This is a genomic window from Rubellimicrobium aerolatum (assembly GCF_017872975.1).
GTDB classification, from domain to species: Bacteria; Pseudomonadota; Alphaproteobacteria; order Rhodobacterales; family Rhodobacteraceae; genus Rubellimicrobium; species Rubellimicrobium aerolatum.
The window spans coordinates 1-109,236 of sequence record NZ_JAGGJP010000004.1 but is presented as its reverse complement, the minus strand read 5'-3'; the positions used below and the strand labels follow the sequence as shown (position 1 = coordinate 109,236).

The 109,236-nt window shown below is 71.7% G+C and carries 108 protein-coding genes, 2 tRNA genes and 1 pseudogene (1 of these 111 only partly in view); 37 read left to right on the top strand and 74 right to left on the bottom strand.

The genetic code is table 11. The features are described from left to right. The 5 genes from J2Z33_RS06280 to J2Z33_RS06260 form a co-directional block, all read right to left on the bottom strand. Positions 1–1,210 carry the 5' portion of a GAF domain-containing sensor histidine kinase gene (locus J2Z33_RS06280; protein ID WP_209839019.1) on the bottom strand. It extends 23 nt beyond the left edge of the window, so only the first 1,210 of its 1,233 coding nucleotides appear in the window; its start codon is at positions 1,208–1,210; its stop codon lies off the left edge, out of view. A 271-nt stretch (positions 1,211–1,481) separates the two neighbouring features. Further along, positions 1,482–2,504 (bottom strand): ketol-acid reductoisomerase, encoded by a 1,023-nt coding sequence (gene ilvC, locus J2Z33_RS06275; RefSeq protein WP_209839017.1) that lies wholly within the window; start codon positions 2,502–2,504, stop codon positions 1,482–1,484. Positions 2,505–2,606: 102 nt separating this feature from the next. Further along, positions 2,607–3,662 (bottom strand): calcium-binding protein, encoded by a 1,056-nt coding sequence (locus tag J2Z33_RS06270; protein ID WP_209839015.1) that lies wholly within the window; start codon positions 3,660–3,662, stop codon positions 2,607–2,609. A 141-nt stretch (positions 3,663–3,803) separates the two neighbouring features. Next, on the bottom strand, positions 3,804–4,973 hold the full coding sequence (locus J2Z33_RS06265; protein WP_209839013.1) for an FAD-dependent monooxygenase: 1,170 nt from the start codon (positions 4,971–4,973) through the stop codon (positions 3,804–3,806). Positions 4,974–5,012: 39 nt separating this feature from the next. Next, positions 5,013–5,657: a pyrimidine 5'-nucleotidase gene (locus tag J2Z33_RS06260; RefSeq protein WP_209839011.1), complete on the bottom strand. Its 645-nt coding sequence runs from the start codon at positions 5,655–5,657 to the stop codon at positions 5,013–5,015. Positions 5,658–5,738: 81 nt separating this feature from the next. On the opposite strand from J2Z33_RS06260, the gene J2Z33_RS06255 reads away from it, so the two are divergent. Next, positions 5,739–6,389, top strand: coding sequence for a GntR family transcriptional regulator (locus J2Z33_RS06255; RefSeq protein WP_209839009.1), 651 nt, complete (start codon positions 5,739–5,741; stop codon positions 6,387–6,389). Here the strand turns inward: J2Z33_RS06255 and J2Z33_RS06250 are convergent. Together J2Z33_RS06250 and carA are read right to left on the bottom strand one after the other, a co-directional pair. Further along, on the bottom strand, positions 6,340–8,133 hold the full coding sequence (locus tag J2Z33_RS06250; RefSeq protein ID WP_209839007.1) for a glycosyltransferase family 2 protein: 1,794 nt from the start codon (positions 8,131–8,133) through the stop codon (positions 6,340–6,342). The genes J2Z33_RS06255 and J2Z33_RS06250 overlap by 50 nt on opposite strands. Before the next feature lie 85 nt (positions 8,134–8,218). Further along, positions 8,219–9,376, bottom strand: a complete 1,158-nt coding sequence (gene carA, locus J2Z33_RS06245; RefSeq protein WP_209839005.1) for a glutamine-hydrolyzing carbamoyl-phosphate synthase small subunit — start codon at positions 9,374–9,376, stop codon at positions 8,219–8,221. A 135-nt stretch (positions 9,377–9,511) separates the two neighbouring features. Between carA and J2Z33_RS06240 the strand changes: the two genes are divergently transcribed. Continuing rightward, positions 9,512–9,970 (top strand): GatB/YqeY domain-containing protein, encoded by a 459-nt coding sequence (locus tag J2Z33_RS06240; RefSeq protein WP_209839003.1) that lies wholly within the window; start codon positions 9,512–9,514, stop codon positions 9,968–9,970. A 7-nt stretch (positions 9,971–9,977) separates the two neighbouring features. On the opposite strand, the gene J2Z33_RS06235 is transcribed toward J2Z33_RS06240, so the two are convergent. The 3 genes from J2Z33_RS06235 to lipB form a co-directional block, all read right to left on the bottom strand. Then, positions 9,978–10,481 carry a DUF2244 domain-containing protein gene (locus J2Z33_RS06235; protein WP_209839001.1) on the bottom strand — a complete coding sequence of 168 codons (504 nt, stop codon included), beginning with the start codon at positions 10,479–10,481 and terminating at the stop codon, positions 9,978–9,980. 158 nt (positions 10,482–10,639) lie between these two features. After that, positions 10,640–12,313 (bottom strand): cytochrome c oxidase subunit I, encoded by a 1,674-nt coding sequence (gene ctaD, locus J2Z33_RS06230; protein WP_209838999.1) that lies wholly within the window; start codon positions 12,311–12,313, stop codon positions 10,640–10,642. Positions 12,314–12,479: 166 nt separating this feature from the next. Continuing rightward, positions 12,480–13,157 carry a lipoyl(octanoyl) transferase LipB gene (lipB, locus tag J2Z33_RS06225; protein WP_209838997.1) on the bottom strand — a complete coding sequence of 226 codons (678 nt, stop codon included), beginning with the start codon at positions 13,155–13,157 and terminating at the stop codon, positions 12,480–12,482. Between the two features lie 112 nt (positions 13,158–13,269). Between lipB and J2Z33_RS06220 the strand changes: the two genes are divergently transcribed. The 5 genes from J2Z33_RS06220 to J2Z33_RS18255 all read left to right on the top strand — a co-directional run bounded on the left by J2Z33_RS06220 (position 13,270) and on the right by J2Z33_RS18255 (position 18,487). Further along, positions 13,270–13,356, top strand: a tRNA-Leu gene (locus J2Z33_RS06220). Between the two features lie 341 nt (positions 13,357–13,697). Continuing rightward, complete coding sequence (locus tag J2Z33_RS06215; RefSeq protein ID WP_377109786.1) at positions 13,698–14,798, top strand: ABC transporter ATP-binding protein; 1,101 nt, start codon at positions 13,698–13,700, stop codon at positions 14,796–14,798. A 59-nt stretch (positions 14,799–14,857) separates the two neighbouring features. Continuing rightward, positions 14,858–16,000: an extracellular solute-binding protein gene (locus J2Z33_RS06210; RefSeq protein ID WP_209838993.1), complete on the top strand. Its 1,143-nt coding sequence runs from the start codon at positions 14,858–14,860 to the stop codon at positions 15,998–16,000. A gap of 81 nt (positions 16,001–16,081) precedes the next feature. After that, a complete protein-coding gene (locus J2Z33_RS18260; RefSeq protein ID WP_245218644.1) occupies positions 16,082–17,632 on the top strand; it encodes an ABC transporter permease in 1,551 nt (516 codons plus the stop codon). A gap of 3 nt (positions 17,633–17,635) precedes the next feature. Beyond that, positions 17,636–18,487, top strand: a complete 852-nt coding sequence (locus J2Z33_RS18255; protein ID WP_245218609.1) for an ABC transporter permease — start codon at positions 17,636–17,638, stop codon at positions 18,485–18,487. Positions 18,488–18,813: 326 nt separating this feature from the next. On the opposite strand, the gene J2Z33_RS06200 is transcribed toward J2Z33_RS18255, so the two are convergent. The 3 genes from J2Z33_RS06200 to J2Z33_RS06190 form a co-directional block, all read right to left on the bottom strand. Then, positions 18,814–19,761: a 1-phosphofructokinase family hexose kinase gene (locus tag J2Z33_RS06200; protein ID WP_209838992.1), complete on the bottom strand. Its 948-nt coding sequence runs from the start codon at positions 19,759–19,761 to the stop codon at positions 18,814–18,816. A gap of 153 nt (positions 19,762–19,914) precedes the next feature. After that, a complete protein-coding gene (locus tag J2Z33_RS06195; protein WP_209838990.1) occupies positions 19,915–20,838 on the bottom strand; it encodes an MBL fold metallo-hydrolase in 924 nt (307 codons plus the stop codon). 119 nt (positions 20,839–20,957) lie between these two features. Further along, positions 20,958–21,350, bottom strand: a complete 393-nt coding sequence (locus J2Z33_RS06190; RefSeq protein WP_209838988.1) for a metallopeptidase family protein — start codon at positions 21,348–21,350, stop codon at positions 20,958–20,960. 66 nt (positions 21,351–21,416) lie between these two features. Between J2Z33_RS06190 and gltX the strand changes: the two genes are divergently transcribed. After that, on the top strand, positions 21,417–22,742 hold the full coding sequence (gltX, locus tag J2Z33_RS06185; protein WP_209838986.1) for a glutamate--tRNA ligase: 1,326 nt from the start codon (positions 21,417–21,419) through the stop codon (positions 22,740–22,742). 225 nt (positions 22,743–22,967) lie between these two features. Here the strand turns inward: gltX and J2Z33_RS06180 are convergent, their stop codons facing one another. Then, positions 22,968–25,499 (bottom strand): ABC transporter permease, encoded by a 2,532-nt coding sequence (locus J2Z33_RS06180; protein WP_209838984.1) that lies wholly within the window; start codon positions 25,497–25,499, stop codon positions 22,968–22,970. Continuing rightward, positions 25,496–26,191: an ABC transporter ATP-binding protein gene (locus J2Z33_RS06175; protein ID WP_209838982.1), complete on the bottom strand. Its 696-nt coding sequence runs from the start codon at positions 26,189–26,191 to the stop codon at positions 25,496–25,498. Before J2Z33_RS06175 ends, J2Z33_RS06180 begins: the two co-directional genes overlap by 4 nt. Positions 26,192–26,258: 67 nt before the next feature. Between J2Z33_RS06175 and J2Z33_RS06170 the strand changes: the two genes are divergently transcribed. Further along, positions 26,259–26,870: an arylesterase gene (locus J2Z33_RS06170; protein ID WP_245218608.1), complete on the top strand. Its 612-nt coding sequence runs from the start codon at positions 26,259–26,261 to the stop codon at positions 26,868–26,870. Here the strand turns inward: J2Z33_RS06170 and J2Z33_RS06165 are convergent. From J2Z33_RS06165 to ettA, 7 genes are all read right to left on the bottom strand, one after another. Beyond that, a complete protein-coding gene (locus J2Z33_RS06165; protein ID WP_209838978.1) occupies positions 26,867–27,550 on the bottom strand; it encodes a DUF4329 domain-containing protein in 684 nt (227 codons plus the stop codon). The two genes, J2Z33_RS06170 and J2Z33_RS06165, sit on opposite strands and share 4 nt — an antisense overlap. Next, a complete protein-coding gene (locus J2Z33_RS06160) occupies positions 27,510–27,716 on the bottom strand; it encodes a cold-shock protein (protein ID WP_209838976.1) in 207 nt (68 codons plus the stop codon). The genes J2Z33_RS06165 and J2Z33_RS06160 overlap by 41 nt, the downstream gene beginning before the upstream one ends. 177 nt (positions 27,717–27,893) lie before the next feature. Beyond that, a complete protein-coding gene (locus tag J2Z33_RS06155; RefSeq protein WP_209838974.1) occupies positions 27,894–28,397 on the bottom strand; it encodes a uracil-DNA glycosylase family protein in 504 nt (167 codons plus the stop codon). Positions 28,398–28,539: 142 nt separating this feature from the next. Continuing rightward, a complete protein-coding gene (locus tag J2Z33_RS06150; RefSeq protein WP_209838972.1) occupies positions 28,540–28,746 on the bottom strand; it encodes a cold-shock protein in 207 nt (68 codons plus the stop codon). Positions 28,747–29,068: 322 nt separating this feature from the next. Further along, positions 29,069–29,197 (bottom strand): hypothetical protein, encoded by a 129-nt coding sequence (locus tag J2Z33_RS18665; protein ID WP_280922884.1) that lies wholly within the window; start codon positions 29,195–29,197, stop codon positions 29,069–29,071. A gap of 164 nt (positions 29,198–29,361) precedes the next feature. Next, entirely contained in the window at positions 29,362–29,946 is a 585-nt protein-coding gene (locus tag J2Z33_RS06145; protein ID WP_209838970.1) for a DUF4145 domain-containing protein, read from the bottom strand. A 160-nt stretch (positions 29,947–30,106) separates the two neighbouring features. Continuing rightward, positions 30,107–31,762 carry an energy-dependent translational throttle protein EttA gene (ettA, locus tag J2Z33_RS06140; RefSeq protein WP_209838968.1) on the bottom strand — a complete coding sequence of 552 codons (1,656 nt, stop codon included), beginning with the start codon at positions 31,760–31,762 and terminating at the stop codon, positions 30,107–30,109. A 151-nt stretch (positions 31,763–31,913) separates the two neighbouring features. On the opposite strand from ettA, the gene J2Z33_RS06135 reads away from it, so the two are divergent. The 12 genes from J2Z33_RS06135 (at position 31,914) to J2Z33_RS06080 (ending at position 45,011) form a co-directional block, all read left to right on the top strand. Beyond that, positions 31,914–33,227 (top strand): AI-2E family transporter, encoded by a 1,314-nt coding sequence (locus J2Z33_RS06135; protein WP_245218607.1) that lies wholly within the window; start codon positions 31,914–31,916, stop codon positions 33,225–33,227. A 69-nt stretch (positions 33,228–33,296) separates the two neighbouring features. Further along, entirely contained in the window at positions 33,297–34,331 is a 1,035-nt protein-coding gene (gene mgrA, locus J2Z33_RS06130; RefSeq protein WP_209838967.1) for an L-glyceraldehyde 3-phosphate reductase, read from the top strand. Between the two features lies 1 nt (position 34,332). Then, a complete protein-coding gene (locus J2Z33_RS06125) occupies positions 34,333–35,925 on the top strand; it encodes a glycoside hydrolase family 43 protein (protein ID WP_209838965.1) in 1,593 nt (530 codons plus the stop codon). Positions 35,926–35,927: 2 nt separating this feature from the next. After that, the gene (locus J2Z33_RS06120; protein WP_209838963.1) at positions 35,928–36,752 is read left to right on the top strand and encodes a TolB family protein; all 825 of its coding nucleotides are present in this window, start codon (positions 35,928–35,930) and stop codon (positions 36,750–36,752) included. After that, positions 36,752–37,354, top strand: coding sequence for a nicotinate-nucleotide adenylyltransferase (locus tag J2Z33_RS06115; RefSeq protein ID WP_209838961.1), 603 nt, complete (start codon positions 36,752–36,754; stop codon positions 37,352–37,354). Before J2Z33_RS06120 ends, J2Z33_RS06115 begins: the two co-directional genes overlap by 1 nt. 101 nt (positions 37,355–37,455) lie before the next feature. Next, positions 37,456–38,961, top strand: coding sequence for a D-alanyl-D-alanine carboxypeptidase/D-alanyl-D-alanine-endopeptidase (locus J2Z33_RS06110; protein ID WP_209838959.1), 1,506 nt, complete (start codon positions 37,456–37,458; stop codon positions 38,959–38,961). A gap of 700 nt (positions 38,962–39,661) precedes the next feature. Further along, entirely contained in the window at positions 39,662–40,051 is a 390-nt protein-coding gene (locus J2Z33_RS06105) for a cytidine deaminase (protein ID WP_209838957.1), read from the top strand. Continuing rightward, complete coding sequence (locus J2Z33_RS06100) at positions 40,051–41,376, top strand: thymidine phosphorylase (RefSeq protein ID WP_209838955.1); 1,326 nt, start codon at positions 40,051–40,053, stop codon at positions 41,374–41,376. The genes J2Z33_RS06105 and J2Z33_RS06100 overlap by 1 nt, the downstream gene beginning before the upstream one ends. A 46-nt stretch (positions 41,377–41,422) precedes the next feature. After that, entirely contained in the window at positions 41,423–42,595 is a 1,173-nt protein-coding gene (locus J2Z33_RS06095; RefSeq protein WP_209838953.1) for a phosphopentomutase, read from the top strand. Further along, entirely contained in the window at positions 42,592–43,578 is a 987-nt protein-coding gene (locus J2Z33_RS06090; RefSeq protein WP_209838950.1) for an adenosine deaminase, read from the top strand. The genes J2Z33_RS06095 and J2Z33_RS06090 overlap by 4 nt, the downstream gene beginning before the upstream one ends. Then, a complete protein-coding gene (upp, locus tag J2Z33_RS06085; RefSeq protein WP_209838948.1) occupies positions 43,575–44,255 on the top strand; it encodes a uracil phosphoribosyltransferase in 681 nt (226 codons plus the stop codon). Before J2Z33_RS06090 ends, upp begins: the two co-directional genes overlap by 4 nt. 90 nt (positions 44,256–44,345) lie before the next feature. Beyond that, on the top strand, positions 44,346–45,011 hold the full coding sequence (locus J2Z33_RS06080) for an SPOR domain-containing protein (protein ID WP_209838946.1): 666 nt from the start codon (positions 44,346–44,348) through the stop codon (positions 45,009–45,011). Between the two features lie 165 nt (positions 45,012–45,176). Here J2Z33_RS06080 and J2Z33_RS06075 read toward each other — a convergent pair whose 3' ends face one another. Continuing rightward, a complete protein-coding gene (locus J2Z33_RS06075; protein ID WP_209838944.1) occupies positions 45,177–46,190 on the bottom strand; it encodes a hypothetical protein in 1,014 nt (337 codons plus the stop codon). Positions 46,191–46,339: 149 nt separating this feature from the next. On the opposite strand from J2Z33_RS06075, the gene J2Z33_RS18660 reads away from it, so the two are divergent. Then, positions 46,340–47,260, top strand: coding sequence for a DMT family transporter (locus J2Z33_RS18660; protein ID WP_209838943.1), 921 nt, complete (start codon positions 46,340–46,342; stop codon positions 47,258–47,260). Positions 47,261–47,272: 12 nt separating this feature from the next. Here J2Z33_RS18660 and J2Z33_RS06065 read toward each other — a convergent pair whose 3' ends face one another. The 8 genes from J2Z33_RS06065 to J2Z33_RS06030 form a co-directional block, all read right to left on the bottom strand. Beyond that, entirely contained in the window at positions 47,273–48,013 is a 741-nt protein-coding gene (locus tag J2Z33_RS06065) for a hypothetical protein (protein WP_209838941.1), read from the bottom strand. A gap of 116 nt (positions 48,014–48,129) precedes the next feature. Continuing rightward, complete coding sequence (locus tag J2Z33_RS06060) at positions 48,130–50,334, bottom strand: FAD-dependent oxidoreductase (RefSeq protein ID WP_209838939.1); 2,205 nt, start codon at positions 50,332–50,334, stop codon at positions 48,130–48,132. A gap of 37 nt (positions 50,335–50,371) precedes the next feature. After that, positions 50,372–50,791, bottom strand: a complete 420-nt coding sequence (locus J2Z33_RS06055) for a hypothetical protein (RefSeq protein WP_209838937.1) — start codon at positions 50,789–50,791, stop codon at positions 50,372–50,374. A 99-nt stretch (positions 50,792–50,890) separates the two neighbouring features. Next, positions 50,891–52,102, bottom strand: coding sequence for an acetyl-CoA C-acetyltransferase (locus tag J2Z33_RS06050; protein ID WP_209838935.1), 1,212 nt, complete (start codon positions 52,100–52,102; stop codon positions 50,891–50,893). 12 nt (positions 52,103–52,114) lie between these two features. Beyond that, complete coding sequence (locus J2Z33_RS06045; RefSeq protein WP_209838933.1) at positions 52,115–52,750, bottom strand: glutathione S-transferase family protein; 636 nt, start codon at positions 52,748–52,750, stop codon at positions 52,115–52,117. Positions 52,751–53,040: 290 nt separating this feature from the next. After that, positions 53,041–54,813, bottom strand: coding sequence for an acyl-CoA dehydrogenase C-terminal domain-containing protein (locus tag J2Z33_RS06040; protein ID WP_209838931.1), 1,773 nt, complete (start codon positions 54,811–54,813; stop codon positions 53,041–53,043). A 31-nt stretch (positions 54,814–54,844) separates the two neighbouring features. Then, positions 54,845–55,243, bottom strand: coding sequence for a MerR family transcriptional regulator (locus tag J2Z33_RS06035; protein ID WP_209838929.1), 399 nt, complete (start codon positions 55,241–55,243; stop codon positions 54,845–54,847). Between the two features lie 142 nt (positions 55,244–55,385). Continuing rightward, positions 55,386–55,787, bottom strand: a complete 402-nt coding sequence (locus J2Z33_RS06030) for a MerR family transcriptional regulator (protein WP_209838927.1) — start codon at positions 55,785–55,787, stop codon at positions 55,386–55,388. A 106-nt stretch (positions 55,788–55,893) separates the two neighbouring features. On the opposite strand from J2Z33_RS06030, the gene J2Z33_RS06025 reads away from it, so the two are divergent. Together J2Z33_RS06025 and J2Z33_RS06020 are read left to right on the top strand one after the other, a co-directional pair. Beyond that, complete coding sequence (locus J2Z33_RS06025; RefSeq protein WP_209838925.1) at positions 55,894–56,343, top strand: PaaI family thioesterase; 450 nt, start codon at positions 55,894–55,896, stop codon at positions 56,341–56,343. Further along, positions 56,340–56,834: a PaaI family thioesterase gene (locus J2Z33_RS06020; protein ID WP_209838923.1), complete on the top strand. Its 495-nt coding sequence runs from the start codon at positions 56,340–56,342 to the stop codon at positions 56,832–56,834. The genes J2Z33_RS06025 and J2Z33_RS06020 overlap by 4 nt, the downstream gene beginning before the upstream one ends. Positions 56,835–56,858: 24 nt before the next feature. On the opposite strand, the gene J2Z33_RS06015 is transcribed toward J2Z33_RS06020, so the two are convergent. Further along, positions 56,859–57,911, bottom strand: a complete 1,053-nt coding sequence (locus tag J2Z33_RS06015) for a quinone-dependent dihydroorotate dehydrogenase (protein ID WP_209839336.1) — start codon at positions 57,909–57,911, stop codon at positions 56,859–56,861. Further along, entirely contained in the window at positions 57,911–58,243 is a 333-nt protein-coding gene (locus J2Z33_RS06010; protein WP_209838921.1) for a DUF952 domain-containing protein, read from the bottom strand. The genes J2Z33_RS06015 and J2Z33_RS06010 overlap by 1 nt, the downstream gene beginning before the upstream one ends. Before the next feature lie 147 nt (positions 58,244–58,390). Between J2Z33_RS06010 and J2Z33_RS06005 the strand changes: the two are divergent. From J2Z33_RS06005 to J2Z33_RS05995, 4 genes and pseudogenes are all read left to right on the top strand, one after another. Next, positions 58,391–59,962, top strand: a pseudogene (locus J2Z33_RS06005) (bifunctional metallophosphatase/5'-nucleotidase); the annotation flags it as partial. Between the two features lie 93 nt (positions 59,963–60,055). Further along, positions 60,056–60,328, top strand: coding sequence for an MliC family protein (locus J2Z33_RS18245; RefSeq protein ID WP_342454144.1), 273 nt, complete (start codon positions 60,056–60,058; stop codon positions 60,326–60,328). A 41-nt stretch (positions 60,329–60,369) separates the two neighbouring features. Further along, positions 60,370–61,044 (top strand): SOS response-associated peptidase, encoded by a 675-nt coding sequence (locus J2Z33_RS06000; RefSeq protein WP_209838917.1) that lies wholly within the window; start codon positions 60,370–60,372, stop codon positions 61,042–61,044. 44 nt (positions 61,045–61,088) lie between these two features. After that, a tRNA-Gly gene (locus J2Z33_RS05995) sits at positions 61,089–61,162 on the top strand. Between the two features lie 119 nt (positions 61,163–61,281). Here the strand turns inward: J2Z33_RS05995 and tspO are convergent. Further along, entirely contained in the window at positions 61,282–61,743 is a 462-nt protein-coding gene (tspO, locus tag J2Z33_RS05990; RefSeq protein WP_209838915.1) for a tryptophan-rich sensory protein TspO, read from the bottom strand. A gap of 65 nt (positions 61,744–61,808) precedes the next feature. Further along, positions 61,809–62,225, bottom strand: coding sequence for a DUF983 domain-containing protein (locus J2Z33_RS05985; RefSeq protein ID WP_209838913.1), 417 nt, complete (start codon positions 62,223–62,225; stop codon positions 61,809–61,811). 207 nt (positions 62,226–62,432) lie between these two features. Here J2Z33_RS05985 and J2Z33_RS05980 point away from each other — a divergent pair, with 207 nt between their 5' ends. From J2Z33_RS05980 to J2Z33_RS05965, 4 genes are all read left to right on the top strand, one after another. Further along, entirely contained in the window at positions 62,433–63,032 is a 600-nt protein-coding gene (locus J2Z33_RS05980) for an EF-hand domain-containing protein (protein ID WP_209838910.1), read from the top strand. Positions 63,033–63,127: 95 nt separating this feature from the next. Then, positions 63,128–63,733 carry an RNA polymerase sigma factor gene (locus tag J2Z33_RS05975; protein WP_209838908.1) on the top strand — a complete coding sequence of 202 codons (606 nt, stop codon included), beginning with the start codon at positions 63,128–63,130 and terminating at the stop codon, positions 63,731–63,733. Further along, on the top strand, positions 63,720–64,091 hold the full coding sequence (locus J2Z33_RS05970) for a hypothetical protein (protein WP_209838906.1): 372 nt from the start codon (positions 63,720–63,722) through the stop codon (positions 64,089–64,091). The genes J2Z33_RS05975 and J2Z33_RS05970 overlap by 14 nt, the downstream gene beginning before the upstream one ends. Before the next feature lie 3 nt (positions 64,092–64,094). Next, positions 64,095–64,595 carry a periplasmic heavy metal sensor gene (locus tag J2Z33_RS05965; protein ID WP_209838904.1) on the top strand — a complete coding sequence of 167 codons (501 nt, stop codon included), beginning with the start codon at positions 64,095–64,097 and terminating at the stop codon, positions 64,593–64,595. A gap of 1 nt (position 64,596) precedes the next feature. Here J2Z33_RS05965 and argF read toward each other — a convergent pair whose 3' ends face one another. The 11 genes from argF to J2Z33_RS05910 all read right to left on the bottom strand — a co-directional run bounded on the left by argF (position 64,597) and on the right by J2Z33_RS05910 (position 76,167). Continuing rightward, the gene (argF, locus tag J2Z33_RS05960) at positions 64,597–65,523 is read right to left on the bottom strand and encodes an ornithine carbamoyltransferase (protein ID WP_209838902.1); all 927 of its coding nucleotides are present in this window, start codon (positions 65,521–65,523) and stop codon (positions 64,597–64,599) included. Positions 65,524–65,598: 75 nt separating this feature from the next. Then, entirely contained in the window at positions 65,599–66,777 is a 1,179-nt protein-coding gene (locus J2Z33_RS05955) for an aspartate aminotransferase family protein (protein ID WP_209838900.1), read from the bottom strand. Positions 66,778–66,950: 173 nt separating this feature from the next. Beyond that, complete coding sequence (gene dtd / locus J2Z33_RS05950; RefSeq protein WP_209838898.1) at positions 66,951–67,388, bottom strand: D-aminoacyl-tRNA deacylase; 438 nt, start codon at positions 67,386–67,388, stop codon at positions 66,951–66,953. Next, complete coding sequence (locus J2Z33_RS05945) at positions 67,385–68,305, bottom strand: carbohydrate kinase family protein (protein ID WP_209838896.1); 921 nt, start codon at positions 68,303–68,305, stop codon at positions 67,385–67,387. Before J2Z33_RS05945 ends, dtd begins: the two co-directional genes overlap by 4 nt. Before the next feature lie 47 nt (positions 68,306–68,352). Beyond that, the gene (locus J2Z33_RS05940) at positions 68,353–69,465 is read right to left on the bottom strand and encodes a TFIIB-type zinc ribbon-containing protein (protein ID WP_209838894.1); all 1,113 of its coding nucleotides are present in this window, start codon (positions 69,463–69,465) and stop codon (positions 68,353–68,355) included. Positions 69,466–69,551: 86 nt separating this feature from the next. Beyond that, positions 69,552–70,661 carry an SPFH domain-containing protein gene (locus J2Z33_RS05935; RefSeq protein WP_209838892.1) on the bottom strand — a complete coding sequence of 370 codons (1,110 nt, stop codon included), beginning with the start codon at positions 70,659–70,661 and terminating at the stop codon, positions 69,552–69,554. Between the two features lie 95 nt (positions 70,662–70,756). Next, the gene (locus J2Z33_RS05930) at positions 70,757–71,743 is read right to left on the bottom strand and encodes a DUF2927 domain-containing protein (RefSeq protein WP_342454136.1); all 987 of its coding nucleotides are present in this window, start codon (positions 71,741–71,743) and stop codon (positions 70,757–70,759) included. 29 nt (positions 71,744–71,772) lie between these two features. After that, positions 71,773–72,969 (bottom strand): toxic anion resistance protein, encoded by a 1,197-nt coding sequence (locus J2Z33_RS05925; RefSeq protein ID WP_209838890.1) that lies wholly within the window; start codon positions 72,967–72,969, stop codon positions 71,773–71,775. Positions 72,970–72,982: 13 nt separating this feature from the next. After that, positions 72,983–73,879, bottom strand: coding sequence for a 5-bromo-4-chloroindolyl phosphate hydrolysis family protein (locus J2Z33_RS05920; protein ID WP_209838888.1), 897 nt, complete (start codon positions 73,877–73,879; stop codon positions 72,983–72,985). Further along, a complete protein-coding gene (locus tag J2Z33_RS05915; protein WP_209838886.1) occupies positions 73,879–74,094 on the bottom strand; it encodes a hypothetical protein in 216 nt (71 codons plus the stop codon). The genes J2Z33_RS05920 and J2Z33_RS05915 overlap by 1 nt, the downstream gene beginning before the upstream one ends. Before the next feature lie 126 nt (positions 74,095–74,220). Further along, a complete protein-coding gene (locus J2Z33_RS05910) occupies positions 74,221–76,167 on the bottom strand; it encodes a pseudouridine synthase (RefSeq protein WP_209838884.1) in 1,947 nt (648 codons plus the stop codon). Between the two features lie 75 nt (positions 76,168–76,242). Between J2Z33_RS05910 and J2Z33_RS05905 the strand changes: the two genes are divergently transcribed. The 3 genes from J2Z33_RS05905 (at position 76,243) to rpoD (ending at position 80,892) form a co-directional block, all read left to right on the top strand. Then, positions 76,243–76,698, top strand: a complete 456-nt coding sequence (locus J2Z33_RS05905) for a nucleoside deaminase (protein WP_209838882.1) — start codon at positions 76,243–76,245, stop codon at positions 76,696–76,698. A gap of 63 nt (positions 76,699–76,761) precedes the next feature. Then, positions 76,762–78,774: a DNA primase gene (gene dnaG / locus J2Z33_RS05900; RefSeq protein WP_209838880.1), complete on the top strand. Its 2,013-nt coding sequence runs from the start codon at positions 76,762–76,764 to the stop codon at positions 78,772–78,774. A gap of 132 nt (positions 78,775–78,906) precedes the next feature. Beyond that, positions 78,907–80,892: an RNA polymerase sigma factor RpoD gene (rpoD, locus tag J2Z33_RS05895; protein ID WP_209838878.1), complete on the top strand. Its 1,986-nt coding sequence runs from the start codon at positions 78,907–78,909 to the stop codon at positions 80,890–80,892. 732 nt (positions 80,893–81,624) lie between these two features. On the opposite strand, the gene lpdA is transcribed toward rpoD, so the two are convergent. The 13 genes from lpdA to J2Z33_RS05830 all read right to left on the bottom strand — a co-directional run bounded on the left by lpdA (position 81,625) and on the right by J2Z33_RS05830 (position 94,767). After that, entirely contained in the window at positions 81,625–83,013 is a 1,389-nt protein-coding gene (lpdA, locus tag J2Z33_RS05890; protein WP_209838876.1) for a dihydrolipoyl dehydrogenase, read from the bottom strand. 15 nt (positions 83,014–83,028) lie between these two features. Beyond that, a complete protein-coding gene (locus tag J2Z33_RS05885) occupies positions 83,029–83,421 on the bottom strand; it encodes an MAPEG family protein (protein WP_209838874.1) in 393 nt (130 codons plus the stop codon). A 16-nt stretch (positions 83,422–83,437) separates the two neighbouring features. Continuing rightward, a complete protein-coding gene (locus tag J2Z33_RS05880) occupies positions 83,438–83,683 on the bottom strand; it encodes a hypothetical protein (RefSeq protein WP_209838872.1) in 246 nt (81 codons plus the stop codon). Between the two features lie 3 nt (positions 83,684–83,686). Continuing rightward, on the bottom strand, positions 83,687–84,265 hold the full coding sequence (locus tag J2Z33_RS05875) for a hypothetical protein (protein WP_209838870.1): 579 nt from the start codon (positions 84,263–84,265) through the stop codon (positions 83,687–83,689). A 4-nt stretch (positions 84,266–84,269) separates the two neighbouring features. Then, on the bottom strand, positions 84,270–85,556 hold the full coding sequence (odhB, locus tag J2Z33_RS05870; RefSeq protein ID WP_209838868.1) for a 2-oxoglutarate dehydrogenase complex dihydrolipoyllysine-residue succinyltransferase: 1,287 nt from the start codon (positions 85,554–85,556) through the stop codon (positions 84,270–84,272). A gap of 6 nt (positions 85,557–85,562) precedes the next feature. Continuing rightward, positions 85,563–88,502: a 2-oxoglutarate dehydrogenase E1 component gene (locus J2Z33_RS05865; RefSeq protein ID WP_209838866.1), complete on the bottom strand. Its 2,940-nt coding sequence runs from the start codon at positions 88,500–88,502 to the stop codon at positions 85,563–85,565. Between the two features lie 157 nt (positions 88,503–88,659). After that, a complete protein-coding gene (sucD, locus tag J2Z33_RS05860; protein ID WP_209838864.1) occupies positions 88,660–89,541 on the bottom strand; it encodes a succinate--CoA ligase subunit alpha in 882 nt (293 codons plus the stop codon). 18 nt (positions 89,542–89,559) lie between these two features. After that, on the bottom strand, positions 89,560–89,988 hold the full coding sequence (locus J2Z33_RS05855; protein ID WP_209838862.1) for a hypothetical protein: 429 nt from the start codon (positions 89,986–89,988) through the stop codon (positions 89,560–89,562). A gap of 1 nt (position 89,989) precedes the next feature. Continuing rightward, the gene (gene sucC / locus J2Z33_RS05850; RefSeq protein WP_209838860.1) at positions 89,990–91,183 is read right to left on the bottom strand and encodes an ADP-forming succinate--CoA ligase subunit beta; all 1,194 of its coding nucleotides are present in this window, start codon (positions 91,181–91,183) and stop codon (positions 89,990–89,992) included. Positions 91,184–91,312: 129 nt separating this feature from the next. Beyond that, complete coding sequence (locus J2Z33_RS05845) at positions 91,313–92,500, bottom strand: hypothetical protein (protein ID WP_209838858.1); 1,188 nt, start codon at positions 92,498–92,500, stop codon at positions 91,313–91,315. 389 nt (positions 92,501–92,889) lie between these two features. Next, positions 92,890–93,855: a malate dehydrogenase gene (gene mdh / locus J2Z33_RS05840; RefSeq protein ID WP_209838856.1), complete on the bottom strand. Its 966-nt coding sequence runs from the start codon at positions 93,853–93,855 to the stop codon at positions 92,890–92,892. An 87-nt stretch (positions 93,856–93,942) separates the two neighbouring features. Then, positions 93,943–94,338, bottom strand: a complete 396-nt coding sequence (locus tag J2Z33_RS05835; RefSeq protein WP_209838854.1) for a hypothetical protein — start codon at positions 94,336–94,338, stop codon at positions 93,943–93,945. A 123-nt stretch (positions 94,339–94,461) separates the two neighbouring features. Further along, complete coding sequence (locus tag J2Z33_RS05830; protein ID WP_209838853.1) at positions 94,462–94,767, bottom strand: hypothetical protein; 306 nt, start codon at positions 94,765–94,767, stop codon at positions 94,462–94,464. A 186-nt stretch (positions 94,768–94,953) separates the two neighbouring features. Here J2Z33_RS05830 and J2Z33_RS05825 point away from each other — a divergent pair, with 186 nt between their 5' ends. Together J2Z33_RS05825 and J2Z33_RS05820 are read left to right on the top strand one after the other, a co-directional pair. Then, entirely contained in the window at positions 94,954–95,502 is a 549-nt protein-coding gene (locus J2Z33_RS05825; RefSeq protein ID WP_209838851.1) for an NnrU family protein, read from the top strand. A 4-nt stretch (positions 95,503–95,506) separates the two neighbouring features. Continuing rightward, on the top strand, positions 95,507–95,710 hold the full coding sequence (locus J2Z33_RS05820; RefSeq protein ID WP_209838849.1) for a DUF1737 domain-containing protein: 204 nt from the start codon (positions 95,507–95,509) through the stop codon (positions 95,708–95,710). Here the strand turns inward: J2Z33_RS05820 and J2Z33_RS05815 are convergent. The 15 genes from J2Z33_RS05815 to J2Z33_RS05745 form a co-directional block, all read right to left on the bottom strand. Continuing rightward, positions 95,707–96,546, bottom strand: a complete 840-nt coding sequence (locus J2Z33_RS05815) for a dienelactone hydrolase family protein (protein ID WP_209838847.1) — start codon at positions 96,544–96,546, stop codon at positions 95,707–95,709. The genes J2Z33_RS05820 and J2Z33_RS05815 overlap by 4 nt on opposite strands. Next, on the bottom strand, positions 96,533–98,083 hold the full coding sequence (locus J2Z33_RS05810) for an AAA family ATPase (protein ID WP_209839332.1): 1,551 nt from the start codon (positions 98,081–98,083) through the stop codon (positions 96,533–96,535). Before J2Z33_RS05810 ends, J2Z33_RS05815 begins: the two co-directional genes overlap by 14 nt. A 64-nt stretch (positions 98,084–98,147) precedes the next feature. Beyond that, positions 98,148–98,894, bottom strand: coding sequence for a TIGR02186 family protein (locus tag J2Z33_RS05805; RefSeq protein WP_209838845.1), 747 nt, complete (start codon positions 98,892–98,894; stop codon positions 98,148–98,150). Then, on the bottom strand, positions 98,891–99,799 hold the full coding sequence (locus J2Z33_RS05800; RefSeq protein ID WP_209838843.1) for a sulfite exporter TauE/SafE family protein: 909 nt from the start codon (positions 99,797–99,799) through the stop codon (positions 98,891–98,893). The genes J2Z33_RS05805 and J2Z33_RS05800 overlap by 4 nt, the downstream gene beginning before the upstream one ends. Positions 99,800–99,919: 120 nt before the next feature. Further along, a complete protein-coding gene (locus J2Z33_RS05795) occupies positions 99,920–100,723 on the bottom strand; it encodes a purine-nucleoside phosphorylase (RefSeq protein ID WP_209838841.1) in 804 nt (267 codons plus the stop codon). A gap of 1 nt (position 100,724) precedes the next feature. Continuing rightward, positions 100,725–101,696 carry an ABC transporter permease gene (locus tag J2Z33_RS05790; protein WP_209838840.1) on the bottom strand — a complete coding sequence of 324 codons (972 nt, stop codon included), beginning with the start codon at positions 101,694–101,696 and terminating at the stop codon, positions 100,725–100,727. Between the two features lie 4 nt (positions 101,697–101,700). Continuing rightward, positions 101,701–102,876, bottom strand: coding sequence for an ABC transporter permease (locus tag J2Z33_RS05785; protein ID WP_209838838.1), 1,176 nt, complete (start codon positions 102,874–102,876; stop codon positions 101,701–101,703). Between the two features lies 1 nt (position 102,877). Beyond that, positions 102,878–104,461: an ABC transporter ATP-binding protein gene (locus J2Z33_RS05780; RefSeq protein ID WP_209838836.1), complete on the bottom strand. Its 1,584-nt coding sequence runs from the start codon at positions 104,459–104,461 to the stop codon at positions 102,878–102,880. Between the two features lie 78 nt (positions 104,462–104,539). After that, positions 104,540–105,535: a BMP family lipoprotein gene (locus tag J2Z33_RS05775; protein ID WP_209838834.1), complete on the bottom strand. Its 996-nt coding sequence runs from the start codon at positions 105,533–105,535 to the stop codon at positions 104,540–104,542. 148 nt (positions 105,536–105,683) lie between these two features. After that, positions 105,684–106,097 carry a GNAT family N-acetyltransferase gene (locus tag J2Z33_RS05770; RefSeq protein ID WP_209838832.1) on the bottom strand — a complete coding sequence of 138 codons (414 nt, stop codon included), beginning with the start codon at positions 106,095–106,097 and terminating at the stop codon, positions 105,684–105,686. After that, positions 106,094–106,741, bottom strand: a complete 648-nt coding sequence (tsaB, locus tag J2Z33_RS05765) for a tRNA (adenosine(37)-N6)-threonylcarbamoyltransferase complex dimerization subunit type 1 TsaB (RefSeq protein WP_209838830.1) — start codon at positions 106,739–106,741, stop codon at positions 106,094–106,096. The genes J2Z33_RS05770 and tsaB overlap by 4 nt, the downstream gene beginning before the upstream one ends. A 7-nt stretch (positions 106,742–106,748) precedes the next feature. Continuing rightward, the gene (locus tag J2Z33_RS05760; RefSeq protein ID WP_209838828.1) at positions 106,749–107,315 is read right to left on the bottom strand and encodes a NifU family protein; all 567 of its coding nucleotides are present in this window, start codon (positions 107,313–107,315) and stop codon (positions 106,749–106,751) included. A gap of 133 nt (positions 107,316–107,448) precedes the next feature. Continuing rightward, positions 107,449–107,814, bottom strand: coding sequence for a hypothetical protein (locus tag J2Z33_RS05755; protein ID WP_209838826.1), 366 nt, complete (start codon positions 107,812–107,814; stop codon positions 107,449–107,451). A 124-nt stretch (positions 107,815–107,938) separates the two neighbouring features. Next, complete coding sequence (locus J2Z33_RS05750) at positions 107,939–108,541, bottom strand: CPBP family glutamic-type intramembrane protease (protein ID WP_209838811.1); 603 nt, start codon at positions 108,539–108,541, stop codon at positions 107,939–107,941. A 3-nt stretch (positions 108,542–108,544) separates the two neighbouring features. Continuing rightward, the gene (locus J2Z33_RS05745; RefSeq protein WP_209838809.1) at positions 108,545–109,000 is read right to left on the bottom strand and encodes a universal stress protein; all 456 of its coding nucleotides are present in this window, start codon (positions 108,998–109,000) and stop codon (positions 108,545–108,547) included. Positions 109,001–109,236 lie beyond the last annotated feature (236 nt).

Here is a 109,236-nt window from a genome sequence, read left to right as displayed (position 1 = left end):
TCGGCGCCGCGACCGGCATCGTGAACGTCAGCCGCGTCTCGGTCTCGTCGGACTGGGCGACCAGCTCCCCGCCATGGGCGCGGGCGATCTGCGCGGCGATATACAACCCCAGCCCCAGCCCCTTGTCGCGGAACCGGTCGGGCTGGCGCTTGAAGGGCTCGAACAGGTCGGCCAGCACCGGCGCGGGGATCGGCCGCCCGCCGTTCTCCACGCAAAGGCTCACGGCCCCGTCCTCGGTCTTGGCGACGACGCGCACCGGCCGCTCGGCCGATCCGTGCGCCAAGGCGTTCCCCAGGAGGTTTGACAGCATCTGCCCGATGCGCCGGGGGTCGGCGCGCAGCGGCGCCAGCTCGCGCAGGTCGGCCTCGATGGCGCGGTCGGGCCAGACGCTCCGCATCTCGGCGACGATCTGCCCCAGGATCGGCCGCAGGTCCACCTCTTCCATCATCGCCAGCGGGATGCCCCCCGCCAGCCGCCCGCGCGCAAAGTCCAGCGCCTCGTCCACCAGCCCCCCCATGCGGTCCAGGCTTCCGTCCATCAGGTCGAGGATGCCCCGCCCCCGCTCGCCCAGGGGCTCCCGCCGCAGGAACCGCACCCCCGCGCCGAGGGCGGCCAGCGGGTTCCGCAGGTCGTGGCCCAGCACGGCGATGTATTGCTCCCGCAGGGTCGAATCCTGCCGCACCTCGGCCAGCAGCCCCTCGCTCGCCTCCAGCCGGCGCTGCGCGTCGATGTGGAAGCCCAGGAGGTCCGCGAACAGGTGGAACGTCCGCACGGTGTCGGCCCCGCTCACCGGCTTGGGCTCGGAATCGAAGCCGCAGAGCGTGCCCCAGAACGTCCCGTCGGGCAGCCGGATGGGGACGGCGATGTAGCAGGCGATGTTGTAAAGGGCCGGGATCGGGCTGTGCCGCCACACCTCGTCCGTCGGCGCGTCGTCGAAGACCACCGGCTCGCCCGAATCCCGCACCGTCTGGCAGAAGGTCGTCTCGATGGGCAGCTCCTGCCCCGGATGCAGCCCGAATCCCGCCCGATCCAGCGTCGCCGCCGCCGTCCAGCGGTCCTGGGTGACGCGGGCCACGGCGGCGATGCCCACCCCGGTCATCGAGGCGCAGACCGACAGGATCGACGGCACCACCGGGATCCTCTGGACCAGAGCCACGTCGGAGGCCACGTCGGGCGCCCCAGCGGCGTCGGAGCCGATGCCGTCGATCATGCGTGCATCTCCGTCCATGCTGGAAACAGCCTACTCTCCGGGCGGGGGATTGTCACCGGCCACGGCCCGCTTGCCGTCGCGGCCCCCGGCGACCCGGCTGCGGAGACGCCCGAGCCTGCCCCCGAATCACCCAGAACAGGCGTTGCGCGAACCGCCCCCTGACCGTTCGTTGCTGTCGGACGCCGTTAACCCTTCCCTGGCATATTGAACGCGAAAGGGCGCCGAATCCCTCGGCGCCCCCCGGTCCTGGAAAGGAGGAACGATGACGAACTCAGTTGCGCGCGCGATCGACCATCTTGCCCTTCGAGATCCAGGGCATCATCGCGCGGAGCTTCTCGCCGACCTGCTCGATCTGGTGCTCGTCGTTGATGCGGCGCGTCGCCTTGAAGAAGGGCTGGCCGACGGCGTTCTCCTGCATGAAGTCGCGGACGAACTTGCCGGTCTGGATGTCCCGCAGGACCTCCTTCATGCGGGCCTTCGTCTCCTCGTAGGGGAGGATGCGCGGGCCGCTGACGTATTCGCCATACTCGGCCGTGTTGCTGATCGAGTAGTTCATGTTCGCGATGCCGCCCTCGTAGATCAGGTCCACGATCAGCTTCACCTCGTGCAGGCACTCGAAATAGGCCATCTCGGGCTCGTAGCCGGCCTCGACCAGCGTCTCGAATCCCATGCGGATCAGCTCCACGAGGCCGCCGCACAGCACCGCCTGCTCGCCGAACAGGTCGGTCTCGCATTCCTGGCGGAAGTTGGTCTCGATGATCCCCGACCGGCCGCCGCCGATGGCCGAGCAGTAGGACAGGCCGATCTCCATGGCCTTTCCGCTCGCGTCGTTGTGCACCGCCACCAGGCAGGGCACGCCGCCGCCCTTGACGTATTCGCCGCGCACGGTGTGGCCGGGGCCCTTGGGCGCCATCATGATGACATCGACGCCCTTCTTGGGCTCGATCAGGCCGAAGTGGATGTTCAAGCCATGCGCGAACGCGATCGCCGCGCCCTCGCGCAGATGGTCGTGGACGTAACGCTTGTAGGTCTCGGCCTGCAGCTCGTCGGGCATGGTGAACATCACGAGGTCGGCCCAGGCCGCGGCCTCGCTGATCCCCATGACGGTCAGGCCCTCGCCCTCGGCCTTGGCGCGCGAGGGGGAGCCTTCGCGCAGCGCCACCACGAGGTTCCGGGCGCCCGAGTCGCGCAGGTTCAGCGCATGGGCATGGCCTTGGCTGCCATAGCCCAGGATCGCGACCTTCTTGTCCTTGATCAGGTTCACGTCGCAGTCGCGATCGTAGTAAACGCGCATCGGGGTCCCTCCGTCCAACCGTTTCGCGGCGTCCTATCGCAGCGGCAGGCAGAGGGCAATCGCCCGGCCCCCAGCCGGGGGCCGGACCCCTCGCGCGCGGGCTCAGAGCAGCAGCACGCTCGCCTCGGTCAGGTCCACGGGGGCCGCGAAGCTCGCGAGGAGCCGGTCGGCCGTCGCCCCGTCGCCGTCCGCGTCGAGGTAGAGCCGCAGCCCGTCCCGGCTTTCGACAAGGCGCGCGTGCCCCGAGGCGGCCGTGCCCTGGGTCACGAGGTAATCGTCGGCGAGAGGCGTCCCCGCCCGCAGCCCCAGCGCGCGGCCCGAGACGCCCACCCGGTCGCCCGTGCCCCAGTCGGCGATGATGTCCTCGTTCGCGACGCCGGTCGTCACCATGACGAAGGTGTCGGCGCCCGCCCCCCCGGTCAGGCGGTCGAGCGCGACGCCGCCGTCCAGCACGTCGTTGCCGGCGCCGCCGATCAGGCTGTCCGTGCCGCTGCCGCCCAGGAGCCGGTCGGCGTCCAGCCCGCCGTCGAGCCGGTCGTTCCCGGACTCGCCCATCAGCAGGTCCGTGCCGGCGTCGCCCAGCACGGCGTCGTTGCCGGTGCCTCCATAGACGGTGTCGCGCCCGCCGGCGCCCCGCACCACGTCGTTGCCGTCCAGCGCCCGGATCACGTCGTTGCCCGCCGTGCCGGTCAGCCGGTCGGCCAGGGTCGTGCCCTGCGGCGCGGCGGCGACGGCGCCGACGGCGATGGTCGCGACGGCGGTGGCCGACTTCATCTCGCCGTCCACGAGGGTGTAGGTGAAGCGGTCGGTGCCGGCGAAGCCCGCGCGCGGCGTGTAGCTGAACGTGCCGTCGGTCTGGACGGCGACCTGACCGCCCGCCGGGGTGGTCAGGGTCGTGGTCGTGGTCCAGACCGGGCGCGTGACGTAGCCCGACTGGATCACGGTGACGAAGTTCAGCATCCCGTCCACGAATCCCAGGCCGGGGTTGGTCCCCTGGCCAGCGCTCGCCGGGTCGTAGAGGCCCGCGACCCAGCCCAGAAGGGTCCCGTCCGGGTCCCGGTCCAGGCCCGCGCCGTTGTTGATCCCCAGGTTGCCGGTCAGCGTGACGCCCGGCGCGACCCGGAAGCTGTCGTTCGCCGCGATGGGTGCGATGGCCATGAAGTTCTCCCCTGCCCGTCCGCCCGTCGGCCGGGCGGGTCCGTCTGCCATGGGGGTATCTATCATTCCCGCCGCGCGTGTGATCACGGGCTTAGGTCCTATGACCGACGGTCCGAAGTCCCGGACGTGGCCGCCGGCCGCTCAGCGCAGCCCCAGGCCGAGCTGCATGAGCCCGCGCCGCACCGGCCCGATCCCATGCATCGCCCGCAGCCCCAGCGCGCGGAGCGGCCCGAGCCCGCCGATCGAGGCGCGGTTCAGGGCGTCGATGCCGAAGGCCCGCAGCCGGATCTCCGGCTCCCGCGCGCGGGCGTAGGCCGCCAGCCAGGACTCCTCGCCGATGTCGTCGGGCCGCGCGCGGGCGAGGTCGATCATCGTCCGCAGGTCGCCAAGGCTCATGTTGAGCCCCTGCGCCCCGATGGGCGGCACCACATGGGCCGCCTCGGCCATCAGCGCCGTGCGCCGCGCCGTGACGCGATCCGCGACCTGCGTGACGATGGGCCAGAGCTGCCGCCCCCCCACGGGCGCGAGCGGCCCCATGACCTGCGCCGAGCGGGCGTTGACGGCCCGCGCGAACTCCTCGTCGGGCAACCCCTTCAGCCGCAGCGCCTCCACCCCGTCCGTCATCCAGACCACGGCCGAGCAGGGCCGTCCGTCGTGGTCGGGCAGCGGGACCAGCGTGAAAGGGCCGCCCGAGGCATGGACCTCGGTCGAGACGCCCCCGTGCGGGCGATCGTGGGTGACGGCGAAGACCAAGGCCTTCTGCCCGTAGCGCGTGGTCCTGACCCCGATCCCGCAGGCCCGGCGCACCGCCGAGTCGCGCCCGTCCGCGCCCACGAGCAGCCGCGCCGCGACCCGGCTCCCGTCCGAGAGGGTGGCCGTCACCTCGTCCACCTGCGCCACCCGGCCGGCAAAGCCGGTGCCGCGCCGCAGGGCGACGTTGGGCATCCCGGCCAGCCGCTCGGCGAAGGCGCGCTTGAGGACCGCGTTCGTCACGTTCCAGCCGAAGGGCTGGTCGCCCAGGTCGCCCGCGTCGAAGTCGCGCCGCACCGGGGTTCCCCGGGCATCCACGATCCGCATGACGCGGAGCGGCGTCGCCTCGGGCGCGAGCCGGTCCCAGAGGCCCGCCGCTTCCAGCAGCGCCCGGCCGGGGGTGAGGATCGCGGTGGTGCGGAGGTCGGCGTCGGGACCGTCCGGCGTCTCGGCCGGAGCGGGGTCCACGCAGGTGACGCGGAGCCCCAGGCTCCCGAAGGCGGCCGCCGCCGCGAGGCCCGCCGTGCCACCGCCGGCGACGAGGATGTCGGTGCTGTCCATGCCACCTCAGATAGGCCGGTTCGCCAGCCTCGGGAAGGGTCAGCCGAGCCGCGCGAGGAAGCCCGCGAGGTCGTCGGTGTGGTGGTGGATGTGGTCCTGCGCCAGCGCCTCGGGGCCGACCAGCACCGTCCGCATTCCCATCAGGTGCGGCACCATCAGGTTGCGCGGGTCGTCCTCGAACATCGCGCCCTCGGTGGGGGACAGCCCGTCGAGCGCGAAGACCGCCTCGAAGGCGGCCTGCTCGGGCTTTGGCAGGAAGCCCGCGTGCTCCACGCCATACACGGCGTCGAAGGCGCCGGTCAGCCCGCGCGCCGCCAGCACCTTGGCCGCGTAGGCGCCATCGCCGTTGGTGTAGACGATCTTGCGGCCGGGCAGCGCCATGATCCGCGCGGCGAGATGCGGGTCGGGCGAGAGGGCCGAGAAGTCGATGTCGTGGACCTCGGCGAGGTAGGGGCCGGGCTCTACCCCGTGCTCGGCCATGAGGCCGGACAGCGTGGTGCCATACTGCGCCCAGTAGTGGCCCCGGAGCCGGTCGGCCTCGGCCTCGGTGACGCCGAGCGCGCGCGCGACATAGGCCGTCATCCGCACCTCGATCTGCGCGAAGAGCCGGGCCGAGGGGGGATAGAGGGTGTTGTCCAGGTCGAAGACCCAGGCGCGGACATGAGCGAAGGAGGCGGCGACCATGGGCGGGACCCTACGGAGGTCGGGGGTCCGCCGCAACCGCGCCCGCTTGCGCCGCCGCCGGGCCAGCGTAACATCCCGTGCATGACAGACCCGAAAACCCAGCGCGACGCCTATGCCCTGATCCTGGAGGCGATCGACTCCGGCATCTACAAGCCCGGCGACCGGCTGGTGGAAAGCGAGCTCGCCGACCGCTTCGGGGTGTCGCGCACCCCCATCCGCGAGGCGCTCCAGCGGATGGAGACGCAGTCGCTCCTGTCCCGCGACGGGCGGAGCCTGATCGTCGCCTCGCTCGACCACAACCAGCTCGCGGAGCTGTATGTCGTGCGGGGGGAGCTGGAGGGGCTGGCCGCGCGGCTCGCCGCCAAGCACGCCACGCGCGAGGAGGTGCGGGTGCTGCGCGACATGCTGGAGGCGGACCGGGCGCTGGTGAGCGATCCCCAGGCGCTCAGCCGCGCCAACCGGCGATTCCATCGGCAGATCCATCTGGCCTCTCACAACCGCTTCCTCGTGCAGCAGCTCGACCTCGTGCACCGCTCCATGGCGCTGCTGGCGTCCACGTCCCTGTCGGCCGAGGGGCGGTCCAAGGGGACGCTGGAGGAGCACGAGGCCATCGTGCGCGCCATCGAGGCGGGGAACGGCGAGGCGGCGGACGCCGCGCTGCGGGAGCACATCTCGCGGGCCTTCATGACGCGGCTCCGTCTCGACGCGGCGAAGGTGCAGGCGGCGGAGTGACGGCGGCGTCGATGCCGTGCTCGGTCTTGTCCCAGTGGAAGGGGCGGGCCGCCAGCTCCCACAGGGCCTTGTAGACGGCGAGGGTCGCGAGCGGAAAATAAAGCATCAGGGTCGGGGACCAGAAGGCGAGGCCCGGCTTGCCGGCCCGGCGCGCGCCGACGCAGGCATAGGCGATGTCGAGGGCCTGCGTCGCCAGGAACAGGATCGACAGCGCCACGAGGACCGCCGGCGGAAGCAGGGAGGCGAGAGGGTGCGGCAGGCCCAGCGGCAGGAGCCAGAAGCTCCAGAGCAGCGGCGCCAGCGCGAACTGGAGGATGGCGCCGAGGAACATCACCTGCACGCCCCAGAAGCGGCGGGGGCCCAGCTCGCGCCAGAGGCGGACGGGGTCGCGCATGTGGACGGCCCAGGTCACGGCGTAGCCCTTGAGCCAGCGCGACCGCTGGCGGACCCAGGGCCAGGGGCGGAAGTTGGCCTCCTCCTGGGTGGCGATGGGGATCATCTCGGTGAGGTAGCCGGCGCGGGCGAGACGGAGGCCGAGGTCGGCGTCCTCGGTGACGTTGTGGGCGTCCCAGCCGCCGACGGCCTCCAGCGCCTCGCGCCGCAGGAACAGCGTCGTGCCGCCGAGCGGGACGGCGAGGCCCAGCCGCTGGATGCCGGGGAGGAGCACGCGGAACCAGCCTGCGTATTCGAGCGTGAAGCAGCGCGCCACCCAGTTGCGGCGGTGGTTGTGGTAGTCGAGAGCGCCCTGGAGGCACGCGGTGGACGGGCCGCGCCGGGCGAAGGCGAGGGCGACCTTGTGGAGGTGGTCGGGCGCGGGCACGTCCTCGGCGTCGTAGAGGCCGAGGATCGAGCCACGGGCGAAGGCGAGGGCGTAGTTCAGCGCGCGGGGCTTGGTGCGGAGCGTGCCCTCGGGAACCTCGACGATGCGCGCCCAGGGGGGCAGGGCCGTCGCCTCCAGGGTGGCGCGGGTCAGGCGGTCGTCGTCCTCCACGATCAGGCAGAGGTCGAGGAGGTCGCGCGGGTAGTCGAGCGCCTCCATGCGGCGGAGCAGGGTCCGGGCGATGCCGGTCTCGTGGTAGAGGGGCACGAGGAGCGAGATCACGGGGAGGCGCGCGGGCCGCACGTCGGAGGCGGGCTCGGGCGACGGGCGGCGCAGCGTCGCGGCGACGGCGGCGAGCTTGAGCGCGGCGCCCGAGACGAGGGCCAGCGCGGCGAGGGCCACGAGGCCCAGGAGGACCGCCGGGGGATGGAGCAGGGTCAGCCCCCCCAGAAGGGACAGGGCCAGCGCCGCCACGCCCGCGAGCGCGGAACCGGGCAGCGAGCGGCAGCTCGACCGGGAGGGGGGGAGCGTTTCGGCGCGGGCCACCAGCGCCCGCCCGGCCGTCGCGGCGAGAGCGGCGGCGAGGCTACGGGGCTCGGCGGGCAGGAGGCGGACGGGGCCGCCGAAAACCGCGCTGAGGCGCGGCAGGTGGGCCGCGCCGCGCATCGGGTCGGCGCAGAGCACCGCCGTCGCCGTGCCGCCCGCCCGCCAGGGCAGGAGCCCCTCGGCCAGGGCGAGCACGGGGTCGAGGCGGCCCGGGAGCCCGGCCTCGGGCGGCTCGGCCAGCGGATCGACGGGGATCAGGCCATCGGGCAGCCACGACCCGGCGTCCCGCGCCGGCCGGGGCTCGGGCAGGCGGACGGGCGGCATCTCGGCCGCGAGGGCCGTCGCGTGTCGTTCGATTCGAATCAGTCGTTCCGCCATGCCTTTTCCTCCTTTGCTGGGGAAAAGGATGCCGGAGGGCGGTTAACGCGCGATTAAGCGATCGCGCGTTGGCTTAACCGTATCTTCAGGACTTCGTGCGATCCGCCATCGCCTGCGCGAATCGGTCGAAGAGATAGGCGCTGTCCTGCGGGCCGGGCGAGGCCTCGGGGTGATACTGCACGCTGAAGACCGGGCGATCCACCATGCGGAGACCGCAGTTGGAGCCGTCGAACAGGCTCAGATGGGTCTCCTTGACGCCCACGGGGAGGGTCTGGCTGTCGACGGTGAAGCCGTGGTTCATCGAGGTGATCTCGACCTTGCCGGTCTCCAGATCCTTGACGGGGTGATTCGCCCCGTGGTGGCCGTGGTTCATCTTGACGGTCCTGGCGCCGAGGGCGAGCGCGAGCATCTGGTGGCCGAGGCAGATGCCGAACAGCGGCACGTCCGAGCGGTCGAGGACGCCCCGGATCATCGGCACGGCGTAGTCGCCGGTCGCCGCCGGATCGCCGGGGCCGTTGGACAGGAACACGCCGTCGGGGTTCAGGGCCAGCACGTCGTCGGCGGTGGCGGTGGCGGGGAGGACCGTCACCTCGGCGCCGACGGAGGCCAGCGAGCGCAGGATGTTGCGCTTCGCGCCGTAGTCGATGGCGACGACGCGGTGCTTGGGCTCCGTGAGGCGGCTGTAGCCCTGCGGCCAGGCCCAGCGCATCTCGTCCCAGCGGTAGCTTTGGGCGCAGGTGACGCCCTTGGCGAGGTCGAGGCCGACGAGGCCCTTGAAGGCGCGGGCGCGGGCGACCAGAGCCTCGATGTCGAAGTTGCCCTCGGGGTCGTGGGCGAGGGCGACATGGGGGGCGCCCTGCTGGCGGATGGCGCGGGTCAGGCGGCGGGTGTCCACGCCGCCGATGCCGATGCGGCCGCGCCGCTGGAGCCAGACGGCGAGCGAGTCGGTCGCGCGCCAGTTCGAGGGCTCGGTCGGGTCCCACTTGACCACCAGCCCCTCGGCCACGGGGTCGGCGGCCTCGTCGTCCTCGGGGTTGGCGCCGACGTTGCCGATGTGGGGGAAGGTGAAGGTCACGACCTGACCGGCGTAGGAGGGGTCGGTCAGGATCTCCTGGTAGCCGGTCATGGCGGTGTTGAACACCAGCTCGGCGACCGTGGTGCCGGTGGCGCCGAAGCCCATTCCGAAGAACAGGGTCCCGTCGGCCAAGGCGAGACAGGCGGTCGGACGCGGCGACTGCGGCATGACGGGCTTCCCTTCCGTGGATCGGGCACCCCCTACGCGGGCGGGGCGCGGGGGTCAAGCGGGGGACGGGGCGGGCCGATTGCGCCAGGGGGTCGCGGGTCCTATGACCGCCCTGGCAGCAAGAAGGAGAGGGCCATGGACCTGCGCGCGCGGATCAACGAGCAGCTCAAGGAGGCCATGCGGGCCAGGGCAGCGGATCGCCTGGGCGTGCTGCGGCTGATGAGCTCGGCCATCAGGGACCGCGACATCGCCGCGCGGGGGGAGGGGCAACCCTCGCCGGTGCCGGACGAGGCCGTGGTCGCGGTGCTGGCCCGGATGGTCAAGCAGCGGGGGGAGAGCGCGCGGGCCTACGACGACGCCGGGCGCGCGGACCTGGCGGGCAAGGAGCGGGCCGAGGTGGTGGTGATCGAGGAGTTCCTGCCGCGCCAGCTCTCGGAGGCCGAGACGGAGCAGGCCATCGCGGCAGCCATCGCCGAGACGGGGGCGGCGTCGATCAAGGACATGGGCCGGGTGATGGCGGCGCTGAAGGCGAGGCACGCGGGCGCCATGGACTTCGGCAGGGCCGGGCCGATGGTCAAGGCGCGGCTGGGCTGAGGCGGGATCAGCGCAGGCGGCGGAGCGCGTTCTCCAGCTCGGGCTTGAGGATCAGGCGCTCGTCCTCGCTCAGGAAGGCGCCGATCTCCACGGTGCGGCCGGAGCCGGAGAGGGTGAGGTAGTTGGGCACGGGGCCGCCCGTCTCGTGCAGGGCGGCGCGGACCCAGTGGGGGTTGGCCTCCCAGCGGCGGGGCGGGCGGCGGGGGTCGTGCCGGGTGAGGAGGATGCGGTCGGGCCAGAGGCGCAACTCCTCGCGCACCTCGCCCGAGCGGTAGGTGAGCTGGAGGGCGAACCAGAGCGCCGTGAAGGTGAGCAGGACGAAGGGCAGGAGGCCCCAAAGGACGGGCGAGCCCAGCATCGTCAGGAGCGGCAGCGCGGCCAGCGCCCCCGAGACCCCGAAGAAGGCGGCGAAGCCCCGGCGGGGCAGGGAGCGGTGCGGCCAGAGCCGGAGCTGGGCGACCGGCCTCGGCGTCCCCTCGGTCGGAGTGGGGTCCGTCCATTGGTAGGGCATGGCGTCCGTCGTCCCTCCTGCGCTCCTCCTGGCTGCCAGCGAACTAGGGGCGGGGCGGCGGCGTCAAGGCCCCAGAACGCGGCCCCAGAACGCGGCCCCAGAACGCGGAAGGCCCCGGCGGGGCGGGGCCTTCCTGTCGATCCCGGGAGGCCGGCGGCCTAGTGGCTGTGGCCGCGGCTCCAGTCGGAGGGCTTGGGCAGGATCTCGAACGTGTGCTCGGGCGGGGGGGACGGGAGCGTCCATTCGAGCGTGTCGGCCCATTCGTTCCAGGGGTTCGCCGGCGCGGTGCGCTTCTGCGTCAGCAGGACGTAGAACAGCATCACGATGAAGAACAGGAACGAGGCGAAGGCGATGAAGGCGCCGATCGACGAGACGTAGTGCCAAGTGGCGAAGGCCTCCGGGTAGTCGATGTAGCGGCGCGGCATCCCCTGGCGGCCCAGGAAGTGCTGCGGGAAGAAGGTGACGTTGGCGCCGATGAAGAACAGCGTGAAGTGCACCCGGCCGACCCATTCCGGCATCATCCGGCCGCTGAACTTGGGCAGGTAGAAGTAGAGGCCCGCGAAGATCGCGAAGACCGCGCCCAGCGACATCACGTAGTGGAAGTGGGCCACGACGTAGTAGGTGTCGTGGTAGTAGCGGTCGATCGGGGCCTGCGACAGCACCACGCCGGTCACGCCGCCCATGGTGAACACGAAGATGAAGCCGATGGCCCAGAGCATGGGCGTCTTGAACTCGATGGAGCCGCCCCACATCGTGGCGATCCACGAGAAGATCTTCACGCCGGTGGGCACCGCGATGACCATGGTGGCCAGCATGAAGTAGGATTGCTGGGTGAGCGACATCCCGGCCGTGTACATGTGGTGCGCCCACACGACGAAGCCCAGCACGCCGATCGCGATCATCGCCCAGACCATCGGCAGGTAGCCGAACACCGGCTTCTTGGAGAAGGTCGCGACGACGTGGGAGATGATCCCGAAGCCCGGGATGATGACGATGTAGACCTCGGGGTGGCCGAAGAACCACAGGATGTGCTGGTAGAGCACGGGGTCGCCGCCGCCCGAGGGCTGGAAGAAGGTCGTCCCGAAGTTGCGGTCGGTCAGCAGCATGGTGATCGCGCCGGCCAGCACGGGCAGGGCCAGGAGGATCAGCCAGGCGGTCACGAAGATCGACCAGGCGAAGAGCGGCACCTTGAACAGCGTCATGCCGGGGGCGCGCATGTTCAGGAAGGTGGTGATGATGTTGATGGCGCCCAGGATCGACGAGGCGCCCGACAGGTGCACCGCGAAGATCGCGAGGTCCATCGCCATGCCGCCGTCCGAGGTCGAGAGCGGCGGGTAGAGCACCCAGCCCACGCCCGCGCCGTTCTGCCCGTCGCCGCCCGGCGACAGCCAGGAGGCCACGCCCAGCGTGGTGCCGGCCACGAAGAGCCAGAACGACAGGTTGTTGAGGCGCGGGAAGGCCATGTCCGGCGCGCCGATCTGGAGCGGCATCAGGTAGTTGCCGAAGCCGCCGAACAGGCCGGGGATGACCACGAAGAACATCATGAGCACCCCGTGGTAGGTGATCATCACGTTCCAGAGATGGCCGTTGGGCGTGCAGGTGGCCGGGTCGGAGGCGGGCCAGAAGCGCGCGCCTTCGAGGCACATGTACTGCACGCCGGGGTGCATCAGCTCCATCCGCATGTAGACGGTGAAGGCCACCGCGATGAAGCCGGCGAGACCCGACACCCAGAGGTAGAGGATGCCGATGTCCTTGTGGTTCGTGGACATGAACCAGCGGGCGAAGAACCCCCGCTCGTCATGGTGGTCTGTGTGGATGGCGGCGTCGGCCATTGCGGCGGCTCTCCCGAGAGGAATCGTGAGGGCCTGCGGCGGGAGCCTGGCCCATACACCGCGCGTTCTAGATTGATCGTGTCCGTCCGGCAAGCCGACAGGGGGTCGCGGTGCTTGCCTTCGAGGCGATTCTAGCGGGTCCGGGAGGGGCGGACGTTGACCTGCGTCAATCCCGAAGCGCCATTCCTTCGGGAACAGCGCCCATGCGGCGGTCGAAGGTCCGGCGGAGCGCGGCGTCGAGGTCGCCCATCGACACCGGCAGGCCGAGGTCCACGAGGCTGGTGACCCCGTGCCCACGGATGCCGCAGGGGACGATGCCGTCGAAATGCGACAGGTCCGGCTCCACGTTGATGCCGATGCCATGGAAGCTCACCCAGCGGCGCAGCCGGATGCCGATGGCGGCGATCTTGTCCTCGCGAGCCGAGCCGTCGGGGTTCGGGGCCTTGTCGGGGCGCGTGACCCAGATGCCGACGCGGCCCTCGCGCCGCTCGCCCCTGACGCCGAACTCGGCCAAGGCGTCGATGACCCACCCTTCGAGGTCGCGGACGAAGCGGCGCACGTCGCGCCCCCTTTGGTTCAGGTCCAGCATGACATAGGCCACGCGCTGGCCGGGGCCGTGATAGGTGTATTGCCCGCCGCGCCGCGCCTCGAAGACCGGGAAGCGGCCGGGGTCGGTCAGGTCCTCGGGGCGGGCGGAGGTGCCGGCGGTGTAGAGGGGGGGATGCTCCAGGAGCCACACCGTCTCGGGGGCCTCGCCCTTCGCGATGGCCTCGGCCCGCGCTTCCATGAAGGCTAGGGCCTCGGGGTAGGGGACGAGCCCCTCGCTGTGTCGCCAGTCCACCATGGCCCCCACATGGCGCGGATCGGACGTCACGAAAAGAGGGGGAAAACCGCGCGGCCCCCCTTGCAGGCGTCCGAAGGGCTCGTTTATACGGCCGCTCACCAAGCCAGGACATGCGGTTGTGGCGGAATTGGTAGACGCGCAGCGTTGAGGTCGCTGTGGGGTAACACCCGTGAAGGTTCGAGTCCTTTCAACCGCACCATGGCCCTTCGGGGCCGACCATCGAGAAGCCTGCCCCCCGGGGCAGGCTTTCGTCGTTCCGGGGCCGGGGTCCGCACGCCCATTCCCGTCGCTTTCGGTCGATCCTGCGTCGCATGCCGACCTCGGTGGCACGATCCCTCACGACATCGTGGCGCATCCTCCGGCTGGCCGGGGGGCCTGTCCGCCAAATGCCCGCTTCTTGGGCGTCTGCCCGTGTGCTAGACGAATGTGATGGGGAATGGGGGCCGGGTGGCGGCGGCTCGGCTTGTCACCGGCGCGGGGCCTCGGTTAAGTCGGCCGGACCTAGTGCGGCGGGGGCCGCGAGCAAGAGGGAGTGGGGCGTTGGTGCAGCCTTCGACAGATGCCTTCGTGCAGTTCGACCGCGTGCAGAAGAGCTATGACGGCCAGACGCTGGTGGTGAAGGACCTGAACCTGTCCATCCCCAAGGGCGAGTTCCTGACCATGCTGGGGCCGTCGGGGTCCGGCAAGACGACCTGCCTGATGATGCTCGCGGGATTCGAGACGGCGACGAACGGGGAGATCCGGCTCCAGGGGCGCAACATCAACGACGTGCCGCCGCACAAGCGCGGCATCGGCATGGTGTTCCAGAACTACGCGCTGTTCCCGCACATGAGCGTGGCCGAGAACCTGTCCTTCCCGCTGGAGGTGCGGAAGATGGGCCAGGCCGAGCGGGAGGCGAAGGTCAAGCGCGCCCTCGACATGGTGCAGATGGGGGCCTTCGCGAACCGGCGGCCGGCGCAGTTGTCGGGCGGGCAGCAGCAGCGGATCGCGCTGGCCCGCGCGCTGGTGTTCGAGCCGGAGCTGGTGCTGATGGACGAGCCGCTGGGCGCGCTGGACAAGCAGCTTCGCGAGCACATGCAGTTCGAGATCAAGCACATCGCCGACAACCTGGGGATCACGGTGGTCTACGTGACCCACGACCAGACCGAGGCGCTGACGATGTCGGACCGGGTGGCGGTGTTCAACGACGGGCGCATCCAGCAGCTCGCGCCGCCGGACGAGCTCTACGAGGCGCCGGTCAACAGCTTCGTGGCCCAGTTCATCGGCGAGAACAACACGATGACCGGCGTCGTCACCGCCATGGAGCGGGACCGCTGCGTGGTGCGGCTCGATTCCGGCGACGAGATCGACGCCATGCCGGTCAACGTGAGCCGGGTGGGCGAGCGGACCAAGGTGTCGATCCGGCCCGAGCGGGTGGAGTTCAACCGCGCCCGGTTCCAGCCCGGCGCGCACACGCTGCGGGCGCGGGTGGAGGAGTTCATCTACATGGGCGACATCTTCCGCACGCGGCTGTCGGTGGCGGGCAACGACGACTTCGTCATCAAGACCCGCAACGCGCCGGACCAGACCCGGCTGCAACCGGGGCAGGAGATCGAGATCGGCTGGCTGCCGCAGGACTGCCGGGCGCTGGACGCGGCGTGAGGGGATGCCGCCTTCGGGCGGCGCAACGACCAACAAGGTTCAACAGGGAGAACCGTAGAATGACGATCACCAAACTGATGGGCTCGGCCGCGCTGGCGCTGCTGCCCATGGCGGGCGCGGCCTTCGCGCAGGACGCCTCGGCGGAGCTGCCGCCCTGCGAGGGCTGCGCCGAGTCCATGGTCATCATGTCCTGGGGCGGGGCCTACCAGAACTCGCAGCTCAAGGCCTACGTGGAGCCCTACATCGCCCAGACCGGCATCGCCGTGACCTGGGACGAATCGTCGAACGAGGCCATCGCCAAGCTGCGCGCGGCGCAGGAGGCGGGCAACATGCCCTTCGACCTCGTGGACGTGGAAGGGCCCGACGCCCAGCGCGCCTGCGACGAGGGGCTGGCGGCCGAGATCGACGTGGCCGAGGTGCTGGCGCCCGGCGCGGACGGCGCCACGGTCGAGGACGACTTCGGCGATTCGCTCATCAACGACTGCTACGTGCCGCAGATCTACTTCTCCACGACCTTCGGCTACCGGACGGACGTGGCCGAGTGGAACGGCGCGACGCCGGACGACCTGTGCGACGTGTTCGACACGACGGCCTTCCCCGGCAAGCGGTCGCTCCAGGCGAGCCCCAAGAAGAACCTCGAATGGGCGCTGATCTGCGACGGCGTGCCGGCGGCGGATGTCTACAAGGTGCTGGAGGAGGAGGGCGGCGTCGAGCGCGCGCTCGCCAAGCTCGACACCATCAAGGGCGACGTGATCTGGTGGACGGCCGGGGCGGAGACGCCGCAACTGCTGGCCGACAAGGAAGTGGTGATCGGCTCCACCTACAACGGGCGGCTGTTCTCGGTCATCGCCGAGCAGGGGCAGCCGGTCGAGATGCTGTGGGATTACCAGAACTTCGACTTCGACGGCTGGATCGTGCCGGCGGGGCTGGACGAGGCGCGCATGAACCGCGTCATGCACTTCCTGCACTTCGCGACCGACACCCAGCGCCTCGCCGATCAAGCGAAGTACATCGCCTACGGCCCGGCGCGGGCCTCGTCGCAGCCGCTGGTGTCCACCCACGCCGAGCTGGGCATCGAGATGGCGCCGTTCATGCCGACCAACCCGGACAACATGAAGAACTTCCTCGTCAACAACATCGAATGGTGGGCCGACCACCAGGACGAGGTCGAGGCGACGTTCCAGAACTGGCTCGCCCAGTGACACTTGCGGCGGGGCCTCTCGGGGCCCCGCCCGACCGGCGAAGGGGGTGACGGCATGGCCGACGCGACGGTGACGGGCGGGATGCCCGCGGGGCTCGGGGCGCGAGGGGCGGCGGCGACCCCCGGCCCGATGGTGGCGGCGGACGGGACGCCGCTGAAGGCGAGCCTCGCGCGGTCGTTGCGACGGCAGAAAATGCGGGCGCTGCTGCTGATCGCGCCGCTGCTGCTGTTCATCGTCGTGAGCTTCGTGCTGCCCATCGGCGACATGCTGCTGCGGTCGGTGCAGAACGGCATCGTGCCGGACACCCTGCCGCGCACGGTGGTCGCCCTGCGCGACGATCCGGCCGAGGTGCCGGGCGAGGCCGTCTTCGAGGCGCTTTACGCCGATCTCGTGGTGGCCGAGGAATACAAGGTCCACACGCAGCTCGGGTCGCGGCTCAACTACGAGATGGGCGGGGCGTCGTCGATGTTCCGGGGCGCGGGGCGGGCCGTGGGCCGCTTCGGCACGGACATCTACGCCGAGCAGTTCGAGGACGCCGACCCGGCGCTGGTCGATCCGGCGCGCTGGGCGGTGTGGATGGCCGATCCGGCGGTGCGCGAGGCGCTGCCGAGGACGGCGGACGCCTACGACGCCTGGGCGGGATTCACGGCGGAGCTGGGCGGCGACGACCCGGCGGCGGAGGAGCTGGGCGACGTCGTATACGCGGCGCTGTATCGGGATCTCGCTTCGGGCGCGCAGGCGCCGGGGCTGCCGGCGGTGGACGTGGCGGGCTTCGAGTCCGTGTCGCTGCGCGACGAGTTCATCGCCGACGATGCGGGATGGGGCGAGCCGGCGATCTGGGACCTGCTGCGGACCTTCTCGCCGCGCGTGACAGCGGGCTACTACCTCAACGCCGTCGATCTCCAGATGGGGCCGGACGGGGTCGAGATGCGGCCGGAGGGGGATCGGATCTACCTCCAGCTCTTCGTCCGCACGATGATCCTGTCGGTCACGATCACGGCGACCTGCATCCTGCTGGGCTATCCGGTGGCCTTCCTGCTGGCGTCGCTGCCGATGCGGTCGGCGAACCTGCTGATGATCCTGGTGCTGCTGCCGTTCTGGACCTCGCTGCTTGTGCGGACAAGCGCCTGGAAGGTGCTGCTGCAACAGCAGGGGGTCATCAATGACCTGCTGGTCTGGGCGGGCCTCATCGGCAACGACGGGCGGCTCGCTCTCATCAACAACCAGACCGGCACGATCATCGCGATGACGCATATCCTGCTGCCGTTCATGATCCTGCCGCTCTATTCGGTGATGAAGGGCATCCCGCCGACCTATGTGCGCGCGGCGAAGTCCCTGGGCGCGAACGACTGGACGGCGTTCTGGCGGGTCTATTTCCCGCAGTCGATCCCCGGCATCGGGGCGGGGTCGATCCTCGTCTTCATCCTGGCCATCGGCTACTACATCACGCCCGAGCTGGTGGGCGGGACCAAGGGCGTCTTCATCTCCAACCGGATCGCCTATCACATCTCGGATTCCCTCAACTGGGGGCTGGCGGCGGCGCTGGGGACTATCCTGCTGGCGGTGGTGCTGCTCCTCTATTGGGCCTACGACCGGATGGTGGGCATCGACAACGTGAAGCTGGGAGGCTGATCCATGGCGCTGCCAAGCTACGCCTCGACCGGGCAACGGGTCTGGCACTACGCGTTCCGCGTCATCTGCGGGCTGATCCTGTTCTACCTGATCGCCCCGCTGCTGGTCGTGGTGCCGCTGTCCTTCAACGCGCAGGACTTCTTCACCTTCACGCCGGAGATGCTGCGGCTGGACCCGGCGGGCTATTCGCTGGAGCACTACCGCGACTTCTTCACCAACGTCGACTGGCAGGGGCCGCTGTGGAACTCGCTCGCCATCGCGCCGGTGGCGACGCTGCTGGCGGTGGCGCTGGGGACGCTGGCGGCGGTGGGGCTGTCGCAGTCCCACGTGCCGTTCAAGCGGGCGATCATGGCGATCCTGATCTCGCCGATGATCGTGCCGCTCATCATCTCGGCGGCGGGGATGTACTTCTTCTACTCGCGGATCGGCTTGCAGGGGACCTACTGGGGGGTGGTGCTGGCGCACGCGGCGCTGGGCATCCCCTTCGTCATCATCACGGTGACGGCGACGCTGGTGGGATTCGACAAGTCGCTGACGCGGGCGGCGGCGTCCCTGGGCGCGGGACCGATGCGGACCTTCTGGACGGTGCAGATGCCGCTGATCCTGCCGGGGGTGATCTCCGGGGCGCTGTTCGCCTTCATCACCTCGTTCGACGAGGTGGTGGTGGTGATGTTCCTCGGCGCGGCGGGGCAGAAGACGCTGCCCTGGCAGATGTTCATCGGCCTGCGCGAGCAGATCTCGCCCACCATCCTGGCGGCGGCGACGGTGCTGATCGCGGTGTCGATCCTGCTGCTGGCGGCGCTGGAGCTGCTGCGACGGCGGAACGAGCGGCTGCGCGGGCTCACGCCCAACTGAGGGGGCGGCCCGTCAGCGCGTGCACGACGCGCGGCGGCTGGGTCTTTGCGGCCCCGCCCCGGCGCAGTCCTGCGCGGGGGCGGGTCCTCCCAGGGGGGCTGCCGGCCGCTCGGCGTCCCTTCAAACAGCAGGAGGCCCAGCGACGAGGATGGCTCCGGACGCGCGACGGGGGGTCCCGGCGGGCGCCCGGTCCTTGGGGCCTGTGCGAGCAATGTGCCCGGGAAAGGTGAACGACCTCTGACAGCACCGGGCGTTGCGTGTTGCGTGGGATTTTAGGGATCGGGGGCGCGTGGGGCCGCCGACGGAGGGTCGCGCGCGCCCCGGCCTCAGATCGGCGTGGTCGGACAGACCTCGATCAGCCGCTCCACGTCCTCGCGGCGGCACAGGGCGGTGCCCTCGGTCATCACCGCCGCCGAGGCTCCGGCGACGCCGCGCTTGAGCGCCTCCTCGACCGGCAGCCCCTGCGCGAGGGCCAGCGTGAAGGAGCCTACGAAGGTGTCGCCCGCGCCGACCTTGCTGCGGACGGGCACGTCGGCGGCGCGGGAGTGGAAGCGGCTCCCCTCGGTGGCCAGCACCGACCCTTCCGGGCCGCGCGCGACGATGACCATGCGCGCGACGCCCTGCCGGACAAGGCCCTGCGCGAAGTCGGCGCTGTCGGGCAGGCTGGCGAGCCGGCGCCCGGCGAGATCGTCGGCCTCCTCCTGGTTCATCCGCAGCACGTCGGGGGCGGGGCCCCTGGCGCGGGCGATCAGGTGGAGGGCGGGGCCGGAAGTGTCCACCACCGTTTCGCAGCCCTTGGCGCGCAGCTTGCCGCAAAGGTCGGGGATGAGGTCGGGCAAGACGCCGGGCGGCATGGTGCCCGAGATCACCACCATCCCCTCGGGCCGGGCGGCGTCGATGATGGCCTTCTCGACCTCGATCACCTCCAGCGGCGACCACGGCGGGCCGGGGAGCATGAAGCGGTATTGCTCGCCCCGCTTCTCGTCGCGCACGGACAGGGAGGAGCGGGTCTCGCCGGGGGTGCGGTGGACGAGGAGCTCGATCCCGGCGGCGCGGAGCAGCTCGGCCAGCGTCTCGCCGTTGCGGCCGCCGAGCGCCACGAGGCAGCGCGACGCGCCGCCCAGCAGCGCGATGGCACGGGAGACGTTGATGCCGCCGCCGCCGGGGTCCATCCGCGCGGGCGCGCAGCGGAGCTTGACCGCCGGCACGACCTGATCGACCGCCGTGGCGAAGTCGAGCGCCGGGTTCAGGGTGACGGTGAGGATGTCGCGCATGGGAGGCTTCCTTGAGGTCGGCGCGACCATGCCGGGGGCGGTCGGGGGATGCAAGGCGGGCCGGCGCGGCGCGTGGCTCTTCCTTTGGTCCCAAATATCCCGGGGGGGTCTCCGCAGGAGACGGGGGCGGAGCCCCCATCCCCCGCGTCCGGCTCAGGAGAGCTGGTAGCTGTGCGGCACCCAGCGGAAGCCGTCGCCGTCCGGCTCGACGAAGCCCACGGCGGGGAAGGGCATGTGGTAGCCCAGCATCGGCATCCTCTCGGCGGCCAGCATTCCCAGGAGGCGGCGGCGCGTGGCGGCGGCCTGCGCCTTGTCGGCGTCGTAGAGCACCTCCCAGTCGGGGTTGGCGAGCGACCAGACGTAGTGGTTCGCGGTGTCCGCCGTGAGCAGCAGGCCCTGGCCGCCGCTCTCCAGACGGAAGGCCAGGTGGCCGGGGGTGTGCCCGAAGGCCTCGACGGCGGTGACGCCGGGGGCGGCCTCCTGATCGGGGGCGAGGAAGGTCATGCGTTCGGCGAAGGGCCGGACCTTGGCCTCGAAGCCCTCGTTGCCCTGGGCCGCCCAGTGGTCGAACTCGGCCTGCCCGGTCAGGTAGGCGGCCTCGGGGAAGGTGGGGGAGCCGGCGTCGTCGGTGAGCCCGCCGATGTGGTCGGGGTGGTGGTGGGTCAGCACCACATGGGTCACGTCGGCGGGCGCGTAGCCCGCGTGCCCCATCGCGGCGAGGAGGCCGGCGGCCATCATGCCGGTGTCGAAGAGGATGCGCTCGCGTCCCGTGTCCACCAGCGTCGGGGTGAAGAAGCCCACGCTTCGGTCGGCGGGGATGAAGTTCTCGGCCGACTCCCGCTCGAAGGTGGCCTGATCGACGTTGAGGCCGAAGATCTCGTGCGGGTTCTCCTGCGCTCCCGTGCCGGCGAGGAGCGCGGTGACCTTCATCTCGCCCAGGGTGAAGCTGCGGCTGAGAGGGGTGGGCGCGGCGGCGGGGGCGTCCTGCGCGAGGGCGGGGCGGGCGCGCAGCAGCGCGGGCGCGGCGAGGGGCAGGACGGCCCCGGCGATCAGAGCGTGGCGGCGCGACAGTCTCATGGGTGGCCCTCCCTGGCCTTGGCTTGGCGCCTCGGGTCCGGCGCGACCGGGAAGCTAGCGCGACGGGCGCGCGGAGCCATGGGGGGCGGGCGCACAGCGCCTGTTCGCCGCCGCGCGGCCTAGTGCCACCACTGGTCGATGGCGGCGATGTCGTCGTCGGACCATCCGAAGTGGTGGGCGAACTCGTGGATGGTGACGTGGTGCACGAGGTCGGCGATGGTGACGTTGCCGCGCTCGGCCCATTCGTCGAGGATCGGGCGGCGGAAGAGCCAGACGGTGTCGGGGCCGTTGGGCTGGTCCCAGTTCGACTTCTCGGTCATCGGGATGCCGTCATACAGGCCGGTGAGGTCGAACGGATCGCTCTCCGTCTCCTCCAGCATCTCGTCGGAGGCGAAGTCGACGACGCGGATCACGACGGCCTGCGCCGCCTCGCGGAAGGCGGGGGGCAGGTTGGCGACGGTCTCGCGGGCGAGCTCCTCGATCTCGTCGCAGGTGGGGGCGATGTGGTCCATGGGCCTCCATATGGACAAACCGGGGCGTCTGTGGAAGGGCTCGCGCGCCCTGCAAGGACCGCGCCCATGACCGTCACCCGCTTCGCCCCGTCGCCCACCGGCTGGATCCACATCGGCAACCTGCGCGCCGCGCTGTTCAACCATGCCATCGCGCGACAGGCGGGCGGGACCTTCCTGCTGCGGATCGACGACACCGACCCGGTGCGGTCGAGGGAGGAGTACGTCGAGGGCCTGAAGGAGGACCTGGCGTGGCTGGGCCTGACCTGGGACCGCGAGGAGCGGCAGTCGCTCCGCACCGACCGCTACGAGGCGGCGAAGGCGCGGCTGGTCGCGGCGGGCCGCGTCTACGAGTGCTTCGAGACGCCGGCCGAGCTGGACCTCAAGCGCAAGAAGCAGCTCTCGATGGGCAAGCCGCCGGTCTATGACCGGGCGGCGCTGAAGCTGGGCGAGGACGAAAAGGCGCGGCTGCGGACCGAGCGGCCGTCGCATTGGCGCTTCCTCCTCGATCCGGGGCGGATCGAGTGGGAGGACGGCATTCTCGGGCCGATCTCCATCGACGCCGAGAGCGTGTCGGACCCGGTGATCCGGAAGGAGGACGGGCAGTGGCTCTATACCTTCGCGTCCTCGGTGGACGACGCGGAGATGGGGGTCACGGACATCGTGCGGGGCGCGGACCACGTGACCAACACGGCGACGCAGATCCAGATCATCCGGGCGCTGGGCGCGGAGCCGCCGCGCTTCGCCCACCATTCGCTGCTGACCGGGCCGCAGGGCGAGGGGCTGTCGAAGCGCCTGGGAACGCTGTCCCTGCGCGACCTGCGGGCGCAGGGGGTGGAGCCGATGGCGGTGCTGTCGCTGATGGCGCGGCTGGGGTCGTCGGACCCGGTGGAGCTGCGGTCGAGCGTCCGGGAGGTCGTGGACGGCTTCCGGCTCGGCAGCTTCGGCGCGGCGCCGACCAAGTTCGACGCCGAGGACCTCTGGCCGCTGACGCAGAAGGCGCTGGCGGCGAAGCCGCTGGAGGCGGTGGAGCCGGAGCTGGCGAGGGCGGGAGTGCCGGAAGAGCTGCGGGCAGCCTTCTGGGCGGTGCTGCACGAGAACGTCGCCAAGGCGTCCGAGATCGCCGACTGGTGGCGGGTGCTGTCCGAGGGCGGCGCGGGCGTGGCCGCCGAGGAGGACCGGGAATTCGTCCAGCAGGCGCTCGCCGCGCTGGCCGAGCCGCCCTACGACGCCTCGACCTGGGGCGAGTGGACGGGCGCTCTCAAGGCCGCGACGGGGCGCAAGGGCAAGGGGTTGTTCCTGCCGCTGCGCCGGCTGGTGACGGGCCGCGACGCCGGGCCCGACATGGCCGCGCTGATGCCGCTCCTCCGGGTGAAGCCGTCGCTTCAGGACTGACCGGGCGCAGGGAGGGGTGAAGCCCCAGCCTGCGATGCGGACGGGGCGTCGGTTCGGATGGGGCATCGGTTCGGACGGGGCATCGGCCCGCCCGGCGATGGCCCATCAACTTGGCGCAAATACGCCGGGGGTCCGGGGGCGGAGCCTCCGGGGCGTCCTCACTCGCGCGCGCGCAGGATGCGCGCGCCCTGGCGGTGGCCCCAGCTGTCGTTCTGGAGCACGTCCTCACTCGCGCGCGCGCAGGATGCGCGCGGGCCGCGCCGCCAGGGGGCGCAGCGCGAACAGGAGGCCGGTCAGCAGCGTGGCAAGGGTGCCGCCCAGGACGATGGCCAGCGCGCTGCCCCAGACGGGGCGGAACTCGCCGTCCATGACGAAGGTCATCACCGCCCAGGCGCCGAGGAGGCCCGCCCCCAGCGCCACCGCCGCCGCCGCGAGGCCGAGGAGGGCGGCGCGGAGCGCGAAGCTGCGAAGGATCAGCCGACGCTCGGCCCCCAGCGTCTTGAGGATCGCCGCCTCCCAGGCCCGCGCCCTCTCCCCCGCCGCCGCCGCGCCCAGGATCACCAGGAACCCGGTCGCCAGCGTCGCCAGCGCCGCCACGCGGATCGCCGCGGTCGCGCCCGCGACGATGCGCTGCGCCTCGTCCACCGCGTCGCGGACGCGGATGGCGGTGATGTTCGGATAGGCCTCGGCGAGGTCGCGCAGGAGGGGGCCCTCGGCGGATTCCTCGGCATAGACCGTGGCGATCCAGCTATGGGGGGCGCCGGCCAGCGCCGAGGGGTTCAGCGACAGAATGAAGCCGATCCCGGCGCTGCGGAAATCCACGTCGCGGAAGCTGGCGATGGTCGCCTCGATGTCGCGGCCGAGCACGTTGACCGTCAGGCGCTGGCCGAGCCGGAGGCCCAGCTCCTCGCCGGCCTCGGCGGCGAAGCTGACGAGCGGGGGGCCGGCGTAATCCTCGGGCCACCAGGCGCCGGCGGTGATCGTCGTGCCGGGGGGCGGGGCGGCCGAGTAGGTGAGGCCCCGGTCGCCGTTCAAGGTCCAGTGCTCGCCCGCGACCTCCTCGGCGGGGCGGCCGTCGATCCGGGTGATGATCCCGCGCAGCATGGGCGCGGCCTCGACCCGCTCCACCCCCGGCCGGTCCGACAGGCGGGCGCGGAAATCCTCGATCTGGTCGGGCTGGATGTCCACGACGAAGTAGGAGGGCGCGATCGCCGGAAGGTCGCCGGTGATGGCGCGGCGGAGGTTGCCGTCGATCTGGCCCACCGCCGCCAGCACGGCGAGGCCGAGGCCCAGCGAGAGGACGACCGGCGTCGCCTCGCCGCCGCGCGCGCCGATGCTGCCCAGCGCGAGGCGCAGGGCGGGGCGGCCGCGCGCCCGGCCCGACAGGCGTCGCGCGAGGACGCGGGCGAGGGCGGCGGCGAGCGCCAGGAGCAGGAGCGCCCCCGCGATGCCCGCCGCCGTCCAGAGGGTGAGGCTGGCCGAGCCCTGGAACCAGGAGGCGACGGCCAGGAGTGTCGCGAGGATCAGCGCGGTGGCGAGGAGGTAGGGCGGGCGCGGCAGCCTGCGCCCGCCGGAGAGCGCGTCGCGGAAGAGCGCCGCCGCCCGCACGTCGCCCGCCCGCGCCAGCGGCCAGAGCGTGAACAGGAGGAGGGCGAGGACGCCGTAGACCAGCGCCTCGGCCAGCGGGCCCCCGTAGAGGGCGAAGACGGCGGGGACGGGGAGCCGCGACTCGATCCACGGGGCGAGGAGGAGGGGGAGGCCCGCGCCGAGGACCAGGCCGAGGGCCACGCCGACGAGGCCCAGCGCGCCGATCTGGAGGAAGTAGCTGGCGAAGATCGTCGCGCGGGAGGCGCCGAGGGTGCGGAGGGTGGCGATGACCTCGGCCTTTGATGACAGGTAGGCGCCGACCGCCGCCGAGACGCCGACGCCGCCGACCGCGAGGCCCGAGAGGCCGACGAGGACGAGGAAGCGGCCGAGGCGTTCGACCACCTCCTGCGTGCCGCCCGCGCCGTCGCGGGCGTCGCGCCAGCGCATCCCCCGGTCCCGCCAGAGCGACTCGGCCTGCGCCGCGAGGGCATCGAGGTCCGCGCCCTCGGGCAGGTCGAGCCGATAGGCCGTGTTGAAGAGCGTCCCCTCGGCCAGGAGGCCGGAGCCGGCGAGGTCGGCCGTCCGCACCAGCGTCCGGGGGCCGAGGCCGAAGCCCGCCGTGGAGTTGTCGGGGTAGCGCAGGAGCACGGCCGTCAGCGTGAAGTCCTGGGTGCCGAGCCGCACCCTGTCGCCGACCTCCAGCGCCAGCCGGTCCACCAGCGCCCGCTCCATCACGAGGCCGGGGAGGGGGCCGCCGGCCAGCGCGCGGTCGAGCGGCTGGGGCGGGTCGAGCCGGACCTCGCCGATCAGGGGATACAGGTCGTCCACCGCCTTGACCTGCGTCAGCGCGCGGTCGGCCCGGCCCGTGGGGTCGGCCACGGCGAGGGAGCGGAAGTCCACCACCTCGGAGACGCGGGGGGCGAGGCCCGCGAGCCAGTCCCGCTCCTCGGGGGTGGCGAAGCGGTAGGTGAGCTCGGCCTCGGCATCCCCGCCGAGCAGGCGCGCGCCCTCGCGGTCGAGGCCGGATTCGATGGCGGCGCGCACGGTGCCCACGGCGGCGATGGCGGCGACGCCCAGCGCGAGGCAGAGGAGGAAGATGCGGAACCCGCGCAGGCCGCCCCTGAGGCCGCCCCGAAGCTCGCGCCAGGCGAGGCGCGCGGCGGCGGTCATTCGGCGGCCCGCGCCATGGCACCCTCGTCGAGGCGGCCGTCGCGCAGGCGCACCACCCGGTCGCAGCGGCGGGCGAGGGTTTCGTCGTGCGTCACCAGGACCAGGGTCGCGCGCGTCCGTTCGCCCAGGCCGAAGAGCAGGTCCACGATGGCGCGGCCGTTGGCCTCGTCGAGGTTGCCCGTGGGCTCGTCGGCCAGCAGAAGGCGCGGGCGGCCCACCACGGCGCGGGCGAGGGCCACGCGCTGCTGCTCTCCGCCCGACATCTGCGCGGGGTAGTGGTCGGCTCGGGGGCCGAGGCCCACGGCGTCGAGTTCGGCGCGGGCGCGGGCGAAGGCGTCGCGATGGCCCGCGAGTTCGAGGGGGGTCGCCACGTTCTCCAGCGCGGTCATGGTCGGAATCAGGTGGAAACTCTGGAAGACCACGCCCATGTTCTCGCGGCGGAAGCGGGCGAGCGCGTCCTCGTCCATCCGCGTGAGGTCCTGGCCCAGCGCCCGCACCTCTCCGCCGGTGGCGCGTTCGAGGCCGCCCATGAGCATGAGGAGCGACGACTTGCCCGATCCCGACGGACCCACGAGGCCCACGCTTTCCCCCGCCGCCACGTCCAGGGTGACGCCGCGCAGGATCTCCACGGGGCCGGCGTTGCCGCGCAGGGTGAGGCGCGCGTCGGTGAGCGAGAGGGCGGGGTCGGGCATGGGAACTCCGGGGCGGCCACGGGTGGGATATGGGGGGCCGCGGCTGGTCCGCAACCTGATCGCGACAATGCTGCTCGTTTCGCCGGCGGCGGCGCAGGAGCCGGTCACGGTGGTCGTCCTCGGGGACAGCCTGGCGGCCGGGTATGGGCTGCCGCCGGCGGAGGGATTCGTGCCTCGGTTGCAGGAATGGCTGGACGGGCGCGGCGAGGCGGTGATCGTCCAGAACGCCGGAGTCTCGGGCGACACCACGGCGGGCGGGCTGTCGCGGGTGGGCTGGGCGCTGGGGGAGGACGCGGACGCGCTGATCGTGGAGCTGGGCGGCAACGACTTCCTGCGCGGGATCGACCCGGCCGAGAGCCGGCGCAACCTGCGGGCGATCCTGGAGGAAGCGCGGGGGCGCGACCTTCCGGTGCTGCTGGTGGGGATCGACGCCTCGGCGCAATACGGGCCGGACTACGAGAGCGCCTTCGACGCGATCTTCCCGGAGCTGGGGGCGGAGTTCGGCGCGCTGGTCGAGCCCGACTTCTTCGCCGGGCTGCGCGACGGCGGGGTGGATCTCGCGACGGCGCGGGCCGAGTTCCTCCAGCCGGACGGCATCCATCCCAACGCCGTCGGCGTGGAGCGGATCGTGGAACGGCTCGGGCCGCGCGTGCTGGAGCTGCTGGAGCGGGTGGACTAGGCCCCGTCGGCCGAGCGCTCCCAGGCGAGGAGCTCGCTGTAGGTCATCTGGCGCCGCAGGGGGCCGTCGTCGCCGGGGACGTAGTTGGGGTCCTGCGGCAGGCAGCCGCGCCCGCAGAGCTGGCGCACGGTCATCGCGTCGGTGTCCACGTGCCAGAGCCGGCCGCCGGGCGTGGCGATGTAGCCGTCGATGTCGTCGGAGGCGTCGGTGGCGACGTCCTGGGTCGTCGGCCATTCGGAGGCGTAGTAGGGGCTGTAGGTGGAATGGGTGTGGAAGGAGGCGACCACGCGCAGGCCCGGCGGGACGCGGGGCAAGGGGCAGGAGGCCTCGGTGCCGCCCATGATCGGGCTGCTGGCCCAGCGGCCCTGGGGATCCAGGCCGATGTAGCCGCAGAACTCCCGGTTCTCGGCGAAGGAGCGGGACTGGAGGTCGGCAAGGATCGCCGTGACGAGGGCCAGCTCCTCGCCGGAGGCGGTGGATTCGGGGGGTCCGGGGCGGGGCGCCGTGCCGAGGACGCGGCCCGGGACGGGCGGCGGCCCGGGCGATGGATCGGGTGGGGGGGCGCAGGCGGCGAGGGCCGCCAGCGCGAGGATCAGGAACGCGCCGGGGCGCGCCAGGGGCCCCGGATGGTCCAGCGGATCAGGCCAGGGACAGGTTGATCGCCGACTCGCGGCCGTCACGGCCGGATTCGATGTCGAAGGTGACCTTCTGGTTGTCCTTGAGGCTGGTGAGGCCCGACCGTTCCACGGCCGAGATGTGGACGAACACGTCCTTCTTGCCACCATCGGGGGCGATGAAGCCGTAACCCTTGGTGGCGTTGAACCATTTGACGGTGCCGGTGGCCATGTCAGTCTCCAGTCGTAAGGTTCCGCTCGCGGGATGCAGCGGATCGGCTCGTCAGTGCTTATCGATGCCCTGGGCCGTGACGGAGACAGTGGTCGATCGAGGTAACGTCGCAGTGACGAATATGCCTCGGCTCCGGGACCAAAACAAGTGTTTCGTGACGGGCAACGACCGGGGATCTCAGGGCCGGGCGGCCCGGGCCCAGAGCGACGGAATCGCGGCCCAGCGGTCGGGGAAGGCGGCGCGCACCTGCGGCGAGGGGTGGGCGGAGCGGATCAGGCGCAGATGCGGCGGGAGATCGGGCGCGGCGGCCTGTGCGCGGCGGCCCGCGAGGATCACGGTGTCGAGGGCGGGGAGGAGGGCCAGGACCGCGGCCAGCTCGGCCCGCCCGCGCGCGAGTTCGTCGCCGGTGACGCGGGTGGTGCCGTTCCAGGCGGGGATGGTGTTCCAGAGGATCGTCTGGCCGCGCGGCAGGCCCGCCTGCGCGAGGAAGGCGCGGATCGCGGCGGAGGTGGGCGATGGGTTGTCGCGGGACACGAAGCCGGTGCGCGTCACCTGCAGGCCGGGCTTCTCCAGCAGGAGCAGCACGCGGGCGGCGGTGCCGCCGTCGAGCGGGTCCATGTCGGGGACGAGGCCGGGCCAGCGGAGGCGCAGGTCGCGCGCATGGGCGGCAAGGGGGGCCATGTGGGGCCGGTCGAGGAGCGCGCGGCGGCGGGCGGGCTCGTCGGGATCGGACAGCGGAGGCGCATCCGGGTCGGGGGCGTCACGGGGGCTGGGCGCCCCCGCGTGGGGTCCGGCGGCCGGGACCGCCGGGACCCGTTCCGGCTCAGGCGAGCTGGAGGTTGGTCGCCGATTCACGGCCGTCGCGGCCGGATTCGATGTCGAAGGTGACCTTCTGGTCATCCTTGAGGCCGGTCAGGCCCGCCCGCTCGACGGCGGAGATGTGGACGAACACGTCCTTGCGGCCGCCATCGGGGGCGATGAAGCCGAAGCCCTTGGTGGCGTTGAACCATTTCACGGTGCCAGTGGCCATCGTGATGTCTCCTCTAGAGATGCTGCCCGCAACGTGCGGCAGCCCGGCTTGGTCGGTGTCGCAACGAAGAACTGAAGCCGGTTAGGGAGACAGCGGATCGAGGGATCGTAACGTTCGCAAGGGGGATATGGGGCAGGGGGGGACGTAAGGCAAGGGGGATGTGGGAGGAGATTGGGGGCGATCGGTCGCAGGGGGTGCGGGACTGGCTTGGAGCCCGCCCGACCGGCCCCAGCTACAAGGCCTTCTCGATCGCCTCGCGGATGGGGCGCTGGTAGGGGATGCCGCGCTCGGCGGCCTTGGCCTTGAGGGCGTCGAGGAGCGGTTACGGGACGCGCATGGTGATGCGGGCGGTCTTGAGGTGGCGCTCCCAGTCGAAGGGCTTGAACTGGGCGAAGTCGAGGTCGAAGAGGTCTTGGTCGAGGAAGGCCTCGGCCTCCTCGTCGGTGGTCATGCGGGTACGGTCTTGGGGCGCGATGTCATGAAAGGCCGACTCTCTCCTGCAAATCTAGCGGACGATAGCCAAGGTATGATGTGGGGTGGGTGAAACCCACCATCCTCGCCCGGACCAGATAGTGCGATGGCGGGTTGGCACCCACCCTACGGCTTGCTTTATTTCTATTCCCTTGATTGAGAAGTAGGCAGCAGCTTTAGTGCGGCCTTCTCGCTGGCAATGTTATTGATTGCAGCAAATCTCTGCTGCCTTCTGTATCTTTCAATATACCACTCTTCAAAAAGCGATTCGATCAATTCAATCAAAACCTGAGCCTCTTCAGGTTCAACTGGAATTATTAAGTCAATATCTTTCTCCATGTGAGCGCCAATATTGCCGATGCTCCTGATGTGATCGATGGCTTCGACGCTTTCAATAGAGACGCCTCTTGGCGCTTCGTCCTTCTCAACCATCATCTTTAAGGCCGTAATCTCGTCGTAAAGCGTGCGGCCCTTGACGCCTGCGAAATCGCGGATCATGCCCTGAATGCAGCGACGTGCAAGGGTTGCAGCGGCTTTGGGGCTTAGGTCCCGGATTCGGCAGGCCTCGTTGTAGTCCTCAACAAGTGCGAGCGGTATATAGCTTGGTTGAGGCCTTGCGGAACTCTCAGGTGTAATGCACAGCCGAGTGATAGTCGCGCAGCCATAAGGGACGGAGTAAATCCCATGGGTGTTCCTGCGGGCTTCCACAACCTCTACATCGATTTGCATATGGCTGCATTCGGGATTTGAGCATCCAATCGCGGTTCCTCTTAATCCGAATGGGCCATTCGGAACTCCTTCGATCTCAAATGCGAATTCCTTCTGGCTGTACTTGGGGTGTGTTATCGTTTGGATGTGGCCACAAAATGGACATGCCCACTTCATCCCCTCACCTCACGAACTTCTTGAACTTCACCCGCTTCGGCTCCACGGCGTCCGGCCCCAGCCGCCGCTTCTTGTCCTCTTCATACGCCGTGAAGTCGCCCTGGAACCATTCCACGTGCGCGTCGCCCTCGAAGGCGAGGATGTGGGTGCAGATGCGGTCGAGGAAGAAGCGGTCGTGCGAGATCACCACCGCGCAGCCGGCGAAATCGGAGAGGGCGTCCTCCAGGGCGCGGAGGGTCTCCACGTCGAGGTCGTTGGTGGGCTCGTCGAGGAGGAGGACGTTGCCGCCGGACTTGAGGAGCTTGGCCATGTGGACGCGGTTGCGCTCGCCGCCCGAGAGCATGCCGACCTTCTTCTGCTGGTCGGTGCCCCGGAAGTTGAAGGCCCCACAATAGACGCGGCTGTTCACCGTGGCGTCGCCCAGGGCGATGATCTCGGCCCCGCCCGAGATCTCCTCCCAGACGTTGTGGTCGGGGTTGAGCGAGTCGCGCGACTGGTCCACGTAGGCGAGCTTCACCGTGTCGCCGAACTCGACGGTGCCCTCGTCGGGCGGCTCCTGGCCGGTCAGCATCCGGAACAGCGTCGTCTTGCCGGCGCCGTTGGGGCCGATCACGCCGACGATGGCGCCGGGGGGGATGGAGAAGGACAGGTCCTCGATCAGCAGCTTGTCGCCCATGTGCTTCTTGAGGCCCTCGACCTCGATCACCTTGGCGCCGAGGCGGGGGCCGTTGGGGATGATGATCTGGGCGGTGCCCACCCGCTCCCGCTCGCTGGTGTTGGCCATCTCGTTGTACTTGTTGATCCGGGCCTTCTGCTTGGCCTGCCGGGCGCGGGCGCCCTGGCGGATCCATTCGAGCTCGCGCTCCAGGGTCTTCTGCTTAGCCTTGTCCTCGCGGGCCTCCTGGAGGAGGCGCTTGGCCTTCTGTTCGAGCCAGGCGGAGTAGTTGCCCTCGTAGGGGACGCCCCGGCCGCGATCCAGTTCGAGAATCCACGAGGTGATGTCGTCGAGGAAGTAGCGGTCGTGGGTGACGATCAGGATCGTGCCCTTGTATTCGATCAGGTGGTTCTGGAGCCAGGCGATGGTCTCGGCGTCGAGGTGGTTGGTGGGCTCGTCGAGGAGGAGCATGTCGGGGGCTTCGAGGAGGAGCTTGCAGAGCGCGACGCGGCGGCGCTCCCCGCCGGAGAGGGTGGTCACGTCGGCGTCGTCGGGCGGGCAGCGCAGCGCCTCCATGGCGATGTCCACCTGCGCGTCGAGATCCCAGAGGTTCTGCGCGTCGATCTGGTCCTGGAGGGCCGCCATCTCGTCGGCGGTCTCGTCGGAGTAGTCCATGGCGAGTTCGTTGTAGCGGTCGAGGATGGCCTGCTTGGCCTTGACCCCTTCCATGACGTTGCCGCGCACGTTGAGCTGCTCGTCGAGGTTGGGCTCCTGGGGGAGGTAGCCCACGCGCGCGCCCTCGGCGGCCCAGGCCTCGCCCTGGAAGTCCTTGTCCCAGCCGGCCATCAGGCGCAGGAGCGTGGACTTGCCCGAGCCGTTGACGCCGACGACGCCGATCTTCACGCCGGGGAGGAAGTTGAGGCGGATGTTCTCGAAGACCTTCTTGCCGCCCGGATAGGTCTTGGACACCTGGTCCATGTGGTAGACGTATTGGTAGCTGGCCATGGGGCGCTCCTCGGGATCTGGCGTTCGGGATTTGGCCCCTTCCATAGCCTCGCCCCCGTTCGGCCACAACCGGCGCGGGCCCGGTCCCGATCCGGCCGGAACCCGCCGCCCGGTCCGGCGGTTCACCCTCGTCTTGGGAAAGGGCGCTGGCATGGCCGAGGTGGTCGAGGACGACATCGAGGAGCAGCAGCTCGAGGTCGCCGAGGACAGCAACGTCGAGCTGCGGCGCATCCGGCGCTACCTGATGTTCTCGTTCCTGCTGGCGCTGTTCACGGCCGTCTACTTCGCGCGCGACGTGCTGCTGCCCATCGTGCTCGCGGTGGTGCTGACGCTGACGCTGCTGCCGGTGGTGCGGGCCGGCGAGCGCATCCGCATCCCGCCGGGGCTGACCTCGGTGGCGCTGATGGTCGTGCTGGCGCTGCTGCTGTTCCTGGCGGGCTATTTCCTGTCGGGCCCGATCCAGGGCATCGTGGCCGACGCGCCGCGCATGGCCGAGGAGATCCAGCAGCGCGCCTCGGGCTTGCTGAGCCGCTGGCGCGACCTCACCGAGCAGGCGGGCCAGGTGACGGGCGGCGCGGCGGGGGCGGCGACGGACGCGGGCACGCTCATCGACACCAACGGCGATGGCGTGGCCACCACGCGCGTCGTGGCGGTGGTGGAGAACGGCGAGGGCAGCGGCGGCTTCGTCGGCTACATCGTCTCCTCGGTCGCCTCGGCGGGCGGCGCGGTGGGGGCGGCGCTGGTCCTGACGGCCTTCCTGCTGGCCTCGGGCGACTTCTACCACCGGCGGATCGTCGAGGCGGCGCCGCGCCTGCGCGACAAGAAGAAGACCCTGACCATCATCCGCGACGTGGAGCGGCAGATCTCGCGCTACCTGGGGAGCATCACGCTCATCAACCTCGGGCTCGGGGTCGCCATCGGGGCGGCGACCTGGGCGCTGGGTATGCCGATGGCGGTGCTCTGGGGCGTGCTGGGGTTCCTGCTGAACTACATCCCCTTCGTCGGCAACATCCTGACCGTGGCGCTTGTCGGCGCCGTGGCGCTGGTGACCTATGACAGCCTCTGGGCGGCGCTGCTGCCGCCCCTCGCGGTGGTGGGGCTGTCGGCGCTGGAAAGCCAGGTCGTCACGCCGGTCGTCGTCGGGCGCCGGCTGGAGCTGAACCAGGTGAGCCAGCTCATCATGGTGGCGTTCTGGACGTGGCTCTGGGGCGTACCGGGGGCGATCCTGGCGGTGCCGTTCCTCGTGGTGGTCAAGGCGGTCTGCGACAACGTGGAAAGCCTTCAAAAGCTGGGCGCGTTCCTGGCGGGCGACCCGTCCACCAAGGCCGACGAGGCGCCGCAGAAGGCGACCACCGGCCCGGCGCTGGAGAGCGCGCCCTTCCGCACCCAGGCCGAGGCGCGGGAGGACAGCCCGCCGACGCAGGCGCCCGGCGACACGCGCGTCACGCCGCTGCTGGCCGAGTAGCGCCACGGCTCCCCTGGACGGCGCGGGCGGGCTGTGGCCATCTCGCGCCGACGTGAGGAGGACGTTCCGATGACCTACCATCCGCGCGAGGATCGCTATTCCCGCATGGTCTACAACCGCTGCGGCCGGACCGGCCTGAAGCTGCCCGCCATTTCGCTGGGCCTGTGGCACAACTTCGGCCACGACACGCCGCACCAAGTCAAACGCGACATCCTGCGGACGGCCTTTGACCACGGGATCACCCACTTCGACCTCGCCAACAACTACGGGCCGCCGCCGGGCAGCGCCGAGGAGGCCTTCGGGGAGATCCTGCGGACGGACTTCGCGGGATATCGGGACGAGCTGATCGTGTCGTCCAAGGCCGGATACCTGATGTGGGACGGGCCGTATGGGGAATGGGGCTCGCGCAAGTATCTGATCGCGTCCTGCGACCAGTCGCTGAAGCGGATGGGGCTCGACTACGTGGACATCTTCTATTCCCACCGCTTCGACCCGGAGACGCCGCTGGAGGAGACGATGATGGCTCTCGACCACATCGTGCGGTCGGGGCGGGCGCTGTATGTGGGGATCAGCAGCTACAACTCGGAGCGGACGCGGGAGGCGGTGGCGATCCTGACGGAGCTGGGGACGCCGCTGGCGATCCACCAGCCGAGCTACAACATGCTGAACCGCTGGGTGGAGACCGACGGGCTCAAGAACACGCTGCAAGAGCTGGGGGTGGGGAGCATCGCCTTCACGCCGCTGGCGCAGGGGATGCTGACGGCGAAGTACCTGAGCGGGGTGCCCGAGGACAGCCGGGCGATGCAGGGCAAGAGCCTGGACCCGAAGATGCTGTCGCCCGGCGCGATCGAGAACCTGCGGGCGCTGGACGCGATCGCGCAGCGGCGGGGACAGACGCTGGCGCAGATGGCGCTGGCCTGGGTGCTGCGCGACGGCGGGATCACCTCGGCGCTGATCGGGGCGTCGCGGCCGGGCCAGGTGGAGGACTGCGCGAAGGCGGTGGAGAACCTGGACTTCACGCCGGAGGAGCTGGCCGAGATCGACCGCTTCGCGCGCGAGGAGGACATCAACCTCTGGGCCCGATCCTCCGAGACGGTGATGTGAGATGATCCGAAATCCCGTGCTGCCGGGCTTCAACCCGGACCCGTCCTTCTGCCGCGTGGGCGAGGACTACTACCTCGCGACATCGACCTTCGAATGGTATCCGGGGGTGCAGATCCACCATTCGCGCGACCTCGTGAACTGGCGGCTGGTGGCGCGGCCGCTGGACCGGGCGGGGCTGCTGGACATGAGGGGGGAGCCGGACTCCTGCGGGATCTGGGCGCCCTGCCTGAGCCACGACGGCGAGCGGTTCTGGCTCGTGTACACGGACGTGAAGCGCTACGACGGCAGCTTCAAGGACGCGCCCAACTACATCACGGCTTGCGAGACCGTGGACGGCGCGTGGTCGGACCCGTGGCATGTCAATTCCTCGGGCTTCGACCCGTCGCTGTTCCATGACGACGACGGGCGGAAGTGGTTCGTCAACATGCGGTGGAATCATCGCGGGCCGGGCTCGGGCTGCAACCCGGCGCACGACGCCTTCGACGGCATCCTGCTGCAGGAGTGGTCGCCCGAGCGGGGGCTGGTGGGCGAGGCGGTCAACATCTACCCCGGCACCGACCGGGGGCTGACCGAGGCGCCGCACCTCTTCAAGCGCGACGGCTGGTATTACCTGACCACGGCCGAGGGCGGCACGGGCTACGACCATGCCGTGACCATGGCGCGAGCGCGCGACATCCGGGGGCCCTACGAGACGCATCCCGCGAAGCACGTCATCACCGCCAAGGGCACGGGCGGGCCGATCCAGCGGACGGGGCACGGGCAATACGTCGAGACGCATTGGGGGCGGCACTATCATTCCTTCCTGATGGGGCGGCCCATTCCGGGGCCGGACGGGGCGGGGCGGTTCTGTCCCCTGGGTCGGGAGACGGGGCTGGAGGAGGTCGTCTGGCGCGACGGCTGGCTCTGGCTGGCCGCCGGGGGCACGGTCCCGCGCGAGGCGGTGCCCGCGCCGGTGGAGGTGGAGCCCACCGCGCCCGCGCCGGTGGTGCGGGAGCGGTGGGACCGGCTGCCGCCGGAGTTCCAATGGCTGCGGACGCCCGAGCCCGGTCGCATCTTCCGCTGCGAGGGCGACGCGCTGGTGCTGACGGGGCGCGAGTCCATCGGGAGCTGGTTCGAGCAGGCCCTCGTCGCACGGCGGCAGGAGCATCTGGCCTACGCCGCCGAGACGGTGGTGGAGTTCGCGCCCGACACCTACCAGCAGGCGGCGGGGCTCGTGACCTATTACAACCGCTTCAAGCACCACGTGCTCTGGCTGACTTGGGAGAACGGCGGGCCGGCGCTGGTCGTGGCCTCCTGTCCGGGGGATTGGCCGGAGGGGCGGCTGAGCTATCCCGCCGAGCCGGTGCCGGTAGGACCGGGGCCGGTGGAGCTGCGGGTCGAGGTGGATGGCGCGGCGCAGCGGTTCCTGTGGCGGCAGGGCGGGGAGTGGAGTCAGATCGGGCCGGTGCTCGACGCCTCGGTGCTGTCGGACGAGGGCGGGCGGGGCGAGCACGGCTCGTTCACCGGCAACTTCGTGGGGATGTTCGCGATGGACCTGACGGGACGCGCGCGCGAGGCGCGGTTCCGCCGGTTCGGCTACCGGCCGGGGGCGTGACGATGCGGAGCGAGCTGTGCGTGCACGACCTCGGGACCGGGGACACGACGGTCCTGCTGACCCACGAGGGGATCATCGAGGCGCCGAACTGGCATCCCGACGGATTCCTGCTGGTGAACGGCGAGGGGCGGCTCTACCGCGTGCCTCTCGACGCGCCCCGGCTGGAGGAGGTGCCGACCGGGCGGGTCGGCGGGCTGAACAACGACCACGGCATCTCGCCGGACGGTCGGCGGCTGGCGATCTCGGGCAAGTCGGAAACGGGGGCGTCGTGCATCTACCTCATGCCGCTTGAGGGCGGGGAGCCGGTGCGGGTGACGGACAAGGTGCCGTCCTGGTGGCATGGATGGTCGCCGGATGGGGAGCGGCTCGCCTATGCCGCCGTTCGGCGGGCGGGCGGGCCGGTGTCGCTCTACACCTGCCGGGTGGACGGGTCGGACGAGGTTTGCGTCGCGGACGACTTCGACCACATCGACGGGCCGGACTACACGCCGGACGGCGAATGGATCTGGTTCAACGGGGAGAGGGACGGGCGCGTGGACCTGTGGCGCATCCGGCCGGACGGCTCGGGGCGCGAGAGGATGACGGACGGGGAGACGGTGGACTGGTTCCCGCATCCGTCCCCGGACGGGACGCTGGTGCTGTTCCTCGCCTATCCTGCGGGGACGCAGGGGCATCCGGCGAACCTCGACGTGGCCCTGCGGGTCATGCCGGCGGAGGGCGGCGAGAGCCGGGAGGTGGTGCGGCTGTTCGGCGGGCAGGGGACGATCAACGTGCCGTGCTGGGCGTCGGATGGGCGCCGCTTCGCCTTCATGCGGTTCGCGCCCTGATGGGGCCGGGGGCGCCCTTCGCCGGGCGCGGGCAGGTGGTGGGGCTCCTCGGCGGCTCGTTCGACCCGGCCCATGCCGGGCACGTCCGCATCACGCGGGAGGCGATCCGGCGGCTGGGGCTCGACTGGGCGTGGTGGCTGGTGAGCCCCGGCAACCCGCTGAAGCGCGAGGGGCCGGCGCCGATGGCGCGGCGCGTCGCGGCGGCGCGGGCGCTGGTGCGCGACCCGCGCGTGAAGGTGACGGACCTGGAGGCGCGGTTGGGGACGCGCTACACCGCCGAGACCTTGGCGCGGCTGCGGGCCAGGTATCCGCACGTCACCTTCGTCTGGCTGATGGGGTCGGACAACCTTGGGCAGTTCCACCTGTGGCGGGACTGGCGGCGGATCATGGCGACGGTGCCGGTCGCGGTGCTGGCGCGTCCGGGGGCGCGGCTGCCGTCGCGCTTCGCCCCGGCGGCGCGGGCCTTCCGGGCGGCGCAGCTCAACGAGCGGGACGCGCGGGCACTGGCGGGCCGCCGGCCCCCGGCCTGGGTGGCGCTGGACCTGCCGCTGTCGCCGCACTCCTCCTCGGCGATCCGGGCGAAGGGGGGCTGGCGGCGCTGACATTCGACTTCGGTAGGCGCCTCCCGCAGCCTTGACCGCCCCGCCCCTTGCGCCGCCGGGGGGCGCGGCTAGGGTCCGGCCCGGCAACGCAAGGGGGCGGCATGGGCAGGGGCGCGATCACGCGGCGGGGGCTTCTGGCGGGGGGCCTCTCGGCGGTGGCCGGGCTGGCGCTGGCCGAGGGGGTGCGCCCGCCGGCCCGGCCGACGGGTCCGGGTCCGATGGCGGCCCCGCCCGCGGCGCGGCCCGTGGCGCGGACGGAGGTCGCCGAGCTGATCCGTCGCGCGGGGCTGGAAGGGCGCGTGGGCTTCGTCGCGGTGGACGTGGACAGCGGCACGGTCCTGGCCTCGCACGAGGCGGGGGCGGAATTCCCGCCGGCCTCGGTGACCAAGGCGGCGACGGCGCTCTATGCGCTGGACGCCCTGGGCGAGGAGCATCGCTTCGCCACCCGGCTGCTCGCCACCGGGCCGGTCGAGGGCGGGCGCCTGCGTGGCGACCTGATCCTCGCGGGCGGGGGCGATCCGGAGCTGTCCACCGACCGGCTGGCCGGGCTGGCGATGGCGCTGGCGGCGGCGGGGGTCGGGGAGGTCGGGGGCTTCCGCGTCTGGGGCGGGGCGCTTCCACAGGTCCGCGAGATCACGGCGGAGCAGGCGCCGCATCTCGACTACAATCCGGCGGTGTCGGGGCTGAACCTCAACTTCAACCGCGTGTGGTTCGGCTGGGAGCGGCAGGGCGCGGGCTACCTGCTGCGGATGGAGGCGCTGGGGGAGGAGCACCGCCCGGATGTGAGCCTCGCGCGGATGCGGGTCGAGGAGCGGGACCTGCCGGTCTACACCTATGCGCGGGACGGGGACCTGGACCTCTGGACGGTGGCGCGGGGGCGGCTCGGCCCGGCGGGAAGCCGCTGGCTGCCGGTGCGGTCGCCGGCGCTCTATGCGGGGCAGGCCTTCGTGGGGCTGGCGAACGAGCAGGGGATCGTGCTGCCCGCGCCGACGGTGCTGGCGGCCCTGCCCGAGGGAGCGACGGAGATCGCGCGGATCGAAGGCGACCCGCTGGCCGAGGTCGCGCGGCGGATGCTGCTGCATTCGACGAACCTGACGGCCGAGGTCCTCGGGCTGGCGGCGAGCCTCGCGCGCGGCGAGGCCGTGGCGGGGCCGGCCGGGTCGGCGGCGGCGATGACGCGCTGGCTGCGCGGGGCCGTGGGCGCGCGGATGCGGTTCGTGGACCATTCCGGGCTGGGCAGCGGCAGCCGCGTCGCGGCGGGGGAGATGGCGGCGATGCTGGCCGCGCCGGGGGTGATGGAACGGCTGCGGCCCTTGCTGAAGGACATCCCGCTGACGGACGCGGAGGGCGAGGCCCTGGCGCTGCCGCCGGGGCTGGTGCGGGCCAAGACGGGGACGCTGAACTTCGTCTCGGCACTGGCCGGCTACGAGCGGACGCTGGCGGGGCGGGACCTGGCCTTCGCCTATCTCTCGGGGGACCTCGCAGCGCGGGCCCTGGCGGTGGACGCGGACGGCGACGACCTGCCGGAGGGGAGCCGGGAGTTCCTCGGGCGCTCGCGGCGGCTCCAGCAGGTGCTGCTGCAGCGCTGGGGGCTGGGCGCGCGGTAGGGGCTCTGCCCCTCGCCCCTTCGGGGCTTCACCCCGGGATGCTTGGGACCGGAGGAAGGGGGGGCTCGGACAGACTAAATCCCCGCGAAGCCTCCGGGTTCACTCCCGGGCTCGCGGGGACCAGGGGCGCGCGCGAGCGGGAGCACCGGCCGCCATTGGGCGGGCTGGGTCTCAGTGGCATCGAGGGAGAACGCCCGTGGGGCGCCTCGGCCTCCCTGGCCGGGTATCTGGCCGCTCCTGGCCCATCGCGTGTGTCCGTGCCCTCCTTGCGGATGGGCGTCCCTTCGTCCTTGTCTCTCCTTTCCGCCCCCTGCCGTCGGTGCCGGCGTCTCCGCCCCTGGGGAGCGCCGGGCCGTGCGGACGGGGGCCGCTTGCGTGGGGTCGTGCGAGGGAGAGAGTCGCACGGAAGCGTTAACGCCGCCTGACGGCAACGAACGCTCAGCTTCCGTTTCGCGCAACACCCCCGCCCGCTCGCCGCCCGCTCCACCGGCGCGGCCGTGGCGGGCGGACGCCCTGCTGGACAGCACGGGGCCACACCGGGCGCACGCCGCGCTCCTGGCCTTCTTTGGCTCCAAGTATCCCGGGGGGAGGCTCCGCAGGAGACGGGGGGCAGAGCCCCCCTCGGCGGTGGACGCGGGGTCGGGGCTTGCCTCCGGGGCGGTGGGGGACCAGTCTGCCCGGGACCGGAAGGAGACCGTCCATGACCCTCGTCGAGGCCGCCGCGACCGTGCGCGGGAACGCCTATGCGCCCTATTCCAGCTTCAAGGTCGGAGCGGCCATCCGGGCGGAGTCGGGGGCCGTGCATCTGGGCGTGAACGTCGAGAACGCGGCCTACCCGGAGGGGACCTGCGCCGAGGCGGGGGCCATCGCGGCGATGGTCGCGGCGGGGGATCGGCGCATCGCCGAGGTCGCCGTCATCGCCGACGCGCCGCGCCCGGTCCCGCCCTGCGGGGGCTGCCGCCAGAAGCTCGCGGAGTTCGCGGACGGAGGGGTGAGGGTGACGCTCGCCACCACGCGGGGCGAGGTGATGGTGACGACGGTGGCCGACCTGCTGCCGGGCGCCTTCGACGCGCGGGACATGGCGGAGTGATGGAGCCGAGGCCCGAACCAAGGCTCGATGCGCGCTGGGTCAACGGGCGGCTGCGGCGCGGGGAGGTGCCCACGGAGGCCGAGCTGCGGTGGTTCGCGCGGGGGCTCGCGTCGGGGCAGGTGACGGACGCGCAGGCGGGGGCCTTTGCCATGGGGGTCTGCCTGCGGGGCCTGGGGGAGCAGGGGCGGGTGGCGCTGACCCTCGCCATGCGGGATTCGGGGCGGGTGCTGGAGTGGCGGCTCGACCGGCCGGTGCTCGACAAGCACTCGACGGGGGGCGTGGGGGATTGCGTGTCGCTGATCCTCGCGCCCGCGCTGGCCGCCTGCGGGGTGGCGGTGCCGATGATCTCGGGGCGCGGCCTCGGGCACACGGGTGGGACGCTGGACAAGATGGAGGCGATCCCGGGGGTGGAGCCGAAGGTGAGCGAGGCCGACCTGCGGCGGATCGTGGGAGAGGTCGGCTGCGCCATCGCCGGGGCGACGGCGGAGATCGCGCCGGCGGACCGGCGGCTTTATGCGATCCGGGACGTGTCGGGGACGGTGGAGAGCATCGACCTCATCACCGCGTCGATCCTGTCGAAGAAGCTGGCGGCGGGGCTCGATGGGCTGGTGCTGGACGTGAAGTGCGGGTCGGGAGCCTTCATGAAGACGGAGGCCGAGGCCGTCGCTCTGGCCGAGGCGCTGGTGGGCGCGGCGAACGGGGCGGGCTGCCCGACGGCGGCCTTCGTGACCGACATGGACGAGCCGCTGTGCCCCGCTCTGGGGAACGCCGTGGAGGTCGCGGTCTGCCTGGAGGTGATGGAGGGGCGGCGCGAGGTCGCGCCCCGGCTCCACGATCTGACGGTGGCCTTGGGCGGGCGGCTTTTGGCATTGGTCGGCGAGGCCGAGGGCGAGGGGGAGGAACGGGTCGCCGAGGCGATCCGGTCGGGCGCGGCGCTGGAGCGGTTCGCGCGGATGGTGGCGCTGATGGGCGGGCCGTCGGACCTTGCGGAGACGTGGCGCGAGCGGCTGCCCCGCGCGCCGGTCGTGCGGGAGGTGCGGGCCGGGGAAGGCGGCACCGTCGCGGCGCTGGACGGCGAGGCGCTGGGCCTTGCCGTGGTCGCGCTGGGCGGCGGGCGGGCGAAGGAGACCGATCCGGTCGATCCGGCGGTGGGGCTGACGGGGGTGGTCCGGCGCGGGGCGCGGGTCGCGCCGGGCGACCTGTTGGCGGTGGTCCATGCGCGGGACGAGGGCGCGGCGCGGGTGGCGGAGGCGGCGGTGCGGGGGGCGATCCGGCTGGGCGAGGCCGTGGAGATCGGGCCGCTGGTGAGGGAGCGGGTGGGGTGAGGCGCCAAGGATTCTTGAGGACGATCCTTGGGGTCGGGGGTGCGGGATGACGCGGGCATTTCTGGTGGTGATGGATTCGGTCGGCGTCGGCGGGGCGCCGGACGCCGGGCAGTACTTCAACGGGGACCGACCCGACACCGGGGCGAACACGGTGGGGCACATCGCCGAGGCCGTGGGCCTGAATGTGCCGGTGCTGGCGTCGCTGGGGCTCTGGCGGGCGGTGCGGCTCGCCTCGGGGCTGGAGGTCGCGCTCGATGGGCCGGTCACAGGGGCCTGGGGCGCGGCGACGGAGGTGAGCCGGGGGAAGGACACGCCCTCGGGACATTGGGAGCTGGCAGGGGTGCCGGTGCCCTGGGACTGGACGTATTTCCCCAAGGCGGAGCCGGCGTTTCCGCCCGATCTGGTGGCCGAGGTGTGCCGGCTGGCGGGGACGGCGGGCATCCTGGGCAACCGGCACGCCTCGGGGACGGCGATCATCGACGAGCTGGGGGCGGAGCACCTGCGGACGGGATGGCCGATCTGCTACACGTCGGTCGATTCCGTGTTCCAGATCGCGGCGCACGAGGAGCGGTTCGGGCGGGAGCGGCTGGTCGCGCTCTGCGAGGCGCTGGCCCCGAGGCTGCACGCGATGAAGGTGGGGCGGGTGATCGCGCGGCCCTTCGTAGGCGAGCCGGGGGCGTTCAGGCGGACGCCGCACCGGAGGGATTTCGCCATCGCGCCACCCGCGCCGACCCTGTGCGACTGGGTGCAGGGGGCGGGGCGGCGGGTCCATGCGGTGGGCAAGATCGGCGACATCTTCTCCATGCGCGGGATCGACACGCTGGCGAAGGGGCCGGACCGGGAGCTGATGGGGCATCTGCACCGGCTTGGGGCGGAGGCGGAGGAGGGGGCGCTCGTGTTCGCGAACTTCGTGGAGTTCGACACGGATCATGGGCACCGGCGGGACGCGGCGGGCTATGCGCGGCAGCTTGAGTGGTTCGACAGGGGCATCGGGACAATGATCGGGATGCTGCGCGAGGGGGACCTTCTGGTGGTGACGGCGGACCACGGCAACGACCCGACCTGGACCGGGACCGACCACACGCGGGAGCGGGTGCCGGTGCTGATGCACGGGGTCGGCGCGCGGGAGCTGGGGCTGATGGGCTTCGCGGACGTGGGGGCGTCGGTGGCGGCGCATCTGGGCGTGCCCGCAGAGGGGCCGGGGAGGAGCGTGCTGTGAGCTGGCGGAACCTGCCGAAGGTGGAACTGCACCTGCATCTGGAAGGGGGCGCTCCGCCCGCCTTCATCCGGGGAGTGGCGGCGGAGAAGCATATCGACATCTCCGGCATCTTCGACGAGCGGGGGAACTACCGGACGGGGACGTTCGAGCACTTCCTCAAGGTCTACGAGGCGGCGACCTCGGTGCTGACGACGCCCGAGGACTACCGGCGGCTGACGCTGGCGGTGCTGGAGGAGAGCGCCGCGCATGGAGTCGTGTATTCCGAGGCGTTCCTGTCGCCCGACTTCTGCGGGGGCGGCGACGTGGCGGCGTGGCGGGACCATCTCGCGGCCATCGAGGACGCCGCGAAGGAGGCCGAGGCGCGCATGGGCGTCACGCTGCGGGGGATCGTGACCTCGGTGCGGCACTTCGGGCCGGAGCAGGCGCGGCTCACCGCCCTGTGCGCGGCGGAGACGGCGGGGGGGTTCCTGACGGGCTATGGCCTCGCGGGGGCGGAGACGGTGGGGCGGCCCCGGGACTACGCCTGGGGCTTCGACTGCGCGCGGGAGGCGGGGCTGCGGCTGACCTGCCACGCGGGCGAATGGGGCGGGGCGTCGATGGTGGCGGACACCCTGCGCGACCTGAGGCCCGAGCGGATCGGGCACGGGATCGGCGCGGCGACGGACCCCGCGCTGATGGAGCGGATCGCCGAGGCGGGGGTGGTGCTGGAGGTCTGCCCGGGGTCGAACGTTTACCTGGGCGCGGTGCCGTCGTGGGAGAAGCATCCGATCGAGGTGCTGCGGGCGCGGGAGGTGAAGGTGACGGTCTCCACCGACGACCCGCCGTTCTTCGGGACCACGATGACGCGGGAATGGGAGATGCTGGAGCGCACGTTCGGATGGACCGAGGACGACCTGCGGGCGCTGAACCGGGTGGCGCTGGACGCGGCGTTCTGCGACGAGGCGACCAAGGAGCGCATCGCCAAGACCCTGGAGGCCGCATGACCGACACCCCCGACCAACCCCTTCCCGCCGGATCGCACCACCCGGCCCCCGAGGGCGTCACCGTGGTCGATCACCCGCTGGTGCAGCACAAGCTGACGCTGATGCGCGAGCACGACACCTCCACGGCGTCGTTCCGGCAACTGCTGCGGGAGATCAGCCTCCTGCTCGCCTATGAGGTCACGCGGACCCTGCCGATGACCACCAAGCGCATCGCCACGCCCATCCAGGAGATGGACGCGCCCACCATCGAGGGGAAGAAGCTTGCCCTCATCTCGATCCTGCGGGCGGGGAACGGGCTGATGGACGGCATCCTCGACCTGGTGCCGGCGGCGCGGGTCGGGTTCGTGGGGCTGTATCGCGACCCCGCCACGTTGGAGCCGGTGCAATACTACTTCAAGGTGCCCGGCCGCATGGAGGACCGCATCTGCATCGTCGTCGATCCGATGCTGGCGACGGGGAACTCCTCGGCCGCCGCCGTGGACCTGCTGAAGGAGGCGGGCGCGCGGGACATCCGGTTCCTGTGCCTGCTCGCCGCGCCCGAGGGGATCGCGCGGATGCGCGCGGCGCACCCGGACGTGGCCATCGTGACGGCGGCCATCGACAGCCACCTGAACGGGCATGGCTACATCGTGCCGGGGCTGGGGGACGCGGGCGACCGGATGTTCGGGACGAAGTAGCGGGACGGGAAACGCTGTGTCCACGGGCGCGCGGCTGTCGCGGCGGGCCGGACGGGCGCAGGGTGCCGGCCCAAGGGGGACGCGCGAGGCATGACGACGGGACGGTTGGGCCGGATCGGCTGGGCGCTGGCGCTGGCGGCGGCGCTGGGGGCGGCGGGCGTGGCCGGGGCGCAGATCCGGGGCGCGGGGCTTCGGCCGCTGCTCGCGAGCTATGACCGGCCCGAGGCCCGCGCCCACGACCCCCATCTTGGCCCCTATCCTGGCCGGGCCGCGCTCCCCCACGCTGCCGCGCCGCGCCGCGTGCTCAAGGCCGCGATCCCCGTCCCGCCGAGGGGCGCCCTGCCGCAGGGGGCTCCGGTCGCGCCGGACCCGCTGGCCGTGGGGCCGGGGCGGGCGGCGCGGCTGGCCTTGGCCGCGCTCACGCCCGATGGCCCGCCGCTGGCCTGGATCGCGGAGCCCGCGCCGCTCGTGCTCCTGCCCGCCTGGACGGGGCGGGCGCGGCCCATGGCGCGGCCCGAGGCACAGCCCGAGGCGCGGGAGACGCCCGCGATCCTCGTGCAGGTCGGGGCCTTCGCGCGGGCCGCGAACGCCCGGCGGGCGGCGGCGGCGGTGGAAGGGCTGGGCCTGGCGGTGGCCGAGCGCGGGCGGTCGCTGCGGATCGTCGCCGCCGGTCCCTTCGCCACCCAGGGCGAGGCGGCGCTGGCCCTGCGGGCGCTGCGGCAGGCGGGGTTTCCCGAGGCTTACCTGACGCGGTAGGGCGGGCCGAAGGAGGGCCGTCCGGTGGAACCCGTAGGGTGGGTGGTTCTGCGCGGAACGCGGAGGTTCGCGCACCATCGGGCGAAGGGTGGTGCGTGAACCCATGACCTCCGGCCCCGGAACCACGCACCCGACGGCCCGTCCCGGTCGGATGGGATGCCTCCGCTAGCCGGCGCAGATGCCCCGGAGGGCCACCCAGTCCGAATCGGAGACGAGGACCGGCGCCGCGCCCCCCGCGAAGGGATCGGCGGCGAGGAGGTCGGCCACGCTCTCGCCCGTGGGGTCGAGCGCCAGCGCGTAGGGCGCGAGCGGCACCTCGGCGCGGGCGAAGGCGGGGGCGAGGTCGCCGGCGTCGCGCGGCAAGGCGGGCCGGGCGAGGAGGTCGGCGGCGTAGTCCTGGAGCGTCGCGGCCGACAGGCCGCCGGTCGCCAGCAGGCGCACCACCGACCAGGGCCAGAGCCGGCCGAGGAGGCGGGCGAAGGGATCGGTCCCGCCCGGCGCGGCGCGGGCGGCGAGCAGGTGGCCCGCGACCACGGCGGGCTCGGGCGCGTCCTCGACCATGGCGCGGGACAGGACGGCGATGTCGCCCGGCAGCATCAGCGGCGTGGCGGGCCCGCGGGGCAGGACCACGGCCTGCCCCCCGGTCCCCAGGGTCCGGCCGTGGAGGCGGGCCAGCGCCTCGGCGCCCAGGGGGTCGCGGCAGGCGGCACCCAGCGGGCGCTGGAGGTGGCCCAGGATCGTCGCCCCCATCTCGATCCGCTTGGAGTCCGGGACCACGGCCAGCGCCTCGCGCCGGAGCGCGCCGGGAAGCCAGCCGACCAGCAGCGCGACGAGCAGCGCCGCCGCGCCCCAGCCCAGGGCCCGCCGCAGCGCCCCCCAGCCCGCGCCGCCCCCGGCGACCGAGGCGCGCACCTTCTCGATGGCGGCGACCATGATCTCGTCGTCGATCTCCAGCGTCTCGGAGCCGCCCTCGTCGGGGGAGAAGACGGCCGGGACCGAGCCGGGGTTGAGCCGGGCGACGGCGGGCAGCGACCAGTGGGCGAGCGGCAGGCCGGAGCCGTCGGCCAGCACCAGCGTCGCGTCGCCGAACGAGACCACGACCTCGCGCGCCCGGTCGGCGGGGTCGGCCCGCCAGAGGCCGAGGGCTTCCAGGCGGGCGTATTGGGAGAGGGCGGTCATGATCCTCGGGGAGTCGGGCTGGCCCGCACCCTAACCCGGCGGGCGCGGGGAGGGGAAGGTGGGGCGGGGCCTTCCGCGAACGTGGGGCAGGGCCTTCCGTGGCCCGCCGCGCGCCGCTAGCAAGGCGCGGCGGGCAGCGGGGGACGGGCATGGAATCGGGGGCGAACAGGCCCGGGCGGGCGGCGGCGCTGGTCGTGGGGGCGATGGCGCTCTTCGGGCTCATCGACAACTTCATGCGGGTGGCCGCCGAGACCGGGGGGCTGTGGCAGTTCCACCTGCTGCGGGGGCTGGTCGCGGTGGCGCTGCTGGGACCGGCGGCGTGGCTGATGGGCGCGCGGCTGCGGCCGCTGCGGCCGGGGCGCGTCCTGCTGCGGACCTGCCTGAATGCCTCGGCCATGGTGATCTACTTCGGCGCGGTGGGCATCATGCCGATCGCGCAGGCGGTGGCGGGGCTCTTCACCGCGCCGCTCTGGGTGGTGCTGTTCTCGGTGCTGCTGTTCGGGGAGCGGGTGGGGGCGTGGCGGCTGTCGGCGGTGGCCCTAGGCTTCGCGGGGGTGCTGCTGGCGCTGGGCCTGCGGGCCGAGGAGGTCACGCCCTGGTCGCTGCTGCCGGTGCTGGCGGGGGCGCTCTATGGGATGGGGAACCTCGTCACGCGGGTCTGGTGCGCGGGCGAGGGGACGCTGACGCTGCTGGGCGCGTTCTTCGGGGCGCTGGCGCTGGTGGGCGGGGTCGGCTGCGTCGGGCTCGCGCTCCATCCGCTGCCGGTGGCCGAGGGGACGGACGGGTTCCTGACGCGCGGCTGGGTCGCGCCGACGGGGGCGTTCCTGCTGGTGACGCTGGTGCAGGCGGTGGGGTCGCTGGTCGGCGTGGGCCTGTCGATCCGGGGCTACCAGATCGCCAACCCCACGCTGGTCTCGGTGATGGAGAACACGCTCCTCGTCTTCGCGACGCTCTGGGCGGTGGCGATCTGGGGCGAGGTGCCGGGCCCGGTGGAGACGCTGGGGCTCGCGCTCGTCACGGCGGCGGGGGTGATGATCGCCGCCCGCGAGCCCCGGCGGGCGGTGGCGTAGAGGGCGCCGGCCTCACTCGGCCGGCTGGCCGAGCGGCGCGCGCGCGGCGGCCTCGGGGAGGCTGGCCCGGACGGTGACGCGAAGCAGGCCGAGCAGGGTGGCGACGAACAGCGTAACCCCCAGGATCTCGCCGCCCTCCTCGAAGATGGTGGCGATCCGGTAGAAGCCGGGGGAGGCCTCGTTGAAGACCAGGACGCTGGAGACGATCTCCATGCCGATCGAGCCGCCGACGAAGATCGCCCCGGCGAGCACGAGCCGGGCGGCCGTCCCCCGGTCCAGCATCCAGAGGAAGCGCAGGAAGGCCAGCCCGACGGCGAGCACGACCGGGATGCCGATGACGACCCAGGACCCCCAGGCGAAGATGTCGGGGGCGAGCCCCGCCGCGCGGACCGAATAGGAGGAATGCTCGTGCAGGGACACGGATTCGTCCAGGGCCATGAAGGCCATCATCGCCGCGAGGAGCAGCCAGTAGGGCGCCTGGGCGCTGGCCGCCGAGCGGGCCGCCGCGCGGGCCGCGAGCCCGAGGGCCAGGGCGGCGAGCGACCCGAGCAGCATGAGGCCGGTGGAGTAGAAGCTCACCAGCGTCTGCTCGTCGTCGAGGTCGAGGTATTTCATGCCGTCGGCGTCGGGGTCGAGGCCGCCGAATCCCACGAGCAGGGCATGGATGGCGCCCACGGCGATCACGGCGGCGCTGGCCCCCCACACGATCCGGCGCGCGCCGGCAAGATGCGAGGCGAATCCGGGTTGCGTCATGGAGGGCGTCCTTCGGTCCAGAGGCAGGCGAACTGGCTTCAGTCTGGCAGATGATCCGCCAGCCGCAACAATATTGTCATGGAAACGTCACAAATCGGCTCGGCGGGGCGACCCCCCTAGGCCGCCTGCGCCGCGCCCGGGACGAAGCGCGCCTGGAACGTCTCGCCCCGGTCGGCCATCTCGCGCAGCAGGCGCGGCGGCGCGAAGCGGGGGCCGTGGGCGGCGGCGAGCCGCTCGGCCCGCGCGACGGATTCGGGGAGGCCCTGGATGTCGAGCCAGGAGAAGGGGCCCCCGGACCAGGGCGCGAAGCCCCAGCCCAGGATCGCGCCGACGTTGCCCTCGCGGATGTCGGTGAGCACGCCCTCCTCCAGGGCGCGCACCGCCTCCAGCACCTGCGACAGCATCAGGCGATCCTGCACCTCCGTCACGGCGGGCTGGGGCTCCCGGGGGGGGAACAGGCGGGCGAGGTCGGGCCAGAGGCCCTGCCGCTCGCCCTTGTCGTCGTAGGCGTAGAAGCCCGCGCGGGCCTTGCGCCCCAGGCGGCCATCGGCGGCCAGCAGGAACAGCACGCGGTCCACGTCGTCGTCGGGGTAGGCGTCGCCCAGCGCGGCGCGGGTCGCCTCCGCGATGCGGAGGGCGAGTTCCAGGCTGATCTCGTCGAGGAGCTGGAGCGGCCCGACCGGCATCCCGAGGAGCCGCGCCGCGTTCTCGACCAGCGCGGGTTTGACCCCTTCGGCCACCATGCGGACGCCTTCGTTCAGGTAGGGGATGATGCAGCGGTTGGCGTAGAAGAAGCGGGCGTCGTTGACGACGATGGGCGTCTTGCCGATCGCCTTCGCGAAGTCGAGCGCCTTGGCCACCGCGAGGTCGCCGGTGTCGCGCCCCCGGATGATCTCCAGGAGCTGCATCCGGTCCACGGGCGAGAAGAAGTGGATGCCGAGGAATCGGTCGGGCCGGTCGGCGGCGCGGGCCAGCTCGGCGATCGGCAGCGTCGAGGTGTTGGTGGCGAGGATGCAATCCGGCCCGACATGGGCCAGCACCCGGCCCATGACCTCGGCCTTGGTGGCGGGGTCCTCGAACACCGCCTCCACGATCAGGTCGCATTCGGACAGCGCGGCGTAGTCGGTCGTGGGGGCGATGCGGGCCAGCGTCTCGGCCTTCTTCTCCTCCGAGAGCTTGCGGCGGGCGACGGCCCTGGACAGCAGCCCTTCGGCATGGGCCTTGCCCTTGGCGGCGGCCTCGGGGGCCGAGTCGATCAGCACCACGTCGATGCCGGCCTGCGCGGCGACATGGGCGATCCCCGCGCCCATCATCCCCGCGCCGATCACGCCGAGGCGGCGCACCCTCTGGTCGGGGGCGGCGGGGCGGCGCGCGCCCTTGCCGAGCGCCTGCATGTCGATGAACAGCGACCGGATCATCGCCGAGGAGGAGGGATTCATCAGGATGTGGGTGAACCACCGCGCCTCGATCCGCAGGGCGGCGTCGAACGGGACGAGCGCCCCCTCGTAGACCGCCGACAGCAGCGCCTTGGCGTTCGGATAGGCGCCCCAGGTCTTGGCGTTCACCATCGCCGAGGCGCCGACGAAGGTCATGTAGCCCGCCGGGTGGTAGGGCGCCCCGCCGGGCATCTTGTAGTCCTTGCGGTCCCAGGGCTTGCAAAGGTCGGTGCCCACGGCGGACAGGACCCATTCCTTCGCCCGCGACAGGAGCTGGTCCGCCGGCACCACCTCGTCGATCAGACCCGCCGCGAGGGCGGCCTGCGGGTCGAGGGTCTTGCCTTCGAGGAGGTAGGAGGACGCGCCCATCGCGCCGAGCTTGCGGACCAGCCGCGTCGTGCCGCCCGCGCCGGGGAAGATGCCGACCTTGATCTCGGGCAGGCCGATCTTGGCGCGGGGGTTGTCGGCGGCGACGATGCGGTGGCAGGCCAGCGGGATCTCGTAGCCGATGCCCAGCGCCGTGCCGGGCAGGGCGCAGGCCACCGGCTTGCCGCCCTTGTGCGTCTTCGGGTCCATCCCCGCCCTCTCGATCCGGCGGAGCGCATGGTGCAGGGACATGACCCCCTCGAAGACGCCGCGCGCCGGGTCGTCGCCCGCGCCCTCCTTCATGGCGGCGATCACCGCGAGGTCCATGCCGGCGGCGAAGTCCTTCTTCCCGCTCGTGACGACGATCCCCTTCACCTCCGGATCGCCCAGCGCCCGCTCCACCAGCGCGTCGAGGTCGCGCAGGGAATCGAGGTTGAGGACGTTCATCGACCGGCCAGGCATGTCCCAGGCGATCACCGCGACGCCCTGGTCGTCCGTGGTCATGGAGAAGTCGGTCATGGCGCGGGGCTCCTGCGGGGCGGGGGACAAGGGAGGGTCAGAGGGCGGGCGGCGCGGGGGCGTGGACCACGTCCATCATCTCGATGGTGAGGCCGCCCTGGCTCGTGCGGGCGAGGTAGTAGACCGAGCCGAAACGGTCGGCGACGAGGGGCCCGCCGGGGAACTCGTATTCCCAGCGGAGCCAGACCCGGAACCGGCCCCGGCGCGGCATCTCGATGGCGGCGATGCGGGGCGTCGCGCGGCGCAGCCCGGCGACGCGGGCCTGGGCGCAGCGGATCGACAGGACGGCCTCCAGCATGGCGCGGCTCCGCAGGATGACGAGGCCGCCCTCGACCTCCACGGGGCAGGGCAGGGTCCAGAGCGCCGCCATCCCGGCCACGTCGCCCTGCGAGAACAGCTCGCCCAATCGCGCGAAGAGCGCCGACACGGGCAGCGATGTCCTGTCGCCAGGCACCATGGCACCTCCCAGCCGCCCGAGGGGCGACGCGGGGGCCGGTTCCGCGGTCCCCCTCCAGCGAAGTGTAATGCGATCCGGCGGCTCGTCCAAAGCGGGATGTCACACTCTCTCGATGATGGTGGCGGCGCCCATGCCCGAGGCGACGCAGAGCGTGGCGAGGCCCAGGGCCTTGTCCTGCCGCTCCATCTCGTCGAGCAGGATGCCGAGGATGATCGCCCCCGAGGCGCCCAAGGGGTGGCCCATGGCGATCGCGCCGCCGTTGACGTTGACCACGCCGGGGTCGAGGTCGAAGGCCTGCATCACCCGCAGCGCCACCGCCGCGAAGGCCTCGTTGACCTCCCACAGGTCGATGTCGGCGGCGGTCAGGCCGGCGGCCCGCAGCGCCTTCTCGGTCGCGGGCATCGGACCGGTGAGCATGATGGAAGGGTCCGAGCCGACCTTGGCGGTGGAGCGGATGCGGGCGCGTGGCGTCAGGCCGTGCCGCTCCCCGAACTCCTTCGATCCCAGCAGCATCCCCGCCGCCCCGTCCACGATCCCGGAGGAGTTGCCGGCGTGGTGGATGTGGGTGACCCGCTCCAGCTCCGGGTAGCGCAGGATCGCCACCTTGTCGAAGCCGGGCATGACCTCGCCCATCGCCTTGAACGAAGGCTCCAAGGCCCCCAGCGCCTGCATGTCGGTCGTGGGGCGCATGTATTCGTCGTGATCGAGGATCGTCAGCCCGTTGATGTCGCGCACGGGCGTGACCGAGCGGGCGAAGCGCCCCTCGTCCCAGGCCCGCTTGGCGCGGCGCTGGGACTCGACGGCGAAGGCGTCGGCCTCGTCGCGCGTGATGCCGTGCATCGTCGCGATGACGTCGGCCCCGATGCCCTGCGGCAGGAAGTAGGTCCCGAGCGCGAGCGTCGGGTCCACCGCGATGGCCGCCCCGTCCGAGCCCATCGGCACGCGTCCCATCATCTCCACGCCGCCGGCGATGTAGGCCTCGCCCGCGCCGCCCCGGATCTGGTTGGCGGCGAGGTTCACCGCCTCCAGACCGGAGGCGCAGAAACGGTTGACGGCGAGGCCGGGGACCGATTCGGCGAGTCCCGAGGCGAGGACGGCGGATCGGGCGAGGCAGCCCCCCTGCTCGCCGACCTGGGTGACGTTGCCCCAGATCACGTCCTCCACCGCGTCGGGCGGCAGGCCGTTGCGGTCACTCAGGTCGTCGAGCACCTGGGCCGACAGGCGCACCGCCGTCACCTCGTGCAGCGCGCCGTCGGGCTTGCCCTTGCCGCGCGGGGTGCGGATGGCGTCGAAGATGTAGGCGTCGGTCATCGGGGCCTCCGGTCAGGCGGGGAGCGTGGGGCTGAGGCCCGGCACGCGCGGCATCAGGTCGTAAGGGTGCTTCCAGCCCGGCAGGGCCTGGATGCGGGAGAGCCAGGCGTCGATGGCGGGCCAGTCCGCCCGGTCGAAGCCGAAGGGCTCGGGGTAGTAGAGATAGCCGCAGCAGGCGGTGTCGGCGATGGTCGGCTCCGCCCCCGCCAGGAAGGGGGTGCGCGAAAGCTGCGACTCCATCGCCTTGAGCGCGGCGCGCAGGCGACCCGTCAACCAGTCCACGACCTCCGGCGACCGCTTCTCGGGCGCGAGGAAGTTCAGGTGGAACCGCAGCGCCCCGGCGAGGCCCGAAACCTTGTGGTTGTCGAAGAACACCCAGCGCAGCGCCTCGTCCCGGTCGCCCAGGAGCCGCCCCGTCCGCTCGGCGGCCCAGAGCTGGATGACGCCGGACTGGGTCATCACCCGGTCGCCGTCCACGAGCACCGGCGCCTCGGCCATCACGTTGAGCGCGAGGTGGCCGGGGCTGCGGGCCCCGCCATTGAAGAAGTCGAGGAACACCGGCTCCCAATCGAGCCCGCAGAGCGTCAGGGTCAGCGCCGCCTTGTAGGCGCTGCCCGATTCGCCGAAGCAGTGGAGGCGGAGGGTCACGCGAGCCCCCCGGCCGGGGCGCGGGCGGAAGCGTGGCTTCCGTATTTGGGCCAAGTTGATGGGGCATCTTCACCCCATCTCAACCGTTCTGGCCGCAAGCAGGATTCGCGGTACAGGCTGGCGAGCCGATGACCGCCCAAGTTGATGCAGGCCCTGTCCGGTTTCCCCGAAAGGGGGGGCGCGGGCAGGGCGGCGCGTCTTTGGCGCCTGCCCATCAACTTGGCCCAAATACGCATGCGACCCCTCCCCCTCGCGCCACCCGTCCGGCTTGGCGCCGATTCGCCATCAGCCTAGAAGCTCGCCGCCTCCAGCGCCATCACCGGCGCGGCCCCCGAGGTGATCCGGGCGAGGTGCATCGCCGTCGCCGGCAACTGACGCGCCGCGTAGTAGCGGGCGGTGGCGATCTTGGCCTCGTGGAAGGCGGGATCGTCGGTGCCCGCCGCCAGGGCGGCGCGGGACGCGACCGCCATGCGCGCCCACATGTAGCCCAGGCAGACATGGCCCATCAGGTGCAGGAAGTCGTTGGCCCCGGCCAGCGCGTCGTGGGGGGCCTTGGCGGCGCGGTCGAGGAAGAACATCGCCGCCGCCTGCAGGTCCTTGGACGCGGCCTTGAGCGGGTCGAGCACCGTGGCCTTCAGCTCGGCGTCGCCCTCGTGCGCCTTGAGGAACGTCTTCACCATGTCGAAGAAGGCCATGATCGGCCGGCCGCCCTCCGCGCCCAGCTTGCGCCCCACGAGGTCGAGCGCCTGGATGCCGTTCGCGCCCTCGTAGATCATCGCGATGCGGGCGTCGCGGACGAACTGCGACATCCCCCAGTCCTCGATGTAGCCGTGCCCGCCGTAGAGCTGCTGGGCGGCCACGCACATCTCGAAGCCCTTGTCGGTCTGGAACCCCTTGAGCACCGGCGTCAGGAGCGAGATCAGACCCTCGGCCTCCGCGTCGCCCGTCCGCTGCGCGCGGTCGATCAGCGACGCGCCCCAGTAGGTGAAGGCCCGCGCCCCCTCGACGAAGCTGCGCTGGTCCATCAGCGACCGCCGCACGTCCGGGTGGACGATGATCGGATCGGCGCCGCCCGCGCCCCGGGCCGCCAGGTCGCGGCCCTGGAGCCGGCCCTTCGCGTAATGGGCCGCGTTCTGGTAGGCGATCTCGGCCTGGGCGTAGCCCTGGAGCGCCACGCCGAGCCGCGCCTCGTTCATCATGGTGAACATGGCGCGCATCCCCTTGTGCTCCTCGCCCAGCAGATACCCGGTCGCGCCGTCGTAGTTCATCGCGCAGGTGGCGTTGCCGTGGATGCCCATCTTCGCCTCCAGCTTGCCGCAGGAGAGCGCGTTGCGCGGCCCGAGCGTCCCGTCCTCGCGCACCAGGACCTTCGGCACGATGAACAGCGACAGGCCGCGCGTCCCCTCGGGACCGCCGGGGATGCGGGCGAGGACGAGGTGGACGATGTTCTCCGCGAGGTCGTGCTCGCCCGAGGAGATGAAGATCTTCTGGCCGGTGATGGCGTAGGTGCCGTCGCCCCGGGGCTCGGCCCGGGTCCGCAGGAGCCCGAGGTCGGTGCCCGCCTGCGGCTCGGTCAGGTTCATGGTCCCCGTCCACTCGCAGGTGGCGAGGCGGGGCAGCCAGAGGGCCTTCTGCGATTCGGTCCCGTGGAGCAGGATCGCCGAATAGGCCCCGTGCGTCAGGCCCTGGTACATGTTGAAGGCCATGTTCGCCGAGACGAAGGCCTCCTGGGCGGCGGTGTGCATGAGGTAGGGGAGGCCCTGGCCGCCATGCTCGGGCGCGCAGTCGATGCAGGTCCAGCCGCCTTCGCGCATCGCGCGCATGGCGTCCTTGAACCCGGGCGGCGTGCGGACCACGCCGTTCTCCAGCACGCAGCCCTCGCGGTCGCCCGGGGCGTTGAGCGGGAGGAGGACCTCGGCCGCGACGCGGCCGGCCTCCTCCAGGATGGCGCGGGTGGTGTCGGGGTCGAGGTCCGGGAACCCGGGGATGTCGTCCTCGCCGACCCGAAGCACCTCGTGAAGGACGAACTGCATGTCCTTGATCGGGCTCTGGTAGATCGGCATTCCCCGTGGTCCCCCCTCGTGGCCCGCCCCGTCAGGCGGCGTTCGCGCGCGTTCCGTCCTGCGCCAGCTCGGCCCGGCCCCAGGCGAGCTGGTCCTTCAGGTCCTTGATCGTCCGGTCGAGCTCGGCGCGCTGCGCCTCCATCTCGGCCAGGTGACGCTCGGCCACCTCGCAGGCGCGCTCGAGCTGGACCATCCGGCCCTTGCCGCCGTCCCACAGGTCGAGGAGCTGGCGGATCTCCTCCAGGGAGAAGCCGTATCTCTTGCCCCGCAGGATCAGCGAAAGACGCGCGCGGTCGGACCTGGTGAAAAGGCGCCTGGTCCCTTCCCGGATCGGGAACAGCAGTTCCTTGGCTTCGTAGAAGCGCAGCGCCCTTGCCGTCACGTCGTACTGCTCGCACATCTCACGGATGGTCATGGTCTGGTCGGTCATTCGGGTTGGCCCTCTTGTTCTTGCCGCAGCGTGAGAAAGCGGCAAATGGGCCGAACGCCTTCATCTTACAAGCAAGTTGTCCGGGGGTGTGGCCGTTACGCGGCGTCATGACGCACCGTGACGGCGCGTCGGAGCGAGCCGGTCAGGCGTCGTCGCCGCGCGCCCGCTCGGTGCCGTCGCGAAGCTGCTGCAGCTCGTCGATGGTGGCGTCGAGCTGGCCCTTCTGCTCGCGCAGCGCCGCGAGCTGGCGGTCGGCCATCTCAAGGAAGCGGGCCATCTGCGCCGCCGTCCCTTCCTTCTCGTAGATGAGGAGCCACTGCCGGATCTCCTCCAGGGAGAAGCCGAAGCGGCGGCCGCGCAGGATCAGGGTCATCCGCGCCACCTCGCGCGGGCCGTAGAAGCGCGACCGGCCCTCCTTCTCGGGCGACAGCAGCTCGATGTATTCGTAGTAGCGCAGGGTCCGGGGCGTCACGTCGAAGCGCGCGCACATCTCCTTGAAGGAAAGCCGAACCTCGGGTCTCGCGTCGGGTGTCTCGTCGGGCATGGCCCCTCGCTTGCCGGGGCAAGCCTAGACCCCCGCGCCGCCCCCCGCAACCGAGCCGATGCCGCGGGGCCTTGCGCGCGGCCCCGGGCGTGGCATGGTTGCCGCCATGACCCCCTTTCCCCCCGACGAGCCGCGCGAGGAGGCCGCCCGGCGCTTCCTCGCGGCGCTGCCCTACGCCCGCGCGCTGGGGCTGACGCTCGTGGCGCTGGGCGACGGCGTGGCCGAGATCGCCATGCCCTGGGACGACCGGCTGGTGGGCGATCCCCTGACGGGCGTCATCCACGGCGGCGCGGTGCTGGCGCTGATGGACACCTGCGCGGGGACGGCGGTGCTCGCGCACGCCTCGGCCCCCACGCGCACGGCGACGCTGGACCTGCGAATCGACTACATGCGGGGCGCGGTCCCCGGCCGGGCGATCACCGCGCGGGCCGAATGCCACCACGTCACCCGCACGGTGGCCTTCGTCCGCGCCACCGCCTCGGACGGGGAGGGGCGCCCCCTCGCCACCGCGACCGGGGCCTTCACGGTCGAAGGATCGGCGGAGGGCGCGGCATGAGGCCCCCGCCCGAGCCCGTGCAGGTGGTCAAGTCCCGCCGCGACGCCGCGCTCGAACGGCTGGCGGGCGGCGTCCCCTTCGTGGGCTTCCTCGGCCTGCGCTTCGACCGCCGGGGGGACGAGCTGACGGCCGTCCTGCCCTTCCGCGAGGACCTGATCGGCAACCCCCTGATCCCCGCGCTCCACGGCGGCGCGACGGCCGGCTTCCTCGAATGCGCGGCGGTGGTCGAACTCGCCTGGACCCAGATGTGGGAGGACATGGAGTCCGGCCGCCTGCCGCCCGACGCGCCGCTGCGCCTGCCCAAGACCATCGACTTCACGGTGGATTACCTGCGGTCCGGCCTGCCGCGCGACGCCTATGCGCGGGCGCGGGTCAACCGCTCGGGCCGCCGCTACGCCTCCGTCCATGTCGAGGCCTGGCAGGACCACCGCGCCCGGCTCTTCGCGCAGGCGACCGGCCACTTCCTGATGCCCGACGGCGAGGCCGGCTAGGAATCCCCGTCCAAGATCCTCGGCCTACAGCCACTCGCCCCGCCCGGTCCCCACCGCCTCGGCGACGTGGCCGAACCCGTGCCTCTCCAGCAGCGCGTCCAGCCCCCGCGCGATGTCCCCCGCGAGGCCCAGGCCCCCATAGGCCAACGCGGTGTAAAGCTGCACGGCGCTCGCCCCGGCGCGGATCTTGGCAAAGGCCGCCTCGGCCGAATCCACCCCGCCCACGCCGATCAGCGGCAGCTGGGTCAGCGTCGAGAGCCGCGCGAGCACCCGCGTCGATCGCTCGAACAAGGGCGCACCGGACAGGCCGCCCGTCTCCCCCGCGTGCGCCCCGCGCAGGCCGTCGCGCGCCAGCGTCGTGTTCGTCGCCACGATCCCGGCGATCCCGGCGGCGTTCGCCACCTCGGCCACGTCCGCCAGCTCGTCGTCGCTCAGGTCGGGCGCGACCTTGAGGAGGACGGGGATGCGGTGGGGCAGGTGCTCGCGCGTCTCCATGACGCGGGCCAGCAGCGCCGCCAAGGCCGCCCGGCCCTGGAGGTCGCGCAGGCGTTCCGTGTTGGGCGAGGACACGTTGACGGTGGCGAAGTCGGCGAAGGGTCCGAGCTGCGCCAGGACCAGCGCGAAGTCGCCCGCGCGGTCGGCGCTGTCCTTGTTGGCCCCGAGGTTCACGCCCAGCACCAGCCCCGGCGGCCGGGTGCCCAGGCGGTCGCCCACCGCCTCCATGCCGTCGTTGTTGAAGCCGAAGCGGTTGATGACGGCCCGGTCCTCGGGCAGCCGGAACAGGCGGGGCTTGGGGTTCCCCTCCTGCGGGCGCGGCGTCACCGCCCCGACCTCGGCGAATCCGAGCGGGCTGCGGGCGAGGCCCCGCAGCGCGACGGCGTTCTTGTCGAAGCCCGCCGCCACGCCCACCGGGTTCGGCAGCGACAGGCCCGCGACCGTGGTCCGCAGCCGCGCCGAGGTCACGGGCCCGCCGAAGGGCCCGAGCCCCGCCCGCAGCGCGAGGAGCGCGAGGCCGTGCGCCGTCTCCGGGTCCAGCCGTTGCAGGGCGCGCAGGCCCGCCTGCTCCAGGTCGCGGATCACAGCGGCGGAAAGACGTGCCGGCCCTCCACCAGGGGCAGCTCCTGGTGGAAGGTCACGTCCTCGATGGCGAGATCGCGGTAAAGGTGCGGAAAGAGCTGCCCGCCCCGCGACGGCTCCCACCGGATCGCCGGCACAAGGCGCGTCCGGTCGAGCGTCAGGAGCATCAGCCCCGGTTCGCCCGCGAAGTGCTTGGCGGCGGTCTCCTCCACCTGCTCGGCGGTGGACAGGTGGACGTAGCCGTCGGCGAGGTCGGCGCGCGAGCCGGCGAAGCGGCCCCTGGCGGCGAAGTCCACCCATTCGGCGGCGCGGAGGAGCTTGTAGAAGGCCATGTCGGGGTCATGCCGGTGTCGCGCGGGGTGGTCAAGGATTGTTCGCCCATGGGGTGATTCGTTAACCTTTCGCCTGTAGGGTCGTCCTCTCGACAGCGCCTTCGGGCGAACCAGATCTCGGCTCAACACCAACAGGAGGGACATTCGATGCGACATCTCTGCACCGCCGGCACGCTCGCGCTCGTGGCCTCTTCGCTGGCCTCCGGGGCCTGGGCCGACTTCACGCTGACGATCCTGCACACCAACGACTTCCACGACCGGTTCGAGCCGATCAACGGCACCGATTCGACCTGCCAGCCCGAGGAGGCGGCGGCGAACGAATGCTTCGGCGGCGTCGCGCGCCTGCTGACGGCCGTGCGCGACGCGCGAGGGCGGGCCGAAAACAGCGTGCTCCTCGACGCCGGCGACCAGTTCCAGGGATCGCTCCTCTACACGCAGTACAAGGGCGCGATGTCCGCCGAGTTCATGCCGCTCCTGGGCTATCAGGCCATGGCGGTCGGCAACCACGAGTTCGACGACGGCCCCGCCGTCCTCGGCCCCTTCATCGACGCCCTGGGCCTTCCGGTCCTGTCCGCCAACATCGACGCGAGCCGCGAGCCGCTGCTCGCCGGCAAGGTCGCCCCGTCCACGGTGATCGACGTGGGCGGCGAACGCATCGGCGTCGTGGGCCTGACCACGACCGAGACGCCCGAGATCGCCTCGCCCGGACCCAACGTCAACGTCCTCCCCTACGACGCCGCGCAGCAGGCCATCGACGAGCTGACGGCGCAGGGCGTGACCAAGGTCATCCTGCTGTCCCATGCGGGCTACGCCGACGACCAGGCCCTGGCCCAAAGCCTGACCGGCGTGGACGTGATCGTCGGCGGCCATTCCCACACCCTCCTGTCCAACACCGAGGACGGGGCGGCGGGCCCCTATCCGACGATGGTGAACGGCGTGCCCATCGTCACCGCCCGCTCCTACGGCAAGTATCTGGGCGAGCTGACCGTCACCTTCGACGACGAAGGCAACGTGACGGCGGCAAGCGGCGACCCGATCCTGCTGAACGCGAGCGTCGCCGAGGACGAGGCCGCCCGCGCCCGCGTGACCGAACTCGCCGCGCCCCTGGAGGAGCTGCGCGCGCAGGTGGTGGCCGAGACCGCCGGCGCCATCGACGGCGAGCGGGAGAGCTGCCGCGCCGTCGAATGCGAGATGGGCAACCTCGTGGCCGAGGCGATGCTCGCCCGCGTGGCCGACCAGGGCGTGACCATCGCCATCGCCAACGGCGGGGGCCTGCGCGCCTCCATCGACGCCGGCCCGGTCACGATGGGCGAGGTCCTGACGGTGCTGCCGTTCCAGAACACGCTGTCCACGTTCCAGGTCTCGGGCGAGGCTGTGGTCGCCGCGCTGGAGAATGGCGCGAGCCAGATCGAGGAGCAGGCGGGCCGCTTCGCCCAGGTGGCGGGGCTGAGATACGCCATCGACCTGTCGCAACCGGCCGGGAGCCGGGTGTCCGACGTGCAGGTGCTGATCGGCGGCGACGCCTGGGGCCCCATCGACCCGGCAGCGACCTATGGCGTGGTGTCCAACAACTACGTCCGCAGCGGCGGCGACGGCTTCGCGATGTTCGTGGACGCCGCCAATGCCTACGACTTCGGCCCCGACCTCGCCGACGTGACGGCCGAGTATCTGGCGGCAAACCAGCCCTACGCGCCCTTCACCGACGGCCGCATCACCGTCACTGGCACCGCTGCCCCGGTCGCCGAGGAAGCCGCCGCGACGCCCGAGGCCGCGCCCGCCGAGGCCACGGACATCGCGGCGATCTCGCCGCTGGTGCTCCGCTACTCGTGCGAGGACGGGCGCGTGGTGGACGCGGCCTTCCTGGCGCTCGGCGACCGCGACCTCGCCGTCCTGAGCCTCGACGGCGCCGAGCCGGCACTCCTGACCATCGCCGCATCGGCCAGCGGCGCGCGCTACGTGGGCGCGGGGCTCCAGTGGTGGGGCAAGGGGCAGGACGAGGCTATGCTCGCGCCCCTGGCCGAGGGAGAGGACATCGCCTCCGCCGCCGGCACGACCTGCCGGGCCGACCAGCCCGCCACGCCCTGACGGGTCTTGCGGTGGCGCGGGGTCCGCGCCACCTATCCCCCATGTGCGGACGCATGGTCATCACGCTGCCCCATGACGCGATGGCGCGGCTCTTCGCGGCCTCTCCGGCCAACGACCTGCCGGAGGTGCCCAACTACAACGTCTGCCCGACGCAGCGCATCGCCGTCTGCACGGCGGAGGAGGGGCGCAGGCTCTACCGCCCGATGCGCTGGGGGCTGGTGCCCGCGTGGTACAAGGCCCCAAACGACGGCCCGCTCCTCATCAACGCGCGGAGCGAGACGGTGGCGGAGAAGCCCGCCTTCCGGCAGGCGGTCCGCGAAAGGCGTTGCCTCGTGCCGGCGACGGGCTTCTACGAATGGGAGCGAAGCGACCCGAAGACGCCGCTGCCCTGGTACGTCACGCGGACGGACGGCGCGCCGATGGTCTTTGCCGGGCTGTGGCAGGACTGGGGTCCGGCCGAGGCGCGGATGAGCACGGTCGCCGTCGTGACCTGCCCGGCCAACGCGCAGATGTCGGCGGTCCACCACCGCCTGCCGGTGATCCTGGAGCCGGAGGACTGGGCGCTCTGGCTGGGCGAGGCGGGCAAGGGCGCGGCGCGGCTGATGCAGCCGGTCGAGGACGGGGCCTTGGCGATGGTGCGGGTGGGGACGGAGATCAACTCCTCCCGCGCTGTGGGGGAGGGGCTCATCGTGCCGGTGCCGATGAACCCGGCCTGACGGGGTTGCGCGTCCCACCCCAGGCGTCCTATATCGGCCCCAGCGCGGGCGTTGTGTAATGGTAAGACCCTAGCCTTCCAAGCTAGAGACACGGGTTCGATTCCCGTCGCCCGCTCCAAATCCCTTTCATATGCCGTTCGTTCCGTTCCACGCCCCGCGCTGGCGTGGCGAAAGGGCATCGCGCGGGCTTTCCACGCTCGAAGCGGGGCTTCGATTCCGGATGCTCGCTCTGGTGGTTCAGCGCGCCTCGTCCGGGTTGAGGCGGATCAGCGCGGCATTGAGCGCGGCGGCAACGCTCACCCAGGCGAGGTAAGGGACGAAGAGGAGCCCCGCGAGGGTCGAGACGCGCCAGTGGGCGACGGTCGCGCCGAGGACGGCGAGCCAGAGCAGGCCGATGACGGCGAGGCCGAGCCGGAGGCGGCGCTGGCCGAAGACCGTGGGCGTCCAGAGCGTGTTGGCCGCGATCTGCAGCGCCCAGAACGCCAGCGCCGTCGTCGCCCCCGGCCCGCCCAGAGTGGCGACGCGCGCTCCGGCGATGGCCATGAACAGGTAGAGCGTGGTCCAGGCCACCGGGAAGGCCCAGTTGGGCGGCGTCCAGTCGGGCTTCCGCAGGCGGGCATACCAGTCGCCCGTCGGGAACAGGTAGCCGGTCAGGCCCGCGCAGAGGCAGGCCAGGAGGAAGATGAGGAACAGGAGCATCGCCGTCGCCCTTCGTGGTCGCGTCCGAGCTTGCCCGACCCGCAAGGGGACGGCAAGCGCGCGGCTCAGCGGCCGTCGTCGAAGCCGTGCATCCGGTGCGCCCATTGATAGCCGACGATGGCCCCCTTGAAGCGCGGCAGCAGCCAGAGCGACAGGCCCACGGCGAAGACCGTGAGGATGGTGGCAAAGACCAGCGGCTCGGGGCGGAAGGTCACCCAGACGAAGTGCATCAGGAAGGCGATCAGGTGGCCCACGACCAGAATCGTCAGGTAGGCCGGGCCGTCGTCGGCGCGGTGGTGCCTGAGCACCTCGCCGCAGGAGGCGCAACAGTCGGCGACCTTGAGGTAGCCGTCGAAGAGACGCCCCTCGCCGCAATGGGGGCAGCGGCGGAGGACGCCACGGCGCACGGCTGTCCAGACCGGCCGGTCCTGGGGGACGGCGATGATCCGGTCGGCCGTGGCCGTGGTGGCGGGATCGTCCATGACGGACCTCGTGAACCAGGGAGCTTGCGTTGATCTGAACGCTCGGCCGGGCTTTGGGAAGGGTCGGGAGGTCCGTTGCGTCGCCATGTCGCGACCGGCGGAACGCAGGGTCACGGATGCGTGGGAACCGCGACGGAAGCCGGCGGGCGCGCCGTAGAAGGTCCAGAGCCGGCCGGGAGGGCCGGTGTTCCGAACAGGAGACGACGCATGAGACGGACGATTGTGATGGCGGGCCTGCTGGCCGGGCTGGCGGGAACGATGGCCTTGGCGCAGGCGACGGCACCTGCCCCCGACGCTCCCCCGCCGCCCGCGCCGCCGGCCGCGCAAGGCGACGTGCCCCCGCCGCCCCCGCCGGGCGAAGACCCCGGCCCGCATGGCGACGGCCCGCGCGGCGACGTTCCGGACGGCCCCGGGATGGCGGCGATCGGTCTCGCGCCGCTCGAGTCCTACGACACCGACGGGAACGGCCTGGTGACGCAGGAGGAGATCGAGACCCGCAAGGCCGAGCGCTTCGCGACCGCCGACGCGAATGGCAACGGCGCGCTCTCGGCCGAGGAGCTGGTCGCGCTGGAGGACGCGATCCGTGAGGAGATGCGGCTTTCGCGCGCCCAGCGGGCCGTCGAGCGGATGGATGACAACGGCGACGGCCTCCTGCAGGCCGAGGAGATCGAGGCCCGCACGCCGCGCCTCGCGCCGATCTTCGACCGGCTCGACGCGGACAACGACGGCAGCATCTCCCTGGAGGAGATGGAAGCCGGGCGGCCGGAGCGGGGCGAAGGCCCGCGCGGTCGTGGCCCGCGCGACTGACGACATGACGGGGCGGCCCGGATCGGCGGACGCCGGTCCGGGCCGCCGCCTGCCCGCTTTACGGCCCGCCCCCGATGTATCAGAACCCGAGGGCCATGCCTTCCGCGTTCCAGCCTGTTCCGGCCTTGGCCATCCCCCAGGGCGACCGCGAGGGGGCTCTCCTCGTGGCCTATGCCAACGGGGACCCGGAGGCCGCGCGGGAGATCATGGCGGCCTTGGCGCCGCGCGTGCTGGCGCAGGCGCTTCGAATGCTGGCCGACCGGGCCGAGGCCGAGGACGTGACGCAGGACGCCTTCTTGCGGCTCTGGAGGATCGCGCCGGAATGGCGGCAGGGCGAGGCGAAGGTCTCGACCTGGCTGCACCGGGTGACGGCCAACCTCTGCACCGACCGGCTGCGGCGCAGGCGGCGGTCGGTGGGCCTCGACGAGGTGGCGGAGCCGGAGGACCCGGCGCCTTCGGTTGCCGCGCGGATGCAGGGCGAGGCGCGGCTGCGGGCGCTGTCGGATGCGCTGGCGCAACTGCCCGAGCGGCAGGCGCAGGCGGTGTCGCTCCGGCATCTGGAGGGATTATCGAACCCCGAGATCGCCGCCGTGATGGAGATCGGGGTGGAAGCGGTGGAGTCGCTCACCGCGCGGGGGAAGCGGGCATTGGCCGCGCTGCTGCGCGGGCGCAAGGCGGAGTTGGGCTATGACGAGGATTGAGACCGGCGCGGACGGTGGGCGGGAGCTGGACGACCTTCTCGCGGAGGCGCGAGCGCTGGAGGTCGTGCCATCCGCGGCGCTCTGGGCGCGGCTCGCCGCCGACGCGGAGCGCGAGAGGCCCCGGCCCAGGACGGTCGTTCCGGCGGTCCCTCCCGCGCCCGGTGGGTGGCGCGGCTGGCTGCGGCTGCTGGGCGGCTGGCCTGCGGTGGGGGGCTTCGTCGCCGCGACCCTGGCCGGCATCTGGATCGGCGCGGCGCCGCCCACCGGCGTGTCGTCGGTCCTCCCCAGTCTTTGGGGCGAGGACGTGAGCGTTGCCTTGGGGGTCGATGAGGACCCCCTGAGCCTTCTGGAGGGCTGAGACTTGACCGACCCATCGCCCGCGACGACGCCCGCCATGCCTACGGGGCCGGTGCGTTGGCTCCTGATCGCGTCGCTGGCCCTGAACCTCTTGGTGGCGGGGTTGCTCCTCGGCTCCCTGATCTTCGACGACGGGCCTGGGCGCGGGCCACGCCCGGTGGAGCTGGCGCTCGGTCCTTTCGCCCGTGCGCTGGACGAGGAGGACCGGCACGCCATCCTGGAGTCCCTGCGCGACCGGCCGGACCTGCGGCCGATGCGGGGCGAGGAGCGCGAGGCCGCCTTCGCCGACATCCTGGCCGCCGTGCGGGCCGAGCCCTTCGACCCCGCCCGCGCCGGCGCGGCGCTGGCCGCGCAGTCGTCGCGGGTGGAGGCCGTGCAGGCCGCGGTGCAGGCGGAGCTGCTGGAGCGGCTCCGGGCCATGACGCCGGAGCAACGGGCCGCCTTCGCCGAGCGGCTGGACTCGGAGCTGCGCCGCGGCCCCTCCGGAAAGGGGCCGAGGGACTAGATCAGACCCCGAGGCACCAGCGTATGACGGCCTTCTGCGCGTGGAGGCGGTTCTCGGCCTCGTCGAAGATCACCGACTGCGGGCCGTCCATCACCGCGCTCGTCACCTCGTCCTCGCGGTGCGCGGGGAGGCAATGCATGAAGAGCGCGTCGGGCTTGGCGGCGGCCATCAGGCGCTCGTTGACCTGATAGGGGCGAAGCTGATTGTGCCGCCGCTCCTTGGCGGATTGCGGGTCGTGCATGGAGACCCAGGTGTCGGTCACGATGAGGTCGGCCCCCTGCACGGCCTGGAAAGGGTCGCGCACGATCTCGGCCCGGGAGCCCTTGGCGCGGGCGAAGTCGAGATGGGCGGCTTCGGGGTCGAGCGTCGGCGGGCCGGTGAAGGCGATGTCGAAGCCGAACTGCCCGGCCGCCTGCGCCCAGGAGGCGAAGACGTTGTTTCCGTCGCCGGACCAGACCACCTTGCGGCCCGCGATGGGGCCGCGATGCTCCTCGTAGGTCATCACGTCGGCCATGATCTGGCAAGGGTGCGTGCGGTTCGTCAGGCCGTTGATGACGGGCACCGTCGCGTGCTCGGCCATCTCCAGGAGGACCGCCTCTTCGAAGGTGCGGATCATGATGAGGTCCACGTAGCGCGACAGGACGCGAGCGGTGTCGGCGATCGTCTCGCCATGCCCGAGCTGCATGTCGGCGCCCGAGAGGACCATCGTCTCGCCGCCCATCTGGCGCACGCCCACGTCGAAGCTGACGCGGGTGCGGGTCGAGGGCTTCTCGAAGATCAGCGCCACCATGCGGCCCTTGAGCGGCTGCTCGTCGTCGGCGCTGCCCTTGGGGCGGCCATTGCGCGCGGCCTTCATGGACTGGGCGTGGTCGATCATCGCCCGGAGATCCTGGGGCGTGGTCTTGTCGATGTCGAGGAAGTGGTTCATCGCGGCTCTCTTGCGGAGGCGCCGGGGGCTGTCTGCCCCCGGACCCCCGAGGATATTTCAGGTCAGAAGATGGAATTAGGCGGGTGTCAGCGAGGACGCGGCGGCGTCGAGGCGTCGGAGCGCCTCGGCGATATCCTCGTCGGGGATGTTGAGCGCGGGCAGGAGGCGCACGACGTTGTCGGCGGCACCGACGGTGAGGAGCCCTTGGGCGTAGCCAGCCTGGACCACCTCGGCGGGAGCGACCTTGCACTTGAGGCCCAGCATCAGACCCGCGCCGCGCACACCTTCGAACACGTCGGGGTGCGAGGCCACCAGCCCTTCGAGCCCCTGGCGGAAGAGCGCGCCCTTGCGGCGGACCTCCGACAGGAAGGCGTCGTCGGCGACGATCTCCATGACCCGCGCGCCCACGGCGCAGGCGAGAGGATTGCCGCCGTAGGTGGAGCCGTGCGTGCCGACGGTCATGCCGGAGGCGGCCCGTTCGGTCGCGAGCACGGCGCCGAGGGGGAAGCCGCCGCCGATGCCCTTGGCGACCATCATGATGTCGGGCGCGACGCCCGCCCATTCGTGAGCGAAGAGCCGGCCCGTCCGGCCCATGCCGCATTGCACCTCGTCGAGGATCAGGAGCGCCCCGGTCTCGTCGCAGAGGTCGCGCAGGCCCTTGAGGCAGACGTCGGGCAGGGGGCGGATGCCGCCTTCGCCCTGGATGGGCTCGATCATCACGGCGCCGACATCGGGCTCGCCGATGGCTTTTTCCAGCGCCTCGTGGTCGCCCCACTTCAGTTGCGTGAAGCCGGGGAGGAGGGGGCCGAAGCCCTTGGTCATCTTCTCGGAGCCGGCGGCGGCGATGGCGGCGGAGGAGCGGCCGTGGAACGCGCCCTCGAAGGTCAGGATGCGGGTGCGGTCGGGGTGGCCGGCGTCGTGCCAGAACTTGCGGGCCATCTTCACGGCCAGTTCCGCCGCCTCGGTGCCCGAGTTGGTGAAGAAGACGGTGTCGGCGAAGGTCCTGTCCACCAGCAGCGCGGCGAGCCGCTCCTGCTCGGGGATGCGGTATAGGTTGGACAGGTGCCAGACCTTGCGGGCCTGATCCGTGAGGGCCTGCGTCAGGTCGGGGTTGGCGTGGCCCAGGGCGTTCACGGCGATCCCGGCGCCGAGGTCGAGGTAGCGGCGGCCGTCCTCGGCCACGAGCCAGGAACCCTCGCCGCGCTCGAAGGTCAGGGGCGCGCGGTCGTAGGTGGGCAGGACGGCAGGGATCATCGGACATACCCCGGAAATGGGAGGCCCTTCGGTGCCGGAGGGCTGGATGGGTGTCAACGGGAAGGGCGAGCGGGAACGGTCCCCAGGGGGACGGACGGTCAGCGTCGGCGTCGGAGGGCGCGGGTCCGGCTCATGGGAGCGGGCCTTAAAGGCCGGTGCGGGGCGATGCAAGGTCAGACCTCCACCCAGATCGTCACCGGGCCGTCGTTGACGAGCGACACCTTCATGTCGGCGCCGAAGCGGCCGCGCGCGGTGGGGATGCCGAGCGCAGCGACCTCCTCCGCGAACATCTCGTAGAGGCGCTCGCCCTCGGCGGGCGGCGCGGCGGTGGAGAAGCCGGGTCGGTTGCCGCGCGAGGTGTCGGCGGCGAGGGTGAACTGGCTGACCACCAGCGCCGCGCCGCCGGTGTCCTTGAGGGAGCGGTTCATCTTGCCGTCCGCGTCCTTGAAGATGCGGAGCTTGGACAGCTTCTCGGCCATCGCGCGGGGCTTGGCATCGTCGTCGCCCTGCATGGCGCAGACGAGGATCAGGAGGCCGGGGCCGATCTCGCCCAGGGTCTCGCCGTCCACGCGGACGGCGGCCTCGCTCACCCGTTGGACGAGAGCCCTCATAGCTCGTGCGCCCAGGGGGGGTTGGCGCCGGGGCGGCTGACGGTGATGGCGGCGGCCTTGACGCCCAGGGCAAGGGCGTCGCGCAGGGCGTCCTCGTCGAGGGTGCGGAGCGCGGGCTTGGAGAGCTGCCCGGCCTTCCAGAGCGCCGTGAGCAGGCCGGCGTTGAAGGTGTCGCCCGCGCCCACGGTGTCGGCCACGGTCACGCGGGGGGCGGGGACGTGGACGTAGCCGGAGGGCGTGTGGCCGGTCGCGCCGCGCGCGCCTTCGGTGACGCAGACGAGGCTGGGGCCCATGGCCAGGATCGCGCGGGCGTGGTCGTGGCTGTCGCCGGGGCCGAGGAGCCAGTGCAGGTCCTCGTCCGACAGCTTCACGATGTCGGCGCGGGCGAGCATCCGGTCGATGCGGGCGCGGTAGGTGGGTTCGTCCGTGATGAAGGACGGGCGGATGTTGGGGTCCAGCATCGTCACGCGGCTGGCGGATTCGCGAGCCTGGAGCGCCTCGTAGGCGTGGGCCGCGGGCTCGCCCACCAGGGAGATGCCGCCGAAGAACAGGGCCTGTATGTCCGGACTTAAGTCCGGCAGGTCGTCGGGGGAAAGCATCCGGCCGGCGGTGTTCTCGTCGTAGAAGGTGTAGGTGGCGTGGCCGTCGGTGAGGCGCACGAAGGCCAGCGTCGTCGGGCGCGGCGAGACGTGGGCGGGGGAGGTGTCCACCTGCGAGTCGGCCAGCACCTTGCGGAGCAGGTCGCCGAACAGGTCGGACGACAGGCCCGAGAAGAAGCCCGACGGCGCGCCCAGGCGGCCGACCGCGATGGCCGTGTTGAACACGGCCCCGCCCGCATAGGGGGCGAAGGCGGCTTCATTGGCCAGTGTGGTGCGGGGCAGCATGTCGATCAGCGCCTCGCCGCAGGACAGAATCATCGAATCACCTTCTCTCGTTTCGGGACGTTCATCATAGCCGATAAGGATTAACGAACCGTGATGTAGCCATTCGCCGCCGCCCATTGATAGACGAGCGCCGCAGCGCCGGCGAGGATCAGCGCGGCGAGGATCGCGAAGAAGATCTTCCATCGGGACCAGGGACGCTCGCCCTGCACCTTGCCGGTCTGGCCGTTGACGACGAAGCGGAAGCTCTGGTCCTGGAACCTGTAGGCGGCCATCCAGACGGGAAGGAGGACGTGCTTGAAGGTCACGTCCGAGATCTCGGTGCGCTTGCCGGTGATGCGCTGGTGGTCGCCGCCGATGTCGCGGCGGATGTCGAGCTCGATCACCGCGTCCATCTTGGCGCGGGCGAGGGTGAAGCCGTCCTCAAGGTCGACGTGGTAGCCCTCGGCGGCGAAGCCGGACAGGTAGTCGGGGCGATAGGGGGCGAGGGCCGCGAGGTCCCAGGGCTCCAGCCCGTCGGTGTGCTCGCGCGGGAGCGAGGTGGAGGCCAGAACGAGCACGTCGTTGAAGAAGCGCGACACGCGGCCGGCGACGGAGCGCCAGCGGGTGCGCCGCTCCTGCACGGTCTGGGTCTTGCCGTTGATGGTGACGGTGCGGGACACGTAATAATCGTCGCCGCGCTGGCCCCGGTAGTCGGTCGCGGTGTCGGCGTCGAAGGTCCAGTAGGGCACATAAATGCCGTCCATCCGGCGCCCCCGGCGGGCGTAGTCCTGCAAGCCGTTGGGCGCGAACCAGAGGCTGCCGAGCCAGTTCGTCATCGCCTCGCGCGCCTGCGCTTCGGAAAGCTGGAAGGGGATGACGGCGGCGGGCTTGACGTGGCGGTGGACGCCGGTGTGCGTCACCAGCGGCGTCGCGCAGAAGGGGCAGAGCGTGGCCTGCACGCCTTCGGAGAACTCGGTCTCGGCCCCGCAGTTGGGGCACTTGAGGACGCGCGTCTCCTCGTAGGTGGCGCCGCGCCGCATCCGGGCGACGGTGGCGGAATAGTCGATCTCCTGCAGAGCCTCGGAGACGTCCTCGGCGTCGCCTTCGGGGATTTCCTGGACGTGGCCGCAGTAGGGGCAGGCGAGAGAGGTCTGGCCCGGCGCGAAGACGAGCTGCGCGCCGCAGCTCTCGCAGGGGAAGCGGTGGTCGGGCATGGGGTCTCCGGGTGGGACGTGCCGGGGTTATGGTCCGCGCGACGAGGCGGGCGCAACGCCCGCCCCGTGCGGGGGTTTGGGTCCGGTCAGTCAGCGGGCGGGGGCGGCGGAATCTGGGCGAGGAGGGCGGCCAGCGCGGGAACCTCGCCGGCCCTGGTCCAGCCCTCCTGGCCGGGGGTCCAGACGTGGGTCTCGCGGGTGAGGGTCCCTTCGCGCGCCATGCGGCGGAGGTCGTCGGTGCCGAAGGGGCCGGTGGTCTGGCCGTCGTCGGCGAGGTGCCATTGCGCCTCGGCGGGCGGGGGCGGCGGTGGGGCGGTCGGCGCGGCGGCGGGCTCGGCGGGGCGGGCGCCCCAGGGGCCGGCGGCGGCGCCCATGCCGAGGCCCATGCCCATGCCGAGGCCCGCGCCCATGCCGCCCGAGGGGTTGGCGGCGGCCTTGGTCATCGCCTCGGCGGTGGAGAACTGCGTGAAGCGGTCGAGGTCGCCGACGATGCCCATGGAGGTGCGCTTGTCGAGGACGCGCTCGACCTCCTCGGGCAGGGAGATGTTCTCGATGTAGAACTCGGGCAGCGTCAGGCCGTAGCCCTGGATCGTGGGGGCGATGGCGTCACGGACGATCTTGGCCAAGTCTCCGGTGTTGGCGGCCATGTCGAGGACCGGGATCTGCGAGGCGGCGAGCACCCGGCTCGCCTCCTGCACGACGACGTTGCGGATCTGGGCGTTCACCTCGTCGGTGGTGAACTCGCCGTCGGTGCCGACGATCTCCTTGAGGAAGGTGCCGGGGTCGGTCACGCGCATGGCGTAGGTGCCGAAGGCGCGGAGGCGCACGGGGCCGAACTCGGGGTCGCGGCACAGGATGGGGTTCTTGGTGCCCCACTTCTGGTCGTTGAAGCGGGTGGTGTTGACGAAGTAGACCTCGGACTTGAAGGGGCTCTGGAAGCCGCTCCTCCAGTTCTGGAGCGAGGTCATGATCGGCAGGTTGTTGGTTTCCAGCTCGTAGAGGCCGGGCCCGAACACGTCGGCGAGCTGGCCCTCGTGGACGAAGACGGCGGCCTGCCCCTCGCGCACCGTGAGCTTCGCGCCGTACTTGATCTCGTTGCCGTAGCGCTCGAAGCGCCAGACCATCGTGTCGCGGGTGTCGTCCGTCCAGGCGATGACGTCGATGAACTGGCCGGACAGGAAATCGAAGATGGCCATGGGCGGCTCCTCCGCAGGTGGGGGCCGGGTCGTGGGGCCTCGGCCGATGGCGGGAATATAGGCCCGCCCCGGTCCCCGCGCCACGGGAGGTTTCCTCAGACGGGGCCGCCGCCCATCATCTCGGCGGCGAGGGGCCGCACGACGGGCTCGGCCTCCTCCAGCGTCATGCCGGTGCGGAGGCGCGGGTCGTAGAGCATCCTGAGCAGCAGCTCGTCGTGGCGGGTGAGGAGGCCGAACTCCTCGTCGTCGTTGAAGATCGACGGGCGGGCCTTGGGGCTGTCGTTGGCGAGGCCCATGCCCTGCGCCAGCTCCTCGTGGATGCAGGCGGTGCGGAGGAGGTCCGGGTGCTCGGCCCGGATGAGGGCCACGGCCTGGCTGTAGCCCGACCCCTCGCCGGTGCCGAAGGCGATGACGAGGCAGAGCGTGGAGCGCGGCAGGTTGACGAAGGCGCGGACCGAGGAGTCGGCGATGCCGGGCACCATGTCCCGAAGCTGGGCCCCGAAGTCGCGGCGGTCGTCCTCGCTCAGGACGGCGACGTGGAAGTTGGCGTCCTTGTCCACCTGCTCGATGGGGACGCCGGTGAGGCGGGACAGGCGCGCGGCGTAGGCGGCGACGCTGGCGCGGTCCTTGACCGCCTGGTCGGCGGCGACGGAGGGGCCGAAGACCATCTGCATCCGGATCGGCCGGTCCCAGCGGCGCAGCATGGCCTGGCGCGGGTCGGGCGCGGCGGTGTCGGCGCCCTGCACGTATTCGTCGAAGAGCGCGATGGCGATGAAGTTCCGCGCCAGCATCGTGTCGGTGAAGGGCGTGTCGGGGCCGCCGGCGTCGCCGCGCAGGAGGCCCTGGGCGAGCAGGTCCTCCTGGAGGCGCTCGTAGTAGCGTGCCAGTTCCAGGCTTTCGAGCGAGGGCGGGCGCGGGGTGGCGGGCTCGGGCGGGGCGGCCTTGGGCTCCGGGGCGGGGGGCGGCGCGGCGGGGCGCACGGCGGGGGGACGGGCGGGCGGCTCGGGTTCCTCGGGCCTCTCGCAGGCGGACAGCGCCAGCAGCCCCGCGAGCGCGACGGACAGGGTGCGGCGAAGGCTCACGGATCGTCCCCCTTCGGGCTGCTCGGGTCTCAGCGCCGGGGGGGGCGGCCCACCGACTCGCCTCCGCCCGTGCCACGGGCTTTGGCAGAGGCGAGCGTCGCCTTCAACTCCTGCTCCATGCGTTCCAGCTCCTGTTCCGCCGCGGCGCGGCGGGCCTTGCCCTGGTCGGCGATCTGGAGCGATTCGTCGATGGTGGCGATCAGGTTGGCGTTGGCGGCCTGCACCGCCTCGATGTCGAAGACGCCGCGCTCCAGCTCGGTGCGGATGGCCTTGTTGGCGGTCCGCAGGTTCTCGGCGTTGCGGGTGAGGAGGTCGTTGGTCAGGTCGTTGGCCTCGCGCACCGCGCCCGCCGCCTCGGAGGAGCGTTGCAGGGTGATCGCCTGGGCGAGCTGCTGCTCCCAGAGGGGGACGGTGTTGACGAGGGTCGAGTTGATCTTGGTGACGAGGCTCTTGTCGTTCTCCTGCACGAGGCGGATGGAGGGGAGCGACTGCATGGTGACCTGCCGCGTCAGCTTGAGGTCGTGGACGCGGCGTTCGAGGTCGTCGCGGGCGGAGCGGAGGTCGCGCAGCTCCTGCGCCTCCATGACGGCCTGCTCCTCGGGGGCGGCCTGGACCTCGCGCTCCTTGGCGGGGATGGTCGTGGAGTCCAGCTCCTGCAGCTTGGCCTCGCCGGCGGCGATGTAGAGCGCGAGTTCGTCGTAGAAGGCGAGGGTCTTGTCGTAGAGCTGGTCCAGCGCCTCGATGTCCTTGAGGAGCTGGTGCTCGTGGCGGAGGAGGTCGTCGGTGATCTTGTCGATCTGGCCCTGCACCTCCTCGAAGCGGGCGGCGAACTTGGCGATGGGGGCGGCGCGGCCGGTGATCTTCTCCCAGAAGGACCGCTCGCGGCGCACGTCCAGCTCCTCGGTGGAGAAGCCCCGGATCGCCGAGACCATGTCGCGGAGCGCGTTGCCGGCCGGGCCCACGTCCTTGTTGCGGACGCCCTGGAGCATCGACTGGCTGATCTGCTGGAGCTCGCCCTGGGCCTTGGAGCCGAAGGAGACGATGGAGCCGGTGTTGGAGATGTCCAGCTCGGCCATGCGGCGGCGGATCTCCTCGCCGGCCTGGGGGCTGGCCTGCGCCAGTGGCGTCACGGCCGAGGCCGGAGCGGGCTCGGGCAGGATGGCGGAGGTGACCTTCTCGACCTCGGCGAGGGTCGCCTCGGCCGCCTTGCGGGTGGTGTCGGACATCGCGGTGCTCCCCTTACTGTTCGGTCGTGACGCCCTCGCGGGCGAGGCGGTCGCGGAGGACCTTGATCTCCAGGTCCATGGATTCGCGCCCTCCCTCGAGAAGCTGGGTGGTGCGCTGGGCGAAGTTGGCCTCCAGGTCGCCCAGGAGCGCCTCGTAGTCGGCGCGGGCCCGGGCGTCGCGGGTGCGGGCGTAGAGGTCGGCGAAGCGGATCGTCGCGTCGCGCGCGCCGAGGAGGTAGACGACCAGATACTTGCGCGCGGAGGTCAGGTCGCGCGGGTCCTCCTCGACGGTGGCGATCATGCGGCGGGCCAGCGCCTCGAAGCCCGCGACGCGGGTGGCGAGCGCGCGGTCGCCCAGGGCGCCGATGCGGTCGCGGATGGTGGCGAGGTGGGCCTCTGCCTCCTCGACCACGCGGGCGACGCGGTCCTGCTGGAAGCTGTCGATGCCCTCCACCCGCTTGTCGCGCAGGGGGTCGAGGCCGAAGGCGGCGAGGTGGAGACCCCCGGCGGCCAGCGCGTAGAGGAGGCCGCCGCCGAGGTCGGTCCCGCCCGCGAGCGCGGCGAGCAGCGCGCCCCCGCCGGCGAGGACGGCGGCCAGCATCTTGCGCGGCAGGATGGGCCGGCGGGCGGCGGGGCGGGCGTCGTAGGCGGCCTGGGCGCGCAACCCTTCGCGCAGGAGCCAGGCGCCGAGGGCCAGGACCGCCGCCGCGCCGAGGCTGAGGACCAGCACCTCGGGCCCGCCGAAGAGGCCGGTGAAGGCGGCGAGGGCGGGCGGCACGAACAGGAGGTTCGCGCGCGCGCCGGCGGCGTCCACGCGGCGCGAGCGGGCCTGCGCCTCGCGCAGCGCCTCGGCCTGCGGGCCTTCGGCCTTCGCGCCGGGGCTGTAGCGGCCGCCGAAGCGTCGGGCCATCAGACGGGCCCCAGCCAGCCGCTCGTCAGGCCGGCGAGCAGCAGGAGCAGCAGGACATAGGCGGTGGTGCGGACGGCCTTGGGCATCCGGTCCTCCCTGATGGGGGTCATCGGGGCGGGTGCCGGGGCGGCGAGCGCCCGGAACGCCGTCGCGGCGGCCGCGATGGCGAGGGCCAGGGCCGCGAACAGCATCAGAAGAAGGATCAGCCGCGCCATGCCCCATCATCCCCGAGCCGGCCCCCGATCACAAGCGATCGATCGGGGGCGGCAGGAGGTATGTAGACAGCGGCGCGTCCCGTTCAACGACCCGACCCGATCCGGACGGGCCGGATCGGGAGGCCGTCAGCCCTTGCGGGGCTTGGGGCCGCCGGAGCGGGGCTTGAATCCGCCCTCGCGCGCCGGGCCGCCGCGCTGCGGGCGGTCGCCCTCCGGACGGGGCGCGAAGCCGCGCCGGTCGCCGCCGCCGAACTTGGCCCCGGGTTTCGAGTCGGGCCTGGCGCCGAAGCGGGCCGGGCGGTCGCCGTCGCGCGCGGGGCGGCGGTCGTCCCCGCCCTCGCGGGGCTTGTAGGGCCGCGCCGGACGGTCGCCGTCCCGGGCCGGGCGGCGGTCGTCGCCCCCCTCGCGCGGGACGCGCGGCTTGTAGGGACGCGCCCCCCGATCCTCGCCGCCACCCTCGCGCGGCTTGAAGGTCCGGGGCGGGCGGGCGTCGTCGCCGCCCTCGCGGGGGAAGCGCGGCTTGTAGGGGCGCGGCGGCCGGTCGCCGTCGGTGCGCTGCGGCCGGTCGGCGAAGTCGCGGCGGGGCTTGTCCCCGAAGTCGCGGCGCGGGCGGTCGCCATCGGCGCGCGGTGGCCGGTCGTTGTCGAAGCGCCGGGCCGGGCGGGCGTCGTCGCCGTCGCGCCGGGGCGGGCGGTCGTTGTCGAAGCGACGCGGAGGCCGGTCATCGCCGTTCCGGCGCGGAGGCCGTTCGTTGTCGAAGCGGCGGGGCGGGCGGTCGTCGCCGTCGCGGCGCGGGGGCCGGTCGTTGTCGAAGCGGCGCGGGCGGTCGCCTTCGGGGCGCGGGGGCCGGTCGCCGAAATCGCGGCGCGGCTTGTCGCCGAAGTCCCGGCGGGGACGGTCGGCGTCGCCCTCGCGGGGGGGGCGGTCATTGTCGCGATGGCTGCGGAAGCCCTCGGCGCGGCGGGGCCGGTCCTCGCCCTCGCGGGGCGGTCGGCCGTGGCTCTTGTAGCCAGGGGCGCGGGGACGGTCGCCCTCGTCCCGGCGCGGGCGTTCCTCGTCCCGCGCCGGGCGGGGAGCGTCGTCGCTCCGCATCCAGGTGCGGGCCTTGGCGAAGGCGCTGGGGGCCGAGGGCTTGCGCGCCGGACGGGCCGGGCGGGCGTCCTCGCCGCGCGCCTTGACGCTGGACCGGATCTCGCGCTTGACCGTCGCGCCCTCGGGGCGGCGAGGGGCGAGGCGGTCGCGCGCGGGGCGATCCTCGGGCGCGTCGTCGCGGACGGGCATCGCGTCGGGCTCGGGCTTCTTGCGGGCGGCGGGCGCGGGCTTGCCCAGGCCGAGCTGGTCGCGGACGATCTTGGGCCGGACCTCCTCCACGTCGCCGATGGGCAGGTCGCCCAACTGGAACGGGCCGTAGCTGACGCGGATGAGCCGGTTCACGGTGTAGCCCAGATGCTCCATCACGCGGCGGATCTCGCGGTTCTTGCCCTCGCGGAGCGTGAGGGTGAGCCAGGCGTTCGAGCCCTGCTGGCGGTCGATCTCGACCTCCATGGGCTGATACTCCATGTCGTCCACGGTGACGCCCCGGCGCAGCGGATCCAGGTCGGCGTTCGTGGGCGTGCCGTGGATGCGGACGCGGTAGCGGCGGCTCCAGCCGGTCGAGGGCAGCTCCAGCCGGCGCTTGATCTCGCCGTCGTTGGTGAGGAGCAGGAGCCCCTCGGAGGTGATGTCGAGGCGGCCCACCGACATCACGCGCGGCATGTCGTCGGGAAGATCTTCGAAGACCGTCGGACGGCCTTCCTCGTCGGATTCGGTGGTCACGAGGCCGGCGGGCTTGTGGTAGAGCCAGAGGCGCGTCGCCTCGGCCTCGGCTACGGGGATGCCGTCCACGGCGATGCCGTCGGTCCCGGTGATGTTGAGGGCGGGCGTGGCGACGATTTCGCCGTTCAGGGTCACGCGGCCTTCGAGGATCAGCTTCTCCACGTCGCGGCGGGAGGCCACCCCCGCGCGGGAAAGGACCTTGGCAATGCGCTCGCCTTCGCCCGGGGCGCCGTCGGGGGTCTTGTCATCTGTGCTCATCGGGCGCCCATAACGGTTATGGCTCCTCCACGCCAGAGGAGCCTTGGGTAGATAGGGGGGCTGCGACGAAGCGCCATGACGTTCACGAGCCACATGGGGGCGGCGCTGGCCGAGGCGCGGGCGGCGGGAGGGCGCGGCGAGGTGCCGGTGGGGGCCGTCGTGGTGGCGCCGGACGGGCGGGTGGTCGCCATGGCGGGGAACCGGACGCGGGAGTTGCGCGACCCGACGGCCCACGCCGAGATGCTGGCGATCCGGGCGGCCTGCGCGGCGGCGGGGTCGGAACGGCTGGTCGGCCATTCGCTCTGGGTGACGCTGGAGCCGTGCCCGATGTGCGCCGCCGCCATCGGCTTCGCGCGGATCGGGCGGCTGTATTTCGGGGCGGAGGACCCGAAGTCGGGGGGCGTGCTGCACGGGCCGCGCGTGTTCTCGCATCCGCAGGCGCATCACGCGCCCGAGGTCTATGAAGGGATCGGGGCCGGAGAGGCGGGGGCGCTGCTGCGCGGCTTCTTCGCCAGCCTTCGCGGGATTTGATCGAACGCGGACTCGCCTTCGCTTGCGGGATCGGGAATCCTTGTGCGAAGGGATTCGCCTGCCATGAGCCTGCCCCCTGGATTCCTCGAAGAGCTTCGGAACCGCCTGCCGCTCGCCCGCGTGGTGGGGCGCAAGGTCCTATGGGACGCGCGCAAGTCGAACCAGGCCAAGGGCGACTTCTGGGCGCCGTGCCCGTTCCACCAGGAGAAGTCGGCCAGCTTCCACGTCGATGACCGGAAAGGCTTCTATTACTGCTTCGGCTGCCACGAGAAGGGCGACGCCATCTCGTTCGTGACGAGGACCGAGAACGTGTCCTTCATCGAGGCGGTGGAGATCCTGGCGCGCGAGGCGGGGATGCCGATGCCGGCGCAGGACCCCCGCGCGGCCGAGAAGGTGTCGCGCAACACGCGGCTGGCCGAGGTCATGGAGATGGCGGTGCAGCATTACCGGCTGCAACTGGGGACCAAGGGGGCGGACGGCGCTCGGGCCTATCTCGCCCGGCGGGGGCTGTCGGAGTCGGCGCAGAAGCGGTGGGAGATCGGCTGGGCCGGGGACGACCGGCATGGGATGGCGAAGGCGCTCAAGGCCAAGGGCGTGACGGACGACCTGCTGCTGGAGGCCGGGCTGACCGGCGAGGGGCAGGGCGGGACCTATGACCGCTTCTGGGGGCGCATCATCTTTCCGATCCGCGACGCGCGGGGGCGGGCCATCGCGCTCGGGGGGCGGTCGCTCGATCCGAACGCGCGGGCCAAGTATCTCAATTCGCCGCAGACGCCTCTGTTCGACAAGGGGCGCAACCTGTTCAACCATGGCCCGGCGCGGGAGGCGGCGGGGAAGGGCGCCCAGCTCATCGTGGCCGAGGGCTACATGGACGTGATCGCGCTGGTGGAGGCGGGGTTCAAGGGCGTGGTCGCGCCGCTGGGCACGGCGATCACCGAGGATCAGCTCGGCCTCCTGTGGCGGATCGCGGACGAGCCGGTGCTGGCGCTGGACGGCGACGCGGCGGGGGTGCGGGCGGCGATGCGGGTGATCGACCTGGCGCTGCCGAGGCTGGAGGCGGGGAAGGGGCTGCGCTTCGCGCTGCTGCCGGGGGGGCAGGACCCGGACGAGCTCATCAAGGCCAAGGGCGCGGCGGCGATGCAGGCGGTGCTGGACGCGGCGCAGCCGATGGTGCGGCTGCTGTGGCAGAGGGAGACCGAGGGCAAGGTCTTCGACAGCCCGGAGCGGAAGGCGGCGCTGGACAAGGCGCTGCGGGCGGCGATCGCCACGATCCGCGACCCGTCGATCCGGGGGCATTACGGCGAGGAGATCAAGCGGCTCCGGCAGGAGCTGTGGGGGCAGGCCGCGCGGCCGTTCCGGCCGTATGAGCGGCGCCTGGGACGGGACGGGCGCGACGCGCGGGGGCGGATGGGGCCGGTCGTGGCCACGCCCTCGGCGAAGGCCTCGCCGCTGGCGGCGGCGGGCGACGGGGTGCGGAACATCCTGTGGGACGTGCTGCTGGCCGGGGCGCCGGGCGCGTCGCCCGACGACGAGCTGCGGCGCAACGTCTTCGCGATCCTGCTGGTGACGCCGGCGCTGATCCCCGACTTCGCCCAGGACATCGAGGGGATGGACTGCCCCGATCCTGGCCATGCCGCGCTGCGCGACGGGCTGCTGCGGCACGCGGGCGCGCCGGACCTGCGCGCGGCGCTGGCGCGCGAGATCGGGGGGGACGGGGTTGAAAGCCTGCTCCGCGCCGCCCACATCCTCGCCATCCGACCCCCGGGCGAGACCGAGGCCGCGCGCCTCGACCTTGCCGAGGCGCTGGCGAAGCTGGCGGCGCGGCGAGGCTATATCGACGCGGTGCGCGAGGGCGAGGACGACATCACCGGCGGGCAGGCCGACGAATGGCTGACGCGGCGCCTGGGCCAGGCGGCGGCCGAGGTGGACGCCACCCGCCGCAAGGAGGCCGAGGACACGCGGGAGGTCGTCGTCGCCCCCAACGGGCTGTCGCTGGACAAGGACGAGAAGGAACGATCCGCCCAGGTCTTCTCCGGCATCGACTTCAGCCGGGGCGGGCGCGGCGGGCGCGCTTGACGAATCAGTGTCGCCGACGCAAGTGGCGGGACTTTGAAGAATCACTATATGCCGGTTGCGAATCACCCGAGAGGTCGGTTGATTCGCGGAATGCCCGAATCACCCGAATCACCCCCGACGAGGGAGCGCCCCATGGCCAAGGACAGCGACGACCACCAGAAGGACGACTCCGACGACGGGGACATCTCGCTCGACATGAGCCAGGCCGCGGTCAAGAAGATGATCGCGGAGGCGCGCGAGCGGGGCTACATCACCTACGACCAGCTCAACTCGGTGCTGCCGCCCGATCAGGTCTCCTCGGACCAGATCGAGGACGTGATGTCCATGCTCTCGGAGATGGGCATCCAGGTCACCGAGAACGAGGAATCCGAGGAGGTCGAGGAGGATTCGCGGTCCCGCGAGGTGGCCGTGGTGGGCGGCAACCGCGACGTGGCGCTGGCGGGCGGCGAGGCCGAGAAGCTCGACCGCACCGACGATCCGGTGCGGATGTACCTGCGCGAGATGGGCTCGGTGGAGCTTCTGTCGCGCGAGGGCGAGATCGCCATTGCCAAGCGGATCGAGGCGGGCCGGAACACGATGATCGCCGGGCTCTGCGAGAGCCCGCTGACGTTCCAGGCGATCACCATCTGGCGCGACGAGCTGCTGTCCGAGGACATCCTGCTGCGCGACGTCATCGACCTGGAGGCGACCTTCGGCAACCAGCTTGGCGACGATGCGGGGCTGGAGCCGCTGGTCGAGGCCGACGGCGTGTCGGCCGGGCCGCGTCCTGCCTCCTCGGGGCCGGAGTTCGACGCCGACGGCAACGAGATCGCCCGCGAGGACGACGAGGACGACGACGACCAGTCGAGCATGAGCCTCGCGGCCATGGAGGCGGCGCTGAAGCCGCGCGTGCTGGAGACCCTGGAGTCCATCGCCCGCGACTTCGGGATGCTGTCGGACATGCAGGACGCCCGCATGTCGGCGACGCTGAACGAGGACGGGTCGTTCTCGAAGCTCGACGAGGAGACCTACCAGAAGCTGCGGTCCGAGATCGTGGCGATGGTGAACTCGCTTCACCTGCACACGAACCGCATCGACGCGCTGATCGACCAGCTCTACGGCATCAACAAGCGGATCATGACCATCGATTCGGCGATGGTGAAGCTGGCCGACCAGGCCCGCATCAACCGGCGCGAGTTCATCGACGAATACCGGGGGAGCGAGCTCGACCCCGCCTGGCTGGACCGGATGGGCCAGAAGGCGGGCCGGGGCTGGGCGATGCTGCTGGAGCGGTCGCGCGAGAAGATCGAGGAGCTGCGCGGCGAGATGGCCCAGGTCGGCCAGTATGTCGGCGTGGACATCAGCGAGTTCCGCCGCATCGTCCAGCAGGTCCAGAAGGGCGAGAAGGAGGCCCGGCAGGCCAAGAAGGAGATGGTGGAGGCGAACCTCCGGCTCGTCATCTCCATCGCCAAGAAGTACACGAACCGCGGATTGCAGTTCCTTGATCTCATTCAGGAAGGCAACATCGGCCTGATGAAGGCCGTGGACAAGTTCGAGTATCGGCGGGGCTACAAGTTCAGCACTTACGCGACGTGGTGGATCCGGCAGGCGATCACGCGGAGCATCGCCGATCAGGCCCGGACCATCCGCATCCCGGTCCACATGATCGAGACGATCAACAAGCTGGTCCGCACGGGCCGCCAGATGCTCCACGAGATCGGCCGCGAGCCGACGCCCGAGGAACTGGCCGAGAAGCTCCAGATGCCGCTGGAGAAGGTCCGCAAGGTGATGAAGATCGCCAAGGAGCCGATCTCCTTGGAGACGCCCATCGGGGACGAGGAGGACTCGCAGCTCGGCGACTTCATCGAGGACAAGAACGCGATCCTGCCTCTGGACTCGGCCATTCAGGAGAACCTGAAGGAGACGACGACGCGGGTGCTGGCGTCGCTGACGCCGCGCGAGGAGCGGGTGCTGCGGATGCGGTTCGGCATCGGGATGAACACGGACCACACCCTGGAGGAGGTGGGCCAGCAGTTCAGCGTGACGCGCGAGCGGATCCGGCAGATCGAGGCCAAGGCGCTGCGGAAGCTGAAGCATCCGTCGCGGAGCCGGAAGCTGCGGAGCTTCCTGGATCAGTGAGACGAGAGGGCGCCCCGAGGGGCGCCTTTTTCGTTTGGGACCTTGCGCCGGTCGAAGGGACGGGAGCGGAGCGGTGGCCGCGCCATCGACCTGTCGCAGGGGCGGGGGCTTTGAACGGCCGCTTGGGGCATGCGTCCGAAGTCCGATGCCATGGGTCGGGGATCGACTGCGCGCACGGGGACCGTCCGCCGGGGCGGTTCGGGTCGCGTCGCGGGCGTCGCCCGTTGGAGGCCTTTCCCCCTAGCTCCGGCCCTCTGGCCGGCCGCGTCGGGGCTCCGTCCCTTGCCGCGCGGGGGTCCAGGGCCGCGCTCGATAAACAGCCATCTCCGGGGGAGGACCCCATCCCCTCCCTTGCCAGGGGAGGAGGCGGGCCACGGAGGCGGACACGGTCGAGGGTCGTCCCCGGGGCGGCGCGGGCCGTCCGACGCGCCAACCGGGGGCCGAGGGGCGCGAGTCGCGCTTCGGTCGTGGAGGAGGATCGCACAGGCGGATTGATGCAAGGTAAACAGACCGCGCGGTGGGTGTTGCGCGGTCCGGACAAGTTGCAAAGCGTTGGAAGATTGAAGGTTCTGACGCGGAGGGTGTTGCGTCGAATGGATGCGCGCGGGGCGAATCAGGGGTCGTTCGGGCGCTGGGCGCGGGAGGCGTCGGGAGAGTGAGGCGCGAAGCCGCGCGTGGTCCTGCGCCCCGAGTGTGGCGAGGCCCCCGGCGCAGGGCCAGGGGGACCTCTCCTCAGGCGTGGATCGCGCCGTCGCCGCAGGCCAGCGCGGCCTCGCGCACCGCCTCGCTGAAGGTCGGGTGGGCGTGGCAGGTGCGGGCGAGGTCCTCGGCCGCGGCGCCGAACTCCATGGCGACGGCGACCTCGTGGATCAGGTCGCCCGCCATCGGGCCGATCAGGTGCGCGCCGAGGATGCGGTCGGTCGTGGCGTCGGCCAGGATCTTGACGAAGCCCTCGCCCTGGAAGACGGCCTTGGCGCGGGCGTTGCCCAGGAAGGGGAACTTGCCCACCTTGTAGGCGCGGCCTTCGGCCTTGAGCTGCTCCTCGGTGAGGCCGACGGAGGCGACCTCGGGCGTGGTGTAGATCACGCTCGGGATCACGCCGTAGTTCACGTGGCCGTGCTGGCCGGCGAGGATCTCGGCGACCGCCGTGCCCTCGTCCTCGGCCTTGTGGGCGAGCATCGGGCCCTCGCGCACGTCGCCGATGGCGTAGATGCCCGGGACGGAGGTCGCGAAGCGGGCGTCGGTGGCGATCTGGCCGCGCGGGGTCATCTGGACGCCGAGCGCGTCGAGGCCGAGACCGTCCACGTAGGGCTTGCGGCCCGTGGCGACGAGGACCACGTCGGCGTCGAGGCGGGCCTCACGGCCATCCTTGCGCGACTTGTGGATGACGGTCGCGCCCGTGTCCGTCCGCTCCACCCCCTGCACGGCGGTGCCGAGGACGAACTGGAGGCCCTGCTTCTGGAGGAGGCGCTGGAACTGCTTGGACACCTCGGCGTCCATGCCGGGGGTGATGGCGTCGAGGTATTCGACGACCGTCACCTTGGTCCCGAGGCGGGCGTAGACCGAGCCCATCTCCAGCCCGATGACGCCGGCGCCGATGACGACCATCGTCGCGGGGATCGACGGGAGGGCGAGCGCGCCGGTGGAGGTGACGACCACCTCCTCGTCGATGGTGACGCCGGGGAGGGTCGAGGACTGCGAGCCCGAGGCGATGACGATGGCGCGGGCCTCGTGCGTCTCATCGCCGACCTTGACCTGGCCGGGGGCGGGGATGGAGGCGAAGCCCTTGATCCAGTCGATCTTGTTCTTCTTGAACAGGAACTCGATCCCGCCGGTGTTGGAGGCGATGACCTCGTCCTTGTAGCCCAGCATCCGGGCCCAATCGACCTTGGGCGGGTCCACCATCAGGCCCATGCGCGCGAAGTTGTGGTTGGCCTCGTGCAGCTCGTGCGTGGCGTGGAGGAGGGCCTTGGAGGGGATGCAGCCGACGTTCAGGCAGGCGCCGCCCAGCGTTGCGCGCCCCTCGGCCACGCCGACCTTGAGGCCCAGTTGCGCCGCGCGGATCGCGCAGACGTAGCCGCCGGGGCCTGCGCCGATCACGATGAGGTCGTAGGTGGCCATGGTAGTCTCCGAAAGTCAGAACAGGGCGGCGAGGAGCAGGAGCGCCGTCGCCAGGGCGCCCACGGCCCAGATGCCCGATCGCGCCGGCGACCAGCCCTGGACGTAGGCGGGGATGTAGAGGAGCCGGGCCAGGACGAAGACCCAGGCGAGGACCGCCGTCCAGCCGGTGAACTGGTCGGTGACGGCGAGCGTGAGGACGGCTGTCGCGAAGAGGAGGAGGGCGGTGACGTGGTTCTCGGCGGCGCGCTGCGCCCGGCCCCCTTTGAGGCCGGGGTCGCGGGGGATGTCGCGGGGGGACTGGTTCCAGGCCCGACCCTCGGGCGTCGCGTTCATGAAATAGCCGGACACCCCGATGTGCAGGAACTGGATGAAGGCGGCGACGACGAGGGCGATGAGCTCGGCGGTCATGGCTGTCCCCCTTGGGTCAGGCGAACTGGAGGAAGGTGGCGGTCATGGGGCCGCCGAAGCCCTGCTCCTTGCGGAGCCAGGCTTGCGCGCGGGCGCGGTCGTTCACCTCGAACAGCATCAGCACGCGCGAGCGGGAATCGGCGTCGCGCCACATCTGGAGGAGGGTGAGCCCCGCCTCCATGCGTTCGGTGGCCTCGGCGTCGAAGTCGCACTTCCAGCCGGGGAAGTCGTTGGTGTCGAGCTGGCAAAGGAGCTGGAGCATCTATCAAGTCTCCGAAGGGTGTAGCTTGCCAAGAACCTCATCTAAGGACTCAATGAAATCCCTAGAATAACTGCGGAATGACCAAAATCCGCTAAGGCCGACAACTGTCGCTACAATAGTTGCTGGAAGAGAGCCATTAACCACGGAAACAACTGCAAAGATCGCGCCAAACGTTGCTGAAAGTAGGCCGAAGCCTGCAAGCAGCTCTGCTCGGTTAATCTGATCAACAGCATACTCGACTAGATAAGAACTGTTAGAACGCGCAATTTGCGAATGTCTGTCTGCGCGTTTGTCCCAAAGGGGGCTGCAAACCAATTTAGATGCACTTGCAAGCAAGGCCTCACCCAAGGCGTATGACATAAAGGTCAGGAAAGCGAGGCTAAGGAGGAAAGCAGTGCTCGTAGCGTCTCCTGCCAAAAATTGAGCAACCAGCAATGCAGCGCCGGTGACTCCATTGGGACTCACTCCAGCAAGGTCGAGGCCCCACGGCGTCGAAATCGCTGCGATCAGGAACAGGATGAGTGTTAGTGCTCCAATTCCTATGGCCGACAAAAGCCGAGGCCACCTCGATGGAATCTCCATTTCTTCAAAGATCCATCAGCAGCCGGCGCGGATCCTCGAGCGCTTCTTTGACGCGGACGAGGAAGGTCACCGCGCCTTTGCCGTCCACGATGCGGTGGTCGTAGCTGAGGGCAAGGTACATCATCGGGCGGATGACGATCTGGCCGCCGACCACCACGGGGCGGTCCTGGATCTTGTGCATCCCCAGGATGCCGGACTGCGGCGGGTTGAGGATCGGCGAGGACATCAGCGACCCGTAGACGCCGCCGTTCGAGATGGTGAACGAGCCGCCCTGCATGTCGGCCATCGACAGCTTGCCGTCGCGGGCGCGGGCGCCGAGCTCGGCGATCTCCTTCTCGATGCCGGCGAAGGACCTCTGGTCGGCGTCGCGGACCACGGGGACGACGAGGCCGGTGGGGGTGCCCACGGCGACGCCCATGTGGACGTAGCGCTTGTAGACCACCTCGTCGCCGTCGATCTCGGCGTTGACCTCGGGAACCTCTTGGAGGGCGTGGACGCAGGCCTTCACGAAGAAGGACATGAAGCCGAGCTTGACCTTGTGCTTCTTCTCGAACTGGTCCTTGAACTGGTTCCGCAGCTCCATGATGGCCGACATGTCGGCTTCGTTGTAGGTCGTCAGCATCGCCGCCGTGTTCTGCGCCTCCTTGAGGCGGCGGGCGATGGTGGCGCGCAGGCGGGTCATCTTCACCCGCTCCTCGCGGCCCACGTCGCCCGCCGGGGTCGGCGCGCGCGGGGCCTGGACGGGCGCGGGGGCCGGTTGGGCCTTGGGCGCGTCGAGGGCGCGGAGAACGTCCTCCTTCATCACGCGGCCGTCGCGGCCGGTGCCGGGCACCTGCTCGCGCGAGAGGTCGTTGTCGGCCATCAGCTTCCTGGCCGAGGGGGCGTCCTCGGCCCCGGCGCGGGGGGTGCTGGCCGGGGTCGTGGGCTCGGGGCCGTAGTTGGCGGGGCCGGAGGGGGCGCCGACGGGGGCCGGGTGCGTCGCGGGGCTGTCCTGCGGCGCGGTGGCGACGCCGGCGCCTGCGGGTTCGAGCGCCTTGGCGGGAGCGGCGGAGGCCCCCTCGCGGATCGTCGCGAGGAGGGCGTTGGGGCCGACGGTCGCGCCTTCGGCGGCGACGATGTCGCCCAGGGTGCCGGCGGAGGGCGCGGGGACCTCGACCGTCACCTTGTCGGTCTCCAGCTCGCAGAGCATCTCGTCGGCGGCGACGGTGTCGCCGGGCTTCTTGAACCAGGTGGCGACGGTCGCCTCGGTGACGCTTTCGCCCAGCGCGGGGACGCGGACTTCGATGGCCATTTGCTCTTACTTTCCTTCGATGGTCAGCGCTTCGTCCACGAGCGCCTGTTGCTGGGCCTTGTGCGAGGAGGCGAGGCCCGTCGCCGGGCTCGCCGAGGCGGCGCGGCCGACGTAGCGCGGGCGCGCGTGGCGGGCCTCGATCCGTTGCAGGACCCATTCGATGTTGGGCTCGATGAAGGTCCAGGCGCCCTGGTTCTTGGGCTCCTCCTGGCACCAGATCACCTCGGCGTCCTTGAAGCGCGACAGCTCCTTGACGAGGCTGTGGGCCGGGAACGGGTAGAACTGCTCGACCCGCAGGAGATAGACGTCATCGAGGCCGCGCGCCTCCCGCTCCTCCAGCAGGTCGTAATAGACCTTGCCCGAGCAGAGCACGACGCGGCGGATCCCGTCGTCGGGCTTGAGCCGGACGGCGGCCGTCCCCTTCTGCGCGTCGTCCCAGAGGATGCGGTGGAAGGAGGAGCCGGTGGTGAACTCGGAGGTCTCGGAGACGGCGAGCTTGTGGCGCAGGAGCGACTTGGGCGTCATCAGCACCAGGGGCTTGCGGAAGCCGCGATGGATCTGCCGCCGCAGGATGTGGAAGTAGTTCGCCGGCGTCGTGCAGTTGGCGACGATCCAGTTGTCCTGGCCGCAGAGCTGGAGGAAGCGTTCCAGCCGCGCCGAGGAGTGCTCGGGCCCCTGGCCCTCGAAGCCGTGGGGCAGGAGCATGACGAGGCCGGACATCCGCAGCCACTTCGACTCGCCCGAGCTGATGAACTGGTCGAACATGATCTGCGCGCCGTTGGCGAAGTCGCCGAACTGCGCCTCCCACATCACCAGGGCGTTGGGCTCGCTCAGCGAGTAGCCGTATTCGAAGCCCAGCACCGCGTATTCCGAGAGCATCGAGTCGATGACCTCGTAGCGGGCCTGACCCTCGCGGATGGCGTTCAGGGGATAGTGCCGCTCCTCGGTCATCTGGTTGATGAAGGCGGAGTGGCGCTGGCTGAAGGTGCCGCGCGTCGAGTCCTGGCCCGAGAGGCGGACGGGGTAGCCTTCGGTGAGGAGGCTTCCGAAGGCCAGCGCCTCGCCCGTGGCCCAGTCGAAGCCCTGGCCGGTCGCGAACATCTGTCGCTTGGATTCGAGCTGCCGCTCCACGGTCTTGTGGATGGCGAAGCCCTCGGGGACGGTGGTGAGCGCCGCGCCGACCTGAGCCAGCGTCTCGGGCGTGATCGCCGTCGCGCCCGGATCGTAGTCCTTGTCGCTCTGCCGGTCGATGTGGGACCAGCGGCCGTCGAGCCAGTCGGCCTTGTTCGGGCGGAACTGCTTGCCGGCCTCGAACTCCTCGTTCAGGCGGGCCTGGAACTGGGCCTTCATCTCCTCGACCTCGCCCTCGGGGATGAGGCCGTCCTTCACCAGCCGCTCCGTGTAGAGCGTGAGCGTCGTCTTCTGCTTCTTGATCCGGTTGTACATCGCCGGATTGGTGAACATGGGCTCGTCGCCCTCGTTGTGGCCGAAGCGGCGGTAGCAGAAGATGTCGATGACCACGTCCTTGTGGAACCGCTGCCGGAACTCGGTCGCGACCTTGGCGGCGTGGACCACGGCCTCGGGGTCGTCGCCGTTGACGTGGAAGATCGGCGCCTCGACCATCAGGGCGATGTCGGTCGGGTAGGGGCTGGACCGCGAGAAGGACGGCGCGGTGGTGAAGCCGATCTGGTTGTTCACCACGATGTGGATGGTGCCGCCGGTGCGGTGGCCGCGCAGGCCCGACAGGCCGAAGCATTCCGCCACGACGCCCTGGCCGGCGAAGGCCGCGTCGCCGTGCAGGAGGATCGACAGGACCCTGGTGCGGTCGGCGTCGTGGAGCTGGTCCTGCTTGGCCCGCGCCTTGCCGAGCACGACGGGGTTCACCGCCTCGAGGTGCGAGGGGTTGGCGGTCAGCGACAGGTGGACCTTGTTGCCGTCGAACTCCCGGTCCGAGGACGCGCCGAGGTGATACTTCACGTCGCCCGAGCCGTCCACGTCGTCGGGCTTGTAGGAGCCGCCCTGGAACTCGTGGAAGATCGCCCGGTAGGGCTTCTGCATGACGGTGGCGAGGATGTTCAGGCGGCCCCGGTGGGGCATCCCGATCACGATCTCCTCGACGCCCAGCGCGCCGCCGCGCTTGATGATCTGCTCCATCGCGGGGATCACCGCCTCGCCGCCGTCGAGGCCGAACCGCTTGGTGCCGGTGTACTTCACGTGGAGGAACTTCTCGAAGCCCTCGGCCTCCACCAGCTTGTTCAGGATCGCCTTGCGGCCGTTCTGGGTGAAGCTGATCTCCTTGCCGTAGCCCTCGATCCGCTCCTTGAGCCACTGGGCCTCGGCGGGGTTGGAGATGTGCATGTACTGGAGCGCGAAGGTGCCGCAGTAGGTCCGCCGCACGATGTCGAGGATCTGCGACATGGTCGCGACTTCGAGGCCCAGCACGTTGTCGATGAAGATCGGGCGCCCCATGTCGGCCGCCGTGAAGCCGTAGGAGGCGGGGTCGAGCTCGGGGTGCGGGGTCGCGTCGCGCATCCCCAGCGGGTCGAGGTCGGCGATGAGGTGGCCGCGGATGCGGTAGGCGCGGATCAGCATGAGGGCGCGGATCGAGTCGAGCACCGCCTGGCGCACCTGCGCGTCGGAAAGGGCCACGCCCTTCTCGGCGGCCTTGGCCTTGAGCTTGTCGCCGGCGGCCTTGGCCTCGGCGGGCCACTGGCCCGTCAGCGCGGCGGTCAGGTCGTCGCTGGGCAGGGGCGGCCAGTCGGCGCGCGCCCAGGACGGGGACGGCGCGGCGGGTTCCGCGAGGGCGGCGAAGAAGTCGCGCCAGGACTGGTCCACGGACGCGGGGTCGCGGCCGTAGGCTTCGTGCAGCCCCTCGATGTAGGCGGCGTTCCCGCCCTGGAGGAAGGACGAGGCCCGGAACTGGTCGTTGGACGGTTGGTCGGTCATGGGGGTCTCCCTCGGGGCCGGCGTGTCTGTTGGGGGTCAGACTAGAGATAAGGCGTTAACGTGGAGTGAGAGGAACGAACGGTCATCACGGTTTCGCGCAACGCCCTTTTTCGGGGTGCGAATCAGGGGCGGACCGGGGCCCGCCCCCTTGGTTTCCTCAGCCGATGGCCTTGAGCACGGCCTCGCCCAGGCCCGCCGGGCTGTCGGCGACGACGATGCCGGCGGCCTTCATGGCCTCGATCTTCGATTCGGCGTCGCCCTTGCCGCCCGAGACGATCGCCCCGGCGTGGCCCATGCGGCGGCCCTTGGGGGCGGTGCGGCCGGCGATGAAGCCCGCCGTGGGCTTCCAGCGGCCGCGCTTCTTCTCGTCGGCGAGGAACTGGGCGGCGTCCTCCTCGGCGGCGCCGCCGATCTCGCCGATCATGATGATCGAATGGGTGTCGGGGTCGGCGAGGAACATCTCGAGCACGTCGAGGTGTTCGAGCCCCTTGATCGGGTCGCCGCCGATGCCGACGGCGGTGGACTGGCCCAGGCCCACGTCGGAGGTCTGCTTGACCGCCTCGTAGGTGAGTGTCCCGGAGCGGGAGACGACGCCGACCGAGCCCTTGGAGAAGATGGAGCCCGGCATGATGCCGATCTTGCATTCGCCGGGGGTGAGGACGCCGGGGCAGTTGGGGCCGATGAGGCGGGTCCTGCTGCCGGCGAGGGCGCGCTTGACCTTCATCATGTCGAGGACGGGGATGCCCTCGGTGATGCAGACCACCAGCGGGATCTCGGCGTCGATGGCTTCGAGGATCGAGTCGGCGGCGAAGGGCGGCGGGACGTAGATCACGGAGGCGTCGGCGCCGGTCCTCTCCACGGCCTCGTGGACCGAGTCGAAGACGGGGAGGCCGAGGTGTTCGGTGCCGCCCTTGCCCGGGGTCACGCCGCCGACCATGCGGGTGCCGTAGGCGATGGCCTGCTCGGAGTGGAAGGTGCCCTGCGAGCCGGTGAAGCCCTGGCAGATGACCTTGGTGGATTGGTTGACGAGGATGGACATTGGTACTCTCGACTTCCTCTAGGAACAGCGAAACTGGTCCCACTTACGATCAAGTGGGGACGGCAGCTCACCGCTGTTGAGCTCCATTATGGCTTTTAAGATTTGGCAGAAGTTGTGCCTTAGATCCGATGCAATTTGCCGAAGTTTGTGAGGGTCGAGACCGGCAGCCTTAATGTCAGCGGCAGCTGCAAGTTCGAGTTCATTAGCTTTGTCGGCTAGAGCATCAATGGCGGGACCCGGAACAAGAATGACTATAGCAGGAGCGAAAGCCTCCGCTTGGGCTTGACCCATTCTTCTAGCCGCATCGACAATCTTGCTGGGGTGAACCGCCGCGATTGGCTGGCCTGTCTCTCTCGCCATGTAGAGCGAAGAGGCCGACGTATTCACCAGAGAAATAATCTCTGCAAGACTGCCGAGTGCTGCAAGAAGTTCGAAGGCTGTGGCCATGCTAGCCCCGCACCGCCTTCACGACCTTCTCCGCCGCGTCCGACAGATCGTCCGCCGGGATCACGTTGAGGCCGGAGTCGCGGATGATCTGCTTGCCGAGATCGACGTTCGTGCCTTCGAGGCGCACGACGAGGGGGACCTGGAGGCCGACCTCCTTGACCGCCGCGAGGATGCCCTCGGCGATGATGTCGCAGCGCATGATGCCGCCGAAGATGTTCACCAGGATGCCCTTCACGTTCGGGTCGGAGGTGATGATCTTGAAGGCCTCGGTCACCTTTTCCTTGGTGGCGCCGCCGCCCACGTCGAGGAAGTTGGCGGGCTCGGCCCCGTAGAGCTTGATGATGTCCATCGTCGCCATGGCCAGCCCGGCGCCGTTCACCATGCAGCCGATGTCGCCGTCGAGCGCGATGTAGTTGAGGTCGTATTTCTGGGCCGCCAGCTCCTTGGGGTCCACCTCGGTGTCGTCGGCGAGCGCGGCGATGTCGGGGTGGCGGAAGAGGGCGTTGTTGTCGAAGCCCACCTTGGCGTCGAGGCAGTGGAGCTGCCCGGCCTTGGTGACGATGAGCGGGTTGATCTCCAGCATCTCCATGTCCTTGGAGGCGAAGAGCTTGTAGAGCGTGCCCATCAGCGCGACGCACTGCTTGACCTGCGCGCCGGTCAGGCCCAGCGCGTAGGCGATGCGGCGGCCGTGGAAGGGCTGGTAGCCGGTCGCGGGGTCGATGGTCAGGGTCAGGATCTTCTCGGGGGTGGAGTGGGCCACCTCCTCGATGTCCATGCCGCCTTCCGTCGAGCAGACGAAGCTGATGCGGGAGGTCGAGCGGTCCACGAGGAGGGCGAGGTAGAGCTCGCGCGCGATGTCGGCGCCGTCCTCGATGTAGACGCGGTTCACCTGCTTGCCGGATTCGCCGGTCTGGATGGTGACGAGGGTGCGGCCGAGCATCCGGCGCGCCTCCATCTCGGCTTCCTCCACCGAGCGGGCGAGGCGGACGCCGCCCTTTTCGCCGGCGTCGGATTCCTTGAAGTGGCCCTTGCCGCGCCCGCCGGCGTGGATCTGCGCCTTGACCACCCACACGGGGCCGTCGATCTGGCCCGCGGCGGTCTTGGCGTCCTCGGCCCGGAGGACCACGCGGCCGTCGCCGACAGGGGCCCCGGCGGCGCGCAGAAGCTCCTTGGCCTGGTATTCGTGGATGTTCATCGGCAGGGTCCCGTGTTGATCGACGCGCGGCCCTTCAACCACAGAGTTATGAACGGGACCATAACGAGATGACGGTCGCGCGCGAAAAACCGACCGTTGTGATCACACGCTTTCGGGCTGTGATCGCGGTCAGTTGAGGACGACGGCGTAGAGCGGCGAATCACCCATGAGGAGCGCGTCGAAGAGGCGGAGGCTGTCGCCGGTCGCGACCGGCCCTTCGCGCAGGTAGGGGACGAGGGTCGCGCCCTGGATCAGGCCGGCGAGGTCGAGGTTCGGGGGGTCGTCGAGCAGCGCGGCGAGGTCGAGGCCGGCCCCGGGGCCCACGCGCCAGAAGGGGATGAGGAGGTCGCCGTTCAGCACCCGCTCGGCGTCGGACAGGACGGCGAGCCAGCGGGGGCCGGTGCCGGGCGGGAAGGGGAGGCCGGTGGCGGAGGTCTGGGCCTTGTTGGGGATCCATTCGCGGTCGTCGTCGGTCTCGCGGGCGACGAGGGTCCAGAAGCGGCGGTTGTCGGCGACGGTGGCGAGGAGGTGCTGGCGGAGGCTTCGGGTGCGGGCGGGGTCGGGCTGGCCCTCGATGGTGCCGATCCAGAGCGCGGCGAGGTCGGCCCATTCGCCGCCCATCGCCTCCCAGCCCTGGCCCTTGGGGCGGCCCAGAGCGTCCATGGCGGCGCGGGCGGCCTGGACGCGGGCGATGGCGGCGGTCGGGTCGAGCGACAGGATGGCCTCGGAGACGGCCGAGAGGAGATGCGCGTAGGCGGAGAGCCAGGCGGCGTCGGCGGTGTCGAAGCGGATCGTCGTGGCGGGGAGGGTCGCCTCGCCAAAGCCGCCGGTGAGGACCCAGCCCAGGAGGTCGGGCAGGCCCTCGCCGGGGGAGCGGGCGCCGTCCGCGTCGATGTCGAACCAGAGGTCGGCGGTGTCGATGGCGACGGCCACCTCGTCGGTGTCGGCGATGGGGGCGAGGGCGTCGATGGCTCCGGCCATGTCGGTTCCGATGCCCGCGAAGAGGTCGGCGATCATCGGCGGCTCGAAGGCGGCGGGGCGGGGGTTCTCGGGGAGCGGCAGGCGGAGGACGGGGAGGCCGGTGGCGGTGGCGAGGCCGTCGGAGAGGCCGACGCGGTAGCGGAGCTGGAGGGCGCGTTCGAGGCCCGCGAGGAAGCGGACGCCGCCGAGGGCGAAGCGGTCGGAGGGTGTGGGGGCGGGGAGGGCGGCAAGCGCGGATTCGGTGGCGCGGAGGCCATGGGCGGCGAGGTCGTCGGAGAGGTCGGCCTGGGCGGTGGTCGCGACGGCGAGGAGGAGGGGGGCGAGGAGGGCGCGCATGGGGGCTCCGGGATGGGTTGGCCGGGAGCGTAGCGGGTGCGCGGGCGGGGGCCAGTCGGGAAAACCGGAGGGGACGGGGGACCTGGAACGTGCGGAGACGTGTCTTGGACCGGTGGGGCGTGGGGCGCCGTGTCGGGCTTGGCTGAGAGGGTGGCGGCCTCTGGCCGGTTTGCATGGTGGAGTGGAACCCCGCCCTACGGGGCGCAGCGAGCAGGCCATCGGGCGGGCTTCAGCCCGCCATCGTCGCAGGACGGGGGAGGGCTCCCCGGTTGGTCGAGGTCGCGTGGAGGGCTGAAGCCGGCCCTACGGGTTTGGCGTGCTGCCGAGAGGGCGACCCGGCGGTGTGGGGTCCAGGATCATTCGCGAATGACCTTGGACCCTGGCACGGTTCAGGCGGCGAGGCTGGCGTCGATGCCCTTGCAGGCGTCCACGAGACCCTTCACGGCGTCCACGGACTTCTGGAACATCGCCTGCTCGGCGTCGTCCATGGAGATCTCGATGACCTTCTCGATCCCGCCGGCGCCGATCACGGTGGGGACGCCGACATACATCCCGTCGAGGCCGTAGGCGCCGGAGACGTGGGCGGCGCAGGGGAGGACGCGCTTCTGGTCCTTGAGGTAGGCCTCGGCCATCTCGATGGCGGACTGGGCGGGGGCGTAGAAGGCGGACCCCGTTTTCAGGAGGCCCACGATCTCGGCTCCGCCGTCGCGGGTGCGCTGGACGATGGAATCAAGCCGCTCCTGCGTGGTCCAGCCCATCGTCACCAGATCGGGCAGCGGGATGCCGGCGACGGTCGAGTAGCGGACGAGCGGCACCATGGTGTCGCCGTGGCCGCCCAGCACGAAGGCGGTCACGTCCTTCATGGACACGCCGAACTCGGTGGACAGGAAGTGGCGGAAGCGGGCGCTGTCGAGCACGCCGGCCATGCCGCAGACCATGTGGTGCGGCAGGCCCGAGAACTCGCGCAGCGCCCAGACCATCGCGTCGAGCGGGTTGGTGATGCAGATGACGAAGGCGTTGGGCGCATGAGCCTTCAGGCCCTCGCCGACCGACTTCATGACCTTGAGGTTGATGCCGAGGAGGTCGTCGCGGCTCATGCCGGGCTTGCGGGGGACGCCGGCGGTGACGATGCAGACGTCGGCGCCCGCGATCTCCTCGTAGCTGTTCGCGCCCTTGAGCGAGGCGTCGAAGCGGGCGGAGGGGCCGCTTTGGGCGATGTCGAGCGCCTTGCCCTGGGGCGTGCCCTCGGCGATGTCGAAGAGGATGACGTCCCCCAGCTCCTTGATCGCCGCGAGGTGGGCGAGGGTGCCGCCGATCTGTCCGGCACCGATGAGGGCGATCTTGGGTCTGGCCATGGCGGGTTCCTTCGCGCGGGATCAGGGTCGCGCGAAGGCCTAGCCAAGCCGTCCCGGGGGCGCAAGGCGGCGATCGGGATGATTGCGCTAAAGGTCGCGGGGTCGGTCCGGGGCCGTGGCGGCGCCGCTCAGGTCCACGACGAGGCGGGTGCCGCCGTCACCGGCGCGCAGGCTGTGCACGCGGTCGAGGGCCAGCTCCACCTCGCGCGAGCCCAGGCCCCAGAGGCCGCCCACCGCGACGAGGAGGGCGCGCGGCTCGCCGTCGGGGCCGGGAACGAGGCCCGAGACCTCGCCCAGGGCGTCGAGCGCGAGATCCTCGGCGCGCGGGGGGAGGCCGTGGCGGGGGATCGCCTCGTCGCTGGCGTAGAGGGGCTGACCGATCAGGGCGGCGGGGCCGTCGTGCGGGGGCTCCGCGCCGTCGAGGCCATTGAAGGAGAAGGCGGCGAGGCCCAGGGCCGCCGCGCCGAGGATCGGATGGTCCATGCTGTCCCTCGCGTCAGGGCGGCCCGGTGGCCGCCGCGTGGACCCCGGCGCGGCTGGCGGCCGGGGCGCTTCGGAGGGGAAACGTGCGGCGGGCGGCCGGGTTCCCGCCCGCTTGTCAAGGGGTCACGCGCCCTCGTCGAGGACCGGAAGCTCGTCCTGCGTCATCTCGAACGCATGGCCGGAGGCGATCATGCAGGTGGGGCCGCCGGGGCTGGTGACGGTCAGGGTCCAGGTGCCGGTCTCCTCGGAGGCGTAGAGCTCCACCATGGAGCTGGCGGCGTCGAGGGCGACGGACTTGCGGCTCTCGCCCCAGTTCTCGGCGAGGTGGCGGGCCATGGCGTCGTGCTCGGAGCATTGCTGCGCGGGCTCGGCCCCGGCGGCCCCGGCCATGAGGGCGAGCGCGAGGGCGGTGGTCGTCGTGCGGATCATGATCGTCACCTTCCATCAGGAGCCGTCCCGCGGGACGGGCGTTGGGTGCGTCGCGGGGGAAGTGCCGCGTGGGGTGGAAAGGGGTTGACGCGGCGTGCGGTGCTGTTCTCGCAACGCGGGGAGAGCGCGAATCGTTGCACCGCGACGCGAAGGGGGCGAGGTTTTCCGCATGAACCGGAGCGCGCCATGATCCAGCTTCCCCTCGGCCTCCTGACCTTCGCCTTGCCGCATCTGTGGAAGCGGCTGTGGCCGGGGTCGCGGGCGCGGCTGGGCGACCCGGGGAAGGGGATCGTCGCCGTGCTGTCGGTCGCCGGGATCTGGCTGGCGGCGCGGGGCTATGGGGCCTGGGACGACGCGCCGGTGGCCTGGGCGCCCGGCCCCTGGGCCCGGCACGTCAACAACCTGCTGGTGGTGGTGGGCTTCTACTTCTTCATCGCCTCGGGGATGGGGGTCTGGGGGGCGCGGGTGACGCGGCATCCGCAACTGACCGGGGTGATCCTCTGGGCGGTGGCGCATCTGCTGGCGAACGGGGACTGGGCCTCGATCCTGCTGTTCGGCGGGTTCCTGGTCTGGGCGGTGGGGGAGATCGTCCTCATCAACCGGGCCGCGCCGCTCTGGGTGCCGCCGCCGCGCGCGCCGGTGGGCAAGGAGGTGACGGCGGTGGCGCTGACGCTGGTGGCGGTCGCGGTCGTCGGCTACATCCACGGCTGGATCGGCCCCTGGCCCTTTGGATGAGACGATGCGCGCCTATCGCTTCCTGACCGAGGACGACACCTCGGCCTTCTGCCACAAGGTCACGGAGGCCCTGTCGAAAGGCTGGGAGCTGCACGGGCCGCCGGCCTACGCCTTCGACGCGGCGCGCGGGGTGATGCGCTGCGGGCAGGCTGTGACGAAGGACGTTGAGGGCGAGTATTCGCCGGAGATGAAGCTGGGGCGGCTCTAGCGCAGGTCGCCGAGGAGGCCGCCGACGAGGGCCTCGGCCCGCGCCCGCTGGTCCGCGTCGAAGGTGAGCGCGGACAGGGGCGAGCGGTCCCGCTGGTCGAAGGCGTGGCCGGCGCCGGGGAGCACCTCGACCCGGACCTCGGCGCCCGAGGCCGCGAGCTGCCGCGCGCGGTCGGCGCAGGCGGGCGCGCTGACGACGGAGTCGTCGCCGGCGAGGATCATCAGGGTGGGCGGGGCCTCGGCCCAGTCCTCGGGCCCGGCGCGGTTCAGGACGCCGCAATAGGGGTAGAGCAGCACCAGGGCGCGGGTCCGGGCGAGCAGGTCGTCGGGCGACGCGGGCCAGCGGGCGAGGCCGGGCGGGGGCGTGCCCTCGGCGGCGAGGCGGACGAACTCCATGGCCGTCCAGCCGCCGTGGGAGGCGCCAAGCAGCACCACGTCGCCGCCGTCGATCCCCGGCATCCGGTCCAGCGCGTCCAGCGCCACGGCGAGGTCGCCCGCCCGTTCGGGGCCGCGCAGGAGCTGGGCGGCGCAGACCAGCCGCCACGCGGGGTCGTCGTCGAGGCCGCGCGGGGCGTGGCTGTCGAGGATCAGCGCGGCGCGGCCGTGCCGGAGGAAGGTCTCGGCCCAGAAGTCCATGTTGTCGTGGACGCCGTCGCAGCCGGGCAGCAGGACCGCCGCCGGGTGCGGACCGGGGCCGTCGGGCCGCAGGAGCCGCCAGTGGAGGGCGAGCCCGGCCTCGCGCGCCGGCGGCGCGACGGTCGCCGCCGGGCCGCAGGCGGCGAGGAGCAGGAGGAGCGGCAGCGCACGGATGCCCCCGAGGGCGTCAGCCCACCTCATCCGGGGCCCCTTCCAGCACGAGGGGGGCCGGACCGGCCTTGAGGTCGTCGATCCCGAGCGGATGCGTCGGCCGGGCGAGGCGGTTGGCGATGACCCAGCGCAGTTCGTGGGCGGCGCGGGTGATGGCGACATAGGCGAGGCGCTTCCAGAGGGCCTGGCCGGCCTCGATCCGGCCCATGCGGGCGGCGACGAAGATGTCGGGGGCGAAGACCTGCACGATGTCCCATTGCGACCCTTGGGCCTTGTGGATCGTCACCGCCGCGCCGTGGAGGAAGGTCGCGCCCATCTGGGCGGCGAAGGGGATGAAGGGCTCCTCCTCGCCCTCGCGCTCGATCTTGACGATGGAGGCGGCGGAGACCTGCGGCTCCTCGGCGCCGATGACCCAGAGCTTGGAGAAGCCGGGACGGTTGCCGGGGCCGCGGTAGATCACCTGCGCGCCCTTGATGAGGCCTCGCGCCTCCAGGTCCAGGCGCTTCTTGCGGTGCTTGAGGGGCAGCTCGATGCCGTCGCAGATCAGCGGCTCGCCGGGGAGGAGCGCGGTTTCGGGCGCGGCGTGGGCGGAGCGGAAGGCGTGGATGAGCTTGATCCGCGTGGCGTTGCGCCAGACCAGGACCGGCGAGCGGGCCATGAGGTCGCTGTCCACGCGGCCCGTCACCTGCACGCGCGGGTCGCGGCGGGCGGCGTCGCGCACCATGTCCTCGAAGGTCTCGAATTCCAGCGCGGGGTCGGCCAGCGCATGGGCGAGGTCGAGGATGGGGGAGTCGCTGGCCTGCCGGTGGACGCGGGTCAGGGCCTTGACCTTGTCCTTGGGGAGCTTCTCGAAGACCATGCCGCCGCCCTGGCCCTGATTCTGGCCCTGGACGGGGGGAAGCTGGGCGGGGTCGCCGAACAGGACGAGGGTGGGGAAGATCTCCTTGAGGTCGTCGAACTGGCGTTCGTCGAGCATCGAGGATTCGTCGATGAAGCCGAGGTCCAGGGGCTCCTCCCGCCGCTTCCAGCCGGTGATGAAGTCGGAGCCGCGCAGACCCGCCGCCGCCAGCGCGGCGGGGACGGAGCCGTGGAGCGCGTAGGAGTCCTTCGCGCGGTCGAGCTGGAGATCGGTGAGCTGGCCGGTGGTCGGGCGGTCGCCCTGGCCCGCGAGCCATTCGGCGACCTTCTCGAACTCCGGGTCGTAGACGGGGGTGTAGAGGATGCGGTGGATCGTCGTCGCGGGCACGCCCTTGGCGCGCAGGACCGAGGCGGCCTTGTTGGTGGGGGCGAGGATGGCGAGGGTCCGCTTCTCCTTGCGCTTGCGGCCCTCCCAGTCGGGGGAGACGATGTCCACCCCCGCCTCGCGGAGCGCGCGGGTGAGGGCGGCGAGGAGCAGGGTCTTGCCGGAGCCGGCCTTGCCGGTGATCGCCAGCACTGACGGCGCGCGGTCGGGGTCGGCGGGGGCGAGGGCTCCGCCGTCCATGTCCACGCCTGCCTGGGCGAGGAGCGTGGAGACGGCCGACCAGGCGTCGGACTGGTCGGGGGACAGGGCGGGGAGGTCGGCCATGGGGCGGACATAGCCGGGCGGGGCGGGAGGGGCCAGCCCCCCGGCCGTCTGGCCCGCCATCCGTCTAGCCCCGCAGCGCCCGGAAGCCCGCCGAGGCGCCCCAGCCGGCCGCGATGGCGAGCGCGAGGGCCAGGAGGCCGTAGAGGAGCGGCTGCTCCTGCGAGAGGGCGAAGAGCCATCGTTCGATCCCCGCCTTGCGGACGAAGATCGTCGTCTCGGTGCTGTCCACCACGCGGCCGTCGCGGGTGAGGAAGATGCGGGTGGCGTAGTCGCCCTCGGTCAGGTTGGCGGGCAGGCCGATGCGGGTCTGGAACAGCGTCTCCTGGTCGAAGGTGACGCCGCCTTCGAGGGTCTGGTAGCTGCCCTCCTCGGCGCGGATGCGGACGAGGGCGTCGAGGAAGTCCTGCCGGTTGCCGACGTCGTTGCCGATCGCCTCGATGGCGCGGGAGAGGGTGATGGAATGGCGCAGGTCCTCCGTCTCGCGCAGGATGAGGTCGATCGGGCCGGTGGTGGCGACCGCGTAGAAGGTGGGCGCGGCGTTCACGCGGACGGCCCCGGTGTTGACCCAGATGCCGAGCCGCCGCCCGGCCTCGCGCACGGTGAGGGGACGCTCGGGCCCGGAGACGGCGATGATGACATGGAGGGGCGCGGGCTGGGGCGCGGGGGCGGCGCGCTTGACCGCGCCGAAGATCAGGATGTCGGAGCCGTCGAAGGTGGCGGTGATCGCCACCTCGTCGCTGGACAGGCCCAGCACGATCTCCTCGGCCCGCGCGGGAAGGGCGAGGAGCAGCAGGAGAAGCAGCGCCCTCATGCGGCGCTGTCCAGGGAGAAGGGCTCCTCGGGGCGGAGGAGGAGGGTGAGGGCGAGCTGGCCGCAGACGGCGAGGACGAGGAGCGCGAGGAGGAGGCGCAGCAGCTCGGGCTTGAGCCTTGTGCCGATCTGCGCGCCGACCTGCGCGCCGATGACGCCGCCGACAATGAGGAGGAGGGCGAGCACCACGTCGACGGTCTGGTTGGTGGTGGCGTGGAGGAGCGTCGTGAAGGCGGTCAGGAAGATGATCTGGAAGGTCGAGGTGCCCACGACGACCTTGGTGGGCATCCCCAGCAGGTAGATCATCGCCGGGACCAGGATGAAGCCGCCGCCCACCCCCATGATCGCGGACAGCAGGCCGACGAAGACCCCCACGAGGATCGGCGGGATCACCGAGATGTAGAGGCCCGAGACGCGGAAGCGCGTCTTGAAGGGCAGGGCGTGCACCCAGGAATGCCGCCGCCGCTGCGGGATCTGGCCCGAGCGGGTCCGCCACACCGCGCGGACCGATTCCAGGAGCATGAGCCCGCCCACGGTGCCGAGGAAGGCCACGTAGCAGAGCCGCACCAGGAGATCGACCTGGCCCAGCGAGCGCAGGAGGTTGAAGGCCATCACCCCCAGCGCCGAGCCGAGGAGCCCCCCCATGAGGAGGACGGTCCCCATCCACATGTCGACCGTGCGGCGCTGGAGATGGGTGAGCAGCGCCGAGAAGGACGAGGCGACGATCTGGTTCGCGGAGGTCGCCACCGCCACCGCCGGCGGGATGCCGACGAGGAACAGCAGCGGCGTGATGAGGAAGCCGCCGCCCACGCCGAACATCCCCGACAGCACGCCCACCAGCCCCCCGAGCCCGAGGAGCAGGAGGGCGTTCACCGAGACTTCGGCAATGGGCAGGTAGATCTGCATGGGTGCCTTTCTAGGCGGCCCCACCAGATGAGCACGTGATGGTTAACGAATCCAACCGGGTCGGATGCGACAGGCGGGAAAAGTTGTCGTGACCCGCCTTTTGAGGCGCGGGCGTGGCCGTCAGGCCATATCGCGCAAGGTTCGGCGGAGCAGCCGTTCGAGCTTGGCGGCGCCGAGGGGGGCCATGGCCTTGGTGTGCTCGTGGCTGATGGATTCCGACGACATCCCGGCGGCCATGTTGGTGACGACCGAGAGGGCGGCGACGTGCAAGGACAGGAAGCGGGCGAGGATCACCTCGGGCACGGTGGACATCCCCACGGCGTCGGCCCCGAGCAGGCGGATGGCGCGGATCTCGGCCGGGGTCTCGAAGGAGGGGCCGGAATACCAGGCGTAGACGCCTTCGTGGAGATGGACGCCCTCCAGGGCCGCCGCGTCGCGGAGGCGGGCGCGGAGGTCGGGGTCGTGCGCGGCGGTCATGGGGACGAAGCGGGCGTCCGTACGCTCCCCGATCAGGGGGTTGAGGCCGGAGAAGTTGATGTGGTCCGAGAGCAGCATCACCGAGCCGGTGGGCATGTCGGGCCGCAGGGAGCCGGCGGCGTTGGTGAGGATCAGCGATTCGGCCCCGAGCGCCTTGAGCACCTCAAGCGGCAGGCGCATCGCGGCGGGGTCGCCGGATTCGTAGTAGTGCGCGCGGCCGCCGAAGGCCGCGACGCGGACGCCCTCCAACTGGCCGATGACGAGGTGGGGGTCGTGGCCCGACACGCCCGCGTGCGGGAAGCCGGGGAGGTCGGCGTAGGGGATGGCGGTGCCGTCCACCTGCCCGGCGATGTGGCCCAGGCCGGAGCCGAGGACGAGGCCCAGGCGCACCGGATCATGCCCGGCGCGGTCGCGGATGATGGCGGCGAGGTCGGCGGCGGAGGTCATGTCAGCGTTCCTTGACATAGGGCTCTCCGCCGGCGCGGGGCGGGATGGCGCGGCCGACGAAGCCCGCGAGGATGACGACCGTCAGGATGTAGGGCAGCGCGTCGAGGAGCTGGCCCTGGACGCGGAAGCCGAGCGTCTGCTCGAACAGCGCGGGGCGGAGCGCGAGGGCCTGCAGGAAGCCGAAGAGGAGGCAGGCGCCGAGCGCCGCGACGGGCCGCCACTTGGCGAAGATCAGGGCGGCGAGCGCGATGTAGCCGCGCCCCGCCGTCATGTCGCGCACGAAGCCCGCCGCCGGTTCCGCCGTGGAAAGCTGCGCGCCGGCCAGCGCGCAGAGGAGGCCGGCGATGGCCACGGCTGAATAGCGCAGGCGCGTGACCGAGATGCCGGCGGTGTCGACGGCGGCCGGGTTCTCGCCCACCGCGCGCAGGCGCAGGCCGAAGCGGGTGCGGTAGAGCACCCACCACGACAGCGGCACCGCGAGGAGCGCCATGTAGGTCAGGATCGAGTGGCCCGACAGCACGTCGGAATAGAGGGGGCCCAGCACGGGCAGGTCCGCCATCTCGGAGGCCCCCGGAAGGGTGAGCTGGCGGAAGCGCTCGCCCTCGCCCAGTTGCGGGGTGCGCCCGCCCTCGGCGAACCAGTCCTGGCCGACGACGACGGTGAGGCCGGCGGCGAGGAAGTTGATCGCCACGCCCGAGATGAGCTGATTGCCCCGGAAGGTGATGGAGGCGAGGCCGTGGATGGCCGACAGGACCAGCGCGCCCGCGATCCCGGCGAGGAGGCCGAGCCAGATCGAGCCCGTGACGGCGGCCAGCGCGGCGGCGAGGAAGGCCGAGGCCAGCATCTTGCCTTCGAGGCCGATGTCGAAGATGCCCGCGCGTTCGGAGAACAGCCCTGCGAGGCAGGCCAGGAGCAGCGGCGTCGCGAGCCGGATCGTGGCGTCGAAGATCTGGAGGAGGGTGGACCAGTCCATGCGCCTACTCCGTCGCGGCGGTGCCGGGGTTGGTCGGGGCGGCGGGGCGCCCCGGGGGATGCAAGGTCGGCCCAGGGGGCGCGACCGGCGCGGGAGCCGGGCGGCGTCGGGCGAAGAGCCGCTCCAGCGGCATCCGCACCATATTGTCGAGCGCGCCGGTGAACATGATGACGAGGGCCTGGATGACGACGATCATCTCGCGCGGGATGCCAAGGGCGAACTGCAGCTCGCCTCCGCCCTGGTAGAGGATGCCGAAGAGGATCGAGGCCAGGAACACGCCCAGCGGGTGCGACCGGCCCATCAGCGCCACGGCGATGCCGATGAAGCCCGCGCCCTCCACGGCGTTGAGGATCAGGCGCTCGGCCTCGCCCAGGGTGTTGTTGACGGCCATCATGCCCGCGAGCGCGCCGGAGATGAGCATGGTCACGACGATGATCTTCGTGGACCCGATGCCGGCGTAGCGCGCGGCCCCTTCGGAGAAGCCGAAGGCGCGGATCTCGTAGCCGAGCCGCGTCTTCCAGATCAGGAGCCAGACGAGGAGGCAGAGGAGGACGGCGAGGAAGAAAGCGAGGTTCGCGGGGGTGCCCCGGAACAGGATCGTCTCGCCGAAGGAGAACATGTCCCGGAACGAGGGGATGTGCGTCGCCTCGGGGAAGGGCGCGGTCGCCGTCTCCATGGTGCCGGTGGGCTTGAGCGGACCCACGAGGAGGTAGTTCAGGAGCGCGGCGGCGATGAAGTTGAACATGATCGTCGTGATGACGATGTGGCTGCCGCGCTTGGCCTGCAGGATCGCCGGGATCGCCGCCCAGGCTGCGCCGAAGAGCGCGGAGGCGGCGATGGAGCCCAGGAGCGCGAGGCTCCAGTGCGGCCAGGGGATGTAGAGGGCGACCAGCGCCACGCCGAGGCCGCCGATGACGGCCTGCCCCTCGCCGCCGATGTTGAAGAGCCGGGCGTGGTTGGCGACGGCGACGGCGAGGCCGGTGAACATGAAGTTCGTCGCGTAGTAGAGCGTGTAGCCCCAGCCGTAGGTCGAGCCGACCGAGCCCGAGACCATGATCCCCAGCGCCTCCAGCGGGTTGTGGCCGATGGCGAGGATCACGAGGCCCGAGATGACCGCCGCCAGCAGCAGCGAGATGACGGGGATCAGGACGAGGTCGGCCCAGCGCGGCATCCGGTCCATGTCAGCGCGCCCCTTCGGTGATGCCGGCCATGAGGAGGCCGAGCTCGCCCGCGTCCGTCTGGCCGGCGAGGCGTTCGCCCATGATGCGGCCATCGAACATGACGGCGATGCGGTCGGAGAGGGACAGGATCTCGTCGAGTTCGACGGAGACGAGGAGGATCGCCTTGCCCTGGTCGCGCAGGGCGACGATCTGCTTGTGGATGAATTCGATGGCGCCGATGTCCACGCCGCGCGTGGGCTGGCCGATCAGCAGGAGGGCGGGGCCGCTCTCGATCTCGCGGGCGACGACGATCTTCTGCTGGTTGCCGCCCGAGAAGTTCTTGGCGGCCAGGAGGGGGTTGGGCGGGCGCACGTCGAAGCGCTGCATCTTGTCGGCGGTGTCGGCCTTCATCGCCGCCTGATCCATCATCGGCCCGTTCGTGTAGGCCTCGCGGTCGTGGTAGCCGAGCGCCACGTTCTCCCACGCCGCGAAGTCGAGGATGAGCCCTTGCGTCTGCCGGTCCTCGGGGACGTGGCCGATGCCGGCGGCGCGGCGGTCGCGGGCGTCCTCGCGGCCCGAGAGGTCGAGCGGGCGGCCGTTCAGGCGGACGGCGCCGGTGGCCCTCATGGTGCCGCCGAGGACCTGAAGGAGTTCGGACTGGCCGTTGCCGGCGACGCCGGCGATGCCGAGGATCTCTCCGGCGCGGACGGCGAGGGAGACGCCCTTGAGGCGTTCGACGCCCTTGGCGTCGGTGACGCGGAGGTTCTCGACCTCCAGGACGGGCGCGCCGGGATGGGCGGGGGCCTTGTCCACCTGGAGGAGCACCTTGCGGCCCACCATCAGCTCGGCGAGTTGGGCGGGGCTGGTGTCGGCCGTCCGCACGGTCGCCGTCATCTCGCCGCGCCGCATGACCGACACGGTGTCGGTGATCTCCATGATCTCGCGCAGCTTGTGGGTGATGAGGATGATCGTCTTGCCCTGCTCACGCAGGTTGCGGAGGATGCGGAACAGGTGGTCGGCCTCGGGCGGGGTCAGCACGCCCGTCGGCTCGTCGAGGATGAGGATGTCGGCCTTGCGGTAGAGGGCCTTCAGGATCTCCACCCGCTGCTGGAAGCCGACGCCGATCTCCTCGATCACGGCGTCGGGATCGACCTCCAGCTCGTAGTCCTGCGCGAGGCGGCGGAGTTCCGAGCGGGCGCGGGCGAGGGAGGGACGCAGGAGGCCCGAGTCCTCGGCGCCGAGGACGACGTTTTCAAGGACGGTGAAGTTCTCGACCAGCTTGAAGTGCTGGAAGACCATGCCGATCCCGGCGCGGATGGCGGCCTGGGAGTCGGGGATGCGGGTGGGGCGGCCGTCGATGAGGATCTCGCCCGAGTCGGCGTGGTAGAAGCCGTAGAGGATCGACATGAGCGTGGACTTGCCCGCGCCGTTCTCGCCGATGATGCCGTGGATGGTGCCGGGCATCACACGGATGGAGATGTCCTTGTTGGCCTGCACGGGGCCGAAGGCCTTGGAGATGCCGCGCAGCTCGATGGCGGGGGTGGCCTGGGACTGGCCTTGCGACTGGCCTTGGCTCTGCGTCTGGGACTGGACGGCGGAGGTCATGGGGCACCCCTTGGCAAGTGCGGCGGGGGCCGTCGCCGGTCGGACGGCGGCGGCCCCCGGTCTGTCAGCGTCGGGCGATCAGAAGGAGATCGCCGGGCAGGTCTCGTCGCTCATGTAGTCGTGGACCGTCAGCTCGCCGCTGGCGATCCTGGCGGAGGCGTCGTCCACGGCGGCCCGCATCTCGGGGGTGATGAGCGCCTCGTTGTGCTCGTCGAGGGCGTAGCCCACGCCCTCGCTTGCGACGCCCAGGACCTGCACTCCGGGCTCGACCGCCTCGCCGGCCTTCATGGCGTCGTAGACGGCGTTGTCCACGCGCTTGACCATGGAGGTCAGCACCTCGCCGGGGTGGAGGTAGTTCTGGTTGCTGTCCACGCCGATGGACAGGATGTCCTCGTCGGCGGCGGTCTGGAGCACGCCCACGCCGGTCGCGCCGGCGGCGGCGAAGACCACGTCCGCGCCCTGGCTGATCTGGGCCAGCGTCAGCTCGGAGCCGCGGGCGGGGTCGTTCCAGGCGGCGGGCGTCGTGCCGGTGAAGTTGGCGAGCACGGTGGCGTCGGGGTTCGCGGCCTTGACGCCCTGGGCGTAGCCGCAGCCGAACTTGCGGATCAGCGGGATGTCCATGCCGCCCACGAAGCCGACGGTGCCGGATTCGGAGGCCATGCCGGCCAGCATCCCGACGAGGTAGGAGCCCTCATGCTCGTTGAAGACGACCGACTGGACGTTGGGCTGCTCCACCACGGCGTCCACGATCACGAACTTGGTGTCCGGGTAGTCGGGCGCGATCTCGTTCAGGGGGGTCGCCGACATGAAGCCGACCATGACGATCGGGCTGTAGCCCTGCTCGGCGAAGCGGCGGATCGCCTGTTCGCGCTGGGGCTCGGCGGTCAACTCGAACTCGCCGTAGGCGGTGCCGGTCTCGGCCTTCCAGCGCTCGGCGCCGGTGAAGGCGCTTTCGTTGAAGGATTTGTCGAACTTGCCGCCGAGGTCGAAGATCACCGCCGGGTCGGCCAGCGCGGCGCCCGTCGAGAGCGCGAGAACGGCGGCCGCGCCGAGGAAGGTGGAACGAGTGGTCATGCGTCTCCCAGTCCTGTGTTGGGGGCCGTGGCCGGCCCCGGTCGTGGCGGGGGCCTTGGCCCCGTGCTGGCGGCGATCAAGCCGCGCGGCGCGGGGAGGGTCAACCGATATTTCCGTGCGTTGCGCGCGACGCGCCCGCGACGGGGCGTCAGCGCAGCGGGCGCGACAGCACCAGCGCGGCGACGGCCTGGGCATCCTTGCGCGGATAGTAGTCGGGGCGGCGGCCGACGGGGGCGTAGCCGCGCCCCTCGTAGAGCGCGCGGGCGGGGAGGTTGTCCTCGGCCACCTCCAGGAAGGCGATCGTCGCGCCGCGTGCGGCGGCCTCCGATTCGAGGCGGGCGAGGAGGGCGCTCGCGAGGCCCCGGCGGCGATGCGCGGGGTCGGTGGCGACGGTCAGGACCTCGGCCTCGTCCAGCACGACGCGGCCGAGGATCATCGCGCGGTCGTCGCCGAGGAGGAGCGTGCCGGGCTGTGCGAGGAGCGACGCGAACTCGGCGGCGGCCCAGGGGCGGTCGCGGTCGTTGGCGGCGGCGTGGAGCCGGGCCAGATCCTCGGGCCTCATCCGGGCAGGATCAGCGGCGCGGGGTCGCGCGGCGGCGCGGCGTCGGGCGCGCGCAGGTAGAGCGGCGCGGGCCGGGGGTTGTCCCGGCCGAGGCGGGTCGCGGCGATCCGGGCGATGGCCTCGGCCAACGGCGCGAGAGGGGCGGCGACGGGGAGGCCGGCGCGGGCGGCGACCTGCTCGGCAAGGTCGCCCAGGACCGGAGTCCCGAGCGGCAGCGGCGGCACGGGGGCGTCGAGCGGTTGCGTCAGCGGGCCGAAGCCCATGGGCCCGAAGGCCTGGAGGTGGACCTGCCCGAGCCGGGCGTCGCGGGCGACGAGCGCGGCGTCGCGGCGCCAGGCCAGCGCCTCGAAGGCGGTGACGCCGATGGCGGGGATCGTCAGCCCCAGCGCGAGGCCGCGCGCCGCCGCGACGGCGATGCGGATGCCGGTGAAGTTGCCGGGGCCGGTGCCGACGCCGAGCGCCGCGAGGTCCCGCCATGTCGCGCCGGCGTCGCGCAGGATCTCCTCCAGCAGCGGCATCAGGCGGTCGGCCTGGCCGGTGGCCATGGCCTCCTCGCGCATGGCGAGCACGGCGCCGCCCGACAGCAGCGCGGCCGCGCAATGCGCGGCCGACGTGTCGAAGGCGAGGATCGGCGGGGCCGTCACGGGCCGGTCAGGCGGCGACGGGCCGCACCTCGGTCACCTCGGGGATGTAGTGCCGGAGCAGGTTCTCGATCCCCATCTTGAGCGTCAGGGTCGAGGACGGGCAGCCGGCGCAGGCGCCCTGCATGTGCAGGTAGACCACGCCCCGTTCGAAGCCGTGGAAGGTGATGTCGCCGCCGTCCTGCGCCACCGCCGGGCGCACGCGGGTGTCGAGCAGCTCCTTGATCTGCTCCACGATGGCGGCATCCTCGTTGTCGTGGGTGGCGGCGTGGCCGGAGGCGGGGGTGGCCTGGGCCTCGATCACCGGCAGGCCGGACTGGTAGTGGTCCATGATCGCGCCCAGCAGCGCGGGCTTGATGTGGGACCAGTCCACCTCGGGCGCCTTGGTGACGGTCACGAAGTCCGAGCCGAGGAACACGCCGGTCACGCCGTCCACCGCGAAGAGGCGGCGGCCGAGCGGGGAGGCCTGGGCCGAGGCGGCGTCGGGGAGGTCGGCCGTGCCCTGGCCGAGCACCGTCTCTCCCGGCAGGAACTTGAGGGTGGCGGGGTTGGGCGTGGATTCGGTCTGGATGAACATCGGGAGTCCCCCTTCGGGTCAGGCTCCCGATATGCGCCCTGGACCCCGCCGCGTCAAGATTTGGAACTGTTCTAAAAGGGAAGGGCGCCGGTTCCCCGGCGCCCCGGCATGGGATCGGTCGGTCCGGTCGGGGTCAGTCGGTGCCGCCGACGGGGGCGAGCTGCACCTCGGCCGAGGCCACGTCCACGCCGCCCACCACGAGGACGGCCAGGACGGCGGAAGCGTTGGCCGGCCGAATCAGGGTGATGCGGACGTCCTCGTTGGCGCCGGCGGTGATCGGCGCGGTCGCCAGGACCTCGCCCTCGTTCTCGCCGGTGATGCGGCGGATCTGCACTTCGCCGTCGGCGGTGGCGGTGACGAGCGGCAGGACGATGAGCTGGTTGTCCTCCTGCACCGGGATGGTGCCGAAGGCGTCGGCGGTGGCGAGGGTGTCCTGGGCAGAGGCTAGGCCGGCGGCGCCGATCAGCGCCGCGGCGGCCAGGATGACGAGCTTGTTCATGTGGGTCTTCCTTGAATCGTGGCCCGCTTGTCGTGCGGTCGGGCTGGCAACGCGGGCGGTGCGCGAAAGGTTTCCTGACGCTTCCCGCGCCGTCGTGCTTTTTTGACGGCGCTCCTGTGCGCCTTCAGGGGGCGGCCGTGCGCGCCAGCGTGCCCGCGAAGACGAAGAGCGCCAGGCCCGCGTGCGCCATCAGGCCGGCGCCGAGCGTCCCCGTCTCCAGCCGCGCGGCGGTCCAGGCGCCGCCCAGCGCCAGGGGCGCGAGGAGCGCCACGGCGGGCGGCAGGCCGGTCGGCGGCGCGGCGGCGAGGAGCCAGGCGAGGTGCGCGATCCAGTAGAGGCCGAGCGCCCCCGCCGCGGCGCGGGCGGTGGCGCGGGGCAGGAGGAGGCCGCGCCAGAACAGCTCCTCCAGGGTCGCGTGGAGCAGGGCGGCGAGCGCGGCGGCGAGGAGGAGGTGGGGGGGCAGCGGCACCCGCCCGAGAAGGCGCAGCGTGACGAAGCCCCAGGCCAGCACGGGGAGCGCCAGCAGGGCGACCGTGAGCCGCGAGGGCCGCCGCGCCGTCAGCAGGGCGGCCGTGACGTCGCGGTCCGCCCGCAGGACGGCGAGGGCGAGGAGCGCCCAGTAGGCCCCGAGCGCGACGGCCGCGCCGGCGGGTGGCGGCAGGGCCGCGGCGAGCGCCGCGAGGAGCGGCAGCGCGACCAGGGCGGCGAGGGCGAGCCGGCGGTCCATGTCTCAGGTGATGGCCTCGAGCCGCTCCTTGCTCAGGTCGCCCGGGACGATGGTGATGGGGACGGGAAGGCTCCCCGCCTGCTTGGTGAGCGCGGTGACGAGGGGACCGGGGCCCTTGGTGTCGGTGCCCGCGCCGAGGACCAGGACGCCGATCTCGGGGTCGTCGCGGATCTGGGCCATTATCTCGGGGACGGCCTCGCCTTCGCGGATCACCAGCTCGGGGTCGATGCCCTGGCGGTCGCGCATCCACTTGGCGAAGACCTCGAAATGGACCTCGATGCGCTCGCGCGCCTCCTCGCGCATGATGTCGCCCACGCCGATCCAGGCGCCGAAGTCGGCGGGCGAGATGATCGACAGGACCTGAACGGCCCCGTTGGTCCGGGCGGCGCGCATGGCGGCGAAGCGCATGGCGTTCAGGCACTCGCGCGTGTCGTCGAGCACCACGAGGAATTTCCGCACGCCCGTCCCCCCTTGGCCGCGATGGGGCGGAGTGTGGCGGAAGGGCGGGCGGGTTGCAACGTGGGGCCGGCAGGGGCTCTGCCCCTCGCCCCTTCGGGGCTTCACCCCGGGATGCTTGGGACCGGAGGAAGGGCCGGCCGCACAGACTAAATCCCCGCGAAGCCTCCGGGTTCACTCCCAGGCTCGCGGGGACCAGGCGCGCGCGCGAGCGGGAGCACCGGCCGCCATTGGGCGGG

What these genes read in the sequence shown, in the direction of transcription:
- odhB (WP_209838868.1), bottom strand. Translation starts at nt 85,556, where the DNA reads ATGGCCATCGAAGTCCGCGTCCCCGCGCTGGGCGAAAGCGTCACCGAG.
- J2Z33_RS05885 (WP_209838874.1), bottom strand. Translation starts at nt 83,421, where the DNA reads ATGACCGCCGAGCTCATCGCCCTCGTCGTCGCCGCCTTCATCCAGTTC.
- J2Z33_RS05985 (WP_209838913.1), bottom strand. Translation starts at nt 62,225, where the DNA reads ATGGACGATCCCGCCACCACGGCCACGGCCGACCGGATCATCGCCGTC.
- J2Z33_RS05970 (WP_209838906.1), top strand. Translation starts at nt 63,720, where the DNA reads ATGACGAGGATTGAGACCGGCGCGGACGGTGGGCGGGAGCTGGACGAC.
- J2Z33_RS05875 (WP_209838870.1), bottom strand. Translation starts at nt 84,265, where the DNA reads ATGGAGATTCCATCGAGGTGGCCTCGGCTTTTGTCGGCCATAGGAATT.
- J2Z33_RS05925 (WP_209838890.1), bottom strand. Translation starts at nt 72,969, where the DNA reads ATGTCCGACACCACCCGCAAGGCGGCCGAGGCGACCCTCGCCGAGGTC.
- J2Z33_RS05810 (WP_209839332.1), bottom strand. Translation starts at nt 98,083, where the DNA reads ATGGCCGACCTCCCCGCCCTGTCCCCCGACCAGTCCGACGCCTGGTCG.
- J2Z33_RS06145 (WP_209838970.1), bottom strand. Translation starts at nt 29,946, where the DNA reads ATGCAAATCGATGTAGAGGTTGTGGAAGCCCGCAGGAACACCCATGGG.
- J2Z33_RS05955 (WP_209838900.1), bottom strand. Translation starts at nt 66,777, where the DNA reads ATGATCCCTGCCGTCCTGCCCACCTACGACCGCGCGCCCCTGACCTTC.
- ilvC (WP_209839017.1), bottom strand. Translation starts at nt 2,504, where the DNA reads ATGCGCGTTTACTACGATCGCGACTGCGACGTGAACCTGATCAAGGAC.
- J2Z33_RS05845 (WP_209838858.1), bottom strand. Translation starts at nt 92,500, where the DNA reads ATGCGCGCCCTCCTCGCCCCCCTCCTCCTCGCCGTCGCGACCACCGCC.
- J2Z33_RS06160 (WP_209838976.1), bottom strand. Translation starts at nt 27,716, where the DNA reads ATGGCCACCGGCACCGTCAAATGGTTCAACGCCACCAAGGGTTACGGC.
- J2Z33_RS05770 (WP_209838832.1), bottom strand. Translation starts at nt 106,097, where the DNA reads ATGAGGCCCGAGGATCTGGCCCGGCTCCACGCCGCCGCCAACGACCGC.
- J2Z33_RS06115 (WP_209838961.1), top strand. Translation starts at nt 36,752, where the DNA reads ATGGGGCCGGGGGCGCCCTTCGCCGGGCGCGGGCAGGTGGTGGGGCTC.
- J2Z33_RS06155 (WP_209838974.1), bottom strand. Translation starts at nt 28,397, where the DNA reads ATGGCCCCCCTTGCCGCCCATGCGCGCGACCTGCGCCTCCGCTGGCCC.
- J2Z33_RS05920 (WP_209838888.1), bottom strand. Translation starts at nt 73,879, where the DNA reads ATGGCCCGACGCTTCGGCGGCCGCTACAGCCCCGGCGCGAAGGCCGAA.
- J2Z33_RS06110 (WP_209838959.1), top strand. Translation starts at nt 37,456, where the DNA reads ATGGGCAGGGGCGCGATCACGCGGCGGGGGCTTCTGGCGGGGGGCCTC.
- tspO (WP_209838915.1), bottom strand. Translation starts at nt 61,743, where the DNA reads ATGCTCCTGTTCCTCATCTTCCTCCTGGCCTGCCTCTGCGCGGGCCTG.
- J2Z33_RS05905 (WP_209838882.1), top strand. Translation starts at nt 76,243, where the DNA reads ATGACGTTCACGAGCCACATGGGGGCGGCGCTGGCCGAGGCGCGGGCG.
- J2Z33_RS06080 (WP_209838946.1), top strand. Translation starts at nt 44,346, where the DNA reads ATGACGACGGGACGGTTGGGCCGGATCGGCTGGGCGCTGGCGCTGGCG.
- J2Z33_RS06235 (WP_209839001.1), bottom strand. Translation starts at nt 10,481, where the DNA reads ATGCCCTACCAATGGACGGACCCCACTCCGACCGAGGGGACGCCGAGG.
- dtd (WP_209838898.1), bottom strand. Translation starts at nt 67,388, where the DNA reads ATGAGGGCTCTCGTCCAACGGGTGAGCGAGGCCGCCGTCCGCGTGGAC.
- J2Z33_RS05825 (WP_209838851.1), top strand. Translation starts at nt 94,954, where the DNA reads ATGATCCAGCTTCCCCTCGGCCTCCTGACCTTCGCCTTGCCGCATCTG.
- J2Z33_RS18665 (WP_280922884.1), bottom strand. Translation starts at nt 29,197, where the DNA reads ATGACCACCGACGAGGAGGCCGAGGCCTTCCTCGACCAAGACCTCTTC.
- J2Z33_RS05780 (WP_209838836.1), bottom strand. Translation starts at nt 104,461, where the DNA reads ATGACCTCCGCCGTCCAGTCCCAGACGCAGAGCCAAGGCCAGTCGCAA.
- J2Z33_RS06030 (WP_209838927.1), bottom strand. Translation starts at nt 55,787, where the DNA reads ATGCCCGACGAGACACCCGACGCGAGACCCGAGGTTCGGCTTTCCTTC.
- J2Z33_RS05795 (WP_209838841.1), bottom strand. Translation starts at nt 100,723, where the DNA reads ATGACCTCCGCCGCCGACCTCGCCGCCATCATCCGCGACCGCGCCGGG.
- J2Z33_RS05790 (WP_209838840.1), bottom strand. Translation starts at nt 101,696, where the DNA reads ATGGACTGGTCCACCCTCCTCCAGATCTTCGACGCCACGATCCGGCTC.
- J2Z33_RS06255 (WP_209839009.1), top strand. Translation starts at nt 5,739, where the DNA reads ATGACAGACCCGAAAACCCAGCGCGACGCCTATGCCCTGATCCTGGAG.
- J2Z33_RS06240 (WP_209839003.1), top strand. Translation starts at nt 9,512, where the DNA reads ATGGACCTGCGCGCGCGGATCAACGAGCAGCTCAAGGAGGCCATGCGG.
- lpdA (WP_209838876.1), bottom strand. Translation starts at nt 83,013, where the DNA reads ATGGCCACCTACGACCTCATCGTGATCGGCGCAGGCCCCGGCGGCTAC.
- carA (WP_209839005.1), bottom strand. Translation starts at nt 9,376, where the DNA reads ATGCCGCAGTCGCCGCGTCCGACCGCCTGTCTCGCCTTGGCCGACGGG.
- J2Z33_RS06180 (WP_209838984.1), bottom strand. Translation starts at nt 25,499, where the DNA reads ATGACCGCCGCCGCGCGCCTCGCCTGGCGCGAGCTTCGGGGCGGCCTC.
- J2Z33_RS06075 (WP_209838944.1), bottom strand. Translation starts at nt 46,190, where the DNA reads ATGACCGCCCTCTCCCAATACGCCCGCCTGGAAGCCCTCGGCCTCTGG.
- J2Z33_RS05940 (WP_209838894.1), bottom strand. Translation starts at nt 69,465, where the DNA reads ATGCCCGACCACCGCTTCCCCTGCGAGAGCTGCGGCGCGCAGCTCGTC.
- J2Z33_RS06270 (WP_209839015.1), bottom strand. Translation starts at nt 3,662, where the DNA reads ATGGCCATCGCACCCATCGCGGCGAACGACAGCTTCCGGGTCGCGCCG.
- lipB (WP_209838997.1), bottom strand. Translation starts at nt 13,157, where the DNA reads ATGGTGGACTGGCGACACAGCGAGGGGCTCGTCCCCTACCCCGAGGCC.
- sucC (WP_209838860.1), bottom strand. Translation starts at nt 91,183, where the DNA reads ATGAACATCCACGAATACCAGGCCAAGGAGCTTCTGCGCGCCGCCGGG.
- J2Z33_RS05855 (WP_209838862.1), bottom strand. Translation starts at nt 89,988, where the DNA reads ATGGCCACAGCCTTCGAACTTCTTGCAGCACTCGGCAGTCTTGCAGAG.
- J2Z33_RS05975 (WP_209838908.1), top strand. Translation starts at nt 63,128, where the DNA reads ATGCCTTCCGCGTTCCAGCCTGTTCCGGCCTTGGCCATCCCCCAGGGC.
- J2Z33_RS05760 (WP_209838828.1), bottom strand. Translation starts at nt 107,315, where the DNA reads ATGTTCATCCAGACCGAATCCACGCCCAACCCCGCCACCCTCAAGTTC.
- J2Z33_RS05775 (WP_209838834.1), bottom strand. Translation starts at nt 105,535, where the DNA reads ATGACCACTCGTTCCACCTTCCTCGGCGCGGCCGCCGTTCTCGCGCTC.
- J2Z33_RS06040 (WP_209838931.1), bottom strand. Translation starts at nt 54,813, where the DNA reads ATGCCGATCTACCAGAGCCCGATCAAGGACATGCAGTTCGTCCTTCAC.
- J2Z33_RS06010 (WP_209838921.1), bottom strand. Translation starts at nt 58,243, where the DNA reads ATGGCCTTCTACAAGCTCCTCCGCGCCGCCGAATGGGTGGACTTCGCC.
- J2Z33_RS05880 (WP_209838872.1), bottom strand. Translation starts at nt 83,683, where the DNA reads ATGCTCCAGCTCCTTTGCCAGCTCGACACCAACGACTTCCCCGGCTGG.
- J2Z33_RS05945 (WP_209838896.1), bottom strand. Translation starts at nt 68,305, where the DNA reads ATGATTCTGTCCTGCGGCGAGGCGCTGATCGACATGCTGCCCCGCACC.
- J2Z33_RS05865 (WP_209838866.1), bottom strand. Translation starts at nt 88,502, where the DNA reads ATGACCGACCAACCGTCCAACGACCAGTTCCGGGCCTCGTCCTTCCTC.
- J2Z33_RS05910 (WP_209838884.1), bottom strand. Translation starts at nt 76,167, where the DNA reads ATGAGCACAGATGACAAGACCCCCGACGGCGCCCCGGGCGAAGGCGAG.
- dnaG (WP_209838880.1), top strand. Translation starts at nt 76,762, where the DNA reads ATGAGCCTGCCCCCTGGATTCCTCGAAGAGCTTCGGAACCGCCTGCCG.
- sucD (WP_209838864.1), bottom strand. Translation starts at nt 89,541, where the DNA reads ATGTCCATCCTCGTCAACCAATCCACCAAGGTCATCTGCCAGGGCTTC.
- J2Z33_RS06175 (WP_209838982.1), bottom strand. Translation starts at nt 26,191, where the DNA reads ATGCCCGACCCCGCCCTCTCGCTCACCGACGCGCGCCTCACCCTGCGC.
- mgrA (WP_209838967.1), top strand. Translation starts at nt 33,297, where the DNA reads ATGACCTACCATCCGCGCGAGGATCGCTATTCCCGCATGGTCTACAAC.
- J2Z33_RS06200 (WP_209838992.1), bottom strand. Translation starts at nt 19,761, where the DNA reads ATGCGCGACATCCTCACCGTCACCCTGAACCCGGCGCTCGACTTCGCC.
- ettA (WP_209838968.1), bottom strand. Translation starts at nt 31,762, where the DNA reads ATGGCCAGCTACCAATACGTCTACCACATGGACCAGGTGTCCAAGACC.
- J2Z33_RS06095 (WP_209838953.1), top strand. Translation starts at nt 41,423, where the DNA reads ATGACGCGGGCATTTCTGGTGGTGATGGATTCGGTCGGCGTCGGCGGG.
- gltX (WP_209838986.1), top strand. Translation starts at nt 21,417, where the DNA reads ATGACCGTCACCCGCTTCGCCCCGTCGCCCACCGGCTGGATCCACATC.
- J2Z33_RS05800 (WP_209838843.1), bottom strand. Translation starts at nt 99,799, where the DNA reads ATGCAGATCTACCTGCCCATTGCCGAAGTCTCGGTGAACGCCCTCCTG.
- J2Z33_RS06105 (WP_209838957.1), top strand. Translation starts at nt 39,662, where the DNA reads ATGACCCTCGTCGAGGCCGCCGCGACCGTGCGCGGGAACGCCTATGCG.
- upp (WP_209838948.1), top strand. Translation starts at nt 43,575, where the DNA reads ATGACCGACACCCCCGACCAACCCCTTCCCGCCGGATCGCACCACCCG.
- J2Z33_RS06120 (WP_209838963.1), top strand. Translation starts at nt 35,928, where the DNA reads ATGCGGAGCGAGCTGTGCGTGCACGACCTCGGGACCGGGGACACGACG.
- argF (WP_209838902.1), bottom strand. Translation starts at nt 65,523, where the DNA reads ATGAACCACTTCCTCGACATCGACAAGACCACGCCCCAGGATCTCCGG.
- J2Z33_RS05815 (WP_209838847.1), bottom strand. Translation starts at nt 96,546, where the DNA reads ATGAGGTGGGCTGACGCCCTCGGGGGCATCCGTGCGCTGCCGCTCCTC.
- J2Z33_RS06260 (WP_209839011.1), bottom strand. Translation starts at nt 5,657, where the DNA reads ATGGTCGCCGCCTCCTTCGCTCATGTCCGCGCCTGGGTCTTCGACCTG.
- J2Z33_RS06170 (WP_245218608.1), top strand. Translation starts at nt 26,259, where the DNA reads ATGCTGCTCGTTTCGCCGGCGGCGGCGCAGGAGCCGGTCACGGTGGTC.
- J2Z33_RS05785 (WP_209838838.1), bottom strand. Translation starts at nt 102,876, where the DNA reads ATGGACCGGATGCCGCGCTGGGCCGACCTCGTCCTGATCCCCGTCATC.
- J2Z33_RS06025 (WP_209838925.1), top strand. Translation starts at nt 55,894, where the DNA reads ATGACCCCCTTTCCCCCCGACGAGCCGCGCGAGGAGGCCGCCCGGCGC.
- J2Z33_RS05820 (WP_209838849.1), top strand. Translation starts at nt 95,507, where the DNA reads ATGCGCGCCTATCGCTTCCTGACCGAGGACGACACCTCGGCCTTCTGC.
- J2Z33_RS05755 (WP_209838826.1), bottom strand. Translation starts at nt 107,814, where the DNA reads ATGAACAAGCTCGTCATCCTGGCCGCCGCGGCGCTGATCGGCGCCGCC.
- J2Z33_RS05835 (WP_209838854.1), bottom strand. Translation starts at nt 94,338, where the DNA reads ATGGACCATCCGATCCTCGGCGCGGCGGCCCTGGGCCTCGCCGCCTTC.
- J2Z33_RS06195 (WP_209838990.1), bottom strand. Translation starts at nt 20,838, where the DNA reads ATGAGACTGTCGCGCCGCCACGCTCTGATCGCCGGGGCCGTCCTGCCC.
- J2Z33_RS05915 (WP_209838886.1), bottom strand. Translation starts at nt 74,094, where the DNA reads ATGGCGCGGCTGATCCTTCTTCTGATGCTGTTCGCGGCCCTGGCCCTC.
- J2Z33_RS18260 (WP_245218644.1), top strand. Translation starts at nt 16,082, where the DNA reads ATGCCCGCGGGGCTCGGGGCGCGAGGGGCGGCGGCGACCCCCGGCCCG.
- J2Z33_RS05750 (WP_209838811.1), bottom strand. Translation starts at nt 108,541, where the DNA reads ATGGACCGCCGGCTCGCCCTCGCCGCCCTGGTCGCGCTGCCGCTCCTC.
- J2Z33_RS06000 (WP_209838917.1), top strand. Translation starts at nt 60,370, where the DNA reads ATGTGCGGACGCATGGTCATCACGCTGCCCCATGACGCGATGGCGCGG.
- J2Z33_RS06125 (WP_209838965.1), top strand. Translation starts at nt 34,333, where the DNA reads ATGATCCGAAATCCCGTGCTGCCGGGCTTCAACCCGGACCCGTCCTTC.
- J2Z33_RS06065 (WP_209838941.1), bottom strand. Translation starts at nt 48,013, where the DNA reads ATGACGCAACCCGGATTCGCCTCGCATCTTGCCGGCGCGCGCCGGATC.
- J2Z33_RS06150 (WP_209838972.1), bottom strand. Translation starts at nt 28,746, where the DNA reads ATGGCCACTGGCACCGTGAAATGGTTCAACGCCACCAAGGGCTTCGGC.
- J2Z33_RS05980 (WP_209838910.1), top strand. Translation starts at nt 62,433, where the DNA reads ATGAGACGGACGATTGTGATGGCGGGCCTGCTGGCCGGGCTGGCGGGA.
- ctaD (WP_209838999.1), bottom strand. Translation starts at nt 12,313, where the DNA reads ATGGCCGACGCCGCCATCCACACAGACCACCATGACGAGCGGGGGTTC.
- J2Z33_RS05935 (WP_209838892.1), bottom strand. Translation starts at nt 70,661, where the DNA reads ATGGCCATCTTCGATTTCCTGTCCGGCCAGTTCATCGACGTCATCGCC.
- mdh (WP_209838856.1), bottom strand. Translation starts at nt 93,855, where the DNA reads ATGGCCAGACCCAAGATCGCCCTCATCGGTGCCGGACAGATCGGCGGC.
- J2Z33_RS06190 (WP_209838988.1), bottom strand. Translation starts at nt 21,350, where the DNA reads ATGGACCACATCGCCCCCACCTGCGACGAGATCGAGGAGCTCGCCCGC.
- J2Z33_RS06055 (WP_209838937.1), bottom strand. Translation starts at nt 50,791, where the DNA reads ATGGTGCCTGGCGACAGGACATCGCTGCCCGTGTCGGCGCTCTTCGCG.
- J2Z33_RS06035 (WP_209838929.1), bottom strand. Translation starts at nt 55,243, where the DNA reads ATGACCGACCAGACCATGACCATCCGTGAGATGTGCGAGCAGTACGAC.
- J2Z33_RS06210 (WP_209838993.1), top strand. Translation starts at nt 14,858, where the DNA reads ATGACGATCACCAAACTGATGGGCTCGGCCGCGCTGGCGCTGCTGCCC.
- J2Z33_RS18660 (WP_209838943.1), top strand. Translation starts at nt 46,340, where the DNA reads ATGGAATCGGGGGCGAACAGGCCCGGGCGGGCGGCGGCGCTGGTCGTG.
- J2Z33_RS06100 (WP_209838955.1), top strand. Translation starts at nt 40,051, where the DNA reads ATGGAGCCGAGGCCCGAACCAAGGCTCGATGCGCGCTGGGTCAACGGG.
- J2Z33_RS06250 (WP_209839007.1), bottom strand. Translation starts at nt 8,133, where the DNA reads ATGGCGGAACGACTGATTCGAATCGAACGACACGCGACGGCCCTCGCG.
- J2Z33_RS06060 (WP_209838939.1), bottom strand. Translation starts at nt 50,334, where the DNA reads ATGACCGACTTCTCCATGACCACGGACGACCAGGGCGTCGCGGTGATC.
- J2Z33_RS06050 (WP_209838935.1), bottom strand. Translation starts at nt 52,102, where the DNA reads ATGACCGACGCCTACATCTTCGACGCCATCCGCACCCCGCGCGGCAAG.
- rpoD (WP_209838878.1), top strand. Translation starts at nt 78,907, where the DNA reads ATGGCCAAGGACAGCGACGACCACCAGAAGGACGACTCCGACGACGGG.
- J2Z33_RS06265 (WP_209839013.1), bottom strand. Translation starts at nt 4,973, where the DNA reads ATGGACAGCACCGACATCCTCGTCGCCGGCGGTGGCACGGCGGGCCTC.
- J2Z33_RS06135 (WP_245218607.1), top strand. Translation starts at nt 31,914, where the DNA reads ATGGCCGAGGTGGTCGAGGACGACATCGAGGAGCAGCAGCTCGAGGTC.
- J2Z33_RS05830 (WP_209838853.1), bottom strand. Translation starts at nt 94,767, where the DNA reads ATGATCCGCACGACGACCACCGCCCTCGCGCTCGCCCTCATGGCCGGG.
- J2Z33_RS05805 (WP_209838845.1), bottom strand. Translation starts at nt 98,894, where the DNA reads ATGAGGGCGCTGCTTCTCCTGCTGCTCCTCGCCCTTCCCGCGCGGGCC.
- J2Z33_RS18255 (WP_245218609.1), top strand. Translation starts at nt 17,636, where the DNA reads ATGGCGCTGCCAAGCTACGCCTCGACCGGGCAACGGGTCTGGCACTAC.
- J2Z33_RS06020 (WP_209838923.1), top strand. Translation starts at nt 56,340, where the DNA reads ATGAGGCCCCCGCCCGAGCCCGTGCAGGTGGTCAAGTCCCGCCGCGAC.